This is a genomic window from Thermoprotei archaeon, from assembly GCA_038881895.1.
Taxonomy (GTDB): domain Archaea; phylum Thermoproteota; class Thermoprotei; order Gearchaeales; family WAQG01; genus JAVZOV01.
Window position 1 is genome coordinate 230686 of record JAVZOV010000002.1, and the last position, 115343, is coordinate 346028.

The following is a 115343-nucleotide window of genomic DNA, read 5'->3' on the forward strand; positions in this document are numbered from 1 at the left end:
ATTTATCTCTCATCAAGTATTGAGGGGGAAGCCCGTTATGTTGGTTCCGTAATAGGTGATATAGTGAGGGGAATGGCAAAGGGTGAGACGTCACTTGAGAAACCTCTCGGTTTAGTTATTGGTGGTGAAACTACCGTCACTGTTAAGGGTAGTGGTATTGGTGGTAGGAATCAGGAATTGTGTTTAAGCGCTGCTTTTCGTATTAGGGGTTTGAAAAATGTCATTCTTACTTCGATCGGTACTGATGGTATTGATGGTGTGACTGATGCTGCTGGTGCAATTGTGGATGGCAATACTATTGATAGAGGATTAGCATTAGGTCTTGATCCCACCAAGTATTTAGAGAATAATGATACGTATACCTTTTTCAAGAGTCTTAATGATTTAGTAATAACTGGTCCTACTGGAAATAATATGAATGATATTATTATAGCGCTAATCTTTTAGTTTAAGCATTTAAATATGTGCAAGTACTAACTTTATGTGAGAATAATGGCTACACAAATATCTAAGGAAGACATATTAGAAGCGTTTAAGAGTATTGTTGATCCTGAATTAGGGCTTAATATTGTGGATTTGGGTATTATTTATGATATAAATATTGATGGCAGTAAAGTAATCGTAAAGATGACACTCACTACGCCTAGATGCCCTTTTTCTTTCATAATTTTTAAGCAAGTTAGGGATACTCTCAAGAAACTTGGTTTTACTGATATTAAAGTTAACATCGTTTTTGATCCGCCGTGGAATCCTTCTATGATAAATCCTGTTACGAGAAATAAGATACACAGTTCGCCCTGGACAAAGTATTAGGTGCTAGATTTTTCGTGATTTCTTGACATATTTCTACTAAATCTTTTTATTTTAGTCACGATGATAAATATGCGGTGAAGGGTTTGAGTTACAGACCAGAAGAGGCTGGAGCGATAAAAGAGGGTTCATATGTTATAATAGATGATACACCTTGTAGAGTGGTTGAGGTTGAAAAATCAAAAACTGGTAAACATGGATCGGCGAAGGTTAGAATTGTGGGAATAAGCCTATTCGATGGGTCAAAACATACATTGACTTTACCAGCAGGGTCAACAGTACAAGTTCCCATTGTTGAGAAAAAACCTGCTCAAGTCACTGCTGTTCTTGGTGATATGGTTCAGCTCATGGATTTAACTAATTATCAGACATATGAAGTATTAATGCCTACTGATAATGATCTTAAATCCAAAATAGCACCTGGTGTGGAAGTGGAAGTGTGGGAAGTAATGAACAAGCGTTTTATAGCCAGAACTAAATAAGCTAATAGTAGAACTAAAACCGTCTAGGTTGGAATCGTGTTCTTTCCTCTAATGTGACTTGTACACCCTTGGCAAACAATACATGGGCATCTTCACTTTTTATTTCTTTCATTATTTTCTCAGTAAGCAATTTTATTGGATCACCTACATCAGTTCGTTTCTTTAAATCTTCAAAACTCTGGAATGGTGATTTTGCTCTCTCTTCAAGTATTCTTACTACTGTCTTTTTACCTATACCTGGTATTGTTTCTAACGCGTGCATCCTGGGAGAAATTGGCCCGGCTGTATTAAAGAATGTTAAAAATTCTTTTTCTCTAAGTTTTACTATAGTCATTACTGCATTTTCAAGTTCGGTTTTAGCATTCAATGAAAGTTCGTCATAAATAAGACGCCTACCAACTTTTCTTATTTTATCACTACCCCTTCCTATGAATACTATCTCTCCTACACTTAATTGAACCGCAGGCCATGGAATTAGTTCAAAAAGAGTGAAATACTCACGTCCTATACCTTGTACTAATGTCTCTAAATCCTCTCTAAACCTGGTTTGCATTTTTCGCAGAAGGTAACTTGGCACATAATCTAGTATGTATGCAAAGTCTTCGAAATATCTTCTTTCAAATGGCACATTCATGAAATGTACATCCCCAAATTAAAAGATTAACCAGTAGATTGCAAAGAAGTTTCTTGTGACTTAAGTCTATTTTCATCTAATAATTTAAGAATCTGGGATATATCATCCTTTGAAAGTAATTTTTCAGGCGGTATTAATGTTCTTAGCTCCTCAGCTGTCTCAGGACAGATGTTGACTATTTGCACTACAATTTCATGAGAGAGTTTAAATTTATTCTTTAACGTTTCTATCACTAGTTTTGCTCTATCTACGTCAAATTTACTGAATTCAGAGAATTGCTTATATGTAATATTCTGTAAATCTATTACATTACCCTCTTTTATTCTAGCTTCTAGTAGTGCTTTTGCCTCTGGTATTGAGATCATGACACTCTCTATTATGTTCATCCGTCCCGCCAATATATCTTTAGTGTATTAAGTTTATAAAGATTACAGAGTTAGAGATGATGTGGTGATAACCAGTGAAGCACTCTAAAGGGTATAGAACGCGCAGCAGAAATTTATTCTCAGCCGGGAGAGCTAGAAAAGGGCTTTCTGTTTACTTACGGAAATATGAGGTAGGAAACAAGGTACACATCAATATAAACCCTTCATCTTTAACTACAGCTCCTCATAGAAGATTTCAAGGATTAACCGGTGTTATTGTTGGGAAAAGAGGACGCGCATATATAATAAAAGTAAATCTCGGTAATGAAGAGCGGACAGTAATAACTACTCCAGAACATCTCGAACCTGCAGTCTAGCTAAAAATGTTCTTATCATTTCTGTAAAGAATTATCCTCACCCATTTCATGTTTAAGACAAAAGCATTATTAAAAAATTTCTCTTAACAGAACAATTGTTAAAAGAATGCAAGTCCTTTAATTTTGACTCTCTTCACGACTAAAGTCGGGAGTTTCTCCAATCTCAACAAACTCTCCACTTAACCGACATGGTTTAGGAAAACTTGCCTCACTTGGAGTTATGGGTTGTGTCAATCCTACTCCGTCTCCAAGCATGTAGCTCAGAGACAACTAAGAATTAGAATCCTTAACAAGTATTCAAACCTTTCAGCAATTCATCCCAGAACTAAATTCTAGGCTTTCTTATCGAACTATTTGTAATATTCCTGATTTTATATTTTTAAAAGTTCTTTTGTTACAGTGGTAGCTATCATATTAGCTAAACGTATTGGTTCTGGAATTTTTCCTCCTAAGCTTGTATTTTTGATGATTTCTATTGTTAAACGATTATCTAAGCCAAGAAAGTAACAGTATATTGGTTTACTTTTTTCTGTTTGTTTTATTTCTACTAAGGGTTGTGTTCTTTCTATTATTTTCCATCTATTTTCCCAGTCTGGAAAATGTTTCATTAATGCATCTTTTATACTTGGCATTGATGGTTTCTTCTCTACAATTATTATGATTGGTATGTTGAGGTCACTGTTGATTTTAAATGGATCAGCGATGTTAAATCCTGCAAAGGAAATGCCACTAAGAAATATTACATTAGGTTTTATTGGAGATTTTTTAACAATTTTTATTATTATGTCTGTGGCTTCATTACCGTCTACAGTGATCAGCTCTGATCCTATCCATTCTAGTTTCATATTAGTTAATAGAACACCCACTAATAGTGTTTTAAAGGTTTTTTTCTTTATTTTTACAAAAGAAGGAAAAGCCCCATCGTCTATTCCAAGCATATGTTTGACATAATAATTAATGCTGGATGAGTACTGAAAGTCTTGAATCATCTTTTATACCTTCTATCATAGCTTTTTCATTAATCGATAGTGTAACGTATTTAGTTCTTCCGTATCGTCCTTTGCTCATCAATCTTGCTTGGACTAAGCCTATCATGTCTAATTCGCTTATTACATCGCTGATTCTTCTTTGTGTTAAAGAATCCAGGTTCATGCGCTGTACTAATTTGGAATACATCTCATATACCTCGCCTGTTGATGCTGAGATCCCTCGTTTCCAAAGTAAGTAAATGCTTACAAGTACAAGTTTTGAATGTAATGGTAACGTTTTTATTACTTCTACTGTTTTATCTTTTTCAATGTCTTTTAATGCTAATTTAACATATTTCTCAGTAACTTTTGTTGAACCATCACGCTCCGCTATCTCACCTGCTACTCTGAGAAGGTCAAGTGCTCTTCTTGCATCTCCATGTTCCCTTGCAGCTAATGATGCGCATAAGGATATTACTCCAGAGTCTAGTACGTTTGGTTGAAATGCCAGTTCTGCTCGTTCCCTTAATATATCTTCTAATTCAAATGCATTATAAGGTGGAAACACTAATTCTTCTTCTCCTAAGCTACTTTTCACTCTTGGATCTAAATAGTCTCTTAAGTTAAGACTGTTTGTAATTCCTATTATAGTAACTTTTGATCTGGTAAGTTCTGAGTTGATCCGTGTGAGCCTGTAAAGCAGTTCATCACCACTTTTATCTATTAGTTGATCTATTTCATCTAATGCCACTACAAATAAAACTTCATTCTTTTCAAGAACATTTATGAATCTATCATAAAGTTCTGCTACAGAGAGTCCTGTAAAGGGGACCTCAACACCGAGTACTCCAAGTAGTGCTCTCAATATTCTATAATTGGTATTTTCTGTTCTACAATTTACTATCGCAGTTATAACTCTCACGATATTACTTTGATTGTAAAGAAATGTTTCGAGTGTGGCAGTATTGTTGTATCCCCACTTTCTTTCAAGCCACTTTAAAACATGCTTAGTGACAGCGGTCTTTCCGGTACCTGTATAACCATATATAAACACATTTGATGGCCTTGCACCTTTCGCTATTGGTGAAAGTAATATTTCTGCCAAACGTAAGATCTGAGTCTCACGATGAGGAAGATTCTCAGGTAAATAATCAGGCCTTAGCTTTTCTCTATCTTTAAATATATTGGCCTTAGAGAGCTTCTTCAATAGATCTTCTATGCTTGGAGATGCTGACATTGTCGCTCATTTTCTAGTAGAAACCAAGGTATAAAACCTTAATTTCTACTAAATACCAAGCGGAATTGCTTAATTTTTCGAAAAAATACGTTTATTAAAATAAAATATTTAAGTCTGATAAAGCAATATATTATTTATTTTAAAACTATTTTTATGAATATTTGTAGATTTTTAACATAAGTTTTTTATTAGTTTTCGAACTCGTCACCATGGTTTATTTTTTATGCCTACTATATAAGCTAAAATATTTGTTGCAATATGAAGAATAAAAGTTATTATAAGTATGATAAAAATAAGTTCTAGATCGATCCAGTTAGGCAATCCTACCATCATCCAAACTAAAAGTAATGCTATAGTGATGAAACCTGTTTGGTCTATAAGAGGGAATGGTGCACCGCGCTCCATTTTTAACCGTCTTTTAATGAAAGAACCTATTAAATCACCCGTCATAGCACCTATTGATAGTAACAAATATTCAATGGGATTTTTATACAAATAAGGCATAAGAAAACTGATAACAAATCCAGTAACTGAACCAATTATTGTTCCACTTACAAATCCTTCGATGCTTTTTCCATCACCTAATAACCTTTGACCATCCCATGCAATAATTCCCCTATCGATTGGTGTGGTTTTTCCATTAAGTAGCCTATATACCACTACTGGTGTACCATTTGCAACATATGCTGGAAAAATGTATATGATCGATAATATCACATCAGTTATATTCAACATATCCACCTGTTTCAGCTTTTCTTATAGCTTCAGAAAGACGAACAGCTTGTATTGTTTCTGGAACGTCGTGTGTTCTAACCATATTTACACCTTTAAGAACAACGATTGATACCGCTGCAACGGAACCAATTAACCTATCTTCAGGTCTTTCTATGGAGAGTATTTTGCCGATAAATGATTTTCTCGAAACTCCTATACATATTGGTTTTCCAAGCTCTGCCAATTGATTAATATTTGCTATGACATTAATATCCCATTCATACCATGGTATCTCAGGGTATCTAAAGAATCCTATTCCAGGATCCACTACAATCTTATTCTCATCAATATTAAGCTTTCTAGTAAGGTCTAAACTTTCTTTTAAAGCACTAATTACTCTTTGTATAGGTGTTCCTAACCTTGGTTGTCTTTCATGAGCAACCAAAATTAATGATACATCATATTCTTTTGCTATACGTATCATTTCTGGATCATGTTTTAAGCCTGATACATCATTAATTACATCAGCACCAGCTTCTATCGCTTTTTCAGCGACTCGACTTCTTTGCGTATCAATGGATATTGTAATTTTGATGTTATCCCTTATTGCTTTTATAGCTTCTACAATACGTCTTTTTTCTTCATCTTCATCAATCCATGTAGAAAGATAAGGAGCAGTGCTCATTCCGCCAACATCTATGACATCCGCTCCATTTCTAGACATAGAAATAGCAGTTTCAACGATATCATCAATTTTGGTCCTCACTGAACCTTTATAAAAAGATTCTGGGCTTACATTTATTACTCCCATGATTCTCACTGGCTGGTTTTCACCTACCTGAAGTTTGCCTAAACGTGCTAACCTTCTCATCAATTAATAATAAAAACCATTTAGTATTAATTTTTTGCTATCATACATTAATCACGAATCCTCACATCGGTTTTATTTTAAGAGCTCTCGTTTTCTTTGACGTAACTTTACGAGTTAATAATATTTTAGTATATGTCTCGAATTAAATTAAAAACACGTAGCATGATACTAGTTGCACAACAAATCATAAAGAGAATTATTTTATACAACGGCGTTGTATTTAAATACGTGTGCGCAATTTATATTTTGAGGTAGAAAAAAGTGCCTGGAGCGTCAGAACTTGAAAATGTGCTAAGGTTTGCTGATAGATTTACTCTTGGATTTGAAAATGGTAACGGTTCGCAATTTTTCTTGAGAGTGTCAATTCCTAACGGCATTTTGACAACCGAACAATTTAGAATTATTGCAAAATTGGCTGAAACATATGGTAAAGGATATGCTGAGGTCACTGATCGACAGGATATTCAGTTGCATTGGATTGATCCAGAGAAAGCGTTTGAGATATTCAGTATTTTAGATCAGATTGATTTTACTACTGACAAATGTGGTCAGAGTTATCCTGGCGCACGATATGGTGATGTGAGAAATATTGTTGGGTGTCCAGTTGCTGGTGTTGATAAACATGAAATATTTAATGCATATCCATTAATTAAAGAGATAAAGAGATTTTTTGCCGGAAACAAAGATTTTCTTGACTTACCGAGGAAGTTCAAGATATCAATTTCAGGGTGTGCAATTAATTGTTCGTCGCCTGAGATTCAGGATTTAGGATTAATTGCCTTAGCTAGAGGAGAGAAAATAGGATTCATACCATTTGTGGGTGGTGGCCTTGGGTATCCACCTAAGCTAGCGAAGCCTTTAAGCATTATTATAAATCCTGAGGATGTAGTTAAGTTCGTTATTGCTGTCGTTGAAATATATCGTGATTATGGGAGACGAGATAGTAAAGCAAAAGCTAGATTTAAGTGGTTAGTGGAAGAATTAGGTTGTGAAAAAATAAAAGAGATGATCGAAAATAAATTAGGAATTACCTTTGAAAAATATGACTATACACAATTATTGATTAGTGGTAAAGAGCATACCGGTATAAATCCTCAAAAACAGGACAACCTCTGGTATATTTGTGTACCACTTTTAGGCGGTCGTTTGGATTCAAAACAAATGTTTAGTTTTGCATCCATCGCAGAAAAATATGGTTGGCCAGAAATAAGACTCACACCTCATCAGAATATAATACTTGTAGGTGTTCAAGCAAGTAATATAAAAATTGTACTTAACGAATTAGAAAAAATAGGATTGAGAGTAGATACCATGTCTATGAAATATTATGGCATTGCATGTGCAGGAGGTTTTTGTAGCAGATCACCAGAAGATCCTAAAACTAGGCTTAATGAAATAATCACATACATTGAGTCTAGATTTCCTAAGGAGTTAGTAAAAGATATACGAATTTACATCAGTGGTTGTCCAAATGCGTGCGGTAAACATCCTATAGGAGACATTGGTTTACAAGGAGTTTATATAAGAGATGGTGATAATACGCATGCAGGCTATAACATATTTCTAGGAGGGGGTTTAGGTTATCTACCTTCGTTTGCGCGACTTGTTAAAAGAGGCGTAAAAGCCGATGATATTAAATTTTATATTGAAAAAATAATAGATGCTTATCTTAGAAATAGGATTAATAACGAAAGTTTCAAAGATTTTTGTAGTAAGTATACAGATAACGAATTACAGAAAATTGTTGAGGGGTGCGTTTAGATGAGTGAAAGTAATAAGGAAAAACACCATGTGCTTGATGTAAAGGGTTTGTCCTGTCCTTATCCACAATACTTAGTTTTAAAGACCATGGAGAAACTTTCTTTGGGAGAGAGGTTAGAGGTTATTTTAGATAACCCGCCATCTTACAAGCTTATCCAAGAGGCTGCTAAAAAGAAAGGGTATAAGATAATAGTCGCTGAACAAATTCACGAAGGTCTTTGGCGAATCATTTTAGAAAAATGATATTAACCTAGTGTGGTATATTTTTAGTGGGTAAAATGCTTACATATTTTGAGCTTGCCTCAAAAGTGATCTGCCCGACACTTAGAGCTATGGTAGCGTATAAGTTAATCAAAAATCATAATTTTACTCAGAAGGAGGTTGCTAATAAGCTTGGCATTAAACAACAGGCTATAAGTAATTATATGAGAGGTCTTAGAGGGCACATGGGGTATTTATCAGAACGTTTATCTAAAACTGAGAAAGCCATTGCGTGGACTGACCGTATTGTGCTATATATAATAAATGAACGAGAGAAGGTAGACCCGATAGATATTACAATATTGTTGACTGAAGCATGCAATGACATACTAAAGAGCCGAGCAATATGCGAAATACTCCCTAATGAACTGGTATGTACCGTGTGCAAGCAACAGCCTATAAATTGTCCTTATACCTTAAAGGTATAAGAATGCTAATTCCCAAGAGTAATTCCTATAGTTTAGTTAGAGATTGTATTCTAAATTTAAGCTATTAACTGAGCAATAGTTAAATACTGGTTTTTAAACCTTTGTTTAGGTGAGGTAAGCGTGAACAAAGGTGATTTCATATTAATAGATTACGTGGCACGCATAAAAGAAACAGGGGAAATACTAGATCTAACACTTGAGGAGGTTGCGAAAAAAGAAAAGTTCGCTAGATCAGATGGGATTTATGAACCAATGCTAGTGGTTGTTGGTAAAAACTGGGTGCCAAAAGGACTTGATGAAGAACTCGAAAAAATGAATGTCAACGAGAACAAAGTTGTTGAAATATCACCGGAGAAAGCATTTGGTAAAAGAGATCCCAAAAAGATAAAGATTGTAAGTGTTAGAGAGTTGCCAAAGGAGGGCGGACCCATAAGAGTTGGTTCAGTTGTGACTGTTGAGGGTTTAGAGGGTATCGTATTGAGCGTGGGTGGTGGAAGAGCCGTTATTGATTTTAATCATCCGCTTGCTGGAAAAACGATTGTCTATGAGGTAACAGTGCGTAATGTGATCGAAAAGCTTGAAGATAAAATAATGGCTCTTTTATCCAGAAGAATACGTGGGTTAGATAAGAGTAAAGTCCAAATAGAAAAAATAAATGACGAAGTAACAATCAGGTTACCTTCTGATATATTAACAGCAGAGAACATACAATATGCACTGAAAGGTGTAGCTGATGATATAAAAGAATTACTCCCAGAAATTCGTGCATTAAAATATTCAATAAGTTTTGAGTTGCAATTGCCTAAAACTACTGAAAAAATAGAAGAGCAAAAGAAAGAAGAAAAAGCACCAAGCGCTAGTGAAACTGTGACAACCGTAACACAACAGGAAACACAACAAGCTACATCTCAAAACACAACTTCTCAGCAATAAGCTAAAAGATTTCTTATTTCTACTTGTTTCTTTATTTAATTTTCGATAATTTAAGGATAATGAAGCAGAATTAAACGTGTAGCAAAGAACATTTAAAATGCATAATTAATATAAATTTTATTTCTGAAAGCTCAGTTCTTTGATAAACTTAAATCAACTATTAAGCATTTCTTAATTTGAGCGTGTCACTCAATAATGGAGCTATGAACGCACGTAAGCAGAATATTACACTTACCTCCACAACAGGAGTTGTCTTGACACATCCTGAACTCGCTATAATTAAGGGTTATTCTCAGAAGAACGGAGACTCCCCTTTAGTGTATAGGTATCAATGTACAATACGTTCTATAGTTACTTTTACGAATGTTTCGTTGTTATATGATTGTTTCTCTTTCCATACTTTTATTATCTTTATTTTATCACCTGGTTTTAAGCCTTCGGGTTTAAATAAATCGGCTGGTTGTAATTCGCTTGATACTGGTTGGGGTTGGAATGTTATTATTAATCCTTCTACAGCATATTTTGCCGGTATCATTAAAGTTATTGTTGCTTCTGCTACTTCTACTGCTACAACACCGTCTTCACTTATTAGGCATTTATGTTTCATTGGTCGTATTTTTAAGATCTCATAAATTCGTCCCACTTCTAGTTGTGAGTTTCCTGCGCATGCAGAGAAGAGTTTACAATTGCGACATTCATCAACAGGTCCAGTAAATATGAACTTTTCTCCTATTCGTGCCATTCCTGGTCCTACTAATGTTATTATTTTTTTCCCAATGTGTTCACCTAAGTATCATAATATAGGAAAGCTTATATAAATGGATTTTTCTATTAACAGTTGGTGTAAGTAACTTCTAGAGGTGTATGATTAAGTGTCAATGATAAATATGAGTTCCAAAGATATGAGATTACGAACAGGAACAACAACAGTTGGAGTAGTATGTAAAGATGGGGTAGTTCTAGCAGCAGATAGGAAGGTAACTGCAGGGCATTTGGTTGCACATAAAATAAGTAAAAAAATCTTGCCTATAGATACACACGCATTAATTACTATCGCAGGGCTAGTAGCAGATGCTCAAGCGTTAGTAGATGTATTACGGGCTAACGCGTCACTTTATCGGATCAGAAATAAACGCCCCATTCCGATTAATGCTATTGCAAGTCTTGCATCAAACATACTGTTCGGATCAAGATTTTTACCATATATAGTTGAAGTTAACGTAGGTGGATATGATATGCGCGGGCCTTCATTGTATTCTATAGATTTCTTTGGTTCTGTCACTAATGAACGAAATTACGTTGCTAGAGGATCTGGTTCACCTGTAGCTTTAGGAGTACTTGAAAAAGAATATAAGGAGGGAATCACGTTAAATGAGGGCGTTCGGATCGCTACATTGGCAGTACACTCAGCATCACGTTGGGACTTGTACACTGGTGGTTCCGGAATTGATGTGGTTGTAGTTGATGCAAATGGTTATAGATTTCTGGACGATCAAGAAATAATTAAAATATTATCATCATGATCCTTTAGAGGTCTTAAAAAAGATGTGAGTACGAATGGGAGTACAAGTAGCAGATATACAAACTAGAATAACTCGCGCACTACTTGAAAATCTACCAGCCGATGCTAAGATCACACGTATAGAATTTGAAGGCCCATACCTAATATTGTACACGGAGAATATTAAGGCTGTAACTGGTGAAGAAGGTTTAGCTGCGAAAATTGCTAAAGCTGCACGAAGAAAAGTGATCATAAGACCAGCAGAATCTATCAGATTACCAGTAGAAAAAGCTAGGGAGTTTTTAATAAAAAACATTCCACCAGATGTAGGACTGCAAGAAATATACTTTGATGAGCTTAAGGGTGAGGTTCACATATATGCACTAAAATTAGGGCAATTAATAGGCAGAGGAGGAATGAATCTCTGGATGCTTATGAATGAAATAAAATGGAAAATTGTTCCACACCGAGCGCCTGCTATGCAATCAGAAATTTTTAGAATTGTATCTGAGCAAATAATATCTTCTAAGAAAGAACACTTAAAAACATTAATGAAAATAGGACAACGTTTAAATCGCTTACGTATATACCAAGATGAATATATACGTATAATACCATTAGGAGGTTTTGGAGAAGTAGGACGCAGTTCTATTCTTGTAGAAACGCCAAATAGTAAAGTTTTGCTGGATGCCGGAGCAAAGCCTGGAGCAAAAACACTCTACGATGAATACCCCGCATTTTATATTGATGGGTTAAATATTGAAGACCTTGATGCGATAGTAATATCCCACGCGCATTTTGATCATACTGCAGCATTACCTTATCTTTTCAAATATGGATACAGAGGCCCTGTTTACATGACTGAGCCTACATTGCATCTAACATATTTAATTATAAAGGATTATCTTGATGTTGCTTTAAAAGAGGGGCGCTCATTACCCTATACTATGAATGATGTGCGCACGATGATGCAACACGTCATAACAATAGATTATGAGGAGGTTGTAGATATTGCTCCTGACATAAAGCTTACGTTCTATAATGCAGGTCATATTTTGGGTTCAAGTAGTGTACATCTTCATATTGGTGATGGTTTACACAATATAGTATACAGTGGTGATTTTAAATTTGCTAATACACGCCTTCTTAATAAAGCATTTAATAATTTTAAACGCGTTGAAACACTTATAATGGAATCTACTTACGGTGCACCAACGGATGTAATGCCATCTGTTGAAGAGACCGAGCAGTCTCTTATAAAAATTGTCAAGGATACTTTAGAGCGCGGTGGTAAAGTTTTAATGCCCATGCTTTCAGTAGGACGAGCACAGGAAGTCATGCTTGCTTTTTATGAAGCTATTGAGAACAATAAAATGCCCAAAGTACCTATATATGTTGAGGGTATGATATTAGAGAGCACTGCACTTCATACAGCATTTTTAGATGAACTCTCATGGGACATCAAAAATAAGGTGTTTAAGGAAGGCGTTATACCCTTCAAATCGGATTATTTCTATATGCTTCATGAGAAAATTGATAGGTCGGAAATTATAGAGAGTTCACCATGTATTATAATGGCTCCTTCAGGTATGCTTAATGGAGGACCAGCCCTAGAGTACTTACGTCTCTTAGCTAATGATGAGAAAAGTACTGTAGTATTTACATCATACCAAGTCTCAGGCACGTTAGGTAGAAGATTAAAAGATGGTATTAGAGAGGTCATGCTACCTGATGAAAACGACGTCGAACGACTTATCACCGTGAAAATGGATATACAAAGTGTAGAGGGATTTTCAGGTCATAGTGATAGAAAACAACTCTTAAACTATGTACGAACAATGCCACAGAAACCTAAGTTAATAATTGTGAATCATGGAGAGAGATCGAAGAGTTTACAATTAGCTCACGCAATAGAAAAAATGTTTAACATAAAAACTATAGCACCAGAAGTTCTTGAAGCAATCAAAGTACATTAGGTTAAACAGGTGAAACTTGGACTTCATTACTAAAGAACTTTATAAAGTTTCTATCTCAACAATTCTGACACAACTTTCCAGATTTTATCATTAAAATGATGTAAATTCCTGGCAATTTTTCCATGTTTATCTTTCATTAATAGTGACCAGTCGTCTAGTATTTCGACAATAGCTAGTGGTCTATTATTTGATTGATCAACTACAACAGCTAACACTCCTTCCTTTAGCTCTCCTACAATTTTAGTAACACCTGGAGCCATTACATCAGCTCCGTTTATTATATGAGGAACTGCTCCTTGATCTACATATAACCTTGGAAGTTGAAGAATAAGTTTTGATGTGAGGAAGGGTACCATTTTGTTATTTATCTCTATTATCTCAGGTTTTTTATCTATCAAATAAATTATTTCTCCACTTTTTAATTCTACATATTCTATAGTCTTATCTGACAACTCTAACCTAATATTGCTTATTTTTAACCGTTCATTAAGTTTTTTACTGTCACCCTTACTCAAATAAAAACGTTTTTTAATTTGAGCGCTCATGATTCTACATAACTTATAGAAAAACACATTTATATATGAAACTGAGAACATCATTAGTAGTAGAAGGTGAGCTATGTGAACCGTAATCCAAACATAAGCGAAACACAGTCAAAAGATTTTCTGCAGGCAAGTATAGGACAAACAGTACTGGTTAAATTAAAAGGCGGTAGATTCGTAAGGGGTATTTTAAAAAGTTTCGATATGCACATGAACCTCATATTATTAGATGCAGAAGAAATAGATGAAAATAAAAACACACACAAATTAGGTACATTAGTTGTGCGTGGAGATAACGTAATCTTGATATCACCTTCATAGGTGAGTATTAAATGAAAGGCACATCATCAATGGGAAAAATGAACCGAACTCCCACACATATAAGATGCAGAAGATGTGGAAGACATTCATATAACATTACAAAAGGATACTGCGCAGCTTGCGGATTTGGTCGCACAAGTAAAATAAGACAATATAGCTGGCAGAATAAAAAGGTTAACGGAATCAGACTTATTTAGTACTATTGCGTTAAATTTAACGGGCCGGTAGTTCAGCCTGGGAGAATGCCCGCTTGGCATGCGGGAGGTCGCGGGTTCAAATCCCGCCCGGTCCACTAATCTTACTAATAAATAAAAACAAACTTTTGTAAACTAGGTACTGTTTCAAGTTTATCCAACAAAAATATGAAACCTAAACTATAAGCACTGGAACAAAGATACACCTGTTTTAGTACATAAGAATATTTCATTCAAAACTTAGATAGATTTTTAATTGATGTTATTATTTTCGATTAGGGAGGTTGAGGAGATGTCCATAGTCGGGATTCGGAGATTCACCAGCGAAATTAATAACCTAGTAGGACGGATAATAGAAGTACGCACGTCGCTCGGTAGAACATATATTGGTCGTTTATCTGCAATAGACCCAGAAAAACTAAACATGATACTCACAGAAGTTTCTAGCAACGGTAATAAATATCATGCTGTTGTACTTAATGGCTCAAACATAACAGAAATATTGCTCAAGGAAAAACCATTCGATATGAGAGCATTGGTTGAAAGATTAGAGAAAATATTTCCTAAAATGGTTAGGTACGATGAGAGCGCACGATTAATAATTGTTGCAGAGCGTGTAAAAGTTGGAGAACAAGGTGTTGTTGAAGGAGCAGGACCCATTGCTGAGAAAGTGAAGTCAATATACGATCAGTATATAAGAGAAATCCAATAAAAATGAGTGCATGATAGTGAAATGAGTTTCGAAATACTAGATAAAAGCCTTTGCGGAAGAATAGGACTACTTAAGACTAGACATGGAAACATTAAAACACCCGCACTTTTACCAGTTTTAAACCCTGTAAAACAAGAACTTTCTGCACAAGATGTTGCTAAAATAGGCTTTGATGCAGTAATAACCAATGCTTATCTTCTTTGGAAGAACATGAAAGGGAAACCAATAGATGTTCACGACCATTTAAACTTTAGCGGACCAATAATGACAGATTCTGGGGGTTATCAGATTCTACGTTATGGCACTGTTGAAGTTAAGCCCGAAGAAATTGTAGAATATGAAAAGTTAATTAACAGTGATGTTGCAGTAATACTCGATGTGCCAACTGGTCCTGACGATGACTGGAACAAAGCTAAAGAAAGTGTGGAGATAACATTACGAAGAGCAATTGAAAGTAATAAAATAAGAGACCGTGAAAGACTTTGGGTTGGACCTATTCAAGGTGGTAAGTATCTCGATTTAGTTAAATTATCAGCTGAATCAATGAGCCAGCATGGGTTTGACATATACGCTGTAGGAAGTCCGACCGGTTTAATGGAAGGTTACAAATTTAGTACAGTATTAAAAATGGTGATCATTGCGAAAAGCATTATTGGCTCCGGGAATCCAATGCATTTATTTGGTGCAGGACACCCTATGTTCTTCCCCTTTATGGTTGCTGTTGGAGTAGATATATTTGATTCTGCCGCATACGCTCTCTACGCACAAAATAATAGATATATGACTTCATCAGGTACATTTAGGATAAACGATCTAAAAGAATTGCCGTGCAACTGTCCTGTCTGTTCAAAAACTTCTGCAGACGATGTAAAAAATATGTCCCAGGAAGAAAGAAAACGTTTTCTGATGATTCACAATCTGTATGTTAGTCTATCTGAAATAAAAAGAATACGTCAGCACATAACTGAAGGTACACTCTGGGAGCTTTGTGAAGAAAGAAGCCGTGCACATCCATCCTTGTTTAAAGCTATGAAAGTTCTTGTGAAATTTCACAAACATCTGGAACGATGCGATCCAATCACCAAACCCGTCATTCATGGTCTCTTTTTCTACAACAATGAGACTGCATTAAGACCTCAGACCTATAGACATGTTATGAGAATTATATCAAATTATTCACCAGAATCTGTTAAACTTATTATATTGCTTCCTCCGATAATAAGTAGACCATACATTAGATCTTCTACTATAAAGAATATCATACAACTAATTAATAATACGAAATATGCGGATTCATCATGCATAGCTATTGTAGGTGATCCGTTTGTCTTCACGCCAATAGAACTTTCTGAAGTATATCCTCTATCTCAGTATGAAGGCATAGCTTGTTCCAAAACTCTTTCAAAAATATTTATAGATAATCTTTCTAATCTTAAATTTCTTAATGAGTTAGAAATGGCAATATCAGTATCTGATAACCATAACAATTATCTTCTTAGCAGAATTAATGAGCATCTAAGAGAAAGAGGAGTAAAAGTTATAGAAGTTAGTTTACAGAAGGGAGATTCTGTAATAAAAATTCTTAGAAATGTGCTTAGTTTATTATAATTCTATTAATCTGTTTCACATATAGAACATGAATTTTTCTCTACTTTTCTCATCGAGCACTTTTTGCTCACTTTCTTTCATACTTGCCTCTATTCTAGCCTCAATTTCTTCTACTTCCTTTCTAATAGATTCTACATTAATTTTTGCATCATAGTGTTCATTAAGTACGTTCAAAGCTACCATTGTTGCACGCGTATCAGGCTCAAATTGTCTAGCATATGGAAGAATGGTTATTGCAGGGAATTCGTTAAGCTCAAAGTAGGAGAGTAATGATGCTAATGGCCCAAAGATTGTTAAACGTGGGTCTATCAATTTTCCGAAGATTTTTCTAGCTGATGCATATGCACTAGTATACGCAACTCTGTATTGTTCATCATCACTTCTATATTTATCTGATAAACCCCCAATCAAAACTGCCTCTTCAAAACCTTGAGCTATAACCCACTCAGCAATCCCCCGTGTTAATAAGTGCATCTCTCTAGGTTCCGGAGGTGATTCTGTAACCATTATTATAAAGTTTTTTCTTTTATAAAGTTCAAAAGGTAATTGGATTCTCGAATCCCCCATTTTTACGACTAACGGTAATCTGTCCAACAAAATATATCCAATGTGCTTTGAATCCGGTTGATCAGCTATATATCTAGTAGTCAGATATCCTACCGCCCCAATTCCATGAAAACCCGTGAGAAATATTTTATTTTTTCCTATAGGCTCTTTTATCGCCCTATCTTTTAATATTACTGTAAACTTTGTTCTCTCACTCGCTCGCTCTTCCGTCTTCATAGTTTTTTCAACCTCACACTATTAATTATAGCTAAAAATAAATATGTAACCTAATTTAATACTGTGAAACACAAGTGAAAAGTCATGTCCGAGGTTACAATTCAAGTTCTAGGCGCCGGAGGAGAAGTAGGTAGGTCTGGAATTCTTATTAAATATAAAGAACGAGCATTACTCCTAGATTATGGTACACTTACAAACGATGAAGTACAATTTCCATTACATGTAACACCAAGAGATCTCTCTGCCGTAATATTATCACACGCTCATTTAGATCATTCAGGCGCGCTTCCAATGCTCTATGCATCAGCAAAAGCACCACCACTCTATTCAACAATAATGACACTCGAACTAACAGACATTCTTCTTCACGATTTTATGAACATTAGTAAATCATATTTACCATTCGAAGAAAGAGAAGTTCAAAAAATGTTTAAAAATTCAATACCAGTTACCGCCGGAGATTCAATCGATGTAGACAACTTCCACGTAAAGTTTTATGATGCAGGCCACATTCCTGGTAGTTTAATGGTCGAAGTTGAAGTCAATAATAAAAAAATATTGTACACCGGTGACTTTAATACATGGGAGACAAAACTTCTTAAACCTGCACAAACACCAAATTCAGAATACGACCTCATCATCAGCGAAAGCACTTACTCTGGAGTCGAACATCCACCAAGAAGTGATGTTGAGAAAAAATTAATAGAAATATCCACAACTACAATAGAGAATAAAGGTTTTGTCCTAATACCAGCTTTTTCCGTAGGAAGATCTCAAGAAATCTTATCAATCTTTGAAGAACATAATATACCATACACAATATACCTAGATGGAATGGCAAAAGAAGTAGGATCGTTATTTCTACAATACCCATCATTCTTTAGAAACTATTCATTACTTAAAAAAGCATTAGAACGGGCCGTGTGGATCAATTCAAACGCTCAACGAAAAAGAATCATAGAAAGACCAAACATAGTAGTAACACCAGCAGGAATGCTAAAAGGTGGACCAGCAGTATATTACATGAACAAAATTGCAACCATTAATAAAAACTTAGTAGTCCTAGTATCATATCAAATTCCAGGCACACCTGGTCGTAGACTTTATGATGAACGTTTATGGTATATGCCCAACCTTAAAAAAGATGTTAACGTCGCAGCAACAGTTGAGTGGTTAGACTTCTCAAGCCACTGCGGACACTCCCAACTTAAATCATTCCTAACAAAAATAAGCACTAACAGAATATTGCTAGTCCACGGTGAAACACAAAAAGCATCCATTCTCAAATCAGAATTAGAGGAGCATGGAATTAATGTCGAAATCGCAAACAATGGATATACAACAAAGATATAAACTAATCACCCTTCAATTTTTAAAAACAAGCATCTTACTACTCTTCATATCATTCTTAACATTGCTATTCACACTCAATTTACAATACAACGGGACAGGAAGCATAATAAGAAATGCTACCGGTACCACTAACATCCAAACAGCAACAAGTGAAGCTGCATTTATGACAGCCTTCGCGTTTATCGGCGCATCCCTAATACTCTTTTTATTACTTAAACACAAATTTACTTTTATCTACCTGCTTTTCATTGCTTCAATGTTTACAGTCACATTCATAGCGCTCGAACTACACTTAGTATCACTACTGAATTTCAGTCAAATTAACGAAAACATCTTAACATTAACATCTCTCTCACTCTCACTTACTTTGACCTACACAGTCTTTATAAATAAAAATGTGACCGTGAACGCAATTGGATTAACACTCTTTACAAGCATCACAGGATCATTATTGGGAACCATGTTTACCGATATACAAATTACATTAATCCTTCTCATACTATCACTTTACGACATTTTCACGGTCACAAAAGGACCATTAAAAAAGATCGTAACAAAAATAAATGAAATAGAGAGAAAAACAATAAAGGAAACAACCCCAAACAAAGATCACACAACCTCTCAAAACAAAAACACAATAACAAAAAAGAGGTTAGACTTTAAACAAGGAATGTTTCTTAATTTGGGTCACGTTGAATTCGGAATTGGTGACTTATTATTTTACTCAGCAATCATATCTAACGCACTCACCATGGCATTTCTAACTTACATCACAACACTAATAGGAGTAATCATTGGCGTCGGACTCACCCTTTACCTATTAACCCGAAAAGAATTAGTTCCCGGATTACCAATACCGTCACTATTAGGCCTAACAGCTCTATGGATCACGAAACTCTTTTTATTATGATAACTATAACGTTACAATCGGGCATGTAATTTGTTTTATCAAACTCTCAGCCTTTTCTGGCGACGTTTTATACGTATATAACTTTGACGAAGTACGCAACTTTAACTTTACAACATCACCACTCCTTTTAACACGGCACTCCTTAGCCCTTTTAGCAACCTCCAAAAACTCTTTTTCATCAAATATTTCCGCAGGCATCCCCGCCCACTTACTTGACATTCAAAATTCTAATTAATATTCTTATTGCCCCATCCCTAAACTATCCAAAAACAGAAATTAAAGTTTCAAGCCCTTATAGGTATTCTAACAACTGTCTGCAACGTTTGCAGCAAACCTTCCTGCAGGAAGGTTTCAAGCCCTTATAGGTATTCTAACAACACTAATGCAACAATTACGTCATCAGGTTCTTCTACAGTTTCAAGCCCTTATAGGTATTCTAACAACATTCACCAGCACACTATATATGTTTTAGGAAGTATTGTTTCAAGCCCTTATAGGTATTCTAACAACCTGAATTTTCTTGCATTTTTTGTTGCTTTTTTTTCTGTTTCAAGCCCTTATAGGTATTCTAACAACTCGAAAAACGTTTTTACATCCTTCAGCTCTTGCAAAGTTTCAAGCCCTTATAGGTATTCTAACAACTAGCGGGTGCGCTTTTCGGTGGACGTTCAAAGTTTATGTTTCAAGCCCTTATAGGTATTCTAACAACCACGTTTGATATTCAAATATATCTGATACTTGGGTGTTTCAAGCCCTTATAGGTATTCTAACAACATTTCACTCTCTATAGTATGGATTTAGCTTTCGCTAGTTTCAAGCCCTTATAGGTATTCTAACAACAATGCTTGCGCCTAATGCCCCTAATGCACCATTCTTGTTTCAAGCCCTTATAGGTATTCTAACAACTTTCGTTGGGTGTGTGGAATTGTGGGCGTTTTTGGGTGTTTCAAGCCCTTATAGGTATTCTAACAACTCGGGGAGGGATGCCCGTATCAGATGTGGAAGGAGTAGTTTCAAGCCCTTATAGGTATTCTAACAACATAGCAGTGGTTATCCAGGTGGAGCTGGAGGAAATGGTTTCAAGCCCTTATAGGTATTCTAACAACGTGGTGGAGGTGGTGGTGGCGCCTGTTATGTGTTCTATGTTTCAAGCCCTTATAGGTATTCTAACAACTTTCCGCCCCGCTAAAAATGCTATGCCTCCGATGATGTTTCAAGCCCTTATAGGTATTCTAACAACTCGAAAAACGTTTTTACATCCTTCAGCTCTTGGAGAGTTTCAAGCCCTTATAGGTATTCTAACAACCCTGATTTTTCACTAATTTGTCGAGCACGCATTAGTCTGTTTCAAGCCCTTATAGGTATTCTAACAACCAGAAGGTTTAGGCTAAGACGTCCAAGCCCCGCAACCAGTTTCAAGCCCTTATAGGTATTCTAACAACGAGAATATGAGCATGGTATCAAGGGGACATTTTCGAAGTTTCAAGCCCTTATAGGTATTCTAACAACCTGCACCGCCACAGCTGAGCTACCGGCCGCCACTGTGTGTTTCAAGCCCTTATAGGTATTCTAACAACAGGAAGAGGAATAGATGGTTTCATAGTAGATTGTAAGTTTCAAGCCCTTATAGGTATTCTAACAACGATATACACTTACGCTTGGGGCTGCTCCGAGCGTGATTTCAAGCCCTTATAGGTATTCTAACAACTCCATATGCTGGCGGAGATGGAGGAAGTGCAACAGATTTCAAGCCCTTATAGGTATTCTAACAACTCTATAGGATATTTCTTTTTCTTCAAAAATGATGTAATTTCAAGCCCTTATAGGTATTCTAACAACAAAGAGATAAATTCATGGGTCAAAGAGACGTATAAAAGATTTCAAGCCCTTATAGGTATTCTAACAACATTTACCAAGATAAAAATCATAGATTATGACGATGAATTTCAAGCCCTTATAGGTATTCTAACAACAGGAAAGAGGAAGGTATTTTTGTGAGACCAGGGGAGAATTTCAAGCCCTTATAGGTATTCTAACAACTAGTTGTGATAGCTGAGAATCATAACCTTGATTCAAATTTCAAGCCCTTATAGGTATTCTAACAACAGAAGAAGGAAGAAGAAGGCGGAGGCGGGCATTTCAAGCCCTTATAGGTATTCTAACAACACATGTTAGTTTTGATTTTACCTGTTTTATTTTTGAATTTCAAGCCCTTATAGGTATTCTAACAACTATCTCCACGAGTTTTTGCACTGCTTCAGGCTTCAAATTTCAAGCCCTTATAGGTATTCTAACAACCAGATGTTTTACATCGGTATCTTTCCAATATTTTTATTTCAAGCCCTTATAGGTATTCTAACAACCCAAACTGAACAATCTTTTGAATCAAGGATATGACTATTTCAAGCCCTTATAGGTATTCTAACAACCCCTGAATAATTTTGCGGCTTTTTCGGTGATGGTTTCCTGTCGATCTACAATGATGACTTGGTGATGTTTGATCGACTGTTAGGGGGTTTATATTATTGTCGTGCTTTCTCCTTTTATTACTCCGAGGTTTTCCTTTTTGAGGTATGCTGTGGTTCGAAGAATGTAAAAAGTTATGGCGTCGTATTTCTTGTCTATTACTTTTGATAAGTTATCTTTTAGTCTTATGAAATTGGCATCGCTTATTTCGCCCTCGAAAACCGAGTTTTGGACCCATGTAAGATACCTTCTTCCTATGCTCAGAACTTTGGGAAGCCGTTCCTCGCCAACGTCATACACCATTATCACGAACATGATTATCACCATTGCGTGACAAATGGCTCATACTCCTTTTCTCCGATGAGGTGCTTTTCAAGCTTGTATAGCTCAAGCCTTATCATCCTCTGATAAGAGACCCTCATTCTTTCGTAGCTTATGGTTTGTTTGAGCTTATCTTCATACTGCTCTATAAAATTTTTTCTTCCCTTTTCGCTAAGGTATACGCCACCTAACTCCTCCATGTAGCATGAGGGGTCAAGCATTCTTTTATTTGTCAGTGTAAATATGACCCTGTCGACTATTATCGGCTTAAATACTTCTGCAACATCTAAGTTTAACGAAAATTTTCTGTAATTTGTAGCGTGGAGGAAGCCTATTCTAGGATCTAGATGTGTTTTATAAATTTCGCTCAGCACCGTAACGTAAAGAAGACTGTTGCCGAAGCTCAACAAAGCATCCAACCGACTTTTAGGTGGCATTCGTTCCCTTTTTTCATAATGGTATTCTGCATCGTCGATTATTGTGTTGAAGGAAATATAATATTGCTCTTTTGCTTGACCCTCAACGGCCATCACCTCCTCCACTGTGCGAGCTTCCCTCAGTTTAAGCGAAGCATCTTCAAGGAATTTTATTGTCGAGCTGAGTCCTCCTTTCCTATTATGGTAGTAGATTACATTTCTCAACATATTTCTTAAACTACCTTCAGCGAACTTTCTAGCCAGTATGAGCCTTTTTGCATAATCTAGATAATGTTCACACTGTTTCAGCGTCATAAACCCTGAGTTGTAGTGGGTTTTAGGGTAAAAACTTCCCATATAATAACCGTAATGGTTGAAAATGTGAAGGGTTATTTCGTTTGATGATAAAAACTCCAGCAACCTCTTATTAAATGTCGTCTCTCCAAAGATCATCAGGGAGGAGATTTCCGATACAGGTACATATTTCTTCTCACCGTTCTCCTTGATAAGACATAATGTGTTTCCCTTTCGCTTTATCTCGCCTATACTGAAAATGTAAATTGTTTTCTTCATAGCTTACGCCCAGCAAAATTCCTTATATGCACATCTTCTGCAATAGGGAATCCTGATCGGCGGCGGGGGGCGTTCCAGCCGAGCTATCTCCTTAATTTCGTTAAGGACTTTTAAGAGCACCTGTTCAGCTTCTGCATCTAGCTTCACACTTATCTTCCTCTTTTCGGTTGGGATAAGGATCCAGCCATCAGCATCAACATCGTACTCCTTAAGTCTGAAAAGGTAGTAGAGGAGTTGAAAACGTGCTGCTTCAATAAATTTCGAGGATGCTTTTATCTCGCACGCCGCTCTTTCGGCTCTTTTGAATAAATCGATCTTTATGCCCTCCAAGGATACTTCCTTTAGCATCCTACGGTAGAAGATCTCATGAATCGCCCTCCCAATATCTAAAGCCGACGCGTCTTCGTCAGGGGTTATTTCGTGGCTCATTAGCCAAACCTCGCGCTTACAGATGAAGTAATACCAAACAAGCGTGCCCGTAATCGGTTTGCTGGAGCAAAGGGTGTAGGGAAGATCGACTTGCAATACAATACCACCTCATGTTAGAATATTAAGAATTTTGATTCTTCGCGTGTTGCGGTTTTAAATCCCGTCTCCGGATCATAGTAGGCAGGGATTTCCTCGCGGGGCACACGTAATACGTTAGCTCGGGTCGTTATGGGCTCAAGGCTCTTCAAGCTCGCCTCGCTCTCATAAACCTCGACAATGTAGTTCTCCATCTCAGCCCTCAGCTTTCTAAGCTCTGCTTTAAGCTTAAACACATTCTCTAAAACTTCTTCCTTTTCTATAGCGCTTAGGACCTCCTTAAACTTTTTCAGCAGCTGCTCAGCCTCACCATCATATTCCACGTAAACGGGCACCTTGGGCTCCTCTTTGATAAGTGAGAAGTGAGCCAATTTCTCGAAGTTCAACCTCTTTATTTTGTTCAATAGGTCCTCGCAATATTGATTCTTCTCGACGTTCATTCTGTAAGTGACGTCTTTGTAATACTGCTTCATCAATTCTGCAAGTTCGTGCTCTTTTATGCTCTCCTTATGGGCTATAAGTTCCATGGTTATCTTCGGAAGTATGCAGCCGTATATTTTCCTGGAATCCTCCTGTCCGTTTTCATCAACGATCCTGAGGACGTACACTTTCCCTTCCGGAAGCCTCCAGTTCCTGTTGCATCTTCCGGCAACCTGAACGATTGAGTCGAGGGGGCCAAGATCCCTAAAGGCGAGGTCGAAATCCAGGTCCACGCCTGCCTCAACAACCTGTGTGGAAACCAGAATCACGCTGCGCCGCTCTTCCAAAAGCCTCCTCAACAGTTCTATCCTTCTCTTCCTCTCCATGGGAATTATGCTCGTCGACAGGTATGCCAACACAACCTTTGCAGGCTCTGGCAATTCATCATTTGGTCCGACCCTGACTGCCTCCTCCCCAAGCCTTTCAACCAACCTTCTATAGACCCTTTTCGAAGCCCCTATAGTATTAACAACTAAAAGCGCGGATGTGCCCTTCGTCCACTTTGATAGGAAGAGATCCGCAAACTCTTCAGCCGTTACGGTCTTTTCAAGCTGTGGTATCAGCTCCGTTCTGTCCATGTGTTTGAAGTATCTTTCCGGTTCAGGCACCAGTTCAACGCTTTCCCCACTAAAGATTGCCGGCATGGTGGCGGTCATCAATATGATCCTCATGTTAAACTCTTCGGCCAGATACAGCAGGGCGTCGCGCACAAGCCTCCAATACTCAAGCGGGATCGCCTGAACCTCGTCCAAGATGAGGATGGAGCCAGCCAGGTTGTGAAACTTTTTAAGCGGCGAATTTTCGCTCCCAATTATGGACCGCAGAAGCTGCTCAAAGGTTGTGACGACGAAGCTTGATTCCCATGAGTCCACTAAAAGCAGGAGCTTATCGAGTGGAACATTGTTTGATTTCTGTGATGGGAAAAATAGGTGATGGTGCTTCAGAAGAGTGGAGATGTCGGGCTTCCTCCCATAGTAGACGGACAGCACATCCTCCACGCGGGCATAGGTCTGCTCAATTATGTTGATGTAGGGCAGGCAGTAGACTATCCTGACATACCCGAGGCTCTCGCTGACTTTGAGCGCAGCATGTATTCCTAGCAGGGTTTTCCCTGCTCCTGTAGGCAAAGTGATCGTGATGATTCTCGGCGCGCTCGTCAAAACTGCAGCGAGGCGTTTGTCCACATCTGAGAAAATGGACTTTCTGAGCTTGTTTATTTCGGATGAGTTCGTTGAGGCAAACCTTTCTTCAACGTATTTCGAAACAAGGTCCGAGGGAAGCGTTCTTCGGCTGATAGTCTTCACCCCTCCGGCATCTTTTTTGTCCGCGTCAACGAGGGCTGAAAAGAGTAAAAGGGTGGTGTAATAGCTTCGCCACCTCTCCTGCTCTTCCAAGCCCCGGAGATGACGTATGGCCGACTTTAACGCTTGACTGACTTCGGGTAGAAAGTTCTTAAAGTTGCATATGAAATCAGAGATCTCCTGTAAACCGATTTCAGCTAGCTCGTTAGATATTTTGCTGATGTTACTTTTAATAGAGCTTACCTGCTCCATAATCACATGTTCATCAAGCCCGGGAAGGTCAATGTTTTTTTCTAAAAAGTCAAAGCTCTTAAGATTACCGTGATGGGAGTAAACACAGATAAATCCTATAGCGGCTAGGAAAGGGTCTTTCAACCTCCTGTTTATCAGCCAGGATGCAAAAATTGCTGACAGCTCGGAATGGTCCGAAAGGTTGCCCCGCACTTTTACATTTTGATAACAGTTGGGTTTTAAGCGCTTTTGGAAGTAGATTGTGTATTTGCCTATATCGTGGCATTTACCGATGATCTCAGCAGCTTCAGCTATCCTTGGATCATCAATCCTGACGGAAGAGACGTACTCCCTGCACAACTTTCCAACTTCGCTGAGATGTCTCTTCAGCTCAACGCCTGGATGCGAGCAAAAATGTTCACAATCATTATTACATGAAAACGCCGACAACTTTGTCACCATTTAACGTGCAGCTGAAAACCTCACAATCTACCTTGACTTTTATTGGTTTACTTTTCTCTTCATAGACGTAATCTTCTTTTCTTCTCAGTTTCCTATCTTCACTGAAATCTGCCGGTACAAGATCTTCGATATATATTTTCCGTTCATGCTGCGGGTAAATCTTCTTAATGACTGAGATGGGTATCACAGTATGGACTTCAACCTCATCGTTTGGCTTATAAACTTCAGCGTCTACAACATCAACGAATTCCACACTAGCTATATTGTTAGCAGTGCCCAAAGATGGAGGATATGAAAATTTATGTCTCCTTATTCGATCTGCAACCTCATTCATCAACTTCTCATCTTCATGGTTGAAGAATATTCTGAAGGATAGTTGAGATAGTTCACGTTCGCCTGAAACAAGCGTGTCCACGTGCACTTGCATTGATCCCCCAGCTCCCATCAACTTCTTTAAAGTCAGAGGCTTGTCAGTCATTAAGTAATTCAATGTGTTTGTAATATGTCTTACTGGCGATTTCACTTGCAACGCTATCCTGCATTTATCTGAGGAAAAAATAGAATAGTATGAGTCTCTATCGTAGCCGAGTATAGCTGCAATCATCCCAGCGATCGTAGTTCTGGGCGGGAAGGAGTAGCTGAGAGAACTTGTAGTTGAGAAGTGCTTTCTGAAATGCGCAAAAAAGCTCTTCACATCGAAGACTAGTAGCTTCAAGTTCACTCACGTTCTCTCTATAACGGCTTTTATTTCTGCGTCAGTTAATTCATGTGGAAGTTTTGAGAACTTTTCAGGGCAGCAGCTTTTAACAGGTTTTTCAACGAAACTTAGTTCCTCACTTGTCCTCAAGTAAAGCTTGGATATGACGTCCTTGTTCCGTTCTAGGTTGTTGACTAGCTCATTAAAGTTAATGTCCAAGTCTTTGAAATCTCTTATAGCTTCTCCCTTTTGATTAACCACAATGAACCTGCGTAGGTCACCGAGAACAGTGTCAGCGTCTTTGTATTCTATCCGCATATAAAGATGTGGTCTCTCACCTATCTTGCTCCTCGTTGTTGGCTGAACCTCGAGGGCTTTCCAGATAAGATTGTCGAACACTTTCAAGTCGTTCTGAGACATCCCTGTTACTTTAGCTCTTCTGCCGCTTACAACGCCGTAAAATCCAATTAGAGAATAGTAAACGCGCCAGTCCCTGCCTATTGTACCGTATTTTTCAACAGCCCCGGAAAAGACTGATGTTATTGCAGATGTGTCCATGACTTCAACCTTGTGGAATGAGAACCCCCATGTGAACTGAACTGGGCCTATAAATGATTTTGGTTTTTCTTTGATAGTCATGGTCGCTCCGAAAAGCCGCGCATCTATACACCTCTCAAGCACTTTATGAAGACTCTCTTCGTCAAGATTTCTGAGAAGCATTTTAACTCTTTCTTCGGCTGTGACGTTTTCGCCCGCAATTTTAGTTACATAAACATAATTTTCGCCGAACTTTTCGACAATGTAATCTCGGAAGAACCTTTTCAGTCTAACATCAGTGACAAGGTTTATGTTTGTTTTTGGGTCGATCCTCGGCTTATTCTCTGCATCAGGATCGCCGTTTGGATTGCACATTTTCGCCTCGTATATTAACAGGATCTCACTGTTCGTAAGTCCCTCTTCCATCTCATTTTTCACCTCCGCTCGTTATGGCTTGAAGAGTTACATACGCGTATCCGGAAAGTATGTAAAACACATTGTCTATTGGATTCTGAAGCGCTTCTAAATTTCTGTCTAACATTTTTTTCATGTATGCATATAATTCCTCATTATAGGTGTCTAGTAATCTGTAATTCTTTAACCCCTCATGCACAGAGGAAGCAAGATATTTAACTCTTTCAACAGGCATTCCCTCGTATCTTATCTTATTGAGCACGGCTTTATTTTTATTATTTTTGTACTGTTCTATTCCTATTTTTCCTATAAGGACACCAAGCAAGAAAAGCGCTTTTTGCCACTCCGTATACTTCATCATTGAGAAGAATTTTTCAATTTTATCGTCGGGGATTTTGAGCGAATTTGTCCCGTTTTCTTGCTCCATTTCAATAGCCTCCTGCCACTCTTCAATAACATTGAGCTCCCTTAAAAGTTTTATTAACAAATTATACTTTAAAAGACCTCTGCAGAGTGATTCCTCGTCGCTCTTTTCAGTATTTATGTTGTATCCCCTAGTCTTATATCTGTTAATCCTAGCGAATAGAACAGCCCTGGAAATTATGTTTTCCCTTGGGTACATGGTTCTAGTGAGCATGGAATTAAACAGCTCTACTAAAGGTTTCCAGTCTATTTGCGTTGCTTTTTTTAAAGGAAATATTGAGGAAATATTTTCGAACCCAATGTACCATTCCCTAGAGTACTCAGAAAACAATTCCGCTAATTCTTTTGAGATACTACTAGACAACTTAGCCAATTTCAACAGTTCCATCATTGGAACATCTTGAATTAAATATTGAAAGGAGAAGTGTGATGAGGCTCGATATCCGAACAGCAAATTTAAAAAGACTAAGGGGAGGTTTTCGTCTTGCATGAGATCTTCAACCTTTTCCAGTTTTTCAAAAGTATTCACTGCATTAAAAGCATCACTAATTTCTTGGGCGATGTTCTGGAGTATATCATAAGACATACGTGTTTCCATGCCTCTCTCCACGATCCTGAATGTTCCGGGTATTAGGAAGAGATTTAACTCTTCACCAATTCTTGCAGTTAGCTTTCGTTCTATAAAGTTCATGCTCAACACAAGCTTTTTTTTGCAATCCGTACACACGGCATGAGCTTTTAACATGTTTTCGGGCTTTCTGCTTAACTCTGGCATAAAACCAGCCTTGTCAACGTTATAAATGATTAGTAGTGTCCCTTCTGGATAAGATGGGTTAGTTAGCACTTTCTTCTCTTCGCCGCAGATGTGGCATCTCCCAAGCTTCATAGGATAATCTTCGCTCTCATATTCGTACAATATATAGCGCAGGAATTTCCGGTAGCCTGGTTCTTTAACTAAGTCTAGTAGTTTTCCATCCTTCTTTATAGATACTGTGTAGAGAGCATTGTTCTTAGGGCATTCTCTCTCGGAAAGTAAAGCTTCAAAATCTTGAAAGCTCTTTCCGCCTGAGAAAAATTTTTCCTTAACCTCGCTGAGAATACGCTCCAGTTTCCTTATGTCTTCATCATTTAATCTTTTTTTAGTAATTTCGCTGATTATCTGATCGATAGCCCACTTCTTGTTTTTTGGATCAAGCAAATATTTTGGATTATTGGTGGTCAGTACAAGTTGTGGCTTCATACCTATTGCATTACCAGTCCAGAGGAATTCTTTTGCTCTTTCTTGGTCACATTCAATAGTGCAGTCATATTCCAACTTCCCACTGTCTAGGTCAAAAATAACCTTGACAAGCCGATCTTCTTTTTTAATCTTTTCAATGGGGAATTCTTCTCCCTGTGAAAGTAATATCTCGCCAATTTCCTTCAATGCACTAAGCATTAAATCACCTCAAACATTCCAAAGCCTTGTGAATTTTTAGCACCGAGTCCTGTTTCGTATGCAGTCATAATGAGTGTTTTTGGGCCTTTTAAAAGGAAATGGCCTATCCAACCCTTCACAACTGTGTCCTTATACAAGGTTGTTACTTCTTTTACTCTTAATGGTTTAATTTTAATGTTGGATTTTATATTTTTGCCAGAAAGCAGATAATACTTTTTCTTTACGTTGGAATTGATGAGGGCTGAAAACTCCTTCTCATATGGTGAAAAATAATATGTCTTTTTCTTACCATCAGGAGTCATGAGTGTGCTATATACTGTTAAAGGGGAGAGCATGCGTATTCTTAACTGACCGTTTTTTATAGTTGGCATAGCTGGAAAAGCCAAATCAACCACTCTAAGCATGTGTTTACCTAAAACCATGAAGCCCTTCTTCACAATTGTATTTGCTAAGTCTTCTATAAATTTTTTGATAGGAGAGGAAATGTGCAGAGTTATGTTGCCGTCGTAAATGAACAGCTTGTTCTTTTTGTCCAACATATAATGTCCTTCAAGCCTTGAGAACGTGAACATTTTAAACTGTCTCTTATTGAAAAGGAAGCCTTTGTCGTGTAGAAAAGTAGCTAATTCCCGCGAGATATTATGATAAATAGTAGCCTGAATAAGGTAATTATAATTTGTAGGCAAAACTACTCGTCCATCTTCTTGGTCTCTAAGGGTTAATCGCATCCTCATAGATCCAATCATCTCCAACCATTTCACAAGAGTTCCTGGCCATCTCATTAGTCATTAAATTGGCTATCCTTTCTTCACACAAACATGAATCACCTTAATATGATTTTGTTTTAGCTAACATTTAAGCTTTGCTCTCTTTCTGAAAACAAGCGCGAATTTTCAGCTAAAATTTTAATAGAAAAAGAAACTTACGGTTGGCACAAGGAAGGTTTCCCACTACATGAGGGTTTCACCGAACTTGCCAACATCAAACTTTTCCATGCTGTTCCTAAACCTGTTGCCCAAAAAGCCTAAAACCACCCGTAGGACGGCTAGACAAACACCAGCACGACGGGGTTCTCAACAGCGGCTAACGTTAGGTTTTCAAACATTTCAGGTCAAATAAAATTTAAATAAAAGGGTTTAAAAAACTTTCCAGTTGGATGATGAGAAAATATCGCCGAAAGAAACTCTCCTTTCTCCCCTCGAAACATTTTAAATCCAACAGCAGCTTAACCTTAACTTATATGCCCTATCATTTTTTTGAATTCTTGATGAGCTTGTTTAATTTCCTCCACTGAAGCTTCGTCCTCTAGGGTGGTCACATCTCCCACGGGTATGTTTGAAACCACGGCCTTTAAGACCCGTCGCATAATTTTGCCGCTTCTCGTCTTCGGCAATTTTGAAACAAAATATATTTCGTCAGGTGTAGCAACGGGGCCTATTGTCTTTCTCATGTGCTCCTTTAATTCTTCTCTAAGTTTCTCGCTTGGCACGTAGCCTTGCTTTAGGATTGCGAAAATAACGATACTTTCGCCCTTAATTTCGTGGGGTTTGCCTATTACGGCTGCTTCGGCGATTGCCGGGTGGGATATGACGGCGCTTTCTAATTCCATAGTTCCTAGCCTGTGGCCTGCTATTTTTAATACTTCGTCTGCCCTTCCGAGAAGCCAGAAGTAGCCATCCTCGTCTTTCATGCAATAGTCTCCAGTGTAGTACATGCCTGGAAATTTGGACCAGTATGTTTGTTTGTAGCGTTCTGGGTCTTTGTATAGGGTCATTAGCATGCCTGGCCAGGGCTTCTTTATTACGAGGTAGCCTCTTACGCCTGGGGGCGCTGGCTTGCCGCTTTCGTCAACCACGTCGGCGTCTATGCCTGGTAGCGGGAATGTTGCTGATCCGGGTTTTAGGGGCACTAGCCCTATTCCTGGTGCGGGCGATATCATTACGCCTCCTGTTTCTGTTTGCCACCAAGTGTCTACTATTGGGCAGCGTTCTCCACCTATGTGCCTGAAGTACCAAAGCCATGCTTCGGGGTTTATAGGTTCGCCTACACTTCCAAGAATTGTTAGGCTGCTTAGGTCATGCTTTTTGGGCCATTCCTCGCCGTATCGCATGAACGTGCGTATGGCTGTTGGGGAAGTGTAAAATATTGTGACCCTATATTTTTCGATTATTTCCCACCATCTGTCAGGTTTTGGGTAGTCGGGGGCTCCTTCATAAATCACTATCGATGCCCCATGCATTAACGGCGCGTAAACGATTAAGCTGTGCCCCGTCACCCAGCCAACATCAGCTGTACACCAGTAAACGCTGTCCTCCTTTATGTCAAAGACCCACTGATATATGGAGTTTAGGAACACCAAATATCCGCCAGTGCTGTGAACTATCCCCTTAGGCTTGCCGGTTGTGCCAGAAGTGTATAGAATGTAAAGTGGATGGGTGCTTTCAATGGGCAGTGGATCTATCCTTCCTTTTATGTCGTTTACAAGTTCGTGATACCAGAGATCTCTGCCTTCTTTCATTCTAACCTCTTGGCCTGTCCGCTTAACCACTATAACTTTCTCCACAGACGGAGTATTTTCTAAAGCTGAGTCCGCTATTTCTTTTAGCTGAACAACTTTTCCTCTTCTGTAACCTCCATCAGCCGTGATCAACACCTTTGCTTCTGTGTCGTTTATTCTGTCTGCTAACGCCATTGAACTAAATCCAGAAAAGATTACGGTGTGTATGGCCCCTATCCTCGCAGATGCCAACATGGCAATGGGTAATTCAGGAATCATGGGAAGATAAAGTGCTATTCTGTCGCCCTTTTTGACTCCAAGATTTTTGAGGGCTATTGCCAACTTGTTTATTTCCCTATAAAGTTGGGAATAGCTCAGGGTTCTCTCTTCACCATTCTCTCCTTCCCAGTAGATGGCAACCTTATTCCTTCTCCAAGTTTTCAGGTGTCTATCAACACACAGATACGATGCATTTATTAAACCCCCAGAAAACCATTTTGCAAAAGGTGGATCCCACTCAAGAACTTTATCCCATGTTCTAAACCATTCTAGCTTTCTCGCTTCCTTCTCCCAAAATTCTTCAATATTTTCTAACGATTCTTTGTAAATGTCTATGTATTGTCTTATTGGCCAGTACTTTAGCATGACAGGCAAGGATTCAAATTTATCTTTTTCAGCCATTTACTATCCCTCATTTATGCTAGGAGCAACTGTGCAACGAAGGATTTATGATAATCAGTGGGAAATCCCGCTATGGTAAGTGCAAGGGCATCCCTCAAATGTCTTTGTAGCGGATAATCTTTTGTGATACCATACCCGCCGAATAATTGTAATGTCTCTTTTGAAACTTTTACACAAGCTTCTGTTGCATACCACTTAGCCATTGAAGCAATCGTAGATGCCTTCGGGTCCCCTTCCTCAAGTAGTTCAGCTCCATAAAATGCCAGCTGCCTTGCAGCCTCAACCTCCAAAGCCATTTCCGCTATTTTCCACCCAACGCCTTGAAGCTTACTCATAGTTGAACCGAACATTTCCCGCTCCTTAACATGTTTAATTGCCGCCTCAATTGATGCCCTAGCTATTCCAACGGCAAGCATGGTGTCAAGAATCAAAATAGAAAACAAGACCTTTAGCACTATATTTAAACCATTCCCCTCTTTGCCAATTTTGTTTGCTATATCAACAATGCAATTATCAAAATAGACAACCGCATTACCAATTGCTGTAGCGCCGATGAATTTATTAAGTGCCCCGACACTTAATCCAGGTGTGTTTCTATCCACCAAAAATAAAGTATAGCCCCCATCAGAACGCATCAGAACAATGAACGCGCGGACAACAGTTGCCAGCTCAGTAAAAATTTTCTGCACATTTATCACATACTTGTTTTCCTCCGCTTTCGTGCTCAAGGATAATTTTAAGAGGTCCGTTCCGCCTTCTGGTTCAGAATAGGAGAAAGCCATTAATTTTTCACCTCTGCAGATGGCTGGAAGATATTCATTTTTTTGTTCTTCTGTTCCCCCCTCCAACAGAATTGCACTGCACGCGTCTAATATATGAATGATGAATGCGGTGTTAGAACATGCTCCAGCAACTTCCTCCCAAACGACACACGCATCGGTAAGGGTCAACTCTTGACCACCATACTTTTCAGGGACTCTTAAGCCTAATAGTCCATGTTCGGCTACCTTACTGATATTTTCTAAAGGGACCTGGTTTTGTTCGTCCCAATATGAAGCTTTGGGGACGAGTTCTTTCTCAACAAATTCCCGTATAGATTTTTGAAGCAAAACTTGCTTCTCATTTAAAAGAGTCATTATTAACACCCCTTCTTGAATTATGTTTCATGTAGTACTCATCCATAAATTTAAGCTTTTTGCGCAACATTTATAAAACGTATGAAAATATTTTCATATAACTAGGTTGAGAAATATGAAGCAATCCCTCGCTGAAACTTGTTATATGTTTTTCTCGACATTGGCTAATCCTACAAGACTAGCCATACTGGAATTGTTGCGTGATGGTCCTAAGAACGTTACACAAATTGCAGAAGCTTTAAAACAGGAGCAGAGCATGATCTCACATAATTTAAAACTGCTATTAAGGTGTAGTTTTGTATTTTCAGAGCGTAGAAAAAAGGAGCGCATATACTACCTAAACAAAGAAACCATGGAAAAACTTTTTAAATTATTTTCGCAGCACGCTGAGAAATATTGTCCAACAGGCGGAAAATGCCTCACAGATAAAGTTTTAAAGGAGCACAAAAAGAATGAAGCTTCACGACACATATATTCGAAGCGTTTCTAAATAAGAGGGAAGGGATTAAGTGTCAGTGTTTTGACAAAATTTTAAATATTACAATTGTAATAAATACTACATAGTAATAAGACGTGCCGCCTCAATGGAAAAACACTATAGGGAATGAATATGCTACCTCCTTGTGAAGTTGTTGTAAAATGCTTATTGCCACCAATTCGCTCCACAATCGCAAAAACTCTTATAACAAGGTATAATTTGGCACAGCATAAAGCGGCCGAACTCTTGGGAGTCGGTCAACCAACCATAAGTCTCTAATAGGAGAATGCGAGGCAAAGCCCTAAGCCTAGAAAACGACGCTGAAATCATGGAATTGATAGAAAATATCGCTAATGCCTTAACAAGGAGTGCCATTCCCTACAAAGACTTCATTCAAAAAATTTGCCCCATCTGCAAATTAGCACGTGCAAAGGGATTATTGTGCTCGATTCATAAAAGTTTGGTTCCAACGCTTTTGATTGAAAAATGCGAGTTATGTCTTGCATCGAATGAATTAGAGTGCTTATAAATGCTTGGACAATATTTAATAACTTTTAGGGAAGCATTTGAGGCCGCCTTAATAACTACGACGATGTTATCTTACTTGGCGAGAAGCGGTAGACGTGTTTTATCGCGTTATGTTTGATTAGGCGCTGTTTCAGCGTTAATCGCCAGCGTAATATCGGGCATGTTTGCTTGGCTTGCATATGGTGCCCTTCCGAAAGACCTAAAGTTGCTTTTCAAAAAGTTTGGGTGTTTTTAATTCCAGATGTTGTTGCAGATTTAAAAGAAGCTGTAGTGATTGTGAAGAGATATGCAAAGCTAGCGCTTTTTGATTGATGATTATCTGATGATCACATTTGCAAGAAAATTTATGTAAATGCTTCTGTTGAAGGTTTGTCTATTTTTGTTGGTTATTGTTAACAGAGATCAGATGATAAAAATTTTTATTCTTTAAAGAATTTAAACATAATCTATTTATTGTGAGGTGTTTGGTGTTATGTGGTGAGTGTCTTGGGTGGGCATGGGTTACGTCCGTCTTTGAACGTTGTTTTGACGGGCCTTTGTGCTGCTTTATATGCTGTTGGTGCTTATGCTACGGCGTATATTCCATCTCCATGGGGTTTTGGGCAGTTTCGTCCAGCAGTTGTTATACCAGCTGTCTTTGCTGTCGTCTTTGGTCCTTGGGTTGGTGGTGTAGGGTCAGCCATTGGAACGTTGATTGCTGATTCTGCTAAGCATGGAACGCTTTATGTGGGTAGTCTTATTGCTGCTGTGCCTGGAAACTTTATCGGGTTTTTTATACTTGGCTACTTGATGAGGAAGAGGTTTAGCTGGGGAAGGTTCATTCTTGCATCAAACTTAACGCTTGTCATTGGAAATGTTATTGTGGCATTTTTATACATCTTCTTGTATAGGGTGCTTTACGCTCAGGCTTTACAAATGCCTGTTGAGTCGTTGGTGATGCTCTCCATCGGATTGACAATATACTGGTACGTAACGATGCTTCCATTCGTCCTTACAATCGCTCCTATTCTTATAAGGGCGGTTGCTGTAGCTTTCCCTGAAATGGTTTCTGAGGATATTAGGATTAATTCACTTAAAAAAGAAATTCCAAAGACAGAGTTTGGCTTTGCCTTAGCTATCCCAGGGATGCTTATACTATCGACGGGGATAGTGATTGCCTACACACCTTTTGGAAGCTATCTTGCAACGAGCTTTCCAAAAACTTTCACTCCGACAGTCATGGAACTCCTCCAGTTACTCTTTTATCTAAGTGGCGTAGCGCTCTTGATTCTGGGTTTAGCATCTCTAGGTGTGAAGTCCTTCTTAATTCGGAAAATGGCAAATAATTCTTAGCAAAGTGTGGTATGATATGCGTTTATGTTTAAATACGCATTCACTAACTCGAGGTATGGTTCCTAATCATATTGATAGGAAGTTGATGTATTTGCATATCCTTTGTGAGTTCAGGGTAAAATGCAATGCCAATTATTTTGCTATAAGTTTTTGGATTTAATCGATCAAATAAAATGGTTTCTATAGAATCTATTCGAATTCAATGAGAACTTTTTTCATTCATGCAGAGTTATAAATTCTACACAAAATTAAATATTGCAATCTGAATTTACTCGGATTTAGAGTTGTAGCGTTTAAAACGTGTTAAATAGAAGATGTTGAAGAAGTTTCTAGGGGTTATATTAAGAATTATGTTAAGGAAAAACCATACTTCGAACAACAGCATATATGAAAAAGAAAACCTTGGAATAATAAAAGGGAGAAGAACAACAATAATATAAAACTCCTATATAAAACTCCTAACCGTCGATCAAACATTATTAGGTTCTAATCCTAAATCGACGGGAATTATCACAGAAAAGCCACAAAAAAACTATAAAACAGAAAATAATCAATTTCACCTTGGCACCACGAGAATACCTATATAAGGATTTAAACACATTATAAATCTTGATTACACCGTTCAGCTGAGCAGGGGTTTTAAGAATACCTATAAGGGCTTGAAACTCAAAAAGAAAACTAGTTGTTAAAAATCCAACTACAGTTTTAAGAATACCTATAAGGGCTTGAAACCCTTCTTTTATTTCATGAGCATTAGCGACAAGCTCAGTTTTAAGAATACCTATAAGGGCTTGAAACTTCCTACTGGCACCCAGCTCATTTTTCTTCACTTTTGTTTTAAGAATACCTATAAGGGCTTGAAACCGGTTGCACTGACGATCGTTCCCGCAGGTGCTGATGGTTTTAAGAATACCTATAAGGGCTTGAAACTATAGATCCTAAAACATATATAGTGTGGTGGTGAAAGTTTTAAGAATACCTATAAGGGCTTGAAACCGTCTTTATACCAATTGAGAAGTGGCTGTATACTGCGTTTTAAGAATACCTATAAGGGCTTGAAACCATAAAAACGTATAAAAAACCAAAAATAAAAAATGAGTTTTAAGAATACCTATAAGGGCTTGAAACCATTTGGGTTATCCTCATGCGTAAATTGATATCCAAGTTTTAAGAATACCTATAAGGGCTTGAAACGAAAAGTTGAAAGGTGATGAAAAATGAAAAATAAAAGTTTTAAGAATACCTATAAGGGCTTGAAACGATTTATGATGGTTGCGGGCAGTAAAGAATCGATCGGGTTTTAAGAATACCTATAAGGGCTTGAAACCTCGATTACCTTGTTAATATACTCATCACTAAAATTAGTTTTAAGAATACCTATAAGGGCTTGAAACGCACATTTCAATAGAAGCCTGCCAAAAGTCGGTATTGGTTTTAAGAATACCTATAAGGGCTTGAAACGATATATTCCAAGTTGTTCTCGCTGTTTTGCGATTTGTTTTAAGAATACCTATAAGGGCTTGAAACGGTATCGAACTTCTCAAAGATGCAGGTTATGACATAGTTTTAAGAATACCTATAAGGGCTTGAAACCAGTTACAGCATACGTGAAGTTCAGAAAGTTCACATGTTTTAAGAATACCTATAAGGGCTTGAAACACAATAATTCATAATCATATTTCGCTTTATTGTAAGCGTTTTATACATCCTACAAGTTCACAGTTTAAAGCACCAGCAATTCAAAGCACCCACTTAGCTTTTACTAGTCCAAGCCAATAAAACCCAAAAGTTCCGTTAGTCATCGATAAAAGAATATTAGAGGAGAACTTTGGGATAGATTCTGAATATTTTTGAATAGACTGTCGACTTTGATGGTGAGGAGTGTTGGATATAAATGTAGACTCTGCCTAAATTAAAAAGTCGAAGAATAGGTTTACTAAACTGCTTTGGCGATTATGTTTAGGCTTGTTAGTGGGGTCATGGGCTGTAATGTTGATATATTTCCGTAACTGGCGATTGTTTCCCATCCAGCCCTTTCGAGAAGCCCGACAAGCTCGCTTAGGCTATATATGTGAAGTTGAAAATCTACTTTGTCAATGAATTGTAGGTCGTTTCCATGCTTTTTATAGAATATCCATGTTGTTTTTAGTTGGGCTTTTCGCGGATCATAGTTTCTGTTCTCCAAGATTACGAGGTCATCTATTTCGGAATAAGAGGTTGGTGTAAACTTCAGGGAAAAGAATTCCGTGTGAGCTGTTTCGAGGATGAACAGTATTGCGCCTTTCCTTGATAGTTCTCTTGCCTGTTTAAAGACGCTATACTCCTCTTCTTGAGAAAAATAACCTATGGAAGTCCAAGCATTTACAACCACGTCGAAGGGTTCAGAGATTCCCTTGAGAACCTCTTTTAGCTGTCGCACGTCTCCCTCAACAAAACTTATTCTATCCGTTACACCATGCTCCGCTGCTTTTCTGTTGGCGTCTTCTATAAAAGCCCTAGAAACGTCCACACCAACAGCTTTAAAACCCTTCCTAGCCATATAAACCGAGACGCGGCCATTTCCACAACATAGATCAAGAAGGTTACCAGAGACTATGCCGAAACCGCTAAGCACTTTCAACATCCCGTTAACAAGATCTTCTGTCACAGCCCATCTTTTATCAAGAATTTTTAGGAAGATGTCTGCCCTTTTAATGAATAATTTGCTAATCCATTCCTCCATACGGAAGGCTCCAACGTTTTGGCTGAAGCTAGGAATATCCTTAAACCTCCTCTATACTCATTGATTGCCCTATAGATCCCATTGGGAAACTCGATAGTTTTTTAACCATCAGCAAGCACCACAAATAAACCATCACAACTTTAGGTATTTAAATCTTATTTTCAGATTTCCTTAAATTCTGAAAACAATTATTAACGGAAAAAGCCAGTTTTGGACTGTTTAAAATAGAAAAAGAAGGGGGATTGAGCTCGGCGAACTCATACTCAAACAGGACAGTCTCATAGTTACTGTTAGAAAAGAGGTGGAGCTAAATCATACTTTATGAGAGTTCTTTTATGCCAGTCTATGATTCTTGAAAACTTAAATTTAAAGCGTTCTATTAGTCGCTGCTAAGAGAGAAGCGACGAGCAGTTGTCAATTCACTTAGACGTTATTAATGGAAAAGGTGGCATTGCAAATTTTTTAACGTTGCAAGTTTTGCCTTGGAATTGAGTTCCATTATTAGTTGCAAAAGCTTTATATACTTAAAAAAAAAAAAAAAGAATCTTAAGGTCGGAGGTGAGGTTAAACCTCTTAAGTTTAATGGAGGTGTGTATGAATGAAGGCCTATTCTGTTTTGGAGATGCGTAGTCAGAGGTTGATTGCTGTTGGTCTTGTCACTGTGCTTTTGATTGCTTTCGTTGCGGTGCCCGCAGCCTTTACTGAAACGTCTGGGGCTGGAGCTTATGAGAACATAAGTGTTGATACGGCTTACAACATGATAAAGAAGAAACAAGTAAGCCTTGTTTTGGATGTTAGAAACCAGAGCGAATATAATCTGGGGCATTTATATGGTGCTGTTCTCATACCAGTTTACGAGCTTGAAGATAGAATAAGCGAAATACAGAAGCATATGAACGATCCAATAATAGTTTACAGTAAATCAGGATACAGAAGCCAGACAGCATGTGAAATTCTCGTTAACCACGGCTTTACAAAAGTCTACAACATGCTTGGCGGAATAACGGCTTGGATGGAAGCAGGATACCCAATCTATACAACTTACCACTACATCACAGTAGGCATAGTCAACAAAGAAATCCTATTGCAAATAGACCCACTACTATTGCATCAGACCGTTTGCACGTCATGCGGTTGCCAATCATGCCCTAAAAACCAAACATGCCAAAGCACTAACGCTCCATCAAATATTACAGTTACCACAATAGAACAGAACGAAAGCGTCACAATAAAACTGATAACGTTTAAAGTGAATGGCACAACCTACGAAGTAACAGTCACCCAAACTTTGCTGTGGAGTTATAACGAACTTACAGATAAAATTAACAGAACAGCCAGATTTGTTTCAACGGAAATCGCTGCGCAGAACATGTCCATGCAATTCTACAGCCTCAGCTACATAGTGCGGCATAAAGAATACAACCTAACCGTGCTAACAACGCTTACACCGCGAGACTCGGAAACCTACAACAGCTCATTTACAGTTATTAACTATGCGCCTGCAGGCAAATCTGAAATCGTATCACTGGAGTTTGTGAAGTTTAATTCTTCCGTTACTTTATCGCAGCAATACGCCATCTTAGGCAAAGTCGCCAAGGAAATAGGTAAAATCTACGAGAAGAGCGGAGACGAAAACCTTGCACAGCTTGCGCAAAGCTACTACACTATGGAGAAAGAAGCCAAATATCTGTCTAGGCTGGTAGGAAAACAACTACAAGAATATGATAGAGAAATCCTCAAAAGCTCCGCAGTCTTGATGGACGACTTCTGGTGTGATCTTTACTGTCAAATCGCTTGTTATGCTGCTTATGCGGTGATAGTAGCGGCATGCATTTATGGTGGCGTTGTAACTTACGGTGGTTTATTGGTAGCTTGTTTATACCTGTTAACTGAGGGATGGGACTATTGGGAGTACTTTTGTGACATAGTGTGCTATCTCATTTGTGGCGGGTGACGACCTTTTAGACATATTACTGCAACCTCTGAGAAGGTGGGCTTAAGTTGCTATGTCTGAAACATGCACATAACCTTTTTATTTTTTACTTAAACAATATAGGTGAGGGTAAGATGGGAAAGCCTAATTACTGGAAAGCTCGAATTCTGTTCTACAGTCTAATCGCTCTAACTTTCTGTGTCATAATTTCGTGGGTGGGGTATATGACTGGCTATGTTCCTCTCCAAACAGCTGTCAAATTCTCAGCCATCGCGTTGTTGCTCGTAGGTTCAACTTACGCTCTCCGACGTTTCGTTTGGACCTCTCCCCGAAGATGGCAGATTACCCGTCGAGTTATCTTCATCTTCTGCGGCATTGTCTGGATCGGTTGGTTTTTATGGGGAGTTTCCGTGATTGCCCTAAGGCATGTGTTCGGTTTAAGTGCAGATACCTCAGCATTCTTGGCGTTACCCTGTTACTTACTGGGAGCCTACCTTGGAGACAAACTGGAGAAGCGCACTCGCCATTCTTGACCAAGCCTCCTCTTAGCCTTTATTCTTCTCGTTGTGGGAGGTTTGGCATGTATTGCTATGTTACCGAGAGCAGTGACTATTCAAAAGCGAGAGATGGATGAGCAACTGTCCAAGGCGATAGAAGAGACTGATTTTTCAGAGCCATTGAGGTTAAAAGACTTTCTGAAATGGAAGAGTTGGCTAAAGCTTGCACGTAAATGGGGAGCCTGGAAGACCGCAAGCACCTGCTCCATCCTTGGAGCAGCCATCATTGCAGGGGTATCCTATATCGTCCTAAGTGCATTTAACATGATGAACATGCTGCTCGTTGCGGGCTATACAGCTTCTGCAACAATTATCATCTTTATTTTCTTCCATCGCCAAATCAGCAAAGCTTTAAAAGAGACCAAGCAAAGTCTATAGAAATTCAGCTATTTTCTTTTAGCGTCTCCTAATAGAACATTTTATGCTAAAAGAGTTATTACATTAATAGAATATGCTCAAAAAGTTTGTAAATTACGGAATAATCGTGAAACTTCTTATGGGTGATGCGAGGTGATTAGGAACAAAAAGGTTAAAGGTTAAGTCCGTTCCAATTGACTTTAAATAACGCCGTTTAAATTTGCTTAGAGCGGTTTAACAGTTTTCTTTATGCTTAACGGCTATGTATATAAAGGCTAATAGGCAACCTACACTTGAAATGAAACATGCTATTCCATACGGACGGAAGCAAGGGATGCGGGACCTTAATTTCTTCATATATACCGACCCATGCTTCATAAGGCAAACTTAGACCTTGATCAAGTTTGAATGGAACTACAAGATAATATGTTCCGGGCTTAAATATCCAACTGTTCACTCTTTGCCCATCAGACGTTTCAAAATACTCGACGTAAAATGTAAATGCATAACCCCTAGGGGGCACACCCACATCTGCGTAGACATGCCCTTCTATTGTAACGTTGAAATCCTTGATAGCTCAGCCATCCTGATGGATCAAATTGAATGCGCGCTTTCCTGTCTGTTCTGTGCCTTAAATGCAGGGATAGTTATCTCGAGTTGCTGGCCATGTTTCTTCCCTTGTGCATTCATTTTCACATTGTGGACTTGTGCACTGTGCCTATTAACTTACTGCATAATATCAAGCATTCCTCAAATCATAGTCTTCGCCGAGACTATATATGACTGCTGGGTGTGCGCGCACTGTTTAGGCTATCTCTAACCTTTGCTTAAAAATCGAAAGGCTTATTTCTTTTTTTATCTTTTTACACATCAGGGGGATAACGTATGGATGTTGTCAGTGATAGGAAAGACTTGATCAAATTGTTAGTCGTCACCGTGGGCACAGGAATAATTTCATATTGGGCTTTTACACGACAGGAAATAATTGCCTCCATAGTAGGCGCTTTTCTTTGCGTTGCCGGCATTGGCGTCTTTCTATATACAGTTATGACACTTACTCGAAAAAGAAAACTGCAAGAGTAGAACAGAAAAAAGAAGATGGTTAGAGAAGAAATCGTGTTTGGGGGGAAATATATATGGAATTGCTTGAGGCGTTGGTTCTATCTTTCATCGGCACGATGATAGTGACCCCTTTATACGTAATTCAGGTTAAAAGAATTAGAAAAGTTAAGGTTTACGATCCATTTTTTTATAAACTGGATGAGTCAGGAGCCCTAAAAGAAGTGACGGCAGAATCCATTCCAGAGGAGCTTATTGAGGCACTTCGACAAAAGGTGCTGAGTGAATTTAAACCTCCCAGTAAAACTAGGCAAATGTTACCCATCATAATCTTCGCTTTAGCAATCTTTATAATATATATGATAATCTTGCTAAGTATATTTGGGATCTCTACTTAGTTAATACTTTAAAAACTTTTTAGAAGCATTAAAACATAAGGCGTAGAAATATGTTTTGCGCGCAATAGGAAAATCTTAATAATTTTGCAGTTTGATGAATTACTGTGCATGTGTAGCCAGATGTTAGGTTTCTTTCTGCGGTGCATGTGGAATTTGTCTGGGGCCAGGTGGCTGCCTTCATACTCATCAATTACGAAAGGACGTGTTCCAATGTTTAAGGGTTTACTTAAAAATTTAAGTGGGCCGGGCCGGACTTGAACCGGCGACCACCACCGTGTCAGGGTGGCATCCTACCAATCTAGACGACCGTTCTGTGCTATTAAGCAGCCCAGGATTGCCCGACCCATAAATATTTTAAAAAGACTATAATATAACCTATTCGGTTAATTTTTAATGATAAAATAATTTTTTAAAGCATAATTATAAATTTATTTAAATATTACTTTGGTTAGTATAGAATGGGGTGAAAGGATGTGGCTGACTTTGATTTAAAAGCTAAGGTAGGGCGTGATTTTGCTTTTCCTGAATACAGACCTCGTTATCCGCGAGATCCGTTCTATAAACTTAAACATATCAGGGCTGAGCTTAAAATTGATGTCTGGAATCGTTCGGTCGATGGAAAAGTTACTTATACTGTGAGTGGTAATCGTTCTTGTGTGAATTACATTGATCTTGATGCAGTTGAAATGGTTATTAGGGCAGTGAAGAATATTTCTGGCAAGGAATTACGTTTTGATTATGATGGGAAGTTTCTCAGAGTATATCCTGAAACAAAGATCTCGGATAATAGTGAGTATGTGTTCGTAGTTGAATATTCTGCAAAACCTCGTAAGGGTCTTTATTTTATACTTCCTGATAAGTATTATCCAGATCGTGTACCTCAGGTATGGAGTCAGGGGGAGTCGGAGGATAACAGGTATTGGTTGCCTGTTTATGACTATCCAAATAACAAAACTACTGCTGATATTATAATTACAACGCAATCTAATCTTACGGTAGTATCAAATGGTGATTTATTATCTGTTGTTGAGAAAGATGGATGGAAAACGTGGCATTGGAAGTTAGATAAGCCTAATTCTACATACCTATTAAGTATTGCTATAGGTGATTTTTCAAAGTTTGAGGAAATTCATGATGGAATAAAGTTTGAATATTATGTTCCTAGAGGACGAGAAGGTGATGTAGAAAGAAGTTTTCAGAAAACTCCTGATATGATGAGGTTCTTTAGTGAATATACAGGAGTGCCATATCCTTATAGAAGATATGCACAGGTTTGCGTGTCTGATTTTATTTTTGGGGGTATGGAAAATGTAACAGCAGCAACATTAACTGAGACAACGCTCCATGATGAGAAAGCTCACATGGATTTCTTTAGCGAGCCACTGGTTGCACATGAACTTGCGCATCAATGGTTTGGTGACATGGTTACAACTAAGGATTGGGCTAACATATGGCTTAATGAATCCTTTGCCACTTACTTCGAGAATCTTTATCTTGAAAGAGATCGAGGAAAGGCAGAATTCATTTATGAGGTGTACAGGGACATTCAATCATATTTAGATGAATATAAGACCAGGTATGCACGGCCTATTGTAACACGATTATATGCTGTGCCGGATGAAGTCTTTGATGGACATGCGTATCCTAAAGGTGCTGTTGTTTTACATATGCTAAGGAATGTTATAGGTGATGAAATGTTTAGAAAAGCTATAAACCTTTATCTTAATCGTTATAAGTTCGGTAATGCGGATACTGAAGATCTGAGGGAGTGCATTGAAGAGGTAACAGGTAAAAATTTTGAATGGTTTTTTGATCAATTCGTTTATAGTTCAGGGCATCCTGTATTAAAAATATCATACTCATGGGAACCAGACTCTAAACTCTTGAAAATAACTATTAAGCAAACTCAGGGTGATGATTCATTAAGTGTATATAAATTACCTCTCGAAATAGAGGTAAGTAATGGTTCCGCAAAGATCAGAAAAACTTTTTGGATTGATGAGCGAGAACAAATTCTTTATATACCATTCGAGAACAAGCCTAGTTATGTATGTATTGATCCAGAACTTAAGAATCTAACAGTTTTAGACATAGACGCTGGTGTAGAAGATTGGATAAAACAATTAGAGTGTGAACATGTATACTGCAAGATTTTGGCTGTAAATGCGTTAGGTAAGATTGGTGGGGGTAGAGCTGTCGAAGCGTTAAAAAAGGTCTTGATTTCTGGTGAGTATTGGTTCATAAGATCGGAGGCTGCTAAGGCTCTTGGTAAAATAAGTAATAGTGAGGCAAAAGAAGCTTTGCTTGAGGGACTTGAAAAAGTAAATGATGCTCGAGTTCGCCGTTCAATTGTTGATGCACTTAGTAATTTTAAAGAGGACGATGTTGCTGTTGCTCTTCTTAAGGTTCTCAAAAATAGTGATGAAAGTTATTATGTGAGACATCAGGCTGCGGTAAGTTTAGGCAAAATGAAGAAGAAAGAATACTTTAACGATATTGTTGAAGTATTAAATGTTCCTTCACATAATTATGTAATAACAGTAGGTTCATTACTAGGTCTCGGAGAATTGGGCACTGATGAGGCTTTAAAGGTTATAATGGATCATACTGAATTAGGAAAACCAAGCTTAGTAAGGATAGGAGCGACTTTAGCATTGGCAAAGTTTCCAGGAAAAGCAGAAGTGATAGAAAAGTTAGAAGAACTATCGAAGGATCCAGATCTAAGAATTCGTTCAGCTGTGGTTCGTGCAGCGGCAGAATTAATGGATCCCAAATTACTTCCAATATTGGACATGTTATCAGCTACAGACCTTCATGGACGTATAATTAGATCGGCAAGGGAGACAGCAGTAAAAATTAGGTCGATGTTGGAAAAAGGCTTAGAATATAAACAATTAAGGGAAGAGCTCGATAGGATTAGAGAAGAAAATAGGAAATTGCTTGAAAGAATTGCAAAGATTGAATCAAAGGGATAATTAATTATTTTATATTAATTTTTATCCAACAATGTCCACGTAAGTTTCCTAAAGCAATATTTATCTTTACTTTAGTGTTTATTATTTTTTCTGATTTTAGTGTGATATCAGCATTACCTATGTATTTAATAATTTCTAAATTGTTGCCTATGATTTTACCCACATTTGTTAAATCAACCCATGTTTCTAGAGGTTCGATATTAAATTTAGATCCTATTGTATAGAATTTTATGAAGTAAGGTTCATTAACTTTTCCTTGATCTTGTACATCGATTATTACTGTTGGATTTATTAATATTGAAGCTATCTCTGGTGATATAACTTTTTCCCAGTGTTCTCCACTAATTGTTTCTGCAAATTTTATCATTTTTTCTATATTACCTGATTCAAAGAAGCCGCTTGTTGCATCCCAAATAGCTTGAAATCTCCAATACTCATCATTAATCTCATTAAGAACTGTTATTATATCATTTATTGAAAAGTTCCATTTAGCGAGAAGTCTTATGAAATCAGACATTATTTGAAATCTTTGAGATCTATCCTGGATGAAATTTATATTATCCGTGACTAAATTAATAAACCGGTCTTTGTATTCACTAAGTTCATTATTTAAAATACTACCTAACATGATTAGAGCTTCTAATCTGTTTAGAGGATCATCAATGTTTTTTATGTTATCAAATATCTCATTAATAGTTTCTTTAAAAGTATTGTATTCTAAAAATATTCCAGCAATTTGAAGTATTCTGATCATTGCTGATAGTTGATTGTACAAATCTTTTAACTCTCTTGCCTGTGAAAAAGCTTTATTGATGATCTCTGACGCCTTTTCTATGTGATAATTTTCTGCATATGTTTCAGCTAATTTTGCAAGCAGCCATATATAGTCCTCATCTTTTTCCACTGTGCTGATCTCTTTATTGACAAATTGTAATATTGTCTGTGCCTCATCTAGTTTGTTGATATTTGCAAGTATTTTTGACATTTCTAATTGATACCACATTCTCCAATAAAAATTATTTTCAGTTTTTAATATAGAGTGTAGTCGGTATAGCTCTTTATCAGGGTTAATTAATTTAATGAGATATCTCATCCTAATTAATAATGTGATTTTTACTTAAATAAAGTTGTAGTATGGATTATCTTGTTATTGCAGCATTTTTCAGTAGTGAGAGCGTATCAAGAGCATCTTTGTTATTAGCAAAATAACGACGTGCTGGTTCTAGAATTTTTATTAAGTACTCTGCAACAGTATTCTTGAGATCAAATGGATGGAGTTTTCCTTCCACATAGTCTTTTTCTAATTCTAAATATGAATGATATTCTGTCATGCCGCCATATTTTAGTGGTCTTTCAATTGTTATTGTTGAATATTCTCGAAATATTATATATTTAACTATGTCTAGAATTGGATTAAATCTAGTCTCTCTTTCAGGCGCAAATGCCCCAAGTATCTTCTTTTTTATAGTTTCTGGCTCATCATAAATGAATACTGCAGTGTTGGGAAGGCTTTTGCTCATTTTTACTGATGAGAGAATTTCGGCTTTCTGTTCGTCAGGTATTGGCCATACTGGTGGTTTAGCTAATCCTTGAAGTAAATGGTGATGTACACTTACAGGTTTCCATAATCCAAGTTTGGGTCCAATTTCTCTTGCAACCATGTTTGCTTTTCGTTGATCCATACCGAGTTGTGCAATTTTTACATTCATGAAAAATATATCAGCAACTTGCATAGGTGTATATATAAAATCTGCCACTCTTCTAGCTTCGACTTCTTTTCTACCCATAATTTCTAATGTTCGTTTTACTCTATCTATTGTCAGTTCCTGTGCAATCTGAAGAACTAATTTCCAGTAATCTGAATCTTTGTAGAGTTCATCAGCATATACAAATTCTACTTTATCTGCAGGGACTCCTAATGCGATCCATGCGTGTTTAAAATGATCGGCAGCTTTCTTTATCAATTCGAGGTTTCCTCCAAGTTTTCTATTAATCCATGCGTGCCATGTTGCTAAAAATGCTTTAAAGTGTATTCCAGCCTCTATAAAATCCTTCATTTTATATGCACAAATTAAGCCCGTTCCTAAATGAACCATACCGCTAGGTTCCCAACCATTATATGCGATCACATGTTCTCCCGTTTCAAGAAGCTGTCTTAGTTCATCTATAGTAACTACTTCTTCAGTAGGTGGACGTGTTATTAGTTCTAATCGCTCTTCTATATTCATGGCATTAACCAATAACAAGATATCTAAAAAATAAATTAAACTTTTTGTATTAAGCTTAATAATTTTGGAATTAGGTCATATCCATGGTCTATAATACCCAACTCCCCCTTTTCTGCTTCTCTCTCTGAAAATTTTCTTTTTTTAACGTGTTTCTTTATGAAATTCCCACCGTATATTGCTAAAGGTACTGGATCAGTGCTATGAGAACCAAGCTTACATGGTGTAGAATGATCAGCAGTCACTACTATGATAGTATCGTCTAAGATGATATTATTAATAATGTTGCTTATAAAGTATCTGTCTATATCTTCGATTGCTCTGCGTTTTCCTTCGCAATCTTTGTCATGGCCGGGTTCATCAGGGCCTTTTAAGTGAACATATACAAAGTTGAATTTTTTAAGAAGATCTACAGCTGTGTTTGCTCGTTTTTCATATGATTCTGGAGAGCGTTCTGGTGTAAATTTTTCTAAGCTAAATCCTAAAACTTTCGCGATACCTAATTCAACTGGCATGTCTGCAATTATTACTGGTTTCGTTGCAAATTTCTTTTCAAAAGGTTCTACATTAGGGTATTTAGAGCCTGCATCTCGCATTAGTATGATGTTTGCAGGTAGCTTATTGTTTTTTATTCGTTCAATGTTAATTGGATGGTTTTTAAGAAAATTCTGAACTTTTTCCGAGAATTCATTTACTAATTGTGCTGCTCTCTTTGCTTCATAAGAGTCATCTAATGCAGTACAAGGTTTAAGGGTCATATCAATGGTTGATTTTGCAACCGAAATAGATCCCATTTTTTCATATGCAGGGTCATAATTGGATATAGCGTCTGATAGTTTAACGTTATGATCACGTATTACGAGGACAGCTCTATGACCAATCGTACTTTTAAATGAAAAATCTGCATTATCTAGTTTAATGTTTTTCTCTATATCAGATGCAAGCTTTTTAGCTTCCTCTAATGTTAAATTTCTTCCAACACGACGATCGATTATTTTGTTTCCTTCTGATGTTGCAAAATTACAACGTAATGCAAGCCAGCCATCTCTAAATTCTAAATCAGCCCCTAATGCTTCTATTACACCTCTCGAGAGTAAATATCTATTAGGATCATAACCCAATAACGAAAAGGCAGCAGCATCACTTTCAGGAGCGACATTCTTATCTATCGTATACATAAGACCTAGGTATCCACCAGATGCAATATGAGTTAAACTGGGTGTATCTGCTAGATCTAACGGTGTTAGACCGTATTTAGGATTATCACTGGCGCCATCTAATATAATCATAAGAATTTTGTATTTTTTCATTGAATCTCATACTTTAATTGTTCTACTGATTTAAAAGCTTTTATTTTATAACATTACTATAATTGTTCTTATCTTAATTGAGAAACAAAGATCGTAAAACTGAGATAATGCATAGGATGCGCAAATTTATGTATGTGGAATGATATTATTTCAGAGATATGGTAGGTATCAATAGAATTGAGATGGCACGATATGTGTATATGGGTCCAGGTGTTATAAAAGAATTACCAAATATTATCGAGCTTCTAGAGTTAAAATCTAAAAGTGTGCTAATTTTTTCGGGCGGGAAAAAAACAACATCCATAGCCCTTGACATGGTGAAACCTCTAATTGAGTCCTCTAATATTATTGTCAATTCTATGAACAATAAAGATCTTTTTGATTTCATAGAAAATTTATCAGAAATACTTAAAAATATAAAAAATCTTAAAACTAGTTTGCTCATAGGTGTTGGTGGAGGAAGAGTAATGGATATTACGAAGGTTATTTCATACTATTTAAAAATACCTTATATAAGTGTACCGACTAGTGCCTCACATGATGGTACTGCATCACCTGCTATAGCCACACCTTTTGCTAACCTTCTGAGATCAAAGTATGGTCAATTAGAATCAATTCGTGCGCCACATGCAATAGTCGCTGATATAGAAATTATTTCTAAGGCTCCTAGAGAGACTATAACATCGGGTGTGGGTGATCTAGTAGCTAAACTTACTGCTGTAAGGGATTGGAGGTTAGCACACTTAATAAAAGGTGAAGAGTTTAGTGAATATGCAGCATCACTAGCATTGATGAGTGCTCATTTGGTTTCTAATAGGGCGAAAATAATTTCGACTGGTAATTTAGAGGGTGTTTCAGTTTTAGTTAAAGCATTAATAGGTAGTGGTGTCGCTATAAGTATCGCTGGTAATAGTAGGCCTGCGAGCGGATCTGAACATCTTTTCAGTCATGCATTGGATTATCTCGCAGCAAAGTATGGATTTAAACCTAATATGCATGGTGTTCAATGCGGTATAGGAACGATTATGATGGCTAAACTTCATGGATTAAATTGGAGAAAAATAAAAAAGATTTTAAGAACTGTTAATGCCCCTGTTAATTCAGAAGAACTTGGCATTAATCCTGAATATATAGTTAAAGCGTTAAGCATTGCACACACTATAAAATCAAACTTTTATACAGTTCTTGGAGAAAATGGTATAACTGAGAATGCTGCAAGAAAACTAGCTATGGAAACCGGGATAATACCATACAGGTAGTTGAATATTCTAGTTAAGGATATTTTTATGAATGTAGTACTCTTTCTGGGTTTAGTATGATTGAGGCAGAGATTATAAGTGTTGGACGAGAAGTATTAAGAGGATTTACGATAAATACTAATGCTAGTTGGCTTGCTCAACAATTAACATCACTGGGAATAGAGGTTAAACGAGTGACTGTAGTCGATGACAAAGAGATTGACCTCATTAAAATTACTAAGGAAGTTCTTGAACGAAAACCTCAAATAATAATTTATACAGGAGGGCTTGGCCCAACATTTGATGACATCACTGTTGAATCCGTATCTAAAGCATTAAACTTGCCTATAGAATTAAATGAAGATGCATTAAATATGATCAAGAAGGTTTATGATAAACTTGGATTACCATTAACGGAAGAAAGAATTAAAATGGCTAAAATGCCTAAAGGTTCTTTACCACTTCCTAATTCTGTAGGAACAGCTCCAGGTGTTTTTCTTGTTTTTAATGGAATTATTATTATTATGCTTCCTGGTGTTCCGGAGGAGATGAAAAGCATTTTTACTGAGAGTATAAAGCCTAGGTTAACAGAGCTTAGAGGTAGGGGAATTTATTTGGAGAAACTATTTAAAGTTTATGGTATTCCAGAATCAGAGGCAGCTAAGATAGTCAAAGATGTAAAGAAGCAGTTTAAGATTGTTTATATCAAATCTCATCCAAGAGGGTATATGGAGGGTAAACCTATGATACTATTTCAATTATCTTATTTTGGAGAAAACCAGGAAAACGCTGAGACAGAGCTGGAAAATGCTATGAGAACGCTTATATCAAAATTATCTAGTTTAGGGGCTAAAGTTGAGGTAATTCAGGCATGAAAGCTATTAAGTATATTTATATTCTTGGACCAGCAGGTAGTGGCAAATCTACATTAACTGCATCCCTTGCAAATACTATTGAAAGTCATGATCTAACTGTAGCTAGAGTGAATTTGGATCCCGGTGCTGAGTGGATTCCTTATGAGCCTGATGTAGATGTGAGAAATTATATCAAATTATCTGACGTGATGGAAAAATATAAACTGGGTCCTAATGGTGGTCTTGTAGTTTCTGTTGATTTAATGATAAATTATATTAACGATATGGTTAAATCTATTGAAGACATGGAACCAGATTATGTATTAATTGATACACCAGGTCAAATGGAGCTTTTTGCATTTAGAGATACTGGAGTTAATATAGCTAAAATTTTAGGTGCAAAAAAGAATTCAGCTATTCTTTTTCTTATTGATTCGTTTTCAATGAGAAAACCATCTATCATGGCCTCCATGCTTCTTTTAGCTGCATCTACATACGTAAAGTTCATGTTTCCACAGGTTAATGTTTTGACAAAAATTGATAAAATAAGTGATGATGATTTAAAACAAATAATTGAGTGGTCTCAAGATCTTACTGCATTATCTGACGCATTAGAATTAGAAATGCAAGAGTCCCAACGTGAAATTTCAAGAGATATTTTAATAATAGTAAGTAATTTAGGCTTTCTGGGTGACATGGTTCCTGTATCGTCTTTTAGATCAGAGACCACAATGGCACTTTATGCAGAATTACAAAGAATTTTTTCCTCAGAAGATGAAGCAGAGCTTAAATACGATGATCAATGATAAGAAAGTTGTAGAGATCTTTTACTTCCCTCGTGATAGAATAAAAATTATCTATCATAAAATCATTAATGCTTTTTCTTTTAATGAAAAGTGAACCTATACTTAAAATCATAAGTCCAATAATATCGCTTATTATTGGTTCAGGCATACCTGCTATCATAAAAATACCAATGGATACGAGCTTAGAATCGCGAAACGAGACGCTTCTAGTATTACTTAATGTTAAATTAATGGATTTGTAAATATTTGCTAGCTTTGCATAATCTCTTGAAATATCTGCTATAAACTTCGTATTTTCTAGGTAAATCTTATAGGTATTGTTCATGACATACATAGAATTTTTCATAATTTAAATGCTTTAGTTTTTTCTTACAATTCAGTATGGTTTGTTATTGCTTCATAGTATGAATGATTATTATTACGTAGGACTGTTGTCATGGGGATGTTACTTAAGATTAAATAAAAGTGAGGATTTTTTTATCGTTGAAAGAGAGATGCTCGATCCATTTTTTAAGCCAAAAAGTGTTGCAATAATTGGTGCTACTGATAGGCCAAATTCTTTAGGTCGTTCATTAACTGAAAATGTGCTTAATACTTTCTTAGGGAAAGTATATTTGGTTAATATAAAGGGTGGTTCGTTTAATAATATTATTATGTATAAAAGCATACTTGATGTTGAAGAAGATGTTGATTTAGCTCTTATAATAACACCATCTCATACTGTAGTTCAAATTCTTAATGAATGCGGGATGAAAGGTGTAAAAGGTGCTATTATATTTAGTGGAGGATTTAGTGAAATTGGTCATGAAGGAGCAGAGCTTGAACGTAAAGTTATAAATATAGCGAAAAAGTATGATATCCGTATAATTGGACCTAATTGCGTTGGCATAATAGATAATTGGTTACCGTTGAATGCTACCTTTATTTCCTCTGAACGATGGCTTAAACCGCCATCTGGTAATGTTTCTATAGTATCTCAATCGGGTGCGTTAGGTTCGTTAATTTTAGATGTATCAGCAACATTAAATATAGGATTCAGTAAGTTCATAAGCTTAGGTAATTCGTCTGACATAGGTATTGCTGATGCAGTTGAGTATTTAGCAAACGATCCAACAACAAAAGTGATCGGTATCTATTTAGAAAGTGTAAAAGAGGGTAGAAAACTCCTTAACACTCTGAAGAAAATTACTCATCATAAACCTGTAATTATTCTAAAGGGTGGTATTGGAGAGAAAGGTAGCGCTGCAGCTAAGTCTCATACTGCTGCTATGTCAGGACCCATCGAGGTTTTAGATGGAGCGCTTAAACAAGTTGGAGCTATACGAGCTAAAAGTTTTAGTGAATTTATCTCGTTATTAAACATTTTTGGAAAATCAAAACTCATAAAAGGTGATCGTGTGGCAATAATAACTAATGCGGGTGGTATGGGAGTATTAGTAACAGATTCTTTAGAGAGTAGAGGGATTTTACTTTCTGAATTTACAACAACTACTTACGATAAGTTAAAGGAAGCCATTCCGTCATATATGGGAATAAACAATCCAATCGATGTGGCTGGTGATGCTGATAGTTATAGGTATGACAAAATTTTAAGGATACTTGAAGATGCTCCTGAGGTAGATATAATAGTGACAGTAGTGTTACCCCAGACACCAGCACTGGATAGTGAAAATTTTAGTAAAATGATTGTAAATCATTGCAAAAATAGCAATAAGCCTCTTTTATTACTGATTTCAGGAGGAGATTATGCAATGAAAATGGCAAGATGGATTTCCAGTGAGAATGTACCAGTATTTTTTGATCCAGATGAGTTAGCATTATCACTTAAAGAATATATAAAATATAACAAATACATTACATCGTTTTCTAATTTTAATAATCTCCTCAGCTAAAGTCAAGGGATTCTTATTTCTAAGATGTTCACTGATTCATTGTTCATCACTGAAGACTGAGGCTGAACATGTATACTATTGTATGGCATATACAATATATTTTTACGACAAGTTTATTTATTTGATCTTAATTAAAGACTTGATGTACCTTGGAGCATTCATTGACAAGTGATAGAAGTAAAACAAGGATTAAGAGATTAAAAGATTTTTTTGAACCGAAAACAGTTGCAATAATTGGTGCTTCGTCTAAGCCTAACAGTGTTGGTAATGTTTTAGTTAGGAATCTTCTTTATGGTCGATTCATGGGTAGGATTTATTTAGTGAATCCGAATTATAAAGAGATTTTAGGAAAACCTTGCTATCCTACTGTTAAGGAAGTGCCTGAGAAAATTGATCTAGCAATTGTAGCAGTACGCGCTGAGCTCGTTCCTCAGATTATTGAACAGTGTGGAGAAGCGGGCATAAAAAATGTCTTAGTTTTGAGTAGTGGTTTTAGAGAGACAGGTCCTGATGGAGCTAAGCTTGAACAATACATGTTAAGTATAGCTGAGAAATGGGATATACGTATTATCGGGCCTAATTGTTTGGGAATATACAATGCTGAGAATGGACTCGATGCACTATTTCTCCCAGATACTCGTCTTAAAAGAGCTAAATTAGGTGGTGTAGCTTTTATTTCACAAAGTGGTGCATTATTAGCAGCTATTATGGATTTAGCAGCAGCTATTGATGTAGGGTTTTCGAAGGCTGTAAGCTATGGTAATCGTGCTGATGTAGATGAGGCAACGTTAATAGAATATCTTCTTTATGATGAGAAAACCAAAATAATTGCTGCATATATCGAAGGACTTGATCCTGGGAAAGGTAAGCAGTTTCTCGAATCTATAAGGCGTGTTATTTATCATAAACCAGTCATAATAGTGAAAGGTGGGAAAAGTATTAGCGGAAGTAGAGCAGCAGCATCACATACTGGTTCGTTAGCAGGTGAGTACAATCTTTTTAGATCCGCATTAAAACAAGTGGGCGCTATCGAAGCAACAAATTTTGAAGATATGTTTGATTTCATAAAAGCACTTACTATGCAACCTATTCTCAGTGGTAATAGATTACTTGTGTTGACTAATGGCGGCGGGTTAGGAGTTATGATGACTGATGCTGCTGAAATGTATGGTTTTAATGTTCCTGAGTTATCTAAGGAAACTCAGTCTAAACTGAGATCGATTTTACGACCTTTTGCCGCAATAAAAAATCCAGTGGATGTAACAGCTAATGGCACTGCAGAAATGTATAGAGAGGTGTTGGAAATAGTATTCAATAGTAATGAGGTTGACGCAGCTATTATAGGAATCTTACCTCAGACACCAGATTTAGGTATAGACATTGTGGATAATTTAATAGTGACAAAGTCTTTAGGAAAGCCTATGGTTGTGGTTACTGTTGGTGGTGAATTAACCATACAGATCTCAAACATGCTTGAAACTGGAGGAATACCAGTTTATCCATCTCCAGAAAGAGGAATACGCGCACTAAAAGTTCTTAGAGATTATTATGAAATAAAAGAACGGTTTAAATGTGAGACGAGTAGTTTGGAGTGTGAGACAAATGGATAGAAGAAAAATCTTCTTGGAAATTTGCTCAAAAGCGCTTAATGAGGGACGAAATTGGTTACTTGAACCTGAAGCAAAAGAAATTTGTAGGATATATGGATTACCTGTCACTAAGTTAGGTGTAGCAAGGAATGAAGAAGAACTTCTTAAGTTATCTAAGGAAATAGGTTATCCCATAGTACTTAAAATTTTATCTCCAAATATATTACACAAGTCTGATGTGGGTGGAGTATTAGTTGGTTTAAAAAATGAAACAGAAGTCCTTAATGGTTATAGACAAATCATTAATAATGTAAAAAAGAATAAGCCTGACGCAATAATTAATGGTGTTGTAGTTCAAGAGATGGCACCCCCATCGACTGAAGTAATTATTGGTGTTACTAAGGATCCACAATTTGGTCACGCTATAATGTTTGGGTTAGGTGGAATTTTTGTTGAATTATTTAAGGATGTAAGTTTTAGAATTATTCCTATAACCAAAAGGGATGCTGAAGAAATGATAAGGGAGATTAAAGGGTATGCTCTTTTAAAGGGTTATAGGGGAAAACCTCCCGCTGATGTAAATAGTCTTATAAACACTCTTTTAACAGCATCGCAAATTATTGAGGAAAATCATGAAATAAGCGAGATGGATTTAAATCCTATCCTAGTGTATGAAAGTGGAATAAAGATTGTAGATGCACGAATAGTAATAGGAGGTGTTGAAAAATGTCAAACATAGAAAATAGTAATTTAAAAACAGAGCTTGAAAGCATCAGAAATGAGTGGTTTAAAGCTGATAACGAAGTAAAATCATTGTTAGAAAAACGAGAGCAATTAATTAGACGAAACAGGGAACTCAAATTATTACTTAAAGAATTACGTGATCAGCTAAAAAATGAGCGAAATACTATGGACGAGTTGAGAAAAGAATTAGAACAGTTTAAGAATGAAAAAAATTATTTGTGGCGTGAACGAGCTGAAGCTTTGAACAATCTTAAAGAATTATCTAGACGTGTTATTGAAGATGAAGAAAGATTACGTAAAAAGCTTGAACGACTAGAGTGGTATCATCAAACAACACCGTTAAGTGCTAAGGAAGAGGATGAGATCATAAAAAAGATTATAGATGTTGAAAAGAAACTTTTAATCTATAACAAAATGATGCAGATTAAAAAGAGGAGTACTGAAGCTGACGAGAAACTTAATGAAGTAATCAAGAAGAGAGAAGAGATCGTCTCAAAACTTGAAGAGACAAGAGAAAAAATTAATAACTTAAGATCCGCAATAGATGAAATGATGAAAGAAATGCAGCAAAATGGAATAGCAATAAAGGAAATTATGAAAAACATTATAGAAACTGCACAGAGAGCGTATGAACTCAAAAGTAGATACTTTGAACTTTCAAATAAATTACGAGAAGAACAGTTTCACAGAAGAAGTTCTTCTGAAAATGAAAAGCGCCAAAAACTTGAAAAAATAGAGAACGAAATATTTGAACAAGCATTAGAAAAGTTAAAAAAAGGTATGAAACTTGACTTCTACGAATATTCCATATTAGTTAAACGTGGCATATTAAATCAAGAAGAAGGCAGCGAGAATACAGGTAAATAAAATTTTTAACTTATTTAAGAATAATTTCTGAATCAATAATATTTATATCTTTCCTTATTCGAAATTACAGAATTTTTAAATGAAAGGTAGACAAACAGCTTGGTAAGATTTTAGAACAAAATTCTTAAATTAGACTTTGTAGAAAAATAATCTAGAGAAAAGTTGTCTGAAGTAAAGGGCCCGTACAAAGGAAGGATACTAGTACTTTGTGTTGATAGAGATGATGATCTAGGCATGAATACTGGTATAAAGACGCCAGTAATGGGGCGCGAATCAAATTTGAATGCTGCAATTAATTTTGCTATAGTATCACCTGAGGATTCTGATGTGAATACTATGTTTTCTGCAATAAAACTTTATGATAGATTGGTTGGAATCCTAGGTAAAGAAAACTGTGAAATTGCTTGTATAACAGGACTTCCTGAGGAAGGAATCGAAGCTGATATTAAAATAGGCAAAGAGTTAGATGAGATATTGAGAGTATTCAGGGCTGATGGTGTGATATTAGTGAGTGATGGTGTGTCTGATGAAAGTGTTGTACCGATAATTACATCAAAAGTACCAATAATCTCAGTGCACAGAGTTATTGTTCAGCAATCTCAAAGTGTAGAGGAAATATATACTATAATTACTAGATATATAAAGAGGTTAGCTGAAGATCCTGATGCAAGAAAAATACTGTTAGGTATTCCAAGCATAATAATAATTTTGTACAGTATCTTTTATGCAGCTGGTTTTGTTAATTATTTCTGGGTTATAGCGGGATTTATTATTGGAGCTGTAGGATTAGTTAAAGCTTTTCGAATTGATAAAGCATTATATGAGAGCTGGGAAAATGCTCATACTATAGTTGTTTCAGCAGCATTAAGTCTTATTCTTATAGTGACTGGTTTCTATATTGGTTTTCTGGGAATAACAACTTATCTATCACATGTAGGAAGTCAAAACATATCAAACACAGTATTAGTTGGAATATTTATTACAGAACGGCTAGGTCAACCATTTTCTTCAAGTGATTTGGTAATAGCCGGGCTCATAATTTTAATGCTAGGAAGATTTATTACAAAGTTTATTAAACATGCTCCTGGTGTTATGCATGGTGCATGGCATGAGGTTGTAAGTATCTCATTTCTAATAACATTGAAATTTGTTGTTGATACTTTGGGCGAAATATTAACTAAAGGAACTATACTTCCATCAGAAATTCTTATACCAGTTATCTTAAATAGAGTTGCACTAAGTTTCACAATAACAGTATTATTAACTATATTGTTCATGTCTTATGAACGTGTTCAGCGCATTAGAGTTTCCTCATAGGATGGCATATAAGAAAAAATTATTAATAGAGATCACGGGGGAATCGTGAAAGTAGTTGGTAACCATTTTTAGTTACTAAAACATCTTCTTCTATACGTATTCCTCCAAATCCGGAAATGTAAATGCCTGGTTCAATAGTTACAACATTATATTCGTCAATAATATCATCGCTTGTTGAGCTTAATGTTGGATACTCGTGTACAGCCAAACCAATGCCGTGCCCAAGTCCATGTGTAAAGTATTCACCGTAACCTTTCATTTCTATGACTTGCCTAGCGGCTTTATCAATTTCTGAGGCTTTTACGTTTGGTGAGACAACTTTAAGTGCTTGCTCGATTGCATCAGTAATAATCTGATGTAACTCTATTTCTTTTTCGTTTGGCTTCCCAACTATAAATGTTCTTGTTAAATCTGCGCAGTATCCATCTACACGAGCGCCTAAATCTACTACAACCAATTCTCCATCTCTTAGAATCTTGTTAGATGATGAGCCGTGTGGATACGCTGCTCTTGCTCCTGAAGCTACTATTGGTATAAAGGCTACCCATTCCGCACCACTGTTAATCATTTCTGAAACGACTGCATTCATTATCTCAACCTCTTTGATACCCCCCATAATCATATCCTTTGCAACGTTTAATGCTTGTTCTGTGATAGTAGTTGCTCTTATTATGCTCTCCAATTCTAATAGATCTTTTTTAGATCTTATATAAGCTATCGTAGTGGAGACATCCTTTGTATTAACTCCTTCATTACTGGTAAGACGCTGTAACATTGTATACGAAATTTTAGATCCCTCAATTCCGAGCGTCTTCACATTTTTTGTCCTAACATATGATGAAATTTCACTAAAGGCTGAAACATTACGTGATACCTCTATAACATCGCCTAATATTGCTTCATCTTTTGCTTGATTAATTTCTAACTTTGGAGCAAAAATACTCACAGTACCATCGCTACCGATAAATGTATAAAGAGAACGTTCACTGCTTACTAACTTTAAACCTGTAAAATATTGAACAGATGCAGGATCTATTAAAAGAACACCATCAATTGAATTCTTATTCATTTCCGTTATTATTTTTTCAACTCGTTTTCTATAGTAAATTTTCATATTTACCAACCAGTTTGTTGATATAAATTCTAAGTATTAAATATAACTAAATTTTGCAAAATGGATTCTCAGAAAACTTAGATTCAGTTCTGGAATTGATAATAGATTTAAGAACGCTGTAACCCGTGAGGTAACATATACAAAGAAGTAATCTTAAATATTTTTAGGTTTGATGAGTTAGATCACGTGTTTTAAGTTTATCAACAATTTTCACGTAAAAATTAGATAAATATCTTATGATGAAGTATTATGTGATGATCTTTTCTCTAAAACATAAAGTTTATATTATATCTTAAGATTTTAACTAAGAGAATCCATGGGTGTTTGGCACTCAAACGATTTAGTCAAACCAAGTGGTGGAAGAAAGAGTTCAAGTAGAAAAAGAAGACGCTATGAATCTGGCAGTCCACCTATCGAAACTATTTTAGGCAAAGAAGCAGAGCTTATCAAAAGTAGGGGTATGGGTAGAAATTATAAATTTAAGCTTAAGGTCGCAGAATCAATAAACGTGTCTGACACAGAAACAGGTAAAACTGTTAAAGAAAAAATAATAGGGTTCGTGAGTAATCCATCATCAACTGATTATAATAGACGAGGTGTGATAACCAAAGGAAGTATTGTGAAGACTAAACTGGGGCTTGTGAAAGTTACCTCAAGACCTGGACGGCATGGTATACTAAATGGTATTCTCATTAAACAGTCTGAGTGAAATGACAAAAAGAGATTATATAATATTATGGCCATCGTATTTTGATTTAAGTAAAACAAGAAATAGTGGGCGTAGGTTACCAAAAAGATACTGTGTTGATAAACCAAGCTTAGGTGAACTTGAAGAGGCGGTTAAATTACTTGGACTTGAAGTAACTGTTGAAAAAGATCATGCATATCCTAGATCATGGTGGGAAAGTGGCAGAATTATTGTAAAGAAGAACAGTAATCTGAAAAAATCTGAAATATTAAAATTGGTAGCATCGAACTTAATTAAGATACGACAAAAAAGATCAGCTAGCAAAAGCTCATGAATATTAGAATTTTAATTTTATGAGGACAACAATAATGATGTTTTAATGGTTTTCTGCTAGTAAAACGGTTTTTGTAGAAAATGTTAAGGTTTAATACTTAGTTTTTATATAACTAATAATTAGTGAGATTTCAATTAGAGGTGTAAGAGATGAAAAAGCTTGGCAGAGTATTGCGTGTTACAAAAACCGGACATGTAATAGTTGAATCGGAGGATCACGATATCCCGTATCAGAGCCTTGAGGTATTTGACGACAAACTTAAAGTCATTGGGAAAATTTATGATATTATTGGGCCAGTCAATTCTCCTTTCATATCAATTAAGTTAAACCCTAATTATAGAAACCCTGAAAAAATTATAGATAAGTATGTATACATAATCTCGTTGCCGTCGAGGAGATCAAAATGAACACCTCTCAAGACACATGTCCAACTTGTGGAAGCAAAAATATAATACGGGATGAAAAAGGACAATTAACATGTCATGATTGCGGAACTGTGATTGATTCAAGAATCACAGTAGTAAATTATAAGATAGTTGAGGACCAATTAAGCGGTGAGGGTCGTGGACCACCTAGAAATATAATGTATCCATCATCAATTTCTGATACTGTTTTCAGTTTAGATAATAAGTATGTTGAAAATCGAAGGATTTCTCTAAAAATGATGAGAGGCATTCAAAGACTTCGTACACTTCAATCAAAAATGCAATTGATGAGAAGGCACGAACGACATTTATCAAGAGTACTAAATGAAATACAAACAATTGTGAACCAGTTAAAACTTTCGCGTCAAGTTGAGGAGAATGCATCGTATATTTATCGTGAATATATGAAAAAGAAAGGTTCATCAAAAAGTAGGAGTATACGTGGTGCTGCAGCCGCAGCAGTTTTTATAGCATCTCGGTTAGCTGAGAATCCGGTCACTATAGAAGAATTGTCAAAAAGCATTCGCGTATCTAAGCGTGATATTAATAAATGTTATAAAATCTTACTACCTGTAATTTTTGAGCGCAGGCCAGATCTTATCAGTAAACTTCATGGTTCTCCAGAACATCATGTTTCACAAATAGTTTCTCGTCTTAATTTACCTATCGAAGTTCAAGCTAAAGCAAATGAGATCCTTAAAAATGCAAATAAAGTGAGCATAATGTCTGGTAAAGAGCCACGGGGATTAGCCGCAGCAGCAGTATATATCGCTAGCATACTGACAAATAATAAAAGGACGCAACATGAAATAGCAGAAGCAGCCCGTATTACAGAAGTTACTATCAGAAATCGTTATAAAGAGCTAATGAGCGCGTTAGATATAAAGTATTCAATGTGAAGTGAGAAGTGTGAGCGAGAAAAAAGCACCAAGTATTGAGGAATTGGTGGAAAAAGCTATAGAACTAATAAAAAGCTCAGAAAATAGTACGATGGTTCAAAGCGAATTATGGAAACGATTAGGAATTGATAGTAAACGTGGATCACGGCTCGTCCAACGTCTTCTGCTTGAAAATAGGATAACAAGAAGTAGCATTGTAATAAAAGGTCATAAAACGTTTGTTTTAACACCCGTAAAACGAGAAGTAAGAATAGTACCATTCGATACTTTAGCAAATGTACCGTGTTTTACTTGTCCAGAATTAAGCAGATGCGAGCCAGGTTATTTTGTAAATCCGTTTGATTGTCTTCTTATTGGAGGATGGCTTGATAAATCGGCTAAAGAAGAGCAAAAAGAGGCAAAAGAACGTCAGGGTTAGAACAATGAAGATAGAACGGAAAGATAGTTATTATTGGATGGCAAAGCGTGAAGGTTTTAGATCTAGAGCAGCATATAAATTACTGCAGATAAATAAACGTTTTCACGTTATGAAAACAGGAGATAAAGTCATCGATCTTGGTGCTGCGCCAGGAGGATGGTCACAAGTTGCTAGATTAATTGTGGGTGAGTCTGGGTTTGTTCTATCAATAGACATTAGCGATTTTGAACCATTGCCTTATGAAAATGTAAAGATTTTAGGTTTGGATATAACTGATGAAGATGCCCCTAACCAAATACTTAAAATACTTAAAAATAAAGCAGATGTAGTCCTATGTGATGCAGCACCTAAAGTTTCAGGAATTTGGGATCTTGATCATCAACGTCAATTGAGACTAGCTGAAGCCGCTTTACGAATTGCATATAATGTACTTAGGAATAACGGAAATTTCGTAACAAAAATTTTTGAAGGATCAGAGTCGAAACAGATTATTGAGAAGGCAAAGAAATTTTTTAAACAAGTATATCTTCATAGACCGCCCGCAACAAGATCACGTAGTTCTGAAATATATTTAATTTGCAAGGGATTTCGTGGATGAACTGAGAAGAAACAAATATAAAGTTAACATTTTTCATAAATACTATTTAAAGGCAGCAGACATATGATAGAAATTTAGCAGTTTGTGAGTTATGTACAGGAATAGGTTAAGCAATTCCTTTAATGATTTCTAGCAATTTTAAAAATGGGGCATCGGTTTTTATACCTTTTGGATGAAAGTGTGTACGTGATACTCTAAACCCACTTTCGATAAGACGTCTCATTACCGTTTCTACTGAAATTGATGAAATTTTATGTTTTTTTGCCATGGAATCTAATTGGTAATATGTTGGTGGCATGCAAGCTTCATTAGCTAGTGTGTTAACAAGTTTTTCTTCGTGTGAAGATAATTTATAATTTGATTTGTTAATGATTTCTGCAACATTTTTAATGAAATCTGCATTACCTAGCGGCCCAAGCCATAAGATACCTGCATATTCTAATTGAGAACCGCAATGGGGACAGTTCGAAAGAAGTGACGACACGATACTTTTTTTTGGAATTCTCCATAAACAATTGCGACAATATGATATGTAACCTAAATTTGAAAGGCTTTCATCTAGAGCACTTGGTTTCATATGTAATCTTATGAATATCCTTATATAATGGCGTGTTGCATGACTTAAAAGTGGTTCTATACCAAAACCATAGATTGCTGATATTCTAATAAGATAACCAAGTATGATACGTACTGCTGTTTCATGACAAAATTCATTTTTGAGCGGTATTGATTGATATCTTCTTAGACATGATTTGCCATGAACACCACATAGAGGTGCTACATCAGTGTGTGATACTCCTAATAATCCACCATTTTTAATCGCTTTTATTGCAGCATGAACAAATCTTATTGGAGAGCCAAAAGGATCCAGATCTATTACATCAAATCTTTTACCCTTTACACCATAATTAGATAATAAAATATTTGCATCAGTGTTAAAGACTTCTACTTTATCTTCAACATGTAATCTTTTAACATTCTCCTTAATATTTGCATATGCCTCTTTAGATATATCATTTAGGCATAGCTTATCTACACCATCAGTCTCTATTAAATATCTTAATCCTCTAATACCTGTCGCAGCAAGAGGTTCACATATTCTTAGTTTTTTACCAACCAAATTATAATACGCTTTAATAACACCTACTGATATATCTCTTGACAACTCCATGAACTTATTATAAAATACTCTAGGAAATACTACTATGCTTATTTTACCTTCATTTACTATACTATACTCGCTCATAACGATCTTTAGCAGTTACGGTTTTTAAATAACTAACACCTAGTAATATTTTTCTAAGAATTACAGAAATTTAGCAAAAGAGTTTGAAATTTTGAACTGACGTTTAAATATAAATTCTTAAAGTCTCAATCATCCCCTTCTCTAGAATAGCAGACTGGTAGCACAATCCTGACCTCTAATATGGAACGGAATGAGATGGGATCCTAAAAGAGCGATGAATTGTAGACCGATGAACATCTCAGAAGCAAGAATCTCCCGACTTCAACTGTGGAGAGTGTTAGAATTAATTACTGTAGCATTTTTCAGGCACTTTTTATAATCTTTAACATAAAGATCTTCAAGTGCAGAGATAGTTGTAGGTAATTTTATCCTAAAATCTTAATATATTGCTTTATTTTAATAGCTATGTGGGAATGTACTATTTTCTTACTGGAGCTCCTGGAATTGGGAAGACTACAGTTATAGTGAAAATAGTAAATCTACTAAAAGAACAACGTGTGAGAGTGGGAGGAATTATAACGAGAGAAATGCGAAGAGGCCCCGTTCGTATTGGATTTGAAGTTGAGGACATTATGAATGGCAATAAAGGAATTTTGGCGATCTCTACTGAGAATGAAGAGCCTCGTATAGGAAAATATCATGTCAGGGTAGAGGAGTTTGAGGACATAAGTATAGGAGCGATAGAAAATGCTATGATGAATGCAGATGTGATAGTGTGTGATGAAATAGGTCCTATGGAATTATTGTCAGATAAGTTTGTTAAACTTATTGAGCACGTGTTAGAAACTGATAAAAATGTTATTGGTACTGTACATTGGAAAGCAAGGCATCCATTGGTTAATAAAATTCGGAATGTTGGAAAGGTAATAGAAGTCACATATTATAATAGGAATGAAATACCTAATATTATAGTTAAAGATATAATTAATGCTGTGCGAGGTGTTAACGATGAATAATTTAGTGGCCAAGATTCTTGACATACATGGAGCTGGTTATAAGGTATGCGTTCTTCATTCAAAAAATGCGAGGGATATGGATCTTAAGCCACGAGATCGTATTACGTTAAATTATGGGGGAAAAGAAACGAATTTTATCCTTGATGTCACAGAAACTATAGTAAAACCTGGTGAAGTTGGTATACCAAGAGAAATTGCATATAATTTAGGCATAATAGATGGATCTCTTATTAATGTATCACCTTCATCGTTGCCTGTTTCTATAAGTTATATAAAGAAAAAAATGAAAGGAACCATATTATCGAAAGATGAAATAGAGAGCATAGTGAGGGATTCAGTAAACTATGAGCTAACAGAGCTGGAGATTGCTGCATTTCTCATGGCTGAGCAATTTGTTGGCATGAATCTTGATGAGATTGTTTATCTGACAGAAGCAATGGTTAATACAGGAGAAAGAATACGCTTTGATGAACCAGTTTATGATGTTCATAGTATTGGTGGAGTTCCAGGGAACTCTAAAGCGTCGATATTAGTAGTTCCAATTGTTGCATCTGCAGGTATATTAATTCCGAAGACAAGTAGCAGAGCTATAACATCTCCAGCTGGGACTGCTGACACTATGGAAGTTTTAGCAAGAGTCGATTTAACTCCTCGTGAGGTCAAGGAGATAGCGTTAAAGACACGTGGAGTATTAGTTTGGGGTGGACGATTAAATCTAGCGCCAGCAGATGATATTTATGTTAAGATAGAGCACATCCTAGGCATAGATCCAGAACCCCAGATGGTTGCAAGCATACTGTCTAAAAAATTAGCTATTGATGCTAAGTTTGTACTTATAGATTTACCAATAGGTCCTAAAGCAAAGGTCGAAAACATGGATGATGCAAGAAAACTTGCCCGCTTGTTGTCTGATGTCGCTGAGCGTCTTAGTATAAGCATAAAATGTGCAATAACATATGGGGGACAACCACTGGGATATACTGTAGGACCTGCACTAGAAGCACGTGAAGCACTTGAGGCATTGGAAGGTAAAGGATCTATGAGTTTAGTTGAGAAAGCTCTCTCATTAGCTAGCCTTATAATAGAAGCTGCTAACATAGTTCCAAAGGGCTCGGGTTATAATATTGCAAAAGATATTTTAACTTCTGGCAAAGCATTAAAAAAGTTCAGAGAAATTATAGATGCTCAAGGTGGTAATCCTAATATAAAACCTGATGATATACCGGTTGGTGATAAAACAATTAGTCTCTATGCTCCAGTTGATGGATACATTACTGGTACTGATAACTCAGCGATCACTGCTATTGCGAGAGCTGCGGGAGCACCCTCTGATAAAGGTGCCGGAGTAAGATTGTACTATAAAGCTGGGCACAAAGTTAAGAAAGGAGAACCAATATTGACAATACATGCAGAGAGTAGTATAAAATTAAACAATGCGTACATGCTAGCTCAACGTTTAAAACCGATAATTATTGAAGGCATGTTGTTAGGGACGTTTCCAGAGGAGTGAAAATACTTGCTAATAGGAGGAGTGGATGAAGCTGGTCGTGGTCCTGTCTTAGGACCGATGATCATTGCTTTGATTGTCTCTGATGAAAGTACTTTAGAGAAATTTCGAGATTATGGTATTAAGGATTCCAAAAAATTAAGTCCATCCAAAAGAAAGGAATTATATAATATAATAAAAAATGAAGCAAAATATGTTCTTTCATTAAAGATTGAACCTTATGAAATAGATGATGCAGTATTAAATGGGCACAAGCTTGCTATTCTTGAGGCTAAAAAAATTGCAGAATTAATTAATAAGATTAACGTAGCAGACGTTATATACATTGATGCTGCTCACAGTAATGCTAATTATTTCTCTCAATTGATACAATCTAATCTGATTAAGAAGATAAGAATAGTGTGTGAGCATAATGCTGATGAACGTTACATACCAGTTGGAGCAGCGTCTATAATAGCCAAGATTGAGCGAGACGAGATTATAGAGAATTTAAAACGTATTTATGGCGATTTTGGATCTGGGTATCCGTCAGACCCGAAAACAATTAATTTTCTTAAACAATGGATCCGTGTTCATAATGATTTGCCTCCATTTGCTAGAAAGAGCTGGGTAACTGTTAAGAGATTGATGCAGAGAAGTTTGGATATTTAATTAGAGATCAAGGATTGTTTCACAATAATAAATGAATCATTCTATGATATTAACATAGTTATAATACGGTTTTATTAACTGCTGAGAAAGTATTTCTGAGACAAAAATGAGTATGGAGATCTTTCAGATAATCTTAATGGCGTTTTCAGTCATCTACATATTAAAAGAGCTAGTATCCAATTATAAGAGTAAAAAAGATAACGTTGTTTGAAATACTCTAATTTTTTATACTAGATAATTGTTTAAAAAATAATGCATACCAGAAAATTGCAACAAATTGGTGGTGGCACATTATATTTATCACTTCCAAAAGATTTAGTTAAACGTTGGAACCTGAAAAAAGGAGATGTAATAAAGATAGAGGAGACTGTGGATGGAAATATTATCCTCTATGTTAAAGAAGAGGGTGTAGAGATTGAGGAGTCTTATGGCGTAATCAATTTAACTTCATTTGATATGAGATCATTGCAACGTAAGATTCTAGGAATGTATCTTCTCGGATATACTACAATTGTTATAAAATCATTTAATGAGATCAACTCTGATGTCAGGGATTTCATTAGAAAGACCTGCAGAGATTTTATTGGGCTTGAAATTATGGAGGAAACTATAAACAGTATCGTACTACAAAGTGTTATTAACATTAGTACTTTACATCCTTACAAACTCCTTCAACGAGCTAATTTAATCGCAAACAGTATATATAAAGATGCATTGAATAGTATAATTTCTGGGAATGTTACTATTGAACGTTCAATAGCGAGACGCGATGAGGATGTTAACAGACTATATTTTCTGATAGTTAGAGTTCTTAGAACTGCTGCTAGAAATAATAAGATTCTAAGAAAATTTGAAATATCAGATATTGATTTGATGGATCTTAGGTTAGCATCAAGCTTTATTGAAAATATAGGTGATATAGGTGTAGAAATCGCTTTACTGCTGTCAAATACAAAAATGTTAAATTATAAAAATGATATATCGAAGCTCATCAAATTTTCTGAAATCTTTTCTAAAAAACAGGATGAAGCTGTTTCTGCATTAGTAAATAAAAAAAGTGAATTAGCTGAAAATGTTGTTAATGAATTAAAACTTGTTATTAAGGATCTAGAATCTACTATCAAATCTATAAAAAATCAATCGATCGTTCGTATTGCACTTAATTTACGCAGAATTGGACTTTCAATAATAGATATTGCTGATCTGGTACTTTGATTTAATTAGAATTTTTCGATAACGTTATAAATATTTTTGAGGGATATAGTATAGACCATGACGTGTAAAACAGCGTTTGTCTACCATGAAATGTATCTTAGATATGACTTCGGTGAGTGGCACCCTTATAAGCCTTATCTTTGGAAACTTGCGCTCGAAAAATTAAAAAACATGGGCGTGTTTAATGACACTAACATTTCTTTAATTGAAGCTTTCATGGCTGATGAGAATTTAATATCACTTGTTCATACTAATGATTATATAAACTTTGTAAAGCATATGAGTAATCTTGGTTATGGTTATCTTGATTATGGAGATACTCCAGCTACAAAAGGAATATATGAAGGAGCAGCACATCGTGTTGGAGGTTCTGTTACAGCTGCAAAACTCATCGCAGATGGATTATATCTGCATGCATTTAATTTTGGCGGTGGATTGCATCATGCTAAGCCTTCCAATGCGGCAGGCTTCTGTGTGTTTAACGACATAGCTATAGCAGTACGTTATCTCCAAAAATCATATAATTATAAGAGAATTGCTATAGTTGACATCGATGGTCATCATGGTGATGGCACGCAGGAAATATTCTATAATGAAGCAACAACCTTAAAGATTTCTCTTCATAAATACGGTTATGGATTTTATCCAGGAACTGGTTGGTACAATGAATTAGGAGCAGATGAAGGATACGGATATACAATAAACATACCATTGATAGGATATACAAATGATGATACATACCTTTATGCAATAAATGAGATCGTCTTACCGTTATTAATTTATTATAAGCCAGAAATTATAGTTATGCAGTTTGGTGCTGATGGGCACGTGAATGACCCTTTAGTTGGATTATCATTAACTACACGAACATACAGTGAAGTAGCAAGAATAATTCATAAACTGAGTCATGAAATCAGTAATGGTAAGCTTTTAGTCCTCGGCGGTGGTGGATATAATCCTGATGATACTGCCAGATGTTGGTCACTTGGATTTATAGAGATATCTGATATAAAAATAGATGAGAAAATAAAAGAGACCCTTTATGATAAGATAAACGTAGAAGGTGGTATTTCAAAATTTATTTATGAAATAGTTAATGAACTAAAAAAGAAGCTTCGAGCAATCCATGGCATTTTCTAAATTATTGATGCTACGCTCAGAAAATTCTTGCTTCTAAAACTTTCACCTGTCTTGATTATTCACAGTCTCTTAGATCTCCTCATTATATTTTAGAAGTGAGAGATGTGTATTATTCTATGATTCACATTGAAAACTGCATTATATTCTGATTTCTATGAATTATCTCTATTTTATAACGTTAAGTTTAATTATTATTGTGAAGATAAGAATCATGGTGATTTTATGCAAATTACAGTTTCTGTGATAAAAGCTGATGTGGGAAGTCTTGCTGGCCATCATAGAGTTATTGAGGAGCAAATAGAAGTAGCTAAGTCAGTTTTATCAAAAGGTGTAGAACAAAACATAATATTAGATTATTATGTATTTAATGCGGGGGATGATCTCGAGTTAGTAATGTTACACAGGAAAGGAGAAAATAATTCAGATGTGCATCAATTGGCATGGACGGCTTTTAAAGAAGTTACTGAAAAAGTTTCTAAAAAGAGAAAGCTTTATGCAGCGGGGCAGGATCTTTTATCTGATTCGTTCTCAGGTAATGTGAGGGGATTAGGACCAGGCGTTGCTGAATTAGAATTTGAGTTAAGACCAAGCGAACCAATAATTGTTTTTGCGGCTGACAAAACTGAACCTGGAGCATGGAATTACCCTCTCTATAAAGCATTCGCTGATCCATTTAATACAGCAGGTTTGGTTATTGATCAAGCAATGCATGATGGATTTGTTTTCCAGGTGATGGATCTTATTGAAGGTAAGATTGTGGAGTTATCTACACCGGAAGAAAGTTATTCATTATTGGGTTTAATAGGGACTACTGGCAGGTATGTTATTTCTAGAGTCTGGAGAAAAGATGGTTTAGTGGCTGCAGCTGCTAGCACAACACGTTTATCTCTTATAGCAGGCAGATACGTAGGCAAGGATGATCCAGTATTAATAGTGAGAGCTCAACATGGTTTGCCTGCAGTGGGAGAGTATTTAGAAGCGTTCTCATTTCCACACTTAGTATCTGGATGGATGCGAGGTAGCCACACAGGACCACTGATGCCAGTAGGATTAAAAGATTCACGCTGCACGAGATTTGATGGACCACCAAGAGTTGTGGCTTTAGGATTTCAAGTTACAGAAGATAAACTAATTGGGCCCGCTGACCTATTTGAAGATGTAGCATTTGATTACAGTAGGAGATTGGCTACGGAGATTGCAGATTATATGCGACGTAATGGTCCGTTTATGCCACACAGGCTCGGGCCTGAAGAAATGGAATATACTACTCTTCCGAAGATTCTAAAGAAGCTAGAATCACGGTTCAAGCTGATAGAGTAAGAGGAACACATGTTATGTTTTCATATCCACTAATATTAATTAATTTCAAGAGTTATAAGGAGGCGCTAGGTAATAGAGCTATTGAATTAGCTAATTATGCTCGTAAGGTTCAAAAAGAGTTTGATGTTACTGTTGGAGTTGCGCCTCAACATGTTGATTTAAGGGACATCTCGAGGACTGGAGTTTTTACATTTGCACAACACGTTGACCCAATAGAACCTGGTAGTTATACTGGTCATATAACTTTGGAATCATTACGCGACGCAGGCGTAACTGGAGTCATAATTAATCATTCAGAACATAGAATGTTATTATCAGACATAAACTTTATTATAAAAAAAGCTAGACAATTAGGGTTAATGACTGTTGTCTGTGCAGATACTGTTGAGACTAGTATGGCAGTATCCGCATTAAAACCTGATATTGTTGCAATAGAACCACCAGAGCTCATAGGAACTGGCCGTGCTGTCTCAAAAGTTAATCCTGACATTGTAAGAAATACTGTCATAGGAATAAGAAGCATAACCAAGGATGTTCATATTCTATGTGGTGCTGGCATAACTAACGGAGATGATGTGTATGCAGCTATAAGGCTCGGGACAGAAGGTGTGTTATTAGCTTCGGGCGTTGTAAAAGCTGAAGATCCCTATAAAGTGCTAACAGAAATGGCCATTGCTGCTAAAAAAGCTTATGAAGAAAAACATTAATGATAGTTTAAACTTAATTATATTAGGGCCCGTAGCCGAGCATGGATTAAGGCGTAGGCCTCCGGAGCCTATTTTCGCGGGTTCAAGTCCCGCCGGGCCCGTTCAATTAAAAATCTCTCTTTAAGACTAATACTTCTAAAGTGAAATAAAAAAAGCTTATTTATTTGTAGAAATTAAACATATGGGGAATATAATGCAAAGAATTAAGAGGTTTAATAAGTTGTTATCTAGATTTGAGCGATGGATTAGTGAGAATCTTCTTTTAACTATAGCGTATATTGCTGTCATATTAGCTCTTCTTTATGAAAGTGGATTTATACAGATTATTTCCGTTCCTACACCATCTTTTGCTCCTGGAGGTGGTGCGTTTTCATATAATATTAGCAGACAAACACAAGCTGAAGCTATAATTGTATTTATATTTTTGCTTATAGGCTTCGCAAGTACATGGACTCTTTATACGTACGCATCGAGTAAAGTCCCAAGGACATCATCAACGAATGCCATCATATCACTTATAATTCTAATGATAATGTTTCTAATACTATTTCAAATAGTTTATGTAGCTGTTACATCACCGGGTGGATGATTTAAAGATTTTATTGATCTTCATAAATGATCTCATAATTTACTTGCTGTCCTTGATATCGTTCTACTACTATTTGAGTTTTTCCTTCGATTTTCCTTAAATGTATTACGTTTTCAGACCAAAAAAGCACAGCATTGCCCATCACAGGTTCTTCTTTACCTGTTTTCGGATTACGCCGTATTTGGGTTAATAATACTATGGGCACGGCATACTTTTTTGAGGCGTATCCTAAAAGCATCATGATCTTTACTGCCAGCTTCCAGATTGTCAAGGGCGTGTATAGGTCTGAGCTTATTCTGTAATATTCTCCCATATTATCAATTATTATAAGGTCATACCTTAAATAACCATTAAGGACCATCAGACTTACATTCATTTGATCAATTATACTCTTCGTTTGTATAAAATACATCTTTGATTTATCTATTTGCACATTCATCTGATTCAGTTTATAAAGAATCAGATGCGGATGCGATGTAACTATGAGCGTAGAATAACCATTATTTATATTATTAATACAGAGTTTTAACGCCAAAGTCAATTTATTAGTGTTTGCTTTGCCATAAATCATAGTTAAACCTACTGGTAAACCTCCATTAAGTTTTTCGTCAAGCTCTTTTATACCTGTTGGTACTGTTCTTTCGCTCACAATTAAGTATTTTAAACTTAATTAATTAAAGTTACTTTCGTTTTTTAATATTCTCACATGATTTACTAGGATTTTTTCGAGTTTCTAGGGTTCTGGATTAAGTAGGAATGCATAGTGAATTGTTGCTTTTATTCCTACTTAACCCTTCCCCCTCAATTATTGCATTGGGGGCTCTCTGGGTGAACCCTGCTCCTCGCATCTGAAGGTTCAACACCGCTACAACATCCCTATCCATCGTTAACCCGCATTCTTCGCATCTCATTATCCTGCCCAGATAGGAAGCCATACTTCCAGAGCAGGCTGGGCAGGTTTTAGATGAGTTAGCTGGGTTAACGTATTTTACTGGTAAGTTAAGCCATTTCAGCTTGTATTCAAGCATGAGTTGGAATGCTCTTGCGCTCCACTTCGAGAGCTTTCTGTTCATGTCTTTAGACTTGTTGAGGATTCGTCTTTTTATGCCGTTTAAATCCTCGAATATTGCTCCATGACTCTTTTCTTTAAGCTTTCTCGCGATCTGCGTGGTTAACTTATGCATGAAGTTTTCAGCCCTATTCTTCTCACGTTTAGAGTACTTTTTGAGGAGTTTTTTAGAGGTCTTCGGCTTAAACTTCATGAGTTTTTGGATACTCTGCCGCTTTACCTCATAAACTCTATGAATGTGGTAAAGCCCCCTCAAGTCATATCGCTCTATCTTCCCGTCTATGAAAGTTGTTATGTTTGTTAAGTTAACATCGAATGAAGCCCAACCTTCCGCTTTTAGCTCCACTTCCTTTTTAATCACGATTATCAACTCCTTCTCAGTCATAAGTAGCCCACCGACTTTATCAAAGTCTCTCGGAATCCACGAACACTTTCTTAAGTCAACCTCAAGATACCGCTTGTTCGGTTCAATGCTTATCTTCAGTATGCCATCTCTAAAGCTGAAAAGCGTGCTCTTAATGTAAACGGTTTTTTTAGTTATCTCAGGAGGCTCCTTCGCCCTTTCCCTATTATAAAGGGTTATCCAGCCCTTAACAAGCCCTATGACGGAGTTCATTGCTGAATCAACATAATGCTTTGAAACCTCCAGTCTTTCAGCAACTCATCTCTAAGCTCTCTCCTATCCTCAGCTTTCAAGTTAAGGTGGGCCTTCTTGGAAATTTTAACGTGTGAGAAGATCGCATCTAAAGCCTTCCGCTTAACTTTGAAGTATTCTTCGATTAAATCCTTTGGAGTCTCTACTGGAATTCTATAGCTTTTAACTACCTCCATAATCTCTCAACTTCGCTCTTGGGATAGCGGAGCTTGCCAGTTGGGAGTTTAACTGCTCTAATAATGCCTTTCCTCTGCCACTCCCAGAGAGTCTTAACTGAGATGTTGAATATCTTTGCAACATCCTTTGGTCTAAGCAGTTCTTCGTAATCTCCAGACATCGTTAAGGATAAAGTAATCAACCTCTATTTAAACCTATCTATTCAGAAACTGCTGACAACGGCATGTGGATTTTTATTGATTTTTAGTTTTGATACTAATGAATATCTAATATTGGCTTTGCTGAGTGTTTTAAAGTGCTGGTCTGAATCTAGTAGTATTCCTCAACCATTCTGATTATTTTGTTTGTTATCTTATCTGATCGTGAAACGGTCAGTTGCGCTAATGCTTTGTTGACTGATTTACTTTGACTGAGACTGAAAATTGCATGGCATCTGGGACAATAATATGAATCATCGTACTTGAATTTAGGTATTATGTTTTTTACTGGGACACAGCTGCTAAATCCACATATTGGGCAACTTACTGCTTCTGCAGATGTTTTTATAGACATTGCTCTCTACATGATTTATTTCCAGTTCAAAATTTAAATTGTGCTATTTTTCTTAACTTTGTATTGTCTAAGTATTACTTTGGTTATACCTAAGTCACATAAAATTTTTGAATGTGATGATGTATAGAAATATTTATAATTATTTGTAAAATAGAGAATATTGATACTGCATGCGGTTAAATTTGCTTTGGGCTCCATGGAGATTTAAGTACATATTACAGGTTGGTAAAAATAGTTCTGAGTGCTTTCTTTGTGAGGCGGTGAGAAATGGTGTATCATCTCAGACGTTGGTTGTTTATAAAAGTAAGCATTCATTTATAATACTTAATAGATATCCTTATAATTCTGGTCATTTAATGGTTGCACCTATCAAGCATGTTTCGCAATTGGAGGAATTAGATCATGATGAATTGGTAGATCTTATCGAGGCATCTGTTATTGCTAAAAAAGCTCTTGATGTTTCTTACAAGCCGGATGGGTTTAACATAGGAATAAATATCGGTAAAGCTAGTGGTGCTGGATTAGAAACACATATACACATTCACATAGTACCACGTTGGGTTGGTGATACAAATTTTATGACAACTGTATCACAGACTAAGGTTTTGCCGGAACTTTTAGAAGATTCATATAAACGTATAAGTGAAGCGATAAAAAATTTGATGGCTGAAACTTAAGCTCACAATGATAAAACAAATGACAAACCTTATTCATTAAGATGAGAGAATATTATCCTCATTAATAATATTTTTAAGTACATGAAATAAATTGGAAATAGTTCTGAATCATAATTGTATTTTAATAGTGGGAATAGTTAAGAGTGATAGTAATGCTAATGCAGTTGTTGCAATAACCAAAAATGTACTTTTTGCTGTCAAGTCTTTAGCTTTAGATATTAATAATGAAATTCCAAATGATACTTCAACGATAATAACCTTAATGTTGTCCATCATAATGTTTAAATCATAATGTTGCATGGGTACTAAACCAAGAGAGTTGTTCCACATTGTCACATTTATGTTTGAAAAAGTATATGTCAATGTGATCATTACACTGAGTATTATAGGTGTTAATAATGCTAAGATCTCATAAATTTTAAGGCTACTTTTTGCTTCAGTTTGACTTTCTTGAACATATATAATGTATTCACGTATTCTTTCAATGACCATAGGTGTTCCTCCACCTCGTGCATTGAGCTCTCCAATCACATATAAAACGTTTTTAAATAGTCTGCTTCTGCACTTAGGAATAGTTTGATCTAGAGGTATACCCATGTTTATCTGACTTGTTAGGTCATCGAGAATGTGATCAACTCTAGAACCAAATCCCCTAAGTTTAGCTATCGCCTGATCTAGCGAAATACCAGCTTTTCTAGCATCGGTTAAGGAAAGCAAAAATGCCGGAAGCCAACGTTCTTCTTCGTCAATTTCCTTTAATAACTTTCTTGTAGGAATATAAATTATCAATGAGCTAACAAATATAGCTATGCCTAACGATACCCACAGAGCTAGAAATTGAAAGACAATCATGAACATTAAAATTCCAATAGCTATTCCCCATACGGAATTTACGTTTATGGTATTTTTATCAGAAGGAGATGACATATCTATTAATAAAATAGATAGAACAGTGAATGATGGTATGATCACTATGCCTGTTATCATTATAAATAATACTGCATTACTGGGAAACATAACCGCAGTTATTAAATTTAGAGCACTAGTAAGTAGAAATACTAAAAGTAATAATTCACCCCAATCACCGGCATGTTTAGAATACAACATCCAGCGTTGTTTATATTTATTTAAAAATTCCTTCATTTTATCTTCTAAGTATTTACTTAATTCACCACCACTTTTTACTATACTTGTTATTCCTAGCATATAACGTTCCCAATCTTTTGACGGATGATTTATACTGTTCGCATCTATTGATTCAAAAATGTTACCATAAAATAATATAGTATCTCTAATGATCTTTTTTGCCTCTCTACTTATGTATCGAAATTCACTGCGTTCAGAAATTTCGTAAAAAATATCAACTAACCTGACACCCAACTCACCTATTGTTGCCATAAACATTGAAAAAAGAGGAATTTCATCATCAACACCTTTTTTCCTCATTATTATTTTTCTATACATACTAGTTTCATACAGTAATAATAAAATAAAAGGAGATGAAAGAACTAAAAGAGTAATAAAAGTGTTATAATAATAGAATAATACCAAAAAACCACTGAACGATATTACTGAAACTAAAAATAAGTTCCATGTAATATTATGAACATAATCATTTGGATCAACATATAACAAGGCTTTATTGATCAATCCTTTCACATGTAAGTAATATTGCATATAGAATTTGCTCTTCATGAATCTATTGAATAAACTATCATACAATTTATTCATTATGTTCACCATATAATTTTATTGAGATCTCTTCTAGCAGTTCATTTTTATTACTAAATGATTTTACTGATAGGTCTTGTAGTATGCTTTTTCTTCGTTCTAATTCAGAAACTATGTGCTCTTTATTCCAACCCTTGATGTTAGCTACTCGTTTCATTGCATTACTTACTTCAACTAATTTCTCTGCTGCTAAATTGATTCCGTGTTCGTATATTGCTCTTGGCACAATACTTATATCTGATTCTTCATATAGTTCCTCTATAGAATAAAGTATTCTATAACCAGGATTAATCTCCCTCATGTTAATAAACGCTGAGATTAATAATGTAAAGCTCGGTTCAATACTGAGCGGGGGGCTTCTTAATCTAAGAATTGCAGATCTAGCACTATCTGCATGAAATGTTGTCAAACCACCATGTCCAGAAGCCACTGCATGAACTAATGCTTGTGCTTCACGACCCCTAACTTCTCCTACTATGAGTAAATCTGGTCTTCGTCTCCATGCAAATTTAGTGAGCTCAAATAAATCAATCTCATTTACTTCTTCACCAGGCAAAGTTTTTCTTGAAACTAATCTATCCCATTGAGAATGCGGTACAAGTATTTCTGGAGTATCTTCCACAGTCACTATTTTCCAATCAAGTGGTACAAGTTCTAATAATGCGTTAAGCATAGTAGTTTTGCCAGATGCTGTAGGTCCCAGGATAAAAATACATCCACGTGTTTCTAGAATTAACGACAAATATGCAGCAGTAAGAGGAGTAATGCTGTTTTGTTTAATTAAATCAATAATCGACAATCTTTTGGATGGAAACTTTCTTATGGTAAAACTGTGCCCCCATGGTGTTACTTCATTACTGTATGTTACAGCAGCCCTATGCCCTTCCGGAAGCAGTACATCAGAGATTGGCATTGCAAACGATAAATATCCTTTACCACGTTGAACTATCTTTTGCACTACCAGAAACGCTTCATTCTCATCAAGTATTATATTTGTTGGTATCCATTTCTTATAATTAGAGACTATTCTATGCACAACATAGACTGGTTTATTAGGACCAACCATAGAAAGTTCCTCAATATATTCATCTTTTAAAAGAACATTTAACGGACCGTATCCAAAAACATCTCTCTGGACATAATACATAAACGCAGGAAAGAAATCTAAACTTTCATCATTATCAATCTTTAAAGATTTAATAGCACTCCAAATAAGCTCTTCGATATATTTTTTAATATCATCATGTGTATTCTTAGTAAAAGGCTCTGGTTGGGCTGAGTAATATATGTACTCAATAATTTTCGCTATACTGACCTTTGCTTCATCAGAAAGTTCAGGTTCTTTTACAATGTATAAATTGGGATAAACAATGATTGATACAGAATCGATTTGATAATTGATGAGAGGATCTTGAGACACAAAAATCATTTCATCCTGACCAAGAATCTTCACTGAACCCCATTTCCAAACACGTTTCATTATCCTGTTAATACCACCATCTTTATCCTTATTTTTATTAGATTTTTGTAAAAAAATTAATTTTATTTTCTTCATGAACACCAGCCTAAAATTACTGAGCTACAACATTCACTGATGCTGTTATACTTTGATGATTCGCATAAGTGAAGTTTAATACAATCAAATATTTTTGACCGGAATAGAAATTTCCAGGAATATTCTGTGCTATACTTTTCTGTTCGCCTGAAGCTATGGTTATGGAAACTTTTGTATCATTGTATATACGAGAACCAGTTTGATCATAAATAGTAATTCCAGTAAGATTAACATTATACGTACCTTGATTTTGGATTGTTAGCTGCAGAAACGCTCCATTTCCTTGGAAAGTTGTTAATGATGCATCGTTTATGAAGATTAATGATTTGTTGGTTATATTAGATGCGGACGTGAACAATGTTCTGTAGACTATAAATGATCCTGCTATTGCTATTCCTATTAGTAGTAGTGCTGCAATTATTGTGTCAGCACCTCCCTTTTTGTTTTTGTAGATTTCTCTCATAATGTCATCGTTAATGTTTGAACTGAATGTTTTAAAGGTGTCACATAGATTATAAATGTGTTTTTTATAATGGAAGGGTTTTAGCGGGCCCAGCGGGATTTGAACCCGCGACCGACGGCTTAGGAGGCCGCCGCGCTGTCCATGCTGCGCTATGGGCCCAAAGATTTAATGTTCAAGGTGGTATATAGGTTTTTATTTTTCAGGAAAATAATGTAGTATGATATGCTATGAATTTGAAGAAGATTCTTCGTGAGGAGATTGAAGATATTAAGTTGGGGAGTAATCTAAGTGTTTATGATTTAGTTAAGCAGTTGGGTTCTGCTGGTGGATTTATGGCAGCGCATCTTTATGAGGCGGCTGAGATATTGTATGAGATGAGTAATGATAAGGATTGTTATAGGATAATATCGTTTACTGGGAATCTTATTTCTACTGGTTTGCGTGGTGTGATAGCTAAAATGATTGATGATGGTTTATTTGATGCAGTAATAACTACTGGCGGTGCTCTTGATCATGATATCGCTAGAGGTTTTGGTGGTAAGTATTATAAGGGTTTCTTTAATGCTGATGATGTAATGCTTTTTGAGCTTAATATTCATAGGCTTGGTAATGTGTTTATTCCTGTTGAGAGTTACGGTCCTCTGATAGAGAAGGTTGTTTTTAGTATTCTTGATGATTTACCTGAGGGGGAGTATTCGCCTTCTAGAATAGCGTACGAGATTGGAAAGCGTATAAATGATGAGTATTCATTTTTGCATCAGGCTTATCTGAGAAATGTTCCAGTTTATGTGCCTGGTATTGTTGATTCGGCTGTGGGCACTCAGCTTTTCTTTTATTCTCAAACCCGAAAAATTAAGCTGAACATGTTTGAGGATATGAAACGTATACTCGATAGTGTTTTTGAGGCAAAGAAGTTAGGGGCTTTAATAATTGGTGGTGGAATTAGCAAGCATCATACAATATGGTGGGCTCAGTTTAAGGATGGTCTGAATTATAGTATATACGTAACTACTGCATCTGAATATGATGGAAGTTTGTCTGGTGCTCAGCCTCGTGAAGCGATTACATGGGGTAAAGTAAATCCTAAAGCAAAGCATATAACCTTATATTGTGATGCTACTATATGTTTACCTATAATCGCACAGTACGTTTTCGAGAAAAAAATTAGAGGTGTTTAAAGATGACAAAGTTGTTTGGGACGAATGGTGTTAGGGGAATTGTAAATCTAGAATTAACACCAAAATTTATTAGAGATATGAGTAAGGCGATAGGTACGTTTTTTAAAGGTAAAACTATTCTTGTGGGCATCGACGCTAGAGTTAGTAGTAAGATGATAAAGGATATTGTTATTCCGTCACTTATTGATAGCGGTGTGAATGTTTATGATGGGGGTTTCGCCCCTACTCCTGCACATCAGTATGCGGTTAAGTATTATAATTTAGATGGCGGTGTAGTTGTTACTGCTAGTCATAATCCACCAGAATATAATGGGTTAAAAGTGTTAGGAGAAAAAGGAATGGAAGTCCCACACGAATATGAAGACCTCATTGAAGAAATATACTATAAAAGAAGTTTTGTTCAAGATGTTGGTCATTTTTCTGGTGCATTGGATGTTATAAAACCATATGTTAATAATATCTTATCGCTTATAGACTCTAGTAGCGTTCGTGAGCGCAGGTTTAAAATTGTTACTGACACTATCAGTAGTGTTGCTGGGCTTACGGTTCCCTTAGTATTAAGAGAGTTAAATGTTAAGATGATCAGTGTAAATGGGCAATTGGATGGCACTTTTTCTTCTCGTAACCCAGAACCATTGCCAGATAATTTACAAAATCTTGGTAAGTTTGTTAGATCGTGCAAATGCGATTTTGGTGTAGCATTTGATGGTGATGCAGATAGATCGATTTTCATTAGTGATAACGGTGAGGTTGTATGGGGTGATAGGTCAGGAGCTTTACTTGCTGAGCATTCTATGAGAAAGCATGGGAAAGGAGTCTTGGTTGTTGGTGTGAGTGCGTCACGAGTTGTTGAGTATCCTATTAAGAAGTTGGGAGGTGAGGTAATATGGACCAAAGTTGGAAGCGTGATAATAACACATAAAATACTTGAGCTGGAATCTAAAGGAATGCGAGCATTTGGATTAGAGGAGAATGGAGGATTTTTCTATACTCCGCATCAGCCTGCTAGGGATGGTACCATGAGCCTTGCACTAATGTTGGAGGCGTTATCAAAGATGAACATTGGTCTTTCAGAGTATAATAATAGTTTACCAAGGCTTTTTATGGTTAAGGATAAGTTACCATGTTCTAATGAGAAAAAGCCTTATGCTATTGAAAAAATTATTAAGCATTATTCATCATTAGGCTATGAATACGATACTATAGATGGCATCAGAGTATGGTTTAATGAAAATGAGTGGATACTAATAAGACCGAGCGGTACTGAGCCATTTTTACGTATTTTTGCTGAGTCTACTAATCCAGAGAAGACCAAAGATCTATTAGCTAAGGCAAAGTTAGAGGTTTCCAAGTTAATTTGAGGAAGATTAATATGAAAAAACTTGAGTGCGATGTTCTTTTTCTTTCATCTGAAGTCGATGAAGCTAGTATTAATATAAAAAAGAAGCTCATCGAAAATTATGGATTTGTTGAGAAGGGAGAGTTTAGTGGTGCACCATTGTATGTCAAAGATAATATGACTATTTTAACAATTAATAGTGAACATATATATTTTGACATATTGGAAGAAATCGCGAAAACAAATTTAGTTATTGTGTTAAGCAAACACACATCGCAAAGTAATATGCCTGCATTAACTGCACATTTCACAGGCAATTGGAGCTCAAACATTTATGGAGGTAAACCTAGGACTTTGTCTATTGCTCCAGCTTCTAAGCTCAAAATTGCATTAAATACAATGAAAAAATTAGCAGAAGAGTTTTTATTGGATTGGAATGTTTCGATGGAAGTGACTCATCATGGTCCTACATTAAAAAATATTCCTATAATGTTTGTTGAAATAGGGAGTACCTTTCAACAATGGAGAAATCCTGTAGCGGCTGAGATCGTTGCAGTAAGTGCTATTGCTGCTGCTGAATCTAATAATATCTTTAATACTATTGTGGGCTTTGGTGGCCCACATTATGCACCAAGGTTTAATCACTATATTTTTGAAACAGAATTTGCAGTAGGTCATATAGCACCGGAGTACGTTTTTAATGATATTACAGAGAATGAGATATTATTAGCTTTTGAGCGTACATTTGAAAAAACGAAGACAGCAGCTATAGATTGGAAAGGTTTAAAAGGATCTTATCGATCATTTCTTATAAATATTTTAAATCGTAATGGACTGAATGTCATTAAAGCGTAGCACTTTCGGCATACTCTCAGACTACTATTATCATGCATATTTGCGCATATATTTTTTTAGCTCTGTTGCTTTATATTACGAATTCATTAATATTAAGGGAGACTTGTGAATAATTTGAACATGGAAAGTGAGTTTTGTGATAAGTGTGGAGGTAGAATTATAAAGACACAGGAGGGAGAATTCGTATGTTCAGAGTGTGGACTAGTAAAAGGTCATGAGATAGCTGAACCTAAGTATACAATTGCTCCAATAAAAAGTGATCATGTAGGTTATGTTTCTCATGTTTATACTGATGACATGTCAGTAATTTATGGGGTTGGAAGTAATATAGGTCGTAGTAGTATGAGAAAGAATTTTAATGAATCATCCATAAAAACTCTAATTAATTATGATAAAAAGATTAAACTCGAGAAAACTAGACAGATTATTGAAAAAAGAATTCTTAACTCTATGGAATTCGTTGCATCTCATCTCAATATTCCTGATAATATTCTTAAACGTTCTATTATAATATATGCAAAAACTATTAGAATTATAAAAAAGGAAAAGAAACGAGTTCCAGGTGTTAACAAATATGCGCTTTCAGCTGCCTCATTAATTGCAGCCGTATGGGAAGCAGGTAATATAAAACCATTCACACTAGTTGAAATAGCTAGTTTTTATAGAGAACTTGGACATCGTGTGGATAGCAATAATATTGCGTGGGCATTGATACAAACAAGAAAAATAATACAACGACATATAACGATTAAAGAAAGGATAAAAGTTTATGTAGATCGTATAACCACAATGTTATATTCTAATACTTTCATACGTATAAAAATACGATACATGTACAATAAAATAAACTTAAGTACTTATATTCAAAAAATTAAGGAGAATGCATTAAGAATTCTAGATTCACTTGATCAAAGTATATATCAGAGTAAAAATCCATACATAATCGCAGCTTCGTTGGTTTATATTTCAGAGAAAATGTTAGCTTCGGAATTAAAATTCCGTTCGCTTCTCTCACATAAAGTACTTTCGATGACTATTGGAGTTTCGGATTATTCTATCAGAGACAATGTGCAAACGATCTTATCTTATCTCGATATAAAAATTAACTTGTCTTCCAAAGGAATTGTAAGAAATGCATATCCTAAAATATCATAAATTCTAACAATAATTTTATAAAAAATTTCTACAAAATTACTTATTGTGATATTTATTTTTATTGACTCTATCTTAATAATTATGGTGTCGGTATCATCTACTAATGAATTGTTATAAAAATTGATGATAGAAATTATGAATGATACGAATCTTTCTTTAATTTCAGCAGAAGAATTTATATAAGCTAATCTTGTTAGATAATTTTTAGCATTTATTCTTATATTTTTTATTATAGAGTATGATTCTAAGTAAATAATTTTTCTCATATACATTTCATCATAAATTGAGCGTAATTTAGCATATTCCGATTGCATGTTGAATATGACTAATATCAGGAAAAGGATTTGTAAAGTTATTATTACAGCTTTTTGATTTTTATGTAGTGCCATATATTTTAACATTTATATCACCGCATGATATGAAAATTACTGGAATTTGTGCGTCTTTCTCATTGCCTTTAATTATTATTTTAATATAGCTGCTACTGTTTATAATTTTTATTGGATATTGCACGTCTAATGATTTAATAATTTCATCTAATGTAACATTTTTACACTGAAAGAGGTTTTCATTGTGTAAAATTTTTTGTTGTAATTTAAAATATCTATAATAATTTTGGAACGTTTCCTGCTTATTAGATAATGTCTGTGGTGTTATGTATGTTATTGTTATTGTGGTAAGGAGTAGAAGTGATATTACTAGGTCTAAAACAGGAATTGAATCAAAGTCCATAATAACCACTTGATCCCGATCTAATAATATTAGCTAATGAATTATTTTGAATGTTATCTATTAACGAATCAGTAATGTTAATTTCTACAATTATTAAGTATATAAGTTGTGTGAATATTAAGAGGAATAATATAATTATTGTTATAATGTTTTCTGACATTTTAACTCTCCTCAACTGCTACATAATCATCTGTGCTCGAGAATGTGTAATATTTGTTAGTTTTTAGTATAGATTTCTTGAATTTTACATCGGATTTAAAAGTAAACGATGCTGAGTTTATATTAATGGTTATGGAGTTATTTTCTAAGTATACTGAAATATTGTTGATAAAAGACTTTATTGAAATTGTAACGCTTGCGTTTAAGGTTTTTGCTAAATAACCTGTATCATTAATTTGAGAATAGATTGTTATTGCCTCTGCTTTTGATATTGCTGTGTAGAGTGAGTTTATGCTAATAGTGTTTATTAATATGATGATGATTGATAGGGAGATCCATGCAATTATATCTATGTAAGATTGGATTAAGCGTTCTGGCATTGAGCCCGTAAGTATCTGTCAATTATTAATTTTAAGGATACAAGAGGTGTTTTTAAGCATTTTTATCCTAAAATAATGGTATGAATGTTAGTAGGAATGATATACTAGTTTGGGGATTGCGTATAATTTTTGATGAACTAAAGGAAATACAGGATAAATTGGCAGAATTAGAAAACAGAGTGCTTTCCTTAGAGGACTTGACTACTAATTCGCTTATGCTGACATCAATTTACCGTATTGAATATGTTAAGTGGTATACTGTGTATGTGTCTAAAATTGAGGATAAACTTATGGAGGCTAGAATCTCATGTCGATGAGAGTTACTCTCGAAGATTTGGCTTTGCTTATGGTTAAGAAAGGCATTTCTCCAGATACTGTTAAGGAACTTTTGACGGAGTTAGGGGCTACAAAGGAACGTATAGATAAAATTATGGACAGTTTTCCGAAATCAGAAGTTGTTGAAGAAAAGAAGAGTAAGATTAATGAAATAAGTCAAGAGAGAGTTGCGAAAGAGCTGATGACAATATCATTTGAGGTTGTCAAAATTAAGAGTAATATAGAAATACACAAGTCAAGAATAGAAGGTTTAGAGACACGCGTTTCAAGTTTAGAAGCTCGTTTTGAAGCTCTCTCAAATATTCTAATAGAATACGCTCCATTTCTTTTCAAGAGGGATAAAGATAATGCTAAATCAAATGTGCAGTGAGTCATGTAAAATTGTGAATGAAGGTAGTACACTGCGAGTTTATTGTCCTCATGATTTTCATGTATTTGGTCTTGAGACAAACAAAAAATGTAGAGAGAAGGTCTTTTCATCTATGTCTAGCAATACTTTTTTAATAGTAATGGAAAACGGAATTATTAACAAGATCTATAAGAAAAATGTCAAAGAGTTGTTTAATTATATTCAACTGATTAATGCTCACTTTGATAAGATTAGAATTCAAAATATTTCTAAAGATGAACTAATCTATGATCCTGCCTTATTACGTTCAAGTTATTCTCCTAATGATCTTATGAAAACTTGGATTTACAAACATTCACCGTTTTTCAGAGAGCTTGTTGATCATTTTGCAATGAATTACTCTGATCATGAAATTTATGAATGGTTATTTGAACCATACGTGGATTATTGTAATGGATTTAGGTCTATCATAGACTCTGAAAGGATAAATGTGTATGATGTGAATGTTGGTTTTGTGAATATTTATGATCACGATAATCATTGTTTTTATATAATCGATGAAGTATCTAGAAAACCTAATGTCCAGGATCTTTTAGAAAAAATGCTGTGGCTAATCATAACTAAAAGCACTAATTTAAGTAAAATATTAGTACCTTTGTACGATGCTCATGTTCAAGAAATGTATCTGGATGGTGAAGATAGATTTATTTATTTGGATCATGAAGAATATGGTAGATGTTCTACTAATATATTTATTGCGCATACTGATATTGAAAGAATAAAGACTTATGCTAGTATTATAGGTAAGGGTAATGTTAGTCTATCAAATCCGTCGTTAAAAATGGATATTATACTTAATGGAATTCCTCATAGGTTTTCTTTAGATTCGCCTCCGTTAGTCCTAACTACATCACTAAACATTAGAAATTTAGCAATGCAATATATGAACGTGCAAAAATTAATAAAATCAGGTACAATAACTGCAGAAGCTATAGCATACCTTATTTTCCTTGCTATGAATAGACTGAACATTGTGATTTGCGGAGAACCAAATAGTGGTAAAACAACTCTTGCAAATACTATTGATTTAGAATTACCAAAAGTTTGGCGTAGAATTTACATCGAAGATGTTGTAGAGAGTCTTAATCTAAAAGATAAAGATGCTCATCAAATAAAAATTCAAACAACACCTTTTGAACAAGGAGCTAAAGTTTTCAAAAAGAGTACTGAGATAGTCAAGTTATTACATAGGTCGCCAGATTGGATATACCTAGGTGAAATACAGACAAAAGAACATACAAGAGCTATGTTTCATGCATTTTCAATGGGTCTAAAAGGTATTGCGACAACACATGCAGCATCGATCGAAGGACTTTTCTATAGATGGACAAAGCATTATATGATTAATTCAGATAGTATACGACTTATTAATGTAGTTATTTTAATGGAACGTGAGATTACAAATTCAGGAAAAATTATAAGATACGTAAAAAATATTGTAGAAATTGATAATAACGGTGATCCTGTAATCATTTTTAGCAGAATTAATGGTAAACTCACTAGAACTATAAGTTCACTATTTGACACTCCGAACGTGAAAAAATTAATAACGAACGGGAAAAGTTATGAGGAGATTAAAACTCTTTTTCTTAATATTCTAAATAGGATTAATGGAGGTATCGTAAATGAAGAAATCTACCAATAAAAAAATAAACAGGGTCACTATTAACGAAGGATCGTTTCTTGCATTAATTTCACTTATGTTACAAATTAGAGATATAAGGTCTATGTTAGAACGTGTTAAGAATCATTATCTTTTAAGCACAGATCAACAATTCTTAATGGGAAAGGTTGATGAAGGCCATGATCCGATTAAGGTACTTAATTCCATTAGTGTATTTAATAACTTAGACGTGCTCTCGACATACCTTAACCTATACTCTTCGCATGGTATAACACCTATTGAACGTTATAACATTCAAGAATTGGCATTCTTAAAAACTGCAGGGCATTTGAAAAACCTTACCAATAAACTTACATTACGTATTCTTGTTATCACGTTCCTAAGTTACATTGTGCCTGTCGCATTAACAATTTTTTCTATTAAATATGGATTAATTGGCATGATATTATTTGTAAGCATTTTAATCATATCAACAACTTATATATCCTTAGACACGAAAAAAATGATACTTCTATTGAGGGATATTGAATGAATGATGAAATTGAAGAATTAATGATTCATTTAAATCAAAATAGTACATTAGGTCTTGGTAAAGCACTGATGTTGTATAAGCCTAAGAGTAAATTCATTAAGAAAATCTATGATACTATCAGTGTGATGTTATTAAAAGGTCATGAACCACAACGTGTTATTAGTTATGCATCTTATTTATTACCCAGAGGGACTTTTTTGAATTACAATGTTCAAAATATAATTATTGGTGATCGTTCAGCAATATCTCGTAATATTAATTCCATCATAATCTCACGAAAAATACAGGAAATACACAGGGATTTTGAACTATGGTTATCATCTATGAAAATGAAGACATTTTTATTAACTATCATGAGTTCAATATTTTTAGCTGCTATGTCAAGATTACCTTTTATTCTAATTAGCAAAATTGAGCATTATTCAGATTGGTTTAATCTTATTCCATTCCTCTATGGATTTTTATGCATCGTGCTTGCTTTTCTTTCCTCAAACATTTATAGTGAAAAACGTTTCACATTATTAATATCCATACTCTCATTAGCTTCCTATACAATTATGATGATAATAATCAATACACTATTTAAAGTCTAACAATCAGTTAAATTTGTGTTTAACTAAATTATCATGGTGAAAAATGATGATAAGAGAACTATACGATCTGATAAAAAATCGTAAAGCATCACCATTAGTAGAGGAGGGTATGCTCTTGGGTTTAGCTGCGATAACATTTACAGTAATCCTTAGTATTGTTTCTAACATTATTACCTCAGTACAAAGTTCATCCGCATCAATGTCATCATCATTAAGTTCGGGTTTCACTAATTTTCTTAATCAATTAGCCGAGATACTCAATCAAATTGCAAGAGCACTAGGTATAAAGTGAAAATTATGAAATACGATAAGAATGACATAATTACTCTTTTTTCTTTGTTAATTATAATCGCAATAACCTTACATTGGATAAATCAGTATGTTTCTTCTTTGTCATATACATTTTATCAGTGGTTAATAATGCCCATCACAATTATTACACTATTTACTGTGGTTTTAAAGCTTTTAAACAAAAATAAATTACATGAGTATGCTAAAAAACATGGTTTTGTCTTAAGAACGTATAATAAAAATCAATATGCTTTCTCTATAAATAAATTAAATGTGTTAACTAATAATGTTCAACCAAGCGATGAGAATCTCTTACAATTATCTTCACAATTGTTGGCATCGCAATTACTTTTTTCTTTAGTCATAGTGCCGACAAACGATAATGCAGAATTGTATTTGATCGTGTCAAAGCCAGTTAAAAATCGTTCAGATATAGATAATCTTATCGATCAATTATCAGGTATAAAAGCTGTATTCAATGCACATCTTGGATTTACGATTACAAATGAGTACGAAAGAGTGATAAAAAATGAGCTCTCAATACCCTTCTAAAAAAATCAATGATGAGTATTCTCATATTAAAAATATTATCAAAATAATAATATTTGTTAATAAGTTGAAAGAGATTAGTATGAAAAATGGTGAGAATATATTGTTAGGTAAAATAGATGACAACGGACCATTATTTTATATTTCTAAAAATGATTTGATAAATCATATTGGTATTTTTGGTCTTAGTGGATTTGGTAAAACAACTACTTGCATGAGGATATTGGAAGGGTTGGCTAATAATGGATACAAAATACTAGTTTTTGATTGGCATGGTGAATATGAAAGATTCATAAGAAGTATTGGAGGATATTCTATAAATCTCGGTATTGATGATTATAGCATAAATCCTCTCATGATAATGCTTAATAATGATATTGGTGAGCATGTTGGTTTTCTTACTGATATGTTCACTGAGGCTTTTCAATTATCTATGCCACAATCTTATGTTTTAAGGAAGATTCTGCTTGAAATTATATCTAAAAGTAATATACAAGGTCTTACTGTTAACAGAATAATTGAGGAATTATCTCCGAAAAGAGGTCAATACGTGTCCAATTATGAAACAGAAATTAGGATGGCACTGCTTAGGAGATTAGAACCGTTAAATTATGGTATAAGTAAAAATATTTTTAATGCTACGAAAGTGCTTAGCGCAGATGAATTGTTAAGTAATAATATATCTATAAACTTCAGGAATTTATCTGAGGAAGGATTAAAGAGAATTACTGCTTATACTATAATGAGAATACTTTATTCTCATTCTATAAAGCACAGTTTAAAGAGAATTGTTGTTGTTCTTGAAGAGGCCAGAAACATTATACCACAACGAAGATATGGTGATCCTCCATCATTAGGTGAAAAAATGGTGTCTGAGCTTAGAAAACATGGCGTGACCATGATAATAATAACACAGCTGCCATCGCAAATTTCTTACGAAATTGTAAGATCGCTTTCTTTGATAATACTTCATAGAGTAAATTCATTTGAGGAGGTTCTTAATGCAACAGGATTACAGAGTATTTTAATGGAAGCTGCTGAAGTTGCAAAGAAAGTGAGAACCTTAAATAAAGGTGAGGCGTTAATATTTTTACCATCAGAAAGTACACACTATAAAGTTTCAATATTGAAATCTAATTTAATGAATGATGAGAAAGATAGTAGTGAACTAATAATATCATGATGAACTATTGAATGGTCTCATCTGTTTTTGGATAAATAACTTAAAAGTTCTTCTAGATCTTTATCGTTTAAAAGTGTTAGCCACTCTATCCCTTGATTTTTAACTATTTTTTTACTGGCAGATATTATAAATCGTTCTATTTCTTCGGGCTTTTTATCTGTTACATCTAATTCAAAGACCTTATTATGAAACCTTCTATAAGCGTCAGATGCACATATCCCTAGAAGTTCTGCCTCTACATTCTCTGCTATCTTTTTTTCACTATATCCTCGTGATTTAAGTATGCCAAGCAATCTTATTGGATTTAATCTGAAAACTATCACCAGATCAATATTTTTAGGGGCCGCATCAACTATATGAGTATCGATAATAACATCATCATTTCTTTTTAAAAGATTACGTATTTTACCTCTTACTCTATCGATATTTATGATATAAGAATCTCGTCTATCATCGTATTTTAAAAACAGATCATATTTTTTAGCTAAATCGTTTACGTTAATATAATAATAATCATGTGCTTCAGAAAAATAAAGGGAGAATGTTGTTTTTCCAGTTCCTGGGGTTCCTGTTATTAATATATGCATTTAATCTTTTTCCTCTTCTTCCTTCTTCTCTTTTTCTGGACCTTTTTCAGCCTTGCTTATCTTGGATGCAGCTATTATATCGTCTATTCTTAGAATCGTTGCAGCCGCTTCAGTGGCAGAACTTACTGCTTGTATCTTAACTGATGCAGGTTCAATAACACCTAGTTTCTCCATATCATCAATTTTGCTCGTGTATCCATTAATTCCATATGACACGTTGCCTTGCTCGTGTGCTGTTTTTAGTTCTGCTAATGCATCTATTGGATCACCGCCAGCATTCTCAGCGAGGGCTCTTGGGATTGCTTCTACTCCTTTTGCAAATGCTTCAATAGCTAATTGTTCTCGTCCACCGACAGTTGATGCGTATTTTCTCAATGTCTTACTTATCTCAATTTCTATTGCTCCACCACCATATACAACTCTTGGATCCTCTATTACATCTGATACTACACTCAGTGCATCGATAATTGATCTCTCTGCCTCATCGACTAATCTTTCGAGTCCACCCCTTATCAATATGCTTACTGATTTTGGATTCTTGCAACCTTCCACAAATACCATTTTGTCGCCTGCAACGCGTCGTTCTTCCACTAATGCTGCTTCTCCTAAGTCTTCTGGTGTCAAATCTTCAATGTTTGTAACTATTTTACCACCTGTGGCAAGAGCCAGTTTTTCCATATCAGATTTCTTCGCTCGTCGTACAGCCAGAATGCCTACTTTAGCTAAATGATGTTGCGCTATATCATCAATACCTTTTTGGCAAACGACAACGTTAGCACCGGTAGACTTTATTTTGTCTACCATGTTTCTTAGCATTCGCTCTTCTTCATCCAAAAATGCTTTCATTTGCTCTGGATTTGATATTCTAATTTCTGCATCAATCTCAGTTTTCTCTATTTCTAACGGAGCATCTATTAATGCAATCTTAGCATTAGTAACTTTTTTAGGCATACCTGGGTGCACAACCTCTTTATCAACTATTACTCCATAAACTAATGCTGTGTCTAGCAATCCTCCACCCTGTTTTTTGATTAACTGTATCTTATTTATGTCGGCAATTCTCTTCCCGTTCCGTTCTTCTGCTATTGCTTTAACAGCTTTCACGCATATGTCTGCAAGGTGTTCTTTGACTGAAGAAACTGATTTACCATGTATTGATGTCAATGCTACTTTTTTAAGTATTTCATCATCATCAATGTTTACTTTTATTGCTAATGAGTCAATAACTTCTCTAGTTTTAATTTCGGCTTTTCTATATCCGCTAACTATGACTGTCGGATGCACGTTTTTATCGATGAGCTCTTCAGCTTCTTTTAGTAGCTGACCTGCTATTACAACTGAAGTTGTTGTGCCATCTCCAACTTCATCATCCTGAGTTTTTGCTATTTGAACTAATAATTTTGCTGCAGGATGTTGAACCTCTATTTCGTTAAGTATTGTAGCACCATCATTTGTAATAGTTATGTCACCAATTGTATCAATAAGCATCTTATCCATACCTCTGGGTCCTAATGATGATTTTACAGTTTCCGCTACTGCCATTGCAGCAGTTATATTGGCTCGTAATGCATCGTAACCAGTTGTTCTTTGCGTTCCTTCCTTGAGTATTAATACAGGAACCGCTGATGTACCACCCGAAGGCACACTTGCCATAGAATCCTCACCCCAGCTAACCTTTAAATAAAAAAGTTAAATATAAGCTTAATCCGGCATAATACTAACATTAATATTAGAAAAATTTAAAGATACAATGAATAAAATAATGAAAAATACGAACTAATTTTTGAGATAGTTTCTCATGAAAGTCTAAGTTTCAGTCTCAGAGTTTCTCAAAAAGTGTTGGACGTTTCTTAATTTGAGCAGGTCACTCAATAATGGAGCTATGAACACATGTAAGCGGAATTATTGTGCTTGCCTCCATAACAGGTAGTACCGTTGACACAGTTTGAAAGCAGCCCTTGTTTTCAAGAGGAGGTTGGTGTGTTTTTACATTGAGTTCATTTAGGTATAAGCAGATTTATATTTCTCTTTGAAATAATATTCTAGAACATAGTGAGGCGATAGGAAATATGGTTTTGGATGCAAAATCTAGAGAGGTCGTAAGAAAAAAGTTATCTGGTATGACAAATCAGCTTACGTTACTTTATTTTCATGATGAAAATAAAGATGATTGTCCTTATTGTGAGACTTTGAAAGAATTCCTTTATGAAATATCTGAACTCTCTAACAATAAACTGATTATCCAATTATATGTTAAAGATAAAAATGATGACATATTTGCCAAATTTAATGTAGAGAAAGCCCCGGTAATAATATTCGATGGGTATAACATTAAATACTTAGGAGCACCTGTTGGACAAGAGACCTGGGCTTTTCTAGAAACTATAGTTCTGGCCTCAAAGCATACGCCAAAACTTTCAACTGAAACTTACAACAAATTAAAAACGCTTGAGAATAAGGCGGTTGTGGAAGTTGTTGTTACACCGAGTTGTCCATGGTGTCCTTACGCAGCTCTGCTCTCTAATAGTGCTGCAATAGCAACCAATAATGTAGAATCGAATATAGTTGAAGCGTACGAATTTCCGGAGATTGCTGACAAATATAACGTGAGTGCTGTACCAACAGTTGCAGTAAATGGGCAAGTCATGTTCATAGGAGTACCCCAAGAAAATGATTTTGCAGCTGCACTGAAAGGAGAATATCAACCACACCTAGAGGAAACTAGTGAAGAAGTAGAAGAATTAGAGCATGAACACGAGCATCACCATCACTCTCATTAGGAACAGTAAATAAACTAATTTTTATTAGATTGTTAATTTTAAAGCAAAAACCTTATTTTTAGCGAATATTCCTTTTTTAGTGGTGATAGTATGGGAAAAATTCGTACACGTATGATAAAGAGGATCGCGTTGAGGTTGCTAGAGTTATATCCAGATCAATTTACTACTGACTTTGAGAAAAACAAAAAATTTCTTAAAGAAAAATTCGGGTCTATAATGTACTCAAAAAAGATAATGAACAAAATTGCAGGTTATATTACAAGTCGTGTGGATATTAAAGAGAGAGATAAAGAATTATCACTTTAGTCACAGCTATTTAAAGATTTTTAAGAATATTATCCTCCGTGTACTACGGAAATTATTGTGATAGTGTCGTTATTTTTAAGTGGAGTGCTAAGGTACTGTAAAAGTCTGTAATCAACTTTATTTATTAATATGATTATGTCAGATTCTATCTCGTTATTCTTAAACAGTCTTTCTTTGAACGATGCGTTTTTCGTTTTTACTAGTTTTTCTAGAAGATTTTTTAGTGTTGAGTTTTCTGGGATTTGGATTATTTCATGTTTTGTACCTGCTAGGGCTCCTATTACACCATAGTATTCTATCTTAATTGTTATCTCATTGATATTCATAACATGCTTCATCTTTTACCTCATTTTCATAAATACATGGCCTTGGTATATATTTAACTAGTCTATTAGAAAGCTGCTTGGTCACTAATGCTTCAAGCGAGGAAAAATCTTTATTATTTTTTAATAATTCTAAATCAATGTTTACATTATATACCCTGGCTGGAAATACATGACATGTTGATTTGTGTGGAAAAAGTTGATTCTTGAGAGCGTTTTCTTTTACGTCTTGTTTAGAAATATTTTTACCAGTAAAAAATAACATATTAGGTTTAATTATCGATGATCCCAATAATAGGGAATCTTCTCTAATGTATTGGATTGTTTTTTTCATTTGTACTAGTTCATTTTCAATCAATCTTACTATTTTATAACTTTGTAGGGAATCAATTTCTTTATTATTAATAAAAATTTCATCACTATATAGCATTACTAATTTTACACTGTTTTTTACTTTTTCAAAGATGTTTTTGCTTATTTTTTCGAGTCTAAATTTGGATGCTAATCGTACTACTATTTCTCTATCTTTTATTTCTGATGAGCGCCACCACCGTAATATTTTTATTGATGGATCGTCGTATGAAACATAAATAACCGGTATAAATTTTAATCCTAGTATAAAAGCAACTTTGTGTCTGTGCATTCCATCAAGTATTATGTTTGTTTGTTTATCTACGATTATAGGATGTCTGAACATTTTATTTTGGCTAACTTGGTTCATCAAGTTTGTTACCATTTCTGGTATTGTTTCTTCGTGAGGTTTTAGAGCAGAGATTGGAGCTATAGAGACTTCCATTATAAAACCATTGTGATCCAAAACATGAGGCGACAATCATAACCACCTCTTAATGGGGTCAGTGGAGGTGCATTCACCCATATTGTATCGGTGCAGATCAGTCACGTCATCCCCCAAGAGAAATATAATAAATGATTATAAAAAGTTTAATGAAAGATCACAGTTCATGTGATGTTCGTTCTATGACAGAAAGTCTAGTGTCGTCATCAGATATAAATTGATAACCATTCTCTACATTCGCATAATAAATTAAATATTTGCCTCTAGCACCGCATACAGGACATGTTTTCTGGATTCCGACACTTAATCTTTTGCATGCCATACAAAAAACAAAATTTTTGTTATATTGAAGTATGTTAACATTATAGGATGGGAATGTTCTGGATAAGTGATTCATTATTGTTTCTGGTGATGAAATTTCGTCATCTAACCATACTTTTACGGCGTGACCACCAGATAAAAATGGATCTACTTCTGAATCTAAAGTTATTAAGTCTTGTATATCAATAATTCTCCATTCTTCTATTAATCCATTCGAATATTTTCCAGGCTTTGTTCTTGTCATTAGTATACTGTAGTATTTTGGATAGAGTTTTCTGTCCAGCATTGAAAATCTGTATGCCGGTTCGTCTCTTATATTTTGGGCAAGTAGTATTTTTAAACTCTCTTGTTCGGAGTATTCTCTAATAATTTTGTTAATCTCGTTGAGTATTTTAATTAACAACGATCGCGATGATGGTGTGGAAAAATAATCGTGATCTGTTAAAAGAAGTATTGCTTCATACAAACCAATTGGTGTGATTATATGGAAGATATTATCATTATTTATGTATAATGTTCCCTTATATTCATGTAATGTGTAGGGTAAAGTCTCATTTTTTATCATTAATTCTAGCAAGTTATTCTTAGATGCAGCAATTTTTACAGCAGACCTTATTATATCTCCAATAAAGTTTGGTAATGTATTTTCATTTAAATCACTTTTCATAACTAACCTAGGCATATTGATTGCTGTAACCGATGCTATGTCATATTGTGAGGAATCATAATGAGAAAGTGCAACTCTATAAAGATCATTAGTGTAAATAGTATCCAGTAATGATGACCTCAGCTTATTAATAAAAGTAACCGTATAACCTGATAAATTAAGTTTTATTGCATTCATCAGATTATTTTTTGAATCATCACTCAGAGATTCTACATAAACATGTATGATTGGAAGAATAGGAGGCCTACCATTAGAATTAAGTTGCAATAGTGCATTAATGAACGCATTAAAAACACGGTGAGCCTCATCAATATATTCATTAAGAGTATGAATTGTACCATTTATTTTGATCTCCAGATTTTCGAATCCCTTAGGTAGATCTGTATGTAAACCTAAAGATACTGTTAATTTGTTTCTCCATATGAATACATTATTTATGTTATAAATAAAGTGAATAAAATATGTTACTAGTTCGTTATCAGGAATATTTTTTGTATAAGGAGCTAATAAGAAATTGAATAATGGTAATGATTGGCCACCAGAAACTTCCTGATCAAAGTTATATAGCATATACATAATTCTCATTAACGCATTATTAAGAGACTTCATTCCATTTGATGGTAAAAAAAGATTCATATCATCAAATTTATAGTTTAATAGTATGTACATGTCATGATTTATATTAACAGTAGACAATGACCACTCATCAAGATCTATAACATGTAAATCACCAGAGGAGTGTGCATCTGAAAGATCTTTAGAAAGAAGTCTTAATAATGTGTAGTCTCTAAGCATTGATGAACTAAGTTTATAGTGTATGAGCCTAGGGTTCTTTATTTTTCTTTCATTACCAAATATTATCTGATGCACATCATGAACTGGTAAACCTAACCTCATGACCTGTAGGCGAACGTCATCTAATCCTCTTTCAACAAGAATAGAATTCACCAGCTCTCTTATGAATGCAGATGTGAGATATTTTATAGGCATTTTGCTAAGTCTGAGCTCTGCTTCTCTTGCTATATCCTCTGCAAGACTCCTCGGCAATTTTGCCTCTTTAATTAATGAGCTAACAATTTTTTGAGCATCAAACGGTTCTAATGCTGGTCTCGATGTTCTTACAAGAAGTTTTGAATACTTAATTGAGTATTCTATTTCATTAATAAGCTCTAAGATTTTGCGTCCTAATCCTGTCAATATATATTCTCCTGTCTCTAAATCTTTATCGATTAATCCATGAGACTGTAACATTCTTATATGATAACTTAAGTTGCTTGTTTCTTCCTGTCGCAAATGGAGTTTTTCTTTTATTTCAGAGAAACGTAAAGATCCATATGAACCTAACAACTTAAGTATCTCAATGCGCTTCCCTTCACTAACAATCCCAAATATGTTATATTCAATATGCCACGGCATTGTTCTCTAATAAGAGTATTTTTACCCAAATATAAATTACAACCACGCCAATAACAATGATAGACTATGTAGTACTGAATTAGCTCGCCTGTGGAGGCAAGGTTAATAGGCTAGCTGATACAGCCCTTAAATGAAATGGAATGAAGTTAAACCCAAAGGATAATGAACAACAAACCAATGAAAACATTAAAACAAGAACCCAACCAACTTTAAACACAAAGAATATTAACTAAAGAGTAGGTGTAACAGATCGATTATTCAACCTGCATTGTTAAATAAGAGAGGCAAGTAGATGAAATTCTTCAGAGTCTGAGACCAGAGTTTCCAGTGTTGGGTTCTGGATTAGTAGGAATGCATAGTGAATTGCTATTTTCATTCCTACTTAACCCTTCCCCCTCAATTAGCTCATCGGGGTCTCTCTGGGTGAACCCTTCTCCCCGCATCTGAAGGTTTAACACCGCTACAATATCCCTATCCATTGTTAATCCGCATTCTTCGCATCTCATTATCCTGCCCAGATAGGAAGCCATGCTTCCGGAGCAGACTGGGCAGGTTTTAGATGAGTTGGCTGGGTTAACGTATTTGACTAGAAGGTTAAGCCATTTAAGCTTGTATTCAAGCATGAGTTGGAATGTTCTTGCGCTCCACTTTGAGAGCTTGGGTTGGTGAGCAGTTTTTGAATAGATAGATTTTTATAGGCGTTTTGAGTTGATTTTTTATGCCGATATGGGTCCTGCTTCCAATGCGAATAGGACGACAGGCAGGCGGGGAAACTTCCAATGTGCCGTCCTTCACCGTTGGCGGCGAAGGCCCTCGAAAGCGTTTGCCGATAGAGGGAAGGGACGAAAATCCATGAATCCCACAACGGTTTACACCCCAGATTGCTGGTTTTGAGAGACTCGCAACTCTCCCAGAGCTCGTTATCCTATGAGTTATTGCGTTTGGTTCACATTGTAAACATTACCTACCTAGCCGAGCATTTTCTTATATCGTATTTATCCTCAGAACATTTAAATACCATTCATTTCATTAAAGTTCCAGATTTTCTGGCTAGCCAATTAAAAACCTAATACAGTGAAATTATAAGAACTAGAGTAAACTGCAAATGAATTGTCTAAAGAACTTCAGTTCTAAAGGATGGAAGAGAAGATCATTTTATAAAACCATTTCAAGCGACTTACTTTTATCTTAGAAAAAATCTAGATTTACATTTATTGAGCAAAAAGGTATAAGATTACGAATGAATTACTCGTGAATTCGTCTAAGTGATGTTAAAAGTTTTTCAACGCTATCAATTTTAGATAATATTAGTGGTATTTGTTCTATTTCTGCGATTTTTACTGGCAGTTGATCATTAATCTTTTTTGGGCCATGAATTATAACTACCATTGGTTTTATAGGATATACACGTACAGCTATCATAGGGGAGCGTCCTTTTGATACGTTTGTAAAAATTGCTGCACGTGCTGTTGTTAATCCCATTAATCTAAAAAATTCGTATCCACTCATTGATAATATTGCTTTAATACTATCGATCACTGTGTATCCGAAAACAGGCCTTTCAATTAAATGTTTGCCGTAAAGGATATCACCCTCAACAGCCTCAGCAAAATTTTTTACTGATACTGGGGTGGTGAAATCTTTCATGTCAAGTATGGCATCTGATTCAAACATAAAGCCAGCTATTTTGCTTGAGATCGGATAGCCTCTTTCACGATCTATGTCTATTAATCCTCTTACGATCTTATCTATAGCCTTTATTCCAGGGAGTCTACGTCCTTGTTCATAATTGCTTATCACTGGAGGTGGAATTCTGATCTTTCTTGATAGCTCATTTTGTTGCACATTAAAAATTTCTCGCCATTTTCGCAATCCTTTTCCAGGATTTTCAGATGTTATAATGTCTCCAGCAATATACATCATGAGATATTTAATGCTCTTTGGCACTGTAGACATTTTTATTCCTAGTTAAGTATTCTATTCAGATTAATATAAAGTTAATACAACCTACTGTAAAGAAATTATCGCTGTGCTCTAGTAATTGTTAATAAGTTTAAAATCTTTAATAAAAATTAAATTGTTATTGATTGGATTTGCTAATTCTAAGGATTTCATGTTCCTTTTACAATATAAACTAAGGAATCTGCGATATATGTTGCATGATCGGCTATACGCTCTAAATAACGTAATATCAATAGTGACGTTATATCGCACAGAGGATTATTAGTGTGAATTGCTTTTTTGAATGCTTCTTCGTATATTTTGTCTATTTCATCATCTTTTTCGTATATTAAATGTGTAAGTTCTACATTTCTCAATATAAACGCTTTTATAGCATCTCGCATCATTGTAATAACAATTTTCGAGGCATTTTTTATTATTTCTTTGTCGCATTCAGAAATTGCCCCTACATCACCTAGTATGACTGCTATATCGTAAGAATATCGCCCAAATCTATAAAAATCGTAAGATATTTCTAATGCAGACTTTATGAATCTTAAATCTGATGCTGCTGGCTGATATCTAGCAATGATCTCTACTACTAGTTCTCCAATTTCTTCTTTCATTTGTTTCAGTTGTTGAGCCCGTTTTAAAACTTCTTCTTTAACATCAACGCCAGACATGAATGCCTCTAAAGATAGGTTAACTGTTTTTTCAGAAAGTGACGCCATTTCACTTAGCATGTTGTTAAGTCTTTCTAAACCCAATTCTATGAGCCTAACCATAAAATTCACCGTCAAATTAATACAAAATAATAAAAAGTAGTTTATAAAAATAACCATCGAAATCTATACAAATGTATTTAAGAAATATAGATTAGAAATAAATATATCAAGATATTTTCTCTATTTAGATTTAATATGTCGTATATAGTTAGACGTGTTCAACTTACAGGTAAATCAACATTTATTGTTTCATTACCAAAAAAATGGGCATCAGAAATGGGATTAAAATCTGGCACACCAATCATGTTTAGAATTGGTCCAGATGGTTCATTATTAATTTCTCCAAGCAACATCATAAAAGAAACGCCTATCAGTACAATCGTTGTTGGAGCAGATTCAAACGAAGACATAGTATTCAGAGAATACCTGGCGCATTATCTAGCAGGTTCAACTGTAATAAAAATAATGTTTATCACAAGCTCTAGTTTACGGTCAATAATAAAAAATTTAATAAGAAATAAGCTTATAGGAATAGAGATAGTTGAAGAAACTTCAAAGGATATAACAACACAAGTTCTCACAAATCACTCACAACTTCCTCTTCTTAAAGCTATTAACCGAATGCACCTAATTTCACTCTTTATGTATAAGGATGCACTGGAATCATTAAAAACCCAAAATATAGAATTAGCAAAAGACATAATAGAAAGAGATGATGAAGTTGACAGGTTTTATCATTTTATAGTAAGACAGCTAAACATGGTAGCATTAAATATATCAACAGTCAAGGATATAGGTCTTAACAAATTATCAGAAGGACTTGAATATAGAATAATAGCAAAAAGTATCGAAAGAATAGGGGACCATTCAGCTAGAATCGCCAAATCAATAACCAGAATACTAAAATGGCCAACCACAAACTCATTAGATTTGTTAGAAGATTTTGGAAATAGAACAGTTTCAATTTATGAAAAAGTTATTCGAGCTCTTAATAAAATGGATAAAAAGTTAGCACAAGAATTAATTAGCGACACAAGCTTTATTGCCGATTATGAACAAGATATAACCAATAAACTATTGGAAAACAATACAATACCCACATCCACAATGATAGAACTAAAGCTAATAATGGAAAGCATTAGACGTATTGCAGAATATAGCGAGGACATTGCAGAGTCAATTATTAACTTATCAGTTAGTGGGGCCGAGGGGATTTGAACCCCTGGCTTCCGGGTCTCCCCTATATCATCCCAAATCCTCATCGGATAGTCAACGCTCCAATAACTGGAGCCCGTCGCCATACCTGGCTAGGCCACGGCCCCACAATCTATCTTATAAGTAAGGTGAATAAAAAAGTTTCTCATTATAATTGTTCTATAAACTAAAATATCAATCAAATAACCTAGCCCTATTATTAGGTTTTCAGCACTTTCTGAATAGGTAAATTTTATGGATTTTTGTTTTTTGTGTTGTGATGCCTTTAATGAACCTCTAGTAACAGAGATAAAGAGGAAGGAACAAAAATCCACTAATCACACAACAGTTCTGCAGCAATTTTTGTTGTAGTACTTTTTATCACTCAGTTTTTAACTAGGTAGTAAGTGTGAGTCCTGTTTCCAAAAGGAATAGGACAGATAAGGATTAACGTCTAACATGAAGTGCTTTACTAGCCCTGAAAGTTTATGTTATAAAATTGATCATGCTATTGAAATACTTAAGGGGCCGCCAGCTTTGCGGCTTTCGCAGGCCCTCGCGGAGCCTACTACTAGCCGCAACGGAGGGCGGTTTAACTTCCGAGTTCGGAATGGGTTCGGGTGAGACCCGCCCCCTATGGCCGGCGTACCCCAATATTTTCAAAAAAATCTTACATTTAAACTTTCATATTGGATTTTTCACAATTCTGAAGAATGGATCTACATTTGACGCTCTCCACGACTAAAGTCGGGGATTCTCGATCGAATCATATTTTCGTTCACAGTTGTTGAGTTCTGGGCTGTGTCAAGCCAGTTGTTATGGACATATGGTTTGCTTGTCTGAGCCTCCTCACCAGCTTCGTTCGGGGAGCCTTATTCAGGCTTTTAAATATTCACCACATTCGAGCGACACGCTCAAAAACATGTGATGAACATCACGTTCAAACCTAATGGATAATTCATCCCAGAAACAAAGTTCTAAGCTTTCCTGTCGAGTCTTATGTAAAATTTTCGATAATGTATACTTATTTTTTTGAGCAGTTCGTTTACATTTATATGTAACATATTTCTATTTTTCTTTGGTGAAAAAAAGAAATGATGGAAGTATTTTATCAAGTACTTTATGACCAATTTGGTTTTGGGGAGACTTCGACTACGAACTGGATTAGTTTAATCATAGGAATAGTATATCTGGTTACTCTTTTCTTGTTTATGTTTGGGCCTGTTCAAATGTGGCTTTATACCGCTAGGGTAAGCAAAGATCTTGTTAGGCTTGAGATTTACGCAAAGAGAAGTCGTGAGATATTCATCTCAGTAGCAAGTAAGTATAATCAGAATAAGGAAGAATTAGAGAAAATTGTAAGTGATGCATTAGAGTTCTTTTATATAGAGCCTGTAGAACGCGATCCTTATGGATTTATAAAACGGTTAGATCACTTGCTTAATGTTTCTAGGAATAAGCTTAAGCTTTTAGTAAATAAAATTGCGCCAATTGCTGATGGAGAAGAGAAAGCAAATTTAGAAAACACATTAACAACAGCTATGGCGTTGAATTCCATATATAAATATGCTAAGCACTGGTACATAGTTGGCAGAAAGGCTGGTAGTATAGTTATAATGGCGCAACTGGAACTTTTAATGGCTCTTTTAAGAGATATAGCTAGAGCTTATTATATGTCATTTTTCGCTACAATTAAAGGAATACCTATCGGTGATGGTGTAGGAGCAATGGTTGCTGCGAGGTTAATGATGAAGTCTCAAAATTACAAAGTAATTACAACTGAGACTATCATGTCAGAGTTAGATATTGATGGAAGAAAAGCAATGATTGTTAAAGCGGCTGGTCCAGGTGGTAGAGTTGGAAAGCCTGGTGAAGCAATACAAAAGCTTATAGAAGAATACCAAAACAAAATTAATTTGATAATAATGATTGATGCCGCAGCAAAATTAGAAAGTGAAGAAAGTGGAACAATAGCAGAAGGTGTCGGAGCTGCAATAGGAGATCCTGGTCCTGAGAAGTATAAGATAGAGGAATCATCAACGAAGTATGGTATTCCTGTAGAATCGATTGTAATAAAGCAAGGGATTGATGAGGCCGTATCAGCTATGTCTAAGAAATTAGCTGAGTCTGTCGATAAAGTTATTGAACGGATTAAAAATATTATACATGAGCGTGTACCTGAAGGAGGAATAGTAATAATAGCTGGAATAGGTAATACTATAGGTATTGGTAATTCGTTAGGAGGTTAAAATAAATGAGCACAACAAAACCATCGTATGATCCTTTAACCAGTTTATTGAATGAATTTAAAGACTTCAAGATTATGTCTCTCCTAGAGTGTACTTCTTGTGGATACAATTTTGAGAGAGCTTATAAAGAGAAAGAACACGTAAATAAAATTACTGAAGATTTATGTCCTAAATGTAATTCGAAAATGTACATTAAAGCAGTTTATGTTGTAAAAGAAGAAAAAAGTTTGCAAAAGAAAGGTTTTCTTAGAGGACTACTGCCTTTGACTATTTTTACAAAATTCTCTAATAAAATTTTAAATTTCAGTAAAAACTAGGGGTTTTTCTTTAGTAACTAGAATGGTATGCTCAAATTGTGCTACATAACTGTTGTTTATCTCTGCTAATACAGGATATTTTGTAGCAATTTTTCTTTTTACCATCTCATTAACTAGTTGCTTTGCATTACTATAATTATATAAGTACCATCTTGGTGTGAATGGTAATCCTTTACGTTCGTTCCATATTCTAACTGCCAGTTCATCTACAGTATCATTCACTCTTTTCGGTTTTGATAATAGAGCATAAATACGCGAATATGATAGGTCGTGGACTTCCCCTCTTCCATTCGTAGCGAATGGTTCTATTGCATAAATCTCTCCCTCTATTACTTCTCCGTGTTCTAGGAATGCGTACACATTAGGTACTATTTTGCCTGTGTGTAAAATATATCGCGAGATTTGATGTCCAGTAAGGTTTGATATCGGTTTGTAGCCATACTGTCGTATAGTGTTTTCAATCGTTTTACCTAATTCTTTAAGACTTATTCCAGGTCGTATGATCTCTAGTGCATTTGATAATGCCTTTTGCGCAGCTAATAAAAGTCTATCGTAATCTGGATCAAATGAAACAGTAATAGCAGAATCGACGATGTAGCCTTCGATATGTGCTCCGCCATCTATTTTTACGATACTATTAGGTGGTATTACTCTTGCATCGTTTACATCAGCTGTATCGTGCGCAGCTATATTATTTATTGATATGTTACATGGAAATGCAGGTTCTGCTCCACCGGATTTTATTTCGTTTTCTACTAATTCGCATAATTCTATGATTGGCATATCTACATGAATCTTGTTTGCAGCTTTTTTCAGTGCAGTATAAAGTATCTTCCCTGCCTTTTTGTATAACTCTAGTATCTCATTCATCATGTTAAAATTAATATACAGAAAGGCATATTTATAGGCTACTTTCTATTTAAAAATTTGATACATAGGTCGGTCTGGCATGAATGTAAAAATACTTGAAAAAGACCAGCTAAAAATGATGTTCGTGGTAGAAGGAGTGGATGTTACATTACTAAATGCTATTAGAAGAGCGACTATAAACCGCGTACCTACAATGGCTATTGATACTGTAATAATATTAGAAAATTCATCAATTATGTATGATGAGATTCTTGCACATAGACTTGGTCTTATACCATTAACTACTGACCTTGACGAAATGCTGCCGGATACTACTGTGATCCTTAAGTTAGAGGTTAAAGCCGCATCCGACAATCAGGTTGTTTATTCTTCACAACTTGTATCATCTGATCAAAGTGTTAAGCCAGCTTGGAGCACCATTCCTATAGTTCTTCTTAAAAAAGGACAGCGCATTCAATTAGAGGCTATGGCTAGATTAGGAACAGGCTCAGAACATGCTAAATGGCAACCGGTATCAGTTAGTGCGTACAAAAACATGCCATATATAGAAGTTGATAAAGAATTGTGGCAAAAATATGATAGTAAGACTGCTGAGAATATAATAAAATCGTGCCCTAAGGGTGTATTAAAAATTGTTGATGGATATCCAACTTTAGCAAATCCAGTCAATTGTACACTTTGTAAATATTGTGAAGATATTTCTAATGGCGCCATCAAAGTTCGTTGGCGTGATAATGAATACATATATAGACTTGAATCAACAGGTGCAATGTCACCTGAGAAAGTTTTTCTTAAAGCGATTGATTTATTAATCTCTGATTGTAGAAATATTAGTTCACAACTGGAGAATCTGGAAAAGGGGGTTGATGTAAGTGGTTAAGAAAGCAGGACCGACAAATCCTGTAATACGAGTTTTATTAAGGAATTTAAGGAAAGCAAGTAAAACTTGGGGAGCACCGATTTGGAAAACTGTAGCTGAGCTAATAGAGAAACCTAAACGTCAACGTATTCATGTAAATATAAGCAGAGTTAACAGATACACAGAAAAGGATGATGTTGTGATCGTACCTGGTAAAGTATTGGGAGCAGGAAAAATTGATCATCCAGTAACAGTTGCAGCGCTCTCATTTTCTAAAACTGCACGCGAAAAAATTATGAGCGCAGGAGGGCAATGCATAAGTATTAATCAGATTGTAAAGATTAGACCTAGTGGATCAAACGTAAAAATTATAGGGTGAGTAAGATGAATGAGGAGACTGTTATAGTTGATGCAAAAAATCAAATACTAGGTCGAATGGCGAGCAAGGTGGCATCTTTACTACTTTCAGGTAAGAATGTTATAATTGTGAATGCTGAGAAAGCGGTTATAAGTGGAACGAGAGAAAGGGTTCTAGAAAGATTCGAAGAAAAAATTGAAAGATCAACACTGAAAAATCCTGAAAAACTCGGACATCGGAATCCTAGGAGACCTGATGGTATTATAAGAAGGACGATAAGAGGTATGCTGCCCTATAAACAAGAGAAAGGTAGAAGTGCTTACAAAAGATTGAGAGTCTATATTGGTATTCCTGAAGACTTACAAAACTATAAGTATATTAGATTCCCTGAAGCTGATACATCTAGACTTGGCAACAAATATGTTTATTTGGATGATGTTCTAAAGATTCTTAGACAAAGCTCTTAGGGGTGATTAAATGAGCATTGTAATAGCTTCCGGAAAAAGAAAGACTGCAATTGCGCGCGCAATAATCAAACCAGGTATTGGGAGAGTTAGAATTAATAGTGTACTATTAGAAGTTTATGAACCAAAATTTATTAGGATGTTAATAAGTGAACCATTACTTCTTCTAGATGAACAAACTAGAAAAATGTACGATATCGATGTGATAGTGCAAGGAGGAGGTTTTATGGGTCAAGCTCAAGCAATTAGGACCGCAATAGCACGTGGGCTTATCAAGATTACAAATCGTGAAGATATAAAAGCTTTATATTCAGCATATGATAGGAGCTTAATCGTAGGTGATCCACGTCAGGCGGAACCTAAGAAACCAAGAGGAAGAAGCGCTAGAGCTAAAAGGCAGAAATCCTATAGGTAATGTTGGTGATCGTTTATGATGATTCCAATTAGATGTTTTACATGTGGTGCACCGATCGCACAGTATTGGGATGAATTTGTAAAGAGATATGAAAAAGAACATGACGCTGGTAAGGTTCTTGATGAGTTAGGGATTAAAAGATACTGTTGCAGAAGGATGTTTATTAGCCATGTAAACTTAATAGATGAAATGATACAATTCTCACCAGCACCTTCTCAAGAGGAATAAGTTTATTTCCTAAAGTAACTAGTTTTAAACATGGATACTGAGATACGTGAGTTAAAGTCACGCATAATTTTAGACAGTCGGGGAAATCCTACAATTGAGAGCGAAGTATATACAGTCAAGGGGTTTGGAAGGGCATCTGCTCCTAGCGGATTAAGCACAAGTGCGTATGAAGTGCCACATATACCTGAAGGTGGCCCAAGAAAAGTATTAGAGATCTTAACTAGAGAGATTTTTCCTAAACTAAAAGGGCTAGATTCCTCAAACCAAGCATTTTTTGATTCCCAATTAAAGGAATTAGATGGAACCACGAATTTCTCAAGAATCGGGGGAGCAGCAGCAACATCTTTATCTTTTGCAAACGCGAAAGCTGCATCTAATACATTAGGATTACCACTGTATAAACATCTGAACAATCTAGGTGTATACGAGCTACCTTTGCCTCTTGGTAATGTAATAGGAGGAGGAAAGCATGCACGTGATAGGTCGATACCATTTCAAGAAATATTAGTATTTCCTTTAAACCCACCTACGATATTTGATGCTATAATGATTAATGTAATGGTTCATAAAGAACTTTCTAAAATACTTTCACATATTGATCCATACTTTGCAGGAGGGAAAAATGATGAAGGAGCATGGGTTACTAAGGTAACAATAGAGAAGGCTCTTGATGCTGTTAACGAAGCAATAAAAAATGTAAAATCTATGATTAACGTGCCTGTAGAAATAGGAATTGGCATGGATATTGCTGCATCTAATTTATGGTATCCTGATAAAAAAGTTTATAAATATGAGGATAAAGTATTTACTGAAGATCAGCATCTTAATTATATGTTTTCGTTAATAGAGAAATATCAAATATTATACTTAGAAGACCCATTTCATGAAGATAGTTTTGACACTTTTGCTGAGCTCACTAAGATAGTGAAAGATTATGGTACTGTTATAGTAGGTGATGATATATTCGCAACCAGAATTGATAGACTCATTGAAGGTATTAATCGTAAGGCAGGAAATGGAATAATAATAAAACCTAATCAAGTTGGCACAATAAGTGATGCAATAAAAGTCATTAAATATGCACGTGAATATGGATTTACACCGATTGTTTCACACAGAAGTGGAGAGACCACTGATGAGACAATAGCACATCTAGCCGTTGCGTATCAAGTTCCAATTATAAAAACAGGTACCGTAGGAGGAGAACGGATCAGTAAACTCAATGAGCTTATTAGGATTGAGGAGTTAGATAACAATATAAAACCAGCTTTTATTTATAGGATGAAAAAATAAATATTAGAAGTTTTATTCAAAAATGTACTAGGTGAAAAATAAATGAGCAAACAAGATAATTCATCAGGAGAGAGAGGTAAAAAGACTGAAAAATACAAGGACGAAGAGAGAACAGAGCAATTAAAAGTGGCACCTACAGAACTTTATGTTACTTCTGGTTTACACATAGGTACACGTTACAAATCCAAATATATGCAACGTTTCATTTTTAGAACACGCGTTGATGGGATAAACATAATAAGTCCAAAAGATATAGATGAACGGATTAGAGTGGCAGGAAAGTTTTTGTCATTTTTTGAGCCTGCAAAGATATTAGTAGTTGCATCTAGACCATATGCAATACAACCTGTTAAAAAATTCTGTGAACTTGTAGGTTCTATATCATCCTTGGGTAGGTTCTTACCAGGCATGCTCACAAACCCACAATTACCATTTTATTTAGAGCCTGATGTAGTGTTTGTTAATGATCCAATGGCGGATTCTCAGGCTGTTGAAGAAGCAAGCAAAGTCGGAATACCAGTGGTGGCCTTATGTGATACTGAGCACGAATGTAGCAATATTGATCTTGTAATTCCGGTAAACAATAAAGGTAAAAGGGCTTTAGCGACAGTATATTGGCTTTTAGCAAGACAAATATTAAGGGAACGTGGTGAAATACCGCCGGATGGTGATCTAAGCGTACCAATAGATGATTTTGAAGCAAAACTTACTGAAGAAAGTTAGCATTTAATAAATTTAATCAACTAATGTTAAGTCAAATGCATAAATTTTTGTGCATGCAGTTACTTAATTTAATAGAAGACCTATGGAACGTATGAGAAAGAGCGCAGTTTCTGGAAGTTTTTATGAAGCTGATCCAGAGGATTTAAAAAAGCAGATTGAATGGTGTTTCATGCACCCAATAGGTCCTAGAGAATTGCCAAAACTACGTGAACCTAGCATTTCTAGAAGGTTAATCGGTATAATTTCACCCCATGCGGGATACATGTACTCAGGACCAGTAGCAGCTCACGGATATTATAAAGTTGCATCAGATGGTAAGCCTGATTTGATTATAATAATAGGGCCTAATCATACAGGATACGGTCCAAGCGTATCGGTCATGTCTGAAGGAATTTGGGAGACACCATTAGGAAAAGTACGTATAGATAGTACAATAGCAAAAAAGATAATCTCTGGTTGCAAATATGCAAAAGATGATCATATAGCACATATTTATGAACACTCAGTCGAAGTTCAATTACCATTTCTCCAATATATTTTCGGTTCCGATTTTAGATTTGTACCGATTGTTATGATGATACAGGAAGTGGAAACTGCTGAATGCTTAGGTAATTCCATAGCAAAAGCAGTAGAAAATGAAAATGTTTTATTGATAGCCTCATCTGACCTAACGCATTATGAACCTCATGAAAAAGCTATTAAAAAAGATGGTATCCTGATAAAATCAGTACTTAGCATGGATATAAAAGAATTATTCAAAACTGTTTACATGCATGATATATCTGCATGCGGACCTGGTGCAATAGCCAGTGTAATTCATGCTTCAAGAATTTTAGGAGCTAATAGCATTACTTTATTAAAGTATGCAACATCAGGTGATGTATCAGGTGATAAATCACACGTTGTAGGCTATTCCTCTCTTGCTATAGAAAAATGAAATTTTGTTTTTCATTATAAACCGTTTACTGCCATTAGCATGTAACTCTCGCAAAATGTGTAGAAATAATGACAACTACAGATACGAACTAACTTAACTAGGCACTTATCTATTGCTTAACAATTCTCGTATTTGGGAAATATGTTTGACAGATTACCATTCAATGAAACTCAGAAAGTACAAGAAATTTTCAGCTCTCAATTTTTGCACCGTTGTAGTCTATAGAGGAAATGAATACCGCATTGCTTCTTCGCTCTAATGATTTATGAACATTTTTAAGTATATCATCTTTAACTAATGCCATCACTAATCCACCATTAACCCATGTTACTTTAGCACCCAAAGCTCCAGATCTGAGTGCAGCATTGACCAACTCATCTATTTTTGGAGTTGTAATATTTAATGCTCTTATAAGACTGTGAGCTAGATTCATTAACATTCCTACACGCTCAGTATCCCCTTGATCTAATGCATTATAAATGTTTTCACTTATCCAGTTCATACTACGTGTAATATCGTTTATATAGCCTGATATATTACTTAAAAATGGTCTAAGTACTATTTCTGGACTGCTTGCTAATGAATATTTCTTACTGCTTAAGGCTATTAAAAATAACAAATTTTTCTTTGATTTTATAAAAATCGGCTTCTCTCCAATCTTAAATACAGCTAAACCGCCTGTTATAAGAAGCATGATTTCGAAAGTTGAAGGGCTTTTCCTTATGCTTCGCTCCGAATCAAAAACTACTTTCCAAAGAAAGTCACGATCAATACGACCACTTAAACTGTGCGTAACTGACATTACAGTTGCTATAGATAGAGAAGTAGAAGGAAATACTGACACTGGTATGTCAGACTTTACTGTGATATCTAATTGGTTACTATTCCTAAGAAACTCCATTGTTTTAAGAGCACTTACAACTATCGGTCTTAAAACTTTCTTAGCTAATAATCCCCCTTTATCTACAATAATTCTTCTACGCTCATAACGTAAAGATAACATTCCATCCTCAGTGGATACTCTTATTTTATTTTCCCCTTTAAAACGAGGTTCCGTATAAATTACTATGCGTTTATTAATTGTAGTTGCTAAGCTTGTTCCTGTACGAAATAATGTATGATCACCAGATAAATACACTAAACCTGGGGCAGATGCCTGACTCATATCCTCTCACATCTAACTTACCAAATTAATAACATTTCACATAAGTTTTAAAGTTATCTATAAAATTATTAACACTACTTCTACACGTTTTAGCAAGTGTTGAAATCTATCCCACAATTAAAGGTCGTAAGATTTCTTGCTGAATTCATGTAATGCAAATACCTAAAAATTTATTTTACCCTATGTTATTTGTTTTTGCATCGAATTTTATAACTTCTTGGATAAATCTCTTAAGGTTTGGATTTTGAGTAAACACCTCAAAATTCCTAGAGATATCGCAAAAATTATGCGAATTATCTGAAGTAAGATATGTAGCACCTCAACGGGCGATGCATGATAATGATTGAAATATGGGTGAAAGATACAAAAGAGCTGGCAAAACAATCTCTGAGAAAAATAAACACTATAGATGGTGTCAAGAAGATTTGTCCCGTAATCCTCAAGAAACCGAAAGAATAATATTATAGTATGAAGAGATCAGATTGAGGATTAGGGGGACTTTTAGCTGACGGCCATGAATTAGATAAATATTTATATATAAACGGATATATTTAAAAGAAGAGGTGAAAAATTTTTGGCTTCTAAAGAGCTGCTAGATTTATTGAATGAGGCTATAGCACGAGAGCTCCAAGTGTCCATTCAATATATGTGGCAGCATGTGCAATGGATTGGTGTTAAAGGCTTTGCGGTTCGAGAGGAATTGAAGAAGATAGCTATAACCGAAATGAAGCATGCCGAGGCTATAGCGGAGAGACTTTCCTATTTAGGTGGTACCCCAACAACTGAGCCAGCAGAAATATTTGTAGGGAAGACGCTGAAGGAAATGATTGAGCAGGATATAAAAGACGAGGAGAACGCAATAAAACTCTATAAGGAGATAATAGAGAAAGCCCATAAAGAAAACGATGTGACAACATCGTTTCTATTTGAAGGAATACTAAAGGATGAAGAGGAACACCACGACTTCTTCACAACGCTCCTAGAAGAAATTTAACAGCACAAAAAATTACTCTATTCTTCTTTCTTTTTTCTTTTCTTCCTAAAGGATAGATTGCTAATTTTACATAAGACTCGACAGGAAAGCTTAGAACTTTGTTTCTGGGATGAATTATCCATTAGGTTTGAACGTGATGTTCATCACATGTTTTTGAGCGTGTCGCTCGAATGCGGTGAATATTTAAAAGCCTGAATAAGGCTCCCCGAACGAAGCTGGTGAGGAGGCTCAGACAAGCAAACCATATGTCCATAACAACTGGCTTGACACAGCCCAGAACTCAACAACTGTGGTGATGATTTGACCAAGAACCTCCCACCCTAGTTGTAGAGAATGTCAACATCCAGTAAGAACAATATTAGAGTTAATATTAGGAAAAATAACACAATTCATAGCAAAAAGTTTAGTTGGTACTCTTATAATTGAATTTAAACGTTGAGTCTGAATCGTAAAATTGGTTTAGATTATTGTTTTACTAATATATGTTTTAAGATAACGAATAATATCTGGCATGTTTATTTTCATCGGGCATACTTCTTTACACCTTCCACATCCTAAGCATATTAATGCTAATTGTGCAGCAGTGTCAATGTCTTCTGTTATAGCTGTCCATACAATACCCATAGGGCCCCCATACACGCTACCACCCCAAATATTAGCTACTAAATCCCAGATAGGGCATTCTGCTTGGCATCTACCGCATTTGATACATAAAAGTTGTTCCCATAGATATTGATTTTTAATGGCATCAGATCTCCCTCCATCATACAATATTAAATGGAACTCTTTAGGACCATGCACACCATATACACGATGATATTCTATGTCAGCAGTACTGCTCGGACCAGCTGTTAAAGATAAATATGTTGGAGGATATAATCCTGCATAACCAGCTTGCACAAGTGCTTGTTTATAAGCATCATTTATAGTAGGCATTATTTTCTCTATACTTGCAATCGCAATGTGTTTTGGTGGTAAAATTGTAGATAGTCGAATGTTTCCCTCATTTGATATAAGGATAGTAGCACCTGAATCTGCCGCAACTACATTTGCTCCACTAATACCTACATCAGCATTTATGAATTTCTCTCTTAAAAACATCCTAACACCTTTAACTATATCTTCATACGACATTTCTTCTGAGACATGAACTCCTATATTTTTAAGAAGTTTGACTGCTTTTTCTCTAGACATGTGAATTGCTGGGGCTATTGCATGCATAGGTTTATCTTTAGATATTTGTATTAAAAGTTCACCTAAATCAGTTTCGTAGACAATATGACCTTTTTCAATTAAATGTTCACGTAATTTTAACTCTTCAGTTACCATGGACTTAGCCTTTACTATAAGCTTTCTATCATTGCCAACAATCTCATCGATTATTTTAATAGCTTCATGCCTATCTTTAGCAAAATATCCTTTTCCATTAATCGATTCTACATTTTTGATAATTTCATCTATGTAATAATCTAAATTTTTTAAAGTTTCTTCTCTTATCTTTCTTACCTCATCAGCGAGTTTAATTAAATAAGGCCAGCGTTTTAATACTTTATGAGATGCCGGTAATAGGTTTTTAAGTGTTCTTTGTAACCCAGATTGTAATGATTGATCATCAAGTGCAGTATAAATCTCTTTAAGTATTGCATCAATCTTTTTCATAGATATCATCTATATATAGTGTAAAGATAATGAGAAACATCTTTAACAGCAACATCTTTTGGTTTAACCCTAGATAAATTTGCATAGCATATTGGGCACATAGTAATAATGTTTTTATTTGCAATAGATAATTCACTCACTCTTAATTGAGCTACACGTTTAGATAATCCAGGCGTTATTGATTCTATAGGACCACCACAGCAAAATGTTAATTCTTTATTTCTCTCAGGCTCCA

At 35.5% G+C, this 115343-nt stretch carries 123 protein-coding genes, 5 tRNA genes, 1 rRNA gene and 2 CRISPR repeat arrays (2 of these 131 only partly in view); of the genes, 73 read left to right on the forward strand and 56 right to left on the reverse strand.

What is annotated here, in order from left to right:
* The 3 genes from QW128_04215 to QW128_04225 form a co-directional block, all read left to right on the forward strand.
* A protein-coding gene (locus tag QW128_04215; GenBank protein ID MEM3832790.1) for a glycerate kinase crosses the window boundary here: on the forward strand, positions 1 to 447 show its 3' end. 885 nt of this gene lie to the left of the window's left edge; 447 of the gene's 1332 nt are visible here — the last part of the coding sequence; its start codon lies off the left edge, out of view; the stop codon is at positions 445 to 447.
* Between the two features lie 45 nt (positions 448 to 492).
* Complete coding sequence (locus QW128_04220; protein ID MEM3832791.1) at positions 493 to 813, forward strand: metal-sulfur cluster assembly factor; 321 nt, start codon at positions 493 to 495, stop codon at positions 811 to 813.
* Between the two features lie 83 nt (positions 814 to 896).
* On the forward strand, positions 897 to 1292 hold the full coding sequence (locus tag QW128_04225) for a translation initiation factor IF-5A (protein ID MEM3832792.1): 396 nt from the start codon (positions 897 to 899) through the stop codon (positions 1290 to 1292).
* A 13-nt stretch (positions 1293 to 1305) separates the two neighbouring features.
* Here QW128_04225 and QW128_04230 read toward each other — a convergent pair whose 3' ends face one another.
* Together QW128_04230 and QW128_04235 are read right to left on the reverse strand one after the other, a co-directional pair.
* Complete coding sequence (locus tag QW128_04230) at positions 1306 to 1920, reverse strand: DUF655 domain-containing protein (GenBank protein MEM3832793.1); 615 nt, start codon at positions 1918 to 1920, stop codon at positions 1306 to 1308.
* A gap of 32 nt (positions 1921 to 1952) precedes the next feature.
* Complete coding sequence (locus tag QW128_04235; GenBank protein ID MEM3832794.1) at positions 1953 to 2312, reverse strand: hypothetical protein; 360 nt, start codon at positions 2310 to 2312, stop codon at positions 1953 to 1955.
* Between the two features lie 74 nt (positions 2313 to 2386).
* Between QW128_04235 and QW128_04240 the strand changes: the two genes are divergently transcribed.
* Positions 2387 to 2668, forward strand: a complete 282-nt coding sequence (locus QW128_04240; GenBank protein MEM3832795.1) for a 50S ribosomal protein L21e — start codon at positions 2387 to 2389, stop codon at positions 2666 to 2668.
* 117 nt (positions 2669 to 2785) lie between these two features.
* On the opposite strand, the gene QW128_04245 is transcribed toward QW128_04240, so the two are convergent.
* The 5 genes from QW128_04245 to folP all read right to left on the reverse strand — a co-directional run bounded on the left by QW128_04245 (position 2786) and on the right by folP (position 6458).
* On the reverse strand, positions 2786 to 2938 hold the full coding sequence (locus QW128_04245; GenBank protein ID MEM3832796.1) for a hypothetical protein: 153 nt from the start codon (positions 2936 to 2938) through the stop codon (positions 2786 to 2788).
* Between the two features lie 101 nt (positions 2939 to 3039).
* Positions 3040 to 3657 (reverse strand): DUF99 family protein, encoded by a 618-nt coding sequence (locus tag QW128_04250; protein ID MEM3832797.1) that lies wholly within the window; start codon positions 3655 to 3657, stop codon positions 3040 to 3042.
* Complete coding sequence (locus tag QW128_04255; protein MEM3832798.1) at positions 3623 to 4873, reverse strand: orc1/cdc6 family replication initiation protein; 1251 nt, start codon at positions 4871 to 4873, stop codon at positions 3623 to 3625. The genes QW128_04250 and QW128_04255 overlap by 35 nt, the downstream gene beginning before the upstream one ends.
* A 204-nt stretch (positions 4874 to 5077) precedes the next feature.
* Positions 5078 to 5608 carry a CDP-2,3-bis-(O-geranylgeranyl)-sn-glycerol synthase gene (locus QW128_04260; GenBank protein MEM3832799.1) on the reverse strand — a complete coding sequence of 177 codons (531 nt, stop codon included), beginning with the start codon at positions 5606 to 5608 and terminating at the stop codon, positions 5078 to 5080.
* Positions 5592 to 6458, reverse strand: a complete 867-nt coding sequence (gene folP, locus QW128_04265; protein ID MEM3832800.1) for a dihydropteroate synthase — start codon at positions 6456 to 6458, stop codon at positions 5592 to 5594. The genes QW128_04260 and folP overlap by 17 nt, the downstream gene beginning before the upstream one ends.
* Before the next feature lie 261 nt (positions 6459 to 6719).
* Between folP and QW128_04270 the strand changes: the two genes are divergently transcribed.
* The 4 genes from QW128_04270 (at position 6720) to QW128_04285 (ending at position 9841) form a co-directional block, all read left to right on the forward strand.
* Positions 6720 to 8219: a nitrite/sulfite reductase gene (locus QW128_04270; protein MEM3832801.1), complete on the forward strand. Its 1500-nt coding sequence runs from the start codon at positions 6720 to 6722 to the stop codon at positions 8217 to 8219.
* Positions 8220 to 8462 (forward strand): sulfurtransferase TusA family protein, encoded by a 243-nt coding sequence (locus QW128_04275; protein MEM3832802.1) that lies wholly within the window; start codon positions 8220 to 8222, stop codon positions 8460 to 8462.
* Between the two features lie 35 nt (positions 8463 to 8497).
* Positions 8498 to 8908 carry a helix-turn-helix domain-containing protein gene (locus tag QW128_04280; protein MEM3832803.1) on the forward strand — a complete coding sequence of 137 codons (411 nt, stop codon included), beginning with the start codon at positions 8498 to 8500 and terminating at the stop codon, positions 8906 to 8908.
* A 120-nt stretch (positions 8909 to 9028) separates the two neighbouring features.
* Positions 9029 to 9841, forward strand: a complete 813-nt coding sequence (locus QW128_04285) for an FKBP-type peptidyl-prolyl cis-trans isomerase (GenBank protein ID MEM3832804.1) — start codon at positions 9029 to 9031, stop codon at positions 9839 to 9841.
* 328 nt (positions 9842 to 10169) lie between these two features.
* Here QW128_04285 and QW128_04290 read toward each other — a convergent pair whose 3' ends face one another.
* Positions 10170 to 10619, reverse strand: a complete 450-nt coding sequence (locus QW128_04290) for a UPF0179 family protein (protein MEM3832805.1) — start codon at positions 10617 to 10619, stop codon at positions 10170 to 10172.
* 100 nt (positions 10620 to 10719) lie between these two features.
* On the opposite strand from QW128_04290, the gene psmB reads away from it, so the two are divergent.
* A complete protein-coding gene (gene psmB / locus QW128_04295) occupies positions 10720 to 11364 on the forward strand; it encodes an archaeal proteasome endopeptidase complex subunit beta (GenBank protein MEM3832806.1) in 645 nt (214 codons plus the stop codon).
* 34 nt (positions 11365 to 11398) lie between these two features.
* Entirely contained in the window at positions 11399 to 13318 is a 1920-nt protein-coding gene (locus QW128_04300) for a beta-CASP ribonuclease aCPSF1 (protein ID MEM3832807.1), read from the forward strand.
* 50 nt (positions 13319 to 13368) lie between these two features.
* On the opposite strand, the gene QW128_04305 is transcribed toward QW128_04300, so the two are convergent.
* Positions 13369 to 13863: a DUF1947 domain-containing protein gene (locus tag QW128_04305; protein MEM3832808.1), complete on the reverse strand. Its 495-nt coding sequence runs from the start codon at positions 13861 to 13863 to the stop codon at positions 13369 to 13371.
* A 93-nt stretch (positions 13864 to 13956) separates the two neighbouring features.
* Between QW128_04305 and QW128_04310 the strand changes: the two genes are divergently transcribed.
* The 5 genes from QW128_04310 (at position 13957) to tgtA (ending at position 16695) form a co-directional block, all read left to right on the forward strand.
* Entirely contained in the window at positions 13957 to 14181 is a 225-nt protein-coding gene (locus QW128_04310; GenBank protein ID MEM3832809.1) for an LSm family protein, read from the forward strand.
* 11 nt (positions 14182 to 14192) lie between these two features.
* Positions 14193 to 14378 (forward strand): 50S ribosomal protein L37e, encoded by a 186-nt coding sequence (locus tag QW128_04315; protein ID MEM3832810.1) that lies wholly within the window; start codon positions 14193 to 14195, stop codon positions 14376 to 14378.
* Between the two features lie 21 nt (positions 14379 to 14399).
* A tRNA-Ala gene (locus tag QW128_04320) sits at positions 14400 to 14473 on the forward strand.
* 194 nt (positions 14474 to 14667) lie between these two features.
* Positions 14668 to 15087 carry an Lsm family RNA-binding protein gene (locus tag QW128_04325; GenBank protein ID MEM3832811.1) on the forward strand — a complete coding sequence of 140 codons (420 nt, stop codon included), beginning with the start codon at positions 14668 to 14670 and terminating at the stop codon, positions 15085 to 15087.
* Positions 15088 to 15108: 21 nt separating this feature from the next.
* Positions 15109 to 16695, forward strand: a complete 1587-nt coding sequence (gene tgtA / locus QW128_04330) for a tRNA guanosine(15) transglycosylase TgtA (protein ID MEM3832812.1) — start codon at positions 15109 to 15111, stop codon at positions 16693 to 16695.
* Between the two features lie 15 nt (positions 16696 to 16710).
* Here the strand turns inward: tgtA and QW128_04335 are convergent, their stop codons facing one another.
* Complete coding sequence (locus QW128_04335; protein MEM3832813.1) at positions 16711 to 17478, reverse strand: PAC2 family protein; 768 nt, start codon at positions 17476 to 17478, stop codon at positions 16711 to 16713.
* 84 nt (positions 17479 to 17562) lie between these two features.
* Here QW128_04335 and QW128_04340 point away from each other — a divergent pair, with 84 nt between their 5' ends.
* Together QW128_04340 and QW128_04345 are read left to right on the forward strand one after the other, a co-directional pair.
* A complete protein-coding gene (locus tag QW128_04340) occupies positions 17563 to 18831 on the forward strand; it encodes an MBL fold metallo-hydrolase (protein MEM3832814.1) in 1269 nt (422 codons plus the stop codon).
* Positions 18791 to 19741, forward strand: coding sequence for a hypothetical protein (locus QW128_04345; protein MEM3832815.1), 951 nt, complete (start codon positions 18791 to 18793; stop codon positions 19739 to 19741). Before QW128_04340 ends, QW128_04345 begins: the two co-directional genes overlap by 41 nt.
* A 3-nt stretch (positions 19742 to 19744) precedes the next feature.
* On the opposite strand, the gene QW128_04350 is transcribed toward QW128_04345, so the two are convergent.
* The 11 genes from QW128_04350 to QW128_04400 form a co-directional block, all read right to left on the reverse strand.
* Positions 19745 to 19939: a hypothetical protein gene (locus QW128_04350; GenBank protein MEM3832816.1), complete on the reverse strand. Its 195-nt coding sequence runs from the start codon at positions 19937 to 19939 to the stop codon at positions 19745 to 19747.
* 84 nt (positions 19940 to 20023) lie between these two features.
* Positions 20024 to 22170: a CRISPR direct-repeat array (repeat unit 29 nt; unit sequence TTTCAAGCCCTTATAGGTATTCTAACAAC).
* A gap of 88 nt (positions 22171 to 22258) precedes the next feature.
* On the reverse strand, positions 22259 to 22522 hold the full coding sequence (cas2, locus tag QW128_04355) for a CRISPR-associated endonuclease Cas2 (GenBank protein MEM3832817.1): 264 nt from the start codon (positions 22520 to 22522) through the stop codon (positions 22259 to 22261).
* Between the two features lie 5 nt (positions 22523 to 22527).
* Complete coding sequence (gene cas1b / locus QW128_04360; protein ID MEM3832818.1) at positions 22528 to 23517, reverse strand: type I-B CRISPR-associated endonuclease Cas1b; 990 nt, start codon at positions 23515 to 23517, stop codon at positions 22528 to 22530.
* Positions 23518 to 23520: 3 nt separating this feature from the next.
* Positions 23521 to 24042, reverse strand: a complete 522-nt coding sequence (cas4, locus tag QW128_04365) for a CRISPR-associated protein Cas4 (protein ID MEM3832819.1) — start codon at positions 24040 to 24042, stop codon at positions 23521 to 23523.
* Between the two features lie 17 nt (positions 24043 to 24059).
* Positions 24060 to 26504 carry a CRISPR-associated helicase Cas3' gene (gene cas3 / locus QW128_04370; protein MEM3832820.1) on the reverse strand — a complete coding sequence of 815 codons (2445 nt, stop codon included), beginning with the start codon at positions 26502 to 26504 and terminating at the stop codon, positions 24060 to 24062.
* Entirely contained in the window at positions 26485 to 27231 is a 747-nt protein-coding gene (gene cas5b, locus QW128_04375; protein MEM3832821.1) for a type I-B CRISPR-associated protein Cas5b, read from the reverse strand. The genes cas3 and cas5b overlap by 20 nt, the downstream gene beginning before the upstream one ends.
* A 6-nt stretch (positions 27232 to 27237) precedes the next feature.
* Positions 27238 to 28176, reverse strand: a complete 939-nt coding sequence (cas7b, locus tag QW128_04380) for a type I-B CRISPR-associated protein Cas7/Csh2 (GenBank protein ID MEM3832822.1) — start codon at positions 28174 to 28176, stop codon at positions 27238 to 27240.
* A gap of 1 nt (position 28177) precedes the next feature.
* Positions 28178 to 30025 (reverse strand): type I-B CRISPR-associated protein Cas8b/Csh1, encoded by a 1848-nt coding sequence (cas8b, locus tag QW128_04385; protein MEM3832823.1) that lies wholly within the window; start codon positions 30023 to 30025, stop codon positions 28178 to 28180.
* Positions 30025 to 30771: a CRISPR-associated endoribonuclease Cas6 gene (cas6, locus tag QW128_04390; protein MEM3832824.1), complete on the reverse strand. Its 747-nt coding sequence runs from the start codon at positions 30769 to 30771 to the stop codon at positions 30025 to 30027. The genes cas8b and cas6 overlap by 1 nt, the downstream gene beginning before the upstream one ends.
* 485 nt (positions 30772 to 31256) lie before the next feature.
* The gene (gene acs, locus QW128_04395; GenBank protein ID MEM3832825.1) at positions 31257 to 33167 is read right to left on the reverse strand and encodes an acetate--CoA ligase; all 1911 of its coding nucleotides are present in this window, start codon (positions 33165 to 33167) and stop codon (positions 31257 to 31259) included.
* Between the two features lie 50 nt (positions 33168 to 33217).
* Positions 33218 to 34339, reverse strand: a complete 1122-nt coding sequence (locus QW128_04400; GenBank protein ID MEM3832826.1) for an acyl-CoA dehydrogenase family protein — start codon at positions 34337 to 34339, stop codon at positions 33218 to 33220.
* Between the two features lie 115 nt (positions 34340 to 34454).
* Here QW128_04400 and QW128_04405 point away from each other — a divergent pair, with 115 nt between their 5' ends.
* Both QW128_04405 and QW128_04410 read left to right on the forward strand, forming a co-directional pair.
* Positions 34455 to 34829 carry a metalloregulator ArsR/SmtB family transcription factor gene (locus QW128_04405; GenBank protein ID MEM3832827.1) on the forward strand — a complete coding sequence of 125 codons (375 nt, stop codon included), beginning with the start codon at positions 34455 to 34457 and terminating at the stop codon, positions 34827 to 34829.
* 993 nt (positions 34830 to 35822) lie between these two features.
* Positions 35823 to 36677 (forward strand): ECF transporter S component, encoded by an 855-nt coding sequence (locus QW128_04410; protein MEM3832828.1) that lies wholly within the window; start codon positions 35823 to 35825, stop codon positions 36675 to 36677.
* 566 nt (positions 36678 to 37243) lie between these two features.
* Positions 37244 to 38336: a CRISPR direct-repeat array (repeat unit 30 nt; unit sequence GTTTTAAGAATACCTATAAGGGCTTGAAAC).
* Positions 38337 to 38613: 277 nt separating this feature from the next.
* Here QW128_04410 and QW128_04415 read toward each other — a convergent pair.
* Complete coding sequence (locus QW128_04415) at positions 38614 to 39399, reverse strand: class I SAM-dependent methyltransferase (protein ID MEM3832829.1); 786 nt, start codon at positions 39397 to 39399, stop codon at positions 38614 to 38616.
* Positions 39400 to 39997: 598 nt separating this feature from the next.
* Here QW128_04415 and QW128_04420 point away from each other — a divergent pair.
* The 4 genes from QW128_04420 (at position 39998) to QW128_04435 (ending at position 43703) form a co-directional block, all read left to right on the forward strand.
* Positions 39998 to 41353, forward strand: a complete 1356-nt coding sequence (locus QW128_04420) for a rhodanese-like domain-containing protein (protein MEM3832830.1) — start codon at positions 39998 to 40000, stop codon at positions 41351 to 41353.
* Between the two features lie 554 nt (positions 41354 to 41907).
* Complete coding sequence (locus QW128_04425; GenBank protein ID MEM3832831.1) at positions 41908 to 42267, forward strand: hypothetical protein; 360 nt, start codon at positions 41908 to 41910, stop codon at positions 42265 to 42267.
* A gap of 864 nt (positions 42268 to 43131) precedes the next feature.
* Positions 43132 to 43329 (forward strand): hypothetical protein, encoded by a 198-nt coding sequence (locus tag QW128_04430; GenBank protein ID MEM3832832.1) that lies wholly within the window; start codon positions 43132 to 43134, stop codon positions 43327 to 43329.
* 53 nt (positions 43330 to 43382) lie between these two features.
* Positions 43383 to 43703 (forward strand): hypothetical protein, encoded by a 321-nt coding sequence (locus QW128_04435; protein ID MEM3832833.1) that lies wholly within the window; start codon positions 43383 to 43385, stop codon positions 43701 to 43703.
* Between the two features lie 239 nt (positions 43704 to 43942).
* On the opposite strand, the gene QW128_04440 is transcribed toward QW128_04435, so the two are convergent.
* Positions 43943 to 44033: transfer RNA gene (locus QW128_04440), tRNA-Val, on the reverse strand.
* 143 nt (positions 44034 to 44176) lie between these two features.
* Between QW128_04440 and QW128_04445 the strand changes: the two genes are divergently transcribed.
* Positions 44177 to 46678 (forward strand): M1 family aminopeptidase, encoded by a 2502-nt coding sequence (locus QW128_04445; GenBank protein ID MEM3832834.1) that lies wholly within the window; start codon positions 44177 to 44179, stop codon positions 46676 to 46678.
* A 4-nt stretch (positions 46679 to 46682) separates the two neighbouring features.
* Here QW128_04445 and QW128_04450 read toward each other — a convergent pair whose 3' ends face one another.
* Genes QW128_04450 through apgM form a run of 3 tightly spaced genes read right to left on the reverse strand, consistent with a single transcriptional unit; the run spans position 46683 to position 50213 of the window.
* Positions 46683 to 47771, reverse strand: a complete 1089-nt coding sequence (locus tag QW128_04450; protein MEM3832835.1) for a hypothetical protein — start codon at positions 47769 to 47771, stop codon at positions 46683 to 46685.
* 46 nt (positions 47772 to 47817) lie between these two features.
* Entirely contained in the window at positions 47818 to 48906 is a 1089-nt protein-coding gene (locus QW128_04455) for a tyrosine--tRNA ligase (GenBank protein ID MEM3832836.1), read from the reverse strand.
* Positions 48907 to 48941: 35 nt separating this feature from the next.
* Positions 48942 to 50213 carry a 2,3-bisphosphoglycerate-independent phosphoglycerate mutase gene (apgM, locus tag QW128_04460; GenBank protein MEM3832837.1) on the reverse strand — a complete coding sequence of 424 codons (1272 nt, stop codon included), beginning with the start codon at positions 50211 to 50213 and terminating at the stop codon, positions 48942 to 48944.
* A gap of 158 nt (positions 50214 to 50371) precedes the next feature.
* Between apgM and QW128_04465 the strand changes: the two genes are divergently transcribed.
* The 3 genes from QW128_04465 to QW128_04475 are packed head-to-tail and all read left to right on the forward strand — an operon-like array spanning position 50372 to position 53111.
* A complete protein-coding gene (locus QW128_04465; protein MEM3832838.1) occupies positions 50372 to 51472 on the forward strand; it encodes a sn-glycerol-1-phosphate dehydrogenase in 1101 nt (366 codons plus the stop codon).
* 56 nt (positions 51473 to 51528) lie between these two features.
* Positions 51529 to 52326: a nicotinamide mononucleotide deamidase-related protein gene (locus QW128_04470; protein MEM3832839.1), complete on the forward strand. Its 798-nt coding sequence runs from the start codon at positions 51529 to 51531 to the stop codon at positions 52324 to 52326.
* Positions 52323 to 53111 carry an ATP/GTP-binding protein gene (locus QW128_04475; GenBank protein MEM3832840.1) on the forward strand — a complete coding sequence of 263 codons (789 nt, stop codon included), beginning with the start codon at positions 52323 to 52325 and terminating at the stop codon, positions 53109 to 53111. The genes QW128_04470 and QW128_04475 overlap by 4 nt, the downstream gene beginning before the upstream one ends.
* Here QW128_04475 and QW128_04480 read toward each other — a convergent pair.
* Positions 53092 to 53436, reverse strand: coding sequence for a hypothetical protein (locus tag QW128_04480; GenBank protein ID MEM3832841.1), 345 nt, complete (start codon positions 53434 to 53436; stop codon positions 53092 to 53094). The two genes, QW128_04475 and QW128_04480, sit on opposite strands and share 20 nt — an antisense overlap.
* A 61-nt stretch (positions 53437 to 53497) precedes the next feature.
* Here QW128_04480 and QW128_04485 point away from each other — a divergent pair, with 61 nt between their 5' ends.
* From QW128_04485 to QW128_04505, 5 genes are all read left to right on the forward strand, one after another.
* Positions 53498 to 55003 carry a CoA-binding protein gene (locus QW128_04485; GenBank protein ID MEM3832842.1) on the forward strand — a complete coding sequence of 502 codons (1506 nt, stop codon included), beginning with the start codon at positions 53498 to 53500 and terminating at the stop codon, positions 55001 to 55003.
* A 149-nt stretch (positions 55004 to 55152) separates the two neighbouring features.
* Positions 55153 to 56613 carry a CoA-binding protein gene (locus QW128_04490; protein ID MEM3832843.1) on the forward strand — a complete coding sequence of 487 codons (1461 nt, stop codon included), beginning with the start codon at positions 55153 to 55155 and terminating at the stop codon, positions 56611 to 56613.
* Positions 56576 to 57331 carry an acetate--CoA ligase family protein gene (locus QW128_04495; protein ID MEM3832844.1) on the forward strand — a complete coding sequence of 252 codons (756 nt, stop codon included), beginning with the start codon at positions 56576 to 56578 and terminating at the stop codon, positions 57329 to 57331. The genes QW128_04490 and QW128_04495 overlap by 38 nt, the downstream gene beginning before the upstream one ends.
* Positions 57319 to 58203: a hypothetical protein gene (locus QW128_04500; GenBank protein ID MEM3832845.1), complete on the forward strand. Its 885-nt coding sequence runs from the start codon at positions 57319 to 57321 to the stop codon at positions 58201 to 58203. The genes QW128_04495 and QW128_04500 overlap by 13 nt, the downstream gene beginning before the upstream one ends.
* A 162-nt stretch (positions 58204 to 58365) precedes the next feature.
* Positions 58366 to 59520: a DUF373 family protein gene (locus QW128_04505; GenBank protein ID MEM3832846.1), complete on the forward strand. Its 1155-nt coding sequence runs from the start codon at positions 58366 to 58368 to the stop codon at positions 59518 to 59520.
* A gap of 22 nt (positions 59521 to 59542) precedes the next feature.
* On the opposite strand, the gene QW128_04510 is transcribed toward QW128_04505, so the two are convergent.
* Positions 59543 to 60634: a Xaa-Pro peptidase family protein gene (locus QW128_04510; GenBank protein MEM3832847.1), complete on the reverse strand. Its 1092-nt coding sequence runs from the start codon at positions 60632 to 60634 to the stop codon at positions 59543 to 59545.
* A 316-nt stretch (positions 60635 to 60950) separates the two neighbouring features.
* Here QW128_04510 and QW128_04515 point away from each other — a divergent pair, with 316 nt between their 5' ends.
* From QW128_04515 to QW128_04540, 6 genes are all read left to right on the forward strand, one after another.
* Entirely contained in the window at positions 60951 to 61343 is a 393-nt protein-coding gene (locus QW128_04515) for a 30S ribosomal protein S8e (protein MEM3832848.1), read from the forward strand.
* A gap of 1 nt (position 61344) precedes the next feature.
* A complete protein-coding gene (locus QW128_04520) occupies positions 61345 to 61656 on the forward strand; it encodes a signal recognition particle subunit SRP19/SEC65 family protein (GenBank protein ID MEM3832849.1) in 312 nt (103 codons plus the stop codon).
* Between the two features lie 149 nt (positions 61657 to 61805).
* Positions 61806 to 62063, forward strand: a complete 258-nt coding sequence (locus tag QW128_04525; protein MEM3832850.1) for an H/ACA ribonucleoprotein complex subunit GAR1 — start codon at positions 61806 to 61808, stop codon at positions 62061 to 62063.
* Entirely contained in the window at positions 62060 to 62980 is a 921-nt protein-coding gene (locus tag QW128_04530) for a TFIIB-type zinc ribbon-containing protein (protein ID MEM3832851.1), read from the forward strand. The genes QW128_04525 and QW128_04530 overlap by 4 nt, the downstream gene beginning before the upstream one ends.
* 10 nt (positions 62981 to 62990) lie before the next feature.
* On the forward strand, positions 62991 to 63398 hold the full coding sequence (locus tag QW128_04535; protein ID MEM3832852.1) for a hypothetical protein: 408 nt from the start codon (positions 62991 to 62993) through the stop codon (positions 63396 to 63398).
* A gap of 4 nt (positions 63399 to 63402) precedes the next feature.
* Positions 63403 to 63996 (forward strand): RlmE family RNA methyltransferase, encoded by a 594-nt coding sequence (locus QW128_04540; protein MEM3832853.1) that lies wholly within the window; start codon positions 63403 to 63405, stop codon positions 63994 to 63996.
* 106 nt (positions 63997 to 64102) lie between these two features.
* Here QW128_04540 and QW128_04545 read toward each other — a convergent pair whose 3' ends face one another.
* Positions 64103 to 65242, reverse strand: coding sequence for a tRNA (guanine(10)-N(2))-dimethyltransferase (locus tag QW128_04545; GenBank protein ID MEM3832854.1), 1140 nt, complete (start codon positions 65240 to 65242; stop codon positions 64103 to 64105).
* A gap of 413 nt (positions 65243 to 65655) precedes the next feature.
* Here QW128_04545 and QW128_04550 point away from each other — a divergent pair, with 413 nt between their 5' ends.
* The 9 genes from QW128_04550 to QW128_04590 all read left to right on the forward strand — a co-directional run bounded on the left by QW128_04550 (position 65656) and on the right by QW128_04590 (position 73327).
* Positions 65656 to 66198 carry an NTPase gene (locus tag QW128_04550; GenBank protein MEM3832855.1) on the forward strand — a complete coding sequence of 181 codons (543 nt, stop codon included), beginning with the start codon at positions 65656 to 65658 and terminating at the stop codon, positions 66196 to 66198.
* Positions 66191 to 67708 (forward strand): AMP phosphorylase, encoded by a 1518-nt coding sequence (locus tag QW128_04555; GenBank protein MEM3832856.1) that lies wholly within the window; start codon positions 66191 to 66193, stop codon positions 67706 to 67708. The genes QW128_04550 and QW128_04555 overlap by 8 nt, the downstream gene beginning before the upstream one ends.
* Positions 67709 to 67714: 6 nt before the next feature.
* On the forward strand, positions 67715 to 68356 hold the full coding sequence (rnhB, locus tag QW128_04560; protein ID MEM3832857.1) for a ribonuclease HII: 642 nt from the start codon (positions 67715 to 67717) through the stop codon (positions 68354 to 68356).
* A gap of 252 nt (positions 68357 to 68608) precedes the next feature.
* Positions 68609 to 69571 carry a PhoU domain-containing protein gene (locus QW128_04565; protein MEM3832858.1) on the forward strand — a complete coding sequence of 321 codons (963 nt, stop codon included), beginning with the start codon at positions 68609 to 68611 and terminating at the stop codon, positions 69569 to 69571.
* A gap of 57 nt (positions 69572 to 69628) precedes the next feature.
* Positions 69629 to 70711, forward strand: coding sequence for an acetoin utilization protein AcuC (locus QW128_04570; protein ID MEM3832859.1), 1083 nt, complete (start codon positions 69629 to 69631; stop codon positions 70709 to 70711).
* Positions 70712 to 70933: 222 nt separating this feature from the next.
* Complete coding sequence (gene fbp, locus QW128_04575; GenBank protein ID MEM3832860.1) at positions 70934 to 72031, forward strand: fructose-1,6-bisphosphate aldolase/phosphatase; 1098 nt, start codon at positions 70934 to 70936, stop codon at positions 72029 to 72031.
* A gap of 14 nt (positions 72032 to 72045) precedes the next feature.
* Complete coding sequence (gene tpiA, locus QW128_04580) at positions 72046 to 72738, forward strand: triose-phosphate isomerase (protein ID MEM3832861.1); 693 nt, start codon at positions 72046 to 72048, stop codon at positions 72736 to 72738.
* Between the two features lie 25 nt (positions 72739 to 72763).
* A tRNA-Arg gene (locus QW128_04585) sits at positions 72764 to 72839 on the forward strand.
* A gap of 92 nt (positions 72840 to 72931) precedes the next feature.
* Positions 72932 to 73327 carry a hypothetical protein gene (locus QW128_04590; protein MEM3832862.1) on the forward strand — a complete coding sequence of 132 codons (396 nt, stop codon included), beginning with the start codon at positions 72932 to 72934 and terminating at the stop codon, positions 73325 to 73327.
* 10 nt (positions 73328 to 73337) lie between these two features.
* Here QW128_04590 and QW128_04595 read toward each other — a convergent pair whose 3' ends face one another.
* From QW128_04595 to QW128_04615, 5 genes are all read right to left on the reverse strand, one after another.
* Positions 73338 to 73976, reverse strand: a complete 639-nt coding sequence (locus tag QW128_04595) for an ATPase domain-containing protein (GenBank protein MEM3832863.1) — start codon at positions 73974 to 73976, stop codon at positions 73338 to 73340.
* A 97-nt stretch (positions 73977 to 74073) separates the two neighbouring features.
* A complete protein-coding gene (locus tag QW128_04600) occupies positions 74074 to 75012 on the reverse strand; it encodes a transposase (protein ID MEM3832864.1) in 939 nt (312 codons plus the stop codon).
* Positions 75009 to 75227, reverse strand: a complete 219-nt coding sequence (locus tag QW128_04605; GenBank protein ID MEM3832865.1) for a hypothetical protein — start codon at positions 75225 to 75227, stop codon at positions 75009 to 75011. The genes QW128_04600 and QW128_04605 overlap by 4 nt, the downstream gene beginning before the upstream one ends.
* On the reverse strand, positions 75218 to 75388 hold the full coding sequence (locus tag QW128_04610) for a helix-turn-helix domain-containing protein (protein ID MEM3832866.1): 171 nt from the start codon (positions 75386 to 75388) through the stop codon (positions 75218 to 75220). Before QW128_04610 ends, QW128_04605 begins: the two co-directional genes overlap by 10 nt.
* Before the next feature lie 149 nt (positions 75389 to 75537).
* Complete coding sequence (locus QW128_04615; GenBank protein ID MEM3832867.1) at positions 75538 to 75780, reverse strand: hypothetical protein; 243 nt, start codon at positions 75778 to 75780, stop codon at positions 75538 to 75540.
* A gap of 170 nt (positions 75781 to 75950) precedes the next feature.
* On the opposite strand from QW128_04615, the gene QW128_04620 reads away from it, so the two are divergent.
* Positions 75951 to 76457, forward strand: a complete 507-nt coding sequence (locus tag QW128_04620) for an HIT domain-containing protein (GenBank protein MEM3832868.1) — start codon at positions 75951 to 75953, stop codon at positions 76455 to 76457.
* Between the two features lie 108 nt (positions 76458 to 76565).
* Here the strand turns inward: QW128_04620 and QW128_04625 are convergent, their stop codons facing one another.
* The 4 genes from QW128_04625 to QW128_04640 all read right to left on the reverse strand — a co-directional run bounded on the left by QW128_04625 (position 76566) and on the right by QW128_04640 (position 80365).
* A complete protein-coding gene (locus tag QW128_04625; protein MEM3832869.1) occupies positions 76566 to 78188 on the reverse strand; it encodes a type II secretion system F family protein in 1623 nt (540 codons plus the stop codon).
* On the reverse strand, positions 78181 to 79743 hold the full coding sequence (locus tag QW128_04630) for a type II/IV secretion system ATPase subunit (GenBank protein MEM3832870.1): 1563 nt from the start codon (positions 79741 to 79743) through the stop codon (positions 78181 to 78183). The genes QW128_04625 and QW128_04630 overlap by 8 nt, the downstream gene beginning before the upstream one ends.
* 16 nt (positions 79744 to 79759) lie before the next feature.
* The gene (locus QW128_04635; protein ID MEM3832871.1) at positions 79760 to 80206 is read right to left on the reverse strand and encodes a hypothetical protein; all 447 of its coding nucleotides are present in this window, start codon (positions 80204 to 80206) and stop codon (positions 79760 to 79762) included.
* A gap of 84 nt (positions 80207 to 80290) precedes the next feature.
* A tRNA-Arg gene (locus tag QW128_04640) sits at positions 80291 to 80365 on the reverse strand.
* 68 nt (positions 80366 to 80433) lie between these two features.
* On the opposite strand from QW128_04640, the gene QW128_04645 reads away from it, so the two are divergent.
* The 4 genes from QW128_04645 (at position 80434) to QW128_04660 (ending at position 84733) form a co-directional block, all read left to right on the forward strand.
* Positions 80434 to 81384 (forward strand): deoxyhypusine synthase, encoded by a 951-nt coding sequence (locus QW128_04645; GenBank protein ID MEM3832872.1) that lies wholly within the window; start codon positions 80434 to 80436, stop codon positions 81382 to 81384.
* A gap of 2 nt (positions 81385 to 81386) precedes the next feature.
* Positions 81387 to 82745, forward strand: a complete 1359-nt coding sequence (gene glmM / locus QW128_04650; GenBank protein MEM3832873.1) for a phosphoglucosamine mutase — start codon at positions 81387 to 81389, stop codon at positions 82743 to 82745.
* A gap of 11 nt (positions 82746 to 82756) precedes the next feature.
* Positions 82757 to 83578 (forward strand): D-aminoacyl-tRNA deacylase, encoded by an 822-nt coding sequence (locus QW128_04655; GenBank protein ID MEM3832874.1) that lies wholly within the window; start codon positions 82757 to 82759, stop codon positions 83576 to 83578.
* 114 nt (positions 83579 to 83692) lie between these two features.
* A complete protein-coding gene (locus QW128_04660; GenBank protein MEM3832875.1) occupies positions 83693 to 84733 on the forward strand; it encodes a hypothetical protein in 1041 nt (346 codons plus the stop codon).
* A 375-nt stretch (positions 84734 to 85108) separates the two neighbouring features.
* Here QW128_04660 and QW128_04665 read toward each other — a convergent pair whose 3' ends face one another.
* Genes QW128_04665 through QW128_04675 form a run of 3 tightly spaced genes read right to left on the reverse strand, consistent with a single transcriptional unit; the run spans position 85109 to position 86004 of the window.
* On the reverse strand, positions 85109 to 85465 hold the full coding sequence (locus QW128_04665; GenBank protein MEM3832876.1) for a hypothetical protein: 357 nt from the start codon (positions 85463 to 85465) through the stop codon (positions 85109 to 85111).
* Complete coding sequence (locus QW128_04670; GenBank protein ID MEM3832877.1) at positions 85455 to 85625, reverse strand: hypothetical protein; 171 nt, start codon at positions 85623 to 85625, stop codon at positions 85455 to 85457. Before QW128_04670 ends, QW128_04665 begins: the two co-directional genes overlap by 11 nt.
* 1 nt (position 85626) lies before the next feature.
* On the reverse strand, positions 85627 to 86004 hold the full coding sequence (locus QW128_04675) for a hypothetical protein (protein MEM3832878.1): 378 nt from the start codon (positions 86002 to 86004) through the stop codon (positions 85627 to 85629).
* Positions 86005 to 86084: 80 nt separating this feature from the next.
* Here QW128_04675 and QW128_04680 point away from each other — a divergent pair, with 80 nt between their 5' ends.
* Genes QW128_04680 through QW128_04715 form a run of 8 tightly spaced genes read left to right on the forward strand, consistent with a single transcriptional unit; the run spans position 86085 to position 91521 of the window.
* On the forward strand, positions 86085 to 86321 hold the full coding sequence (locus QW128_04680; GenBank protein MEM3832879.1) for a hypothetical protein: 237 nt from the start codon (positions 86085 to 86087) through the stop codon (positions 86319 to 86321).
* Positions 86312 to 86710, forward strand: a complete 399-nt coding sequence (locus QW128_04685) for a hypothetical protein (GenBank protein MEM3832880.1) — start codon at positions 86312 to 86314, stop codon at positions 86708 to 86710. The genes QW128_04680 and QW128_04685 overlap by 10 nt, the downstream gene beginning before the upstream one ends.
* Before the next feature lie 13 nt (positions 86711 to 86723).
* Positions 86724 to 88394 (forward strand): ATPase, T2SS/T4P/T4SS family, encoded by a 1671-nt coding sequence (locus tag QW128_04690; GenBank protein MEM3832881.1) that lies wholly within the window; start codon positions 86724 to 86726, stop codon positions 88392 to 88394.
* Positions 88375 to 88905 (forward strand): hypothetical protein, encoded by a 531-nt coding sequence (locus tag QW128_04695; protein MEM3832882.1) that lies wholly within the window; start codon positions 88375 to 88377, stop codon positions 88903 to 88905. Before QW128_04690 ends, QW128_04695 begins: the two co-directional genes overlap by 20 nt.
* Entirely contained in the window at positions 88902 to 89498 is a 597-nt protein-coding gene (locus tag QW128_04700) for a hypothetical protein (GenBank protein MEM3832883.1), read from the forward strand. Before QW128_04695 ends, QW128_04700 begins: the two co-directional genes overlap by 4 nt.
* A 46-nt stretch (positions 89499 to 89544) precedes the next feature.
* The gene (locus tag QW128_04705) at positions 89545 to 89790 is read left to right on the forward strand and encodes a hypothetical protein (GenBank protein MEM3832884.1); all 246 of its coding nucleotides are present in this window, start codon (positions 89545 to 89547) and stop codon (positions 89788 to 89790) included.
* A gap of 5 nt (positions 89791 to 89795) precedes the next feature.
* Complete coding sequence (locus QW128_04710) at positions 89796 to 90341, forward strand: hypothetical protein (protein MEM3832885.1); 546 nt, start codon at positions 89796 to 89798, stop codon at positions 90339 to 90341.
* Positions 90319 to 91521 (forward strand): DUF87 domain-containing protein, encoded by a 1203-nt coding sequence (locus QW128_04715; GenBank protein ID MEM3832886.1) that lies wholly within the window; start codon positions 90319 to 90321, stop codon positions 91519 to 91521. Before QW128_04710 ends, QW128_04715 begins: the two co-directional genes overlap by 23 nt.
* A gap of 17 nt (positions 91522 to 91538) precedes the next feature.
* On the opposite strand, the gene QW128_04720 is transcribed toward QW128_04715, so the two are convergent.
* Entirely contained in the window at positions 91539 to 92108 is a 570-nt protein-coding gene (locus QW128_04720; GenBank protein ID MEM3832887.1) for an adenylate kinase family protein, read from the reverse strand.
* Positions 92109 to 93761, reverse strand: coding sequence for a thermosome subunit beta (gene thsB / locus QW128_04725; protein ID MEM3832888.1), 1653 nt, complete (start codon positions 93759 to 93761; stop codon positions 92109 to 92111).
* A 416-nt stretch (positions 93762 to 94177) separates the two neighbouring features.
* On the opposite strand from thsB, the gene QW128_04730 reads away from it, so the two are divergent.
* Both QW128_04730 and QW128_04735 read left to right on the forward strand, forming a co-directional pair.
* Positions 94178 to 94888: a thioredoxin family protein gene (locus tag QW128_04730; protein ID MEM3832889.1), complete on the forward strand. Its 711-nt coding sequence runs from the start codon at positions 94178 to 94180 to the stop codon at positions 94886 to 94888.
* A gap of 90 nt (positions 94889 to 94978) precedes the next feature.
* Positions 94979 to 95194, forward strand: coding sequence for a 30S ribosomal protein S17e (locus tag QW128_04735; protein ID MEM3832890.1), 216 nt, complete (start codon positions 94979 to 94981; stop codon positions 95192 to 95194).
* A gap of 29 nt (positions 95195 to 95223) precedes the next feature.
* On the opposite strand, the gene QW128_04740 is transcribed toward QW128_04735, so the two are convergent.
* The 9 genes from QW128_04740 to rrf all read right to left on the reverse strand — a co-directional run bounded on the left by QW128_04740 (position 95224) and on the right by rrf (position 103225).
* The gene (locus tag QW128_04740; GenBank protein MEM3832891.1) at positions 95224 to 95520 is read right to left on the reverse strand and encodes a MoaD/ThiS family protein; all 297 of its coding nucleotides are present in this window, start codon (positions 95518 to 95520) and stop codon (positions 95224 to 95226) included.
* Positions 95507 to 96349: a hypothetical protein gene (locus tag QW128_04745; protein ID MEM3832892.1), complete on the reverse strand. Its 843-nt coding sequence runs from the start codon at positions 96347 to 96349 to the stop codon at positions 95507 to 95509. The genes QW128_04740 and QW128_04745 overlap by 14 nt, the downstream gene beginning before the upstream one ends.
* 121 nt (positions 96350 to 96470) lie before the next feature.
* Positions 96471 to 98717, reverse strand: a complete 2247-nt coding sequence (gene nrdD, locus QW128_04750; GenBank protein ID MEM3832893.1) for an anaerobic ribonucleoside-triphosphate reductase — start codon at positions 98715 to 98717, stop codon at positions 96471 to 96473.
* Positions 98718 to 99019: 302 nt separating this feature from the next.
* Complete coding sequence (locus QW128_04755) at positions 99020 to 99403, reverse strand: transposase (GenBank protein ID MEM3832894.1); 384 nt, start codon at positions 99401 to 99403, stop codon at positions 99020 to 99022.
* Between the two features lie 559 nt (positions 99404 to 99962).
* On the reverse strand, positions 99963 to 100673 hold the full coding sequence (locus QW128_04760) for a helix-turn-helix domain-containing protein (GenBank protein ID MEM3832895.1): 711 nt from the start codon (positions 100671 to 100673) through the stop codon (positions 99963 to 99965).
* Between the two features lie 155 nt (positions 100674 to 100828).
* Positions 100829 to 101443: a phosphate signaling complex protein PhoU gene (gene phoU, locus QW128_04765; GenBank protein MEM3832896.1), complete on the reverse strand. Its 615-nt coding sequence runs from the start codon at positions 101441 to 101443 to the stop codon at positions 100829 to 100831.
* A 158-nt stretch (positions 101444 to 101601) separates the two neighbouring features.
* Entirely contained in the window at positions 101602 to 101793 is a 192-nt protein-coding gene (locus tag QW128_04770) for a hypothetical protein (protein ID MEM3832897.1), read from the reverse strand.
* Between the two features lie 789 nt (positions 101794 to 102582).
* Positions 102583 to 102705: transfer RNA gene (locus tag QW128_04775), tRNA-Trp, on the reverse strand.
* Positions 102706 to 103103: 398 nt separating this feature from the next.
* Positions 103104 to 103225 (reverse strand): 5S ribosomal RNA (rrf, locus tag QW128_04780).
* Positions 103226 to 103671: 446 nt separating this feature from the next.
* On the opposite strand from rrf, the gene QW128_04785 reads away from it, so the two are divergent.
* Entirely contained in the window at positions 103672 to 104826 is a 1155-nt protein-coding gene (locus QW128_04785; GenBank protein MEM3832898.1) for a DUF1512 domain-containing protein, read from the forward strand.
* A 5-nt stretch (positions 104827 to 104831) separates the two neighbouring features.
* Complete coding sequence (locus QW128_04790) at positions 104832 to 105143, forward strand: hypothetical protein (GenBank protein MEM3832899.1); 312 nt, start codon at positions 104832 to 104834, stop codon at positions 105141 to 105143.
* Here QW128_04790 and map read toward each other — a convergent pair.
* Positions 105123 to 106016 carry a type II methionyl aminopeptidase gene (map, locus tag QW128_04795; protein MEM3832900.1) on the reverse strand — a complete coding sequence of 298 codons (894 nt, stop codon included), beginning with the start codon at positions 106014 to 106016 and terminating at the stop codon, positions 105123 to 105125. The two genes, QW128_04790 and map, sit on opposite strands and share 21 nt — an antisense overlap.
* Before the next feature lie 76 nt (positions 106017 to 106092).
* Between map and QW128_04800 the strand changes: the two genes are divergently transcribed.
* The 8 genes from QW128_04800 to amrB all read left to right on the forward strand — a co-directional run bounded on the left by QW128_04800 (position 106093) and on the right by amrB (position 111290).
* Positions 106093 to 106893 carry a DNA-directed RNA polymerase subunit D gene (locus QW128_04800; protein MEM3832901.1) on the forward strand — a complete coding sequence of 267 codons (801 nt, stop codon included), beginning with the start codon at positions 106093 to 106095 and terminating at the stop codon, positions 106891 to 106893.
* Positions 106886 to 107251 carry a 50S ribosomal protein L18e gene (locus tag QW128_04805; protein MEM3832902.1) on the forward strand — a complete coding sequence of 122 codons (366 nt, stop codon included), beginning with the start codon at positions 106886 to 106888 and terminating at the stop codon, positions 107249 to 107251. The genes QW128_04800 and QW128_04805 overlap by 8 nt, the downstream gene beginning before the upstream one ends.
* A 5-nt stretch (positions 107252 to 107256) precedes the next feature.
* Positions 107257 to 107697: a 50S ribosomal protein L13 gene (locus QW128_04810; protein ID MEM3832903.1), complete on the forward strand. Its 441-nt coding sequence runs from the start codon at positions 107257 to 107259 to the stop codon at positions 107695 to 107697.
* 10 nt (positions 107698 to 107707) lie between these two features.
* On the forward strand, positions 107708 to 108109 hold the full coding sequence (locus tag QW128_04815) for a 30S ribosomal protein S9 (protein MEM3832904.1): 402 nt from the start codon (positions 107708 to 107710) through the stop codon (positions 108107 to 108109).
* Between the two features lie 15 nt (positions 108110 to 108124).
* Positions 108125 to 108337 (forward strand): DNA-directed RNA polymerase subunit N, encoded by a 213-nt coding sequence (locus QW128_04820; GenBank protein ID MEM3832905.1) that lies wholly within the window; start codon positions 108125 to 108127, stop codon positions 108335 to 108337.
* A gap of 30 nt (positions 108338 to 108367) precedes the next feature.
* The gene (locus QW128_04825) at positions 108368 to 109630 is read left to right on the forward strand and encodes an enolase C-terminal domain-like protein (GenBank protein MEM3832906.1); all 1263 of its coding nucleotides are present in this window, start codon (positions 108368 to 108370) and stop codon (positions 109628 to 109630) included.
* 42 nt (positions 109631 to 109672) lie between these two features.
* Positions 109673 to 110353 carry a 30S ribosomal protein S2 gene (gene rpsB, locus QW128_04830; GenBank protein MEM3832907.1) on the forward strand — a complete coding sequence of 227 codons (681 nt, stop codon included), beginning with the start codon at positions 109673 to 109675 and terminating at the stop codon, positions 110351 to 110353.
* An 82-nt stretch (positions 110354 to 110435) separates the two neighbouring features.
* Entirely contained in the window at positions 110436 to 111290 is an 855-nt protein-coding gene (gene amrB / locus QW128_04835) for an AmmeMemoRadiSam system protein B (protein ID MEM3832908.1), read from the forward strand.
* A gap of 190 nt (positions 111291 to 111480) precedes the next feature.
* On the opposite strand, the gene QW128_04840 is transcribed toward amrB, so the two are convergent.
* Complete coding sequence (locus tag QW128_04840) at positions 111481 to 112455, reverse strand: hypothetical protein (protein ID MEM3832909.1); 975 nt, start codon at positions 112453 to 112455, stop codon at positions 111481 to 111483.
* Between the two features lie 574 nt (positions 112456 to 113029).
* On the opposite strand from QW128_04840, the gene QW128_04845 reads away from it, so the two are divergent.
* The gene (locus tag QW128_04845) at positions 113030 to 113449 is read left to right on the forward strand and encodes a ferritin-like domain-containing protein (protein MEM3832910.1); all 420 of its coding nucleotides are present in this window, start codon (positions 113030 to 113032) and stop codon (positions 113447 to 113449) included.
* 459 nt (positions 113450 to 113908) lie between these two features.
* On the opposite strand, the gene QW128_04850 is transcribed toward QW128_04845, so the two are convergent.
* Together QW128_04850 and QW128_04855 are read right to left on the reverse strand one after the other, a co-directional pair.
* Positions 113909 to 115108 (reverse strand): lactate utilization protein B, encoded by a 1200-nt coding sequence (locus QW128_04850; GenBank protein MEM3832911.1) that lies wholly within the window; start codon positions 115106 to 115108, stop codon positions 113909 to 113911.
* Positions 115109 to 115113: 5 nt separating this feature from the next.
* A protein-coding gene (locus QW128_04855; protein ID MEM3832912.1) for a (Fe-S)-binding protein crosses the window boundary here: on the reverse strand, positions 115114 to 115343 show its final stretch. It continues 721 nt past the right edge of the window; the window shows 230 of its 951 coding nt (coding positions 722-951); its start codon lies off the right edge, out of view; the stop codon is at positions 115114 to 115116.

Excerpts from the sequence above, each read along its gene's own strand:
- QW128_04220 (MEM3832791.1), top strand. The coding sequence starts at position 493 with ATGGCTACACAAATATCTAAGGAAGACATATTAGAAGCGTTTAAGAGT.
- QW128_04235 (MEM3832794.1), bottom strand. The coding sequence starts at position 2,312 with ATGAACATAATAGAGAGTGTCATGATCTCAATACCAGAGGCAAAAGCA.
- QW128_04250 (MEM3832797.1), bottom strand. The coding sequence starts at position 3,657 with ATGATTCAAGACTTTCAGTACTCATCCAGCATTAATTATTATGTCAAA.
- QW128_04255 (MEM3832798.1), bottom strand. The coding sequence starts at position 4,873 with ATGTCAGCATCTCCAAGCATAGAAGATCTATTGAAGAAGCTCTCTAAG.
- QW128_04260 (MEM3832799.1), bottom strand. The coding sequence starts at position 5,608 with ATGTTGAATATAACTGATGTGATATTATCGATCATATACATTTTTCCA.
- folP (MEM3832800.1), bottom strand. The coding sequence starts at position 6,458 with ATGAGAAGGTTAGCACGTTTAGGCAAACTTCAGGTAGGTGAAAACCAG.
- QW128_04275 (MEM3832802.1), top strand. The coding sequence starts at position 8,220 with ATGAGTGAAAGTAATAAGGAAAAACACCATGTGCTTGATGTAAAGGGT.
- QW128_04280 (MEM3832803.1), top strand. The coding sequence starts at position 8,498 with ATGCTTACATATTTTGAGCTTGCCTCAAAAGTGATCTGCCCGACACTT.
- psmB (MEM3832806.1), top strand. The coding sequence starts at position 10,720 with ATGATAAATATGAGTTCCAAAGATATGAGATTACGAACAGGAACAACA.
- QW128_04300 (MEM3832807.1), top strand. The coding sequence starts at position 11,399 with ATGGGAGTACAAGTAGCAGATATACAAACTAGAATAACTCGCGCACTA.
- QW128_04305 (MEM3832808.1), bottom strand. The coding sequence starts at position 13,863 with ATGAGCGCTCAAATTAAAAAACGTTTTTATTTGAGTAAGGGTGACAGT.
- QW128_04315 (MEM3832810.1), top strand. The coding sequence starts at position 14,193 with ATGAAAGGCACATCATCAATGGGAAAAATGAACCGAACTCCCACACAT.
- QW128_04325 (MEM3832811.1), top strand. The coding sequence starts at position 14,668 with ATGTCCATAGTCGGGATTCGGAGATTCACCAGCGAAATTAATAACCTA.
- tgtA (MEM3832812.1), top strand. The coding sequence starts at position 15,109 with ATGAGTTTCGAAATACTAGATAAAAGCCTTTGCGGAAGAATAGGACTA.
- QW128_04335 (MEM3832813.1), bottom strand. The coding sequence starts at position 17,478 with ATGAAGACGGAAGAGCGAGCGAGTGAGAGAACAAAGTTTACAGTAATA.
- QW128_04340 (MEM3832814.1), top strand. The coding sequence starts at position 17,563 with ATGTCCGAGGTTACAATTCAAGTTCTAGGCGCCGGAGGAGAAGTAGGT.
- QW128_04345 (MEM3832815.1), top strand. The coding sequence starts at position 18,791 with ATGTCGAAATCGCAAACAATGGATATACAACAAAGATATAAACTAATC.
- QW128_04350 (MEM3832816.1), bottom strand. The coding sequence starts at position 19,939 with ATGCCTGCGGAAATATTTGATGAAAAAGAGTTTTTGGAGGTTGCTAAA.
- cas2 (MEM3832817.1), bottom strand. The coding sequence starts at position 22,522 with ATGTTCGTGATAATGGTGTATGACGTTGGCGAGGAACGGCTTCCCAAA.
- cas1b (MEM3832818.1), bottom strand. The coding sequence starts at position 23,517 with ATGAAGAAAACAATTTACATTTTCAGTATAGGCGAGATAAAGCGAAAG.
- cas7b (MEM3832822.1), bottom strand. The coding sequence starts at position 28,176 with ATGGAAGAGGGACTTACGAACAGTGAGATCCTGTTAATATACGAGGCG.
- cas8b (MEM3832823.1), bottom strand. The coding sequence starts at position 30,025 with ATGCTTAGTGCATTGAAGGAAATTGGCGAGATATTACTTTCACAGGGA.
- cas6 (MEM3832824.1), bottom strand. The coding sequence starts at position 30,771 with ATGATTGGATCTATGAGGATGCGATTAACCCTTAGAGACCAAGAAGAT.
- acs (MEM3832825.1), bottom strand. The coding sequence starts at position 33,167 with ATGCTAAAGTACTGGCCAATAAGACAATACATAGACATTTACAAAGAA.
- QW128_04400 (MEM3832826.1), bottom strand. The coding sequence starts at position 34,339 with ATGACTCTTTTAAATGAGAAGCAAGTTTTGCTTCAAAAATCTATACGG.
- QW128_04405 (MEM3832827.1), top strand. The coding sequence starts at position 34,455 with ATGAAGCAATCCCTCGCTGAAACTTGTTATATGTTTTTCTCGACATTG.
- QW128_04415 (MEM3832829.1), bottom strand. The coding sequence starts at position 39,399 with ATGGAGGAATGGATTAGCAAATTATTCATTAAAAGGGCAGACATCTTC.
- QW128_04420 (MEM3832830.1), top strand. The coding sequence starts at position 39,998 with ATGAAGGCCTATTCTGTTTTGGAGATGCGTAGTCAGAGGTTGATTGCT.
- QW128_04430 (MEM3832832.1), top strand. The coding sequence starts at position 43,132 with ATGGATGTTGTCAGTGATAGGAAAGACTTGATCAAATTGTTAGTCGTC.
- QW128_04435 (MEM3832833.1), top strand. The coding sequence starts at position 43,383 with ATGGAATTGCTTGAGGCGTTGGTTCTATCTTTCATCGGCACGATGATA.
- QW128_04450 (MEM3832835.1), bottom strand. The coding sequence starts at position 47,771 with ATGAGATATCTCATTAAATTAATTAACCCTGATAAAGAGCTATACCGA.
- QW128_04455 (MEM3832836.1), bottom strand. The coding sequence starts at position 48,906 with ATGAATATAGAAGAGCGATTAGAACTAATAACACGTCCACCTACTGAA.
- apgM (MEM3832837.1), bottom strand. The coding sequence starts at position 50,213 with ATGAAAAAATACAAAATTCTTATGATTATATTAGATGGCGCCAGTGAT.
- QW128_04465 (MEM3832838.1), top strand. The coding sequence starts at position 50,372 with ATGGTAGGTATCAATAGAATTGAGATGGCACGATATGTGTATATGGGT.
- QW128_04470 (MEM3832839.1), top strand. The coding sequence starts at position 51,529 with ATGATTGAGGCAGAGATTATAAGTGTTGGACGAGAAGTATTAAGAGGA.
- QW128_04475 (MEM3832840.1), top strand. The coding sequence starts at position 52,323 with ATGAAAGCTATTAAGTATATTTATATTCTTGGACCAGCAGGTAGTGGC.
- QW128_04480 (MEM3832841.1), bottom strand. The coding sequence starts at position 53,436 with ATGAACAATACCTATAAGATTTACCTAGAAAATACGAAGTTTATAGCA.
- QW128_04500 (MEM3832845.1), top strand. The coding sequence starts at position 57,319 with ATGTCAAACATAGAAAATAGTAATTTAAAAACAGAGCTTGAAAGCATC.
- QW128_04510 (MEM3832847.1), bottom strand. The coding sequence starts at position 60,634 with ATGAAAATTTACTATAGAAAACGAGTTGAAAAAATAATAACGGAAATG.
- QW128_04515 (MEM3832848.1), top strand. The coding sequence starts at position 60,951 with ATGGGTGTTTGGCACTCAAACGATTTAGTCAAACCAAGTGGTGGAAGA.
- QW128_04520 (MEM3832849.1), top strand. The coding sequence starts at position 61,345 with ATGACAAAAAGAGATTATATAATATTATGGCCATCGTATTTTGATTTA.
- QW128_04525 (MEM3832850.1), top strand. The coding sequence starts at position 61,806 with ATGAAAAAGCTTGGCAGAGTATTGCGTGTTACAAAAACCGGACATGTA.
- QW128_04530 (MEM3832851.1), top strand. The coding sequence starts at position 62,060 with ATGAACACCTCTCAAGACACATGTCCAACTTGTGGAAGCAAAAATATA.
- QW128_04540 (MEM3832853.1), top strand. The coding sequence starts at position 63,403 with ATGAAGATAGAACGGAAAGATAGTTATTATTGGATGGCAAAGCGTGAA.
- QW128_04545 (MEM3832854.1), bottom strand. The coding sequence starts at position 65,242 with ATGAGCGAGTATAGTATAGTAAATGAAGGTAAAATAAGCATAGTAGTA.
- QW128_04550 (MEM3832855.1), top strand. The coding sequence starts at position 65,656 with ATGTACTATTTTCTTACTGGAGCTCCTGGAATTGGGAAGACTACAGTT.
- QW128_04555 (MEM3832856.1), top strand. The coding sequence starts at position 66,191 with ATGAATAATTTAGTGGCCAAGATTCTTGACATACATGGAGCTGGTTAT.
- QW128_04565 (MEM3832858.1), top strand. The coding sequence starts at position 68,609 with ATGCATACCAGAAAATTGCAACAAATTGGTGGTGGCACATTATATTTA.
- QW128_04570 (MEM3832859.1), top strand. The coding sequence starts at position 69,629 with ATGACGTGTAAAACAGCGTTTGTCTACCATGAAATGTATCTTAGATAT.
- fbp (MEM3832860.1), top strand. The coding sequence starts at position 70,934 with ATGCAAATTACAGTTTCTGTGATAAAAGCTGATGTGGGAAGTCTTGCT.
- tpiA (MEM3832861.1), top strand. The coding sequence starts at position 72,046 with ATGTTTTCATATCCACTAATATTAATTAATTTCAAGAGTTATAAGGAG.
- QW128_04590 (MEM3832862.1), top strand. The coding sequence starts at position 72,932 with ATGCAAAGAATTAAGAGGTTTAATAAGTTGTTATCTAGATTTGAGCGA.
- QW128_04600 (MEM3832864.1), bottom strand. The coding sequence starts at position 75,012 with ATGAACTCCGTCATAGGGCTTGTTAAGGGCTGGATAACCCTTTATAAT.
- QW128_04605 (MEM3832865.1), bottom strand. The coding sequence starts at position 75,227 with ATGGAGGTAGTTAAAAGCTATAGAATTCCAGTAGAGACTCCAAAGGAT.
- QW128_04610 (MEM3832866.1), bottom strand. The coding sequence starts at position 75,388 with ATGTCTGGAGATTACGAAGAACTGCTTAGACCAAAGGATGTTGCAAAG.
- QW128_04615 (MEM3832867.1), bottom strand. The coding sequence starts at position 75,780 with ATGTCTATAAAAACATCTGCAGAAGCAGTAAGTTGCCCAATATGTGGA.
- QW128_04620 (MEM3832868.1), top strand. The coding sequence starts at position 75,951 with ATGCGGTTAAATTTGCTTTGGGCTCCATGGAGATTTAAGTACATATTA.
- QW128_04625 (MEM3832869.1), bottom strand. The coding sequence starts at position 78,188 with ATGAATAAATTGTATGATAGTTTATTCAATAGATTCATGAAGAGCAAA.
- QW128_04630 (MEM3832870.1), bottom strand. The coding sequence starts at position 79,743 with ATGAAGAAAATAAAATTAATTTTTTTACAAAAATCTAATAAAAATAAG.
- QW128_04635 (MEM3832871.1), bottom strand. The coding sequence starts at position 80,206 with ATGAGAGAAATCTACAAAAACAAAAAGGGAGGTGCTGACACAATAATT.
- QW128_04645 (MEM3832872.1), top strand. The coding sequence starts at position 80,434 with ATGAATTTGAAGAAGATTCTTCGTGAGGAGATTGAAGATATTAAGTTG.
- glmM (MEM3832873.1), top strand. The coding sequence starts at position 81,387 with ATGACAAAGTTGTTTGGGACGAATGGTGTTAGGGGAATTGTAAATCTA.
- QW128_04655 (MEM3832874.1), top strand. The coding sequence starts at position 82,757 with ATGAAAAAACTTGAGTGCGATGTTCTTTTTCTTTCATCTGAAGTCGAT.
- QW128_04665 (MEM3832876.1), bottom strand. The coding sequence starts at position 85,465 with ATGGACTTTGATTCAATTCCTGTTTTAGACCTAGTAATATCACTTCTA.
- QW128_04670 (MEM3832877.1), bottom strand. The coding sequence starts at position 85,625 with ATGTCAGAAAACATTATAACAATAATTATATTATTCCTCTTAATATTC.
- QW128_04675 (MEM3832878.1), bottom strand. The coding sequence starts at position 86,004 with ATGCCAGAACGCTTAATCCAATCTTACATAGATATAATTGCATGGATC.
- QW128_04680 (MEM3832879.1), top strand. The coding sequence starts at position 86,085 with ATGAATGTTAGTAGGAATGATATACTAGTTTGGGGATTGCGTATAATT.
- QW128_04685 (MEM3832880.1), top strand. The coding sequence starts at position 86,312 with ATGTCGATGAGAGTTACTCTCGAAGATTTGGCTTTGCTTATGGTTAAG.
- QW128_04695 (MEM3832882.1), top strand. The coding sequence starts at position 88,375 with ATGAAGAAATCTACCAATAAAAAAATAAACAGGGTCACTATTAACGAA.
- QW128_04700 (MEM3832883.1), top strand. The coding sequence starts at position 88,902 with ATGAATGATGAAATTGAAGAATTAATGATTCATTTAAATCAAAATAGT.
- QW128_04705 (MEM3832884.1), top strand. The coding sequence starts at position 89,545 with ATGATAAGAGAACTATACGATCTGATAAAAAATCGTAAAGCATCACCA.
- QW128_04710 (MEM3832885.1), top strand. The coding sequence starts at position 89,796 with ATGAAATACGATAAGAATGACATAATTACTCTTTTTTCTTTGTTAATT.
- QW128_04715 (MEM3832886.1), top strand. The coding sequence starts at position 90,319 with ATGAGCTCTCAATACCCTTCTAAAAAAATCAATGATGAGTATTCTCAT.
- QW128_04720 (MEM3832887.1), bottom strand. The coding sequence starts at position 92,108 with ATGCATATATTAATAACAGGAACCCCAGGAACTGGAAAAACAACATTC.
- thsB (MEM3832888.1), bottom strand. The coding sequence starts at position 93,761 with ATGGCAAGTGTGCCTTCGGGTGGTACATCAGCGGTTCCTGTATTAATA.
- QW128_04730 (MEM3832889.1), top strand. The coding sequence starts at position 94,178 with ATGGTTTTGGATGCAAAATCTAGAGAGGTCGTAAGAAAAAAGTTATCT.
- QW128_04735 (MEM3832890.1), top strand. The coding sequence starts at position 94,979 with ATGGGAAAAATTCGTACACGTATGATAAAGAGGATCGCGTTGAGGTTG.
- QW128_04740 (MEM3832891.1), bottom strand. The coding sequence starts at position 95,520 with ATGAATATCAATGAGATAACAATTAAGATAGAATACTATGGTGTAATA.
- nrdD (MEM3832893.1), bottom strand. The coding sequence starts at position 98,717 with ATGCCGTGGCATATTGAATATAACATATTTGGGATTGTTAGTGAAGGG.
- QW128_04760 (MEM3832895.1), bottom strand. The coding sequence starts at position 100,673 with ATGTCTACAGTGCCAAAGAGCATTAAATATCTCATGATGTATATTGCT.
- phoU (MEM3832896.1), bottom strand. The coding sequence starts at position 101,443 with ATGGTTAGGCTCATAGAATTGGGTTTAGAAAGACTTAACAACATGCTA.
- QW128_04770 (MEM3832897.1), bottom strand. The coding sequence starts at position 101,793 with ATGTCTTCGTTTGAATCTGCTCCAACAACGATTGTACTGATAGGCGTT.
- QW128_04785 (MEM3832898.1), top strand. The coding sequence starts at position 103,672 with ATGATGGAAGTATTTTATCAAGTACTTTATGACCAATTTGGTTTTGGG.
- QW128_04790 (MEM3832899.1), top strand. The coding sequence starts at position 104,832 with ATGAGCACAACAAAACCATCGTATGATCCTTTAACCAGTTTATTGAAT.
- map (MEM3832900.1), bottom strand. The coding sequence starts at position 106,016 with ATGATGAATGAGATACTAGAGTTATACAAAAAGGCAGGGAAGATACTT.
- QW128_04800 (MEM3832901.1), top strand. The coding sequence starts at position 106,093 with ATGAATGTAAAAATACTTGAAAAAGACCAGCTAAAAATGATGTTCGTG.
- QW128_04810 (MEM3832903.1), top strand. The coding sequence starts at position 107,257 with ATGAATGAGGAGACTGTTATAGTTGATGCAAAAAATCAAATACTAGGT.
- QW128_04815 (MEM3832904.1), top strand. The coding sequence starts at position 107,708 with ATGAGCATTGTAATAGCTTCCGGAAAAAGAAAGACTGCAATTGCGCGC.
- QW128_04820 (MEM3832905.1), top strand. The coding sequence starts at position 108,125 with ATGATGATTCCAATTAGATGTTTTACATGTGGTGCACCGATCGCACAG.
- QW128_04825 (MEM3832906.1), top strand. The coding sequence starts at position 108,368 with ATGGATACTGAGATACGTGAGTTAAAGTCACGCATAATTTTAGACAGT.
- rpsB (MEM3832907.1), top strand. The coding sequence starts at position 109,673 with ATGAGCAAACAAGATAATTCATCAGGAGAGAGAGGTAAAAAGACTGAA.
- amrB (MEM3832908.1), top strand. The coding sequence starts at position 110,436 with ATGGAACGTATGAGAAAGAGCGCAGTTTCTGGAAGTTTTTATGAAGCT.
- QW128_04840 (MEM3832909.1), bottom strand. The coding sequence starts at position 112,455 with ATGAGTCAGGCATCTGCCCCAGGTTTAGTGTATTTATCTGGTGATCAT.
- QW128_04850 (MEM3832911.1), bottom strand. The coding sequence starts at position 115,108 with ATGAAAAAGATTGATGCAATACTTAAAGAGATTTATACTGCACTTGAT.